Source organism: Exiguobacterium oxidotolerans JCM 12280, assembly GCF_000702625.1.
Lineage (GTDB): Bacteria > Bacillota > Bacilli > Exiguobacteriales > Exiguobacteriaceae > Exiguobacterium_A > Exiguobacterium_A oxidotolerans.
In genome coordinates, this window is sequence record NZ_JNIS01000001.1 from 1,830,343 (window position 1) to 1,945,685 (window position 115,343).

Annotated in this window: 100 protein-coding genes and 1 pseudogene (2 of these 101 only partly in view); 63 read left to right on the forward strand and 38 right to left on the reverse strand. The window is 47.3% G+C overall.

Annotated features, from left to right (window positions below; genetic code table 11):
- Together P403_RS0109390 and P403_RS0109395 are read right to left on the reverse strand one after the other, a co-directional pair.
- Window positions 1-429: the 5' portion of an NAD(P)-dependent oxidoreductase gene (locus P403_RS0109390; protein ID WP_029332385.1), read on the reverse strand. The gene continues 201 nt to the left of window position 1, outside the view; 429 of the gene's 630 nt are visible here — the first part of the coding sequence; its start codon is at window positions 427-429; the stop codon falls past the left edge of the window.
- A gap of 89 nt (window positions 430-518) precedes the next feature.
- A complete protein-coding gene (locus P403_RS0109395) occupies window positions 519-704 on the reverse strand; it encodes a 2-hydroxymuconate tautomerase (protein WP_029332386.1) in 186 nt (61 codons plus the stop codon).
- A gap of 171 nt (window positions 705-875) precedes the next feature.
- Here P403_RS0109395 and P403_RS0109400 point away from each other — a divergent pair, with 171 nt between their 5' ends.
- Both P403_RS0109400 and P403_RS0109405 read left to right on the forward strand, forming a co-directional pair.
- On the forward strand, window positions 876-1,403 hold the full coding sequence (locus P403_RS0109400; protein ID WP_029332387.1) for a hypothetical protein: 528 nt from the start codon (window positions 876-878) through the stop codon (window positions 1,401-1,403).
- 68 nt (window positions 1,404-1,471) lie between these two features.
- On the forward strand, window positions 1,472-1,966 hold the full coding sequence (locus tag P403_RS0109405) for a YwhD family protein (RefSeq protein WP_029332388.1): 495 nt from the start codon (window positions 1,472-1,474) through the stop codon (window positions 1,964-1,966).
- Window positions 1,967-2,003: 37 nt separating this feature from the next.
- Here the strand turns inward: P403_RS0109405 and P403_RS0109410 are convergent, their stop codons facing one another.
- Both P403_RS0109410 and P403_RS0109415 read right to left on the reverse strand, forming a co-directional pair.
- Window positions 2,004-2,849: a metallophosphoesterase gene (locus P403_RS0109410; protein WP_235195190.1), complete on the reverse strand. Its 846-nt coding sequence runs from the start codon at window positions 2,847-2,849 to the stop codon at window positions 2,004-2,006.
- A 75-nt stretch (window positions 2,850-2,924) separates the two neighbouring features.
- Entirely contained in the window at window positions 2,925-4,481 is a 1,557-nt protein-coding gene (locus P403_RS0109415) for a BCCT family transporter (protein ID WP_029332390.1), read from the reverse strand.
- Between the two features lie 396 nt (window positions 4,482-4,877).
- On the opposite strand from P403_RS0109415, the gene P403_RS0109420 reads away from it, so the two are divergent.
- The 5 genes from P403_RS0109420 (at window position 4,878) to P403_RS0109440 (ending at window position 9,562) form a co-directional block, all read left to right on the forward strand.
- The gene (locus P403_RS0109420; RefSeq protein ID WP_029332391.1) at window positions 4,878-5,552 is read left to right on the forward strand and encodes an NAD(P)H-dependent oxidoreductase; all 675 of its coding nucleotides are present in this window, start codon (window positions 4,878-4,880) and stop codon (window positions 5,550-5,552) included.
- Between the two features lie 142 nt (window positions 5,553-5,694).
- The gene (gene speE / locus P403_RS0109425; RefSeq protein WP_014969274.1) at window positions 5,695-6,534 is read left to right on the forward strand and encodes a polyamine aminopropyltransferase; all 840 of its coding nucleotides are present in this window, start codon (window positions 5,695-5,697) and stop codon (window positions 6,532-6,534) included.
- Window positions 6,535-6,594: 60 nt separating this feature from the next.
- Window positions 6,595-7,467, forward strand: coding sequence for an agmatinase (gene speB, locus P403_RS0109430; protein WP_029332392.1), 873 nt, complete (start codon window positions 6,595-6,597; stop codon window positions 7,465-7,467).
- Between the two features lie 714 nt (window positions 7,468-8,181).
- A complete protein-coding gene (locus P403_RS0109435) occupies window positions 8,182-8,976 on the forward strand; it encodes a DUF4397 domain-containing protein (protein WP_029332393.1) in 795 nt (264 codons plus the stop codon).
- Entirely contained in the window at window positions 8,936-9,562 is a 627-nt protein-coding gene (locus P403_RS0109440; protein ID WP_235195191.1) for a class F sortase, read from the forward strand. Before P403_RS0109435 ends, P403_RS0109440 begins: the two co-directional genes overlap by 41 nt.
- Window positions 9,563-9,648: 86 nt before the next feature.
- Here P403_RS0109440 and P403_RS17015 read toward each other — a convergent pair whose 3' ends face one another.
- The 10 genes and pseudogenes from P403_RS17015 to P403_RS0109485 form a co-directional block, all read right to left on the reverse strand.
- The gene (locus P403_RS17015; RefSeq protein ID WP_420805698.1) at window positions 9,649-10,191 is read right to left on the reverse strand and encodes a methyl-accepting chemotaxis protein; all 543 of its coding nucleotides are present in this window, start codon (window positions 10,189-10,191) and stop codon (window positions 9,649-9,651) included.
- A gap of 222 nt (window positions 10,192-10,413) precedes the next feature.
- A pseudogene (locus P403_RS17020) lies at window positions 10,414-10,956 on the reverse strand (protoglobin family protein); the annotation flags it as partial.
- Window positions 10,957-11,165: 209 nt separating this feature from the next.
- Window positions 11,166-11,390 carry a hypothetical protein gene (locus P403_RS0109450; RefSeq protein ID WP_029332396.1) on the reverse strand — a complete coding sequence of 75 codons (225 nt, stop codon included), beginning with the start codon at window positions 11,388-11,390 and terminating at the stop codon, window positions 11,166-11,168.
- 86 nt (window positions 11,391-11,476) lie between these two features.
- Window positions 11,477-11,683 (reverse strand): cation transporter, encoded by a 207-nt coding sequence (locus P403_RS0109455; protein WP_029332397.1) that lies wholly within the window; start codon window positions 11,681-11,683, stop codon window positions 11,477-11,479.
- On the reverse strand, window positions 11,680-13,812 hold the full coding sequence (locus P403_RS0109460) for a heavy metal translocating P-type ATPase (RefSeq protein ID WP_029332398.1): 2,133 nt from the start codon (window positions 13,810-13,812) through the stop codon (window positions 11,680-11,682). The genes P403_RS0109455 and P403_RS0109460 overlap by 4 nt, the downstream gene beginning before the upstream one ends.
- 12 nt (window positions 13,813-13,824) lie before the next feature.
- Window positions 13,825-14,121, reverse strand: a complete 297-nt coding sequence (locus P403_RS0109465; RefSeq protein ID WP_029332399.1) for a metal-sensitive transcriptional regulator — start codon at window positions 14,119-14,121, stop codon at window positions 13,825-13,827.
- A 580-nt stretch (window positions 14,122-14,701) separates the two neighbouring features.
- Window positions 14,702-16,234: a DHA2 family efflux MFS transporter permease subunit gene (locus P403_RS0109470; protein WP_029332400.1), complete on the reverse strand. Its 1,533-nt coding sequence runs from the start codon at window positions 16,232-16,234 to the stop codon at window positions 14,702-14,704.
- 195 nt (window positions 16,235-16,429) lie between these two features.
- Complete coding sequence (gene ytxJ / locus P403_RS0109475) at window positions 16,430-16,756, reverse strand: bacillithiol system redox-active protein YtxJ (protein WP_029332401.1); 327 nt, start codon at window positions 16,754-16,756, stop codon at window positions 16,430-16,432.
- 4 nt (window positions 16,757-16,760) lie between these two features.
- On the reverse strand, window positions 16,761-18,386 hold the full coding sequence (locus tag P403_RS0109480) for an acetolactate synthase large subunit (protein ID WP_029332402.1): 1,626 nt from the start codon (window positions 18,384-18,386) through the stop codon (window positions 16,761-16,763).
- Complete coding sequence (locus P403_RS0109485; RefSeq protein ID WP_029332403.1) at window positions 18,383-19,822, reverse strand: NAD-dependent succinate-semialdehyde dehydrogenase; 1,440 nt, start codon at window positions 19,820-19,822, stop codon at window positions 18,383-18,385. Before P403_RS0109485 ends, P403_RS0109480 begins: the two co-directional genes overlap by 4 nt.
- A 361-nt stretch (window positions 19,823-20,183) precedes the next feature.
- Here P403_RS0109485 and P403_RS0109490 point away from each other — a divergent pair, with 361 nt between their 5' ends.
- The 5 genes from P403_RS0109490 (at window position 20,184) to P403_RS0109510 (ending at window position 25,395) form a co-directional block, all read left to right on the forward strand.
- Window positions 20,184-21,884 (forward strand): glycoside hydrolase family 13 protein, encoded by a 1,701-nt coding sequence (locus P403_RS0109490; protein ID WP_034801114.1) that lies wholly within the window; start codon window positions 20,184-20,186, stop codon window positions 21,882-21,884.
- Between the two features lie 112 nt (window positions 21,885-21,996).
- A complete protein-coding gene (locus P403_RS16050; RefSeq protein ID WP_235195193.1) occupies window positions 21,997-22,419 on the forward strand; it encodes a YwiB family protein in 423 nt (140 codons plus the stop codon).
- A complete protein-coding gene (locus tag P403_RS0109500) occupies window positions 22,409-22,828 on the forward strand; it encodes a hypothetical protein (protein WP_029332405.1) in 420 nt (139 codons plus the stop codon). The genes P403_RS16050 and P403_RS0109500 overlap by 11 nt, the downstream gene beginning before the upstream one ends.
- Window positions 22,829-23,010: 182 nt before the next feature.
- Window positions 23,011-24,330: an APC family permease gene (locus tag P403_RS0109505; RefSeq protein ID WP_029332406.1), complete on the forward strand. Its 1,320-nt coding sequence runs from the start codon at window positions 23,011-23,013 to the stop codon at window positions 24,328-24,330.
- A gap of 21 nt (window positions 24,331-24,351) precedes the next feature.
- The gene (locus P403_RS0109510; protein WP_029332407.1) at window positions 24,352-25,395 is read left to right on the forward strand and encodes a zinc-binding dehydrogenase; all 1,044 of its coding nucleotides are present in this window, start codon (window positions 24,352-24,354) and stop codon (window positions 25,393-25,395) included.
- A gap of 87 nt (window positions 25,396-25,482) precedes the next feature.
- Here P403_RS0109510 and P403_RS0109515 read toward each other — a convergent pair whose 3' ends face one another.
- Window positions 25,483-25,827: a hypothetical protein gene (locus tag P403_RS0109515; protein ID WP_029332408.1), complete on the reverse strand. Its 345-nt coding sequence runs from the start codon at window positions 25,825-25,827 to the stop codon at window positions 25,483-25,485.
- Between the two features lie 202 nt (window positions 25,828-26,029).
- Here P403_RS0109515 and P403_RS0109520 point away from each other — a divergent pair, with 202 nt between their 5' ends.
- The 6 genes from P403_RS0109520 to P403_RS0109550 all read left to right on the forward strand — a co-directional run bounded on the left by P403_RS0109520 (window position 26,030) and on the right by P403_RS0109550 (window position 34,489).
- Window positions 26,030-28,165 (forward strand): (Fe-S)-binding protein, encoded by a 2,136-nt coding sequence (locus P403_RS0109520; protein ID WP_029332409.1) that lies wholly within the window; start codon window positions 26,030-26,032, stop codon window positions 28,163-28,165.
- A gap of 140 nt (window positions 28,166-28,305) precedes the next feature.
- Window positions 28,306-28,704 (forward strand): MerR family transcriptional regulator, encoded by a 399-nt coding sequence (locus P403_RS0109525; protein ID WP_029332410.1) that lies wholly within the window; start codon window positions 28,306-28,308, stop codon window positions 28,702-28,704.
- Between the two features lie 36 nt (window positions 28,705-28,740).
- On the forward strand, window positions 28,741-30,054 hold the full coding sequence (locus P403_RS0109530) for a hemolysin family protein (RefSeq protein ID WP_029332411.1): 1,314 nt from the start codon (window positions 28,741-28,743) through the stop codon (window positions 30,052-30,054).
- 608 nt (window positions 30,055-30,662) lie between these two features.
- A complete protein-coding gene (locus P403_RS0109540; protein ID WP_029332412.1) occupies window positions 30,663-32,357 on the forward strand; it encodes a LytS/YhcK type 5TM receptor domain-containing protein in 1,695 nt (564 codons plus the stop codon).
- Between the two features lie 178 nt (window positions 32,358-32,535).
- On the forward strand, window positions 32,536-33,564 hold the full coding sequence (locus tag P403_RS0109545) for an aldose epimerase family protein (RefSeq protein WP_051667338.1): 1,029 nt from the start codon (window positions 32,536-32,538) through the stop codon (window positions 33,562-33,564).
- 70 nt (window positions 33,565-33,634) lie between these two features.
- Window positions 33,635-34,489: a DegV family protein gene (locus P403_RS0109550; RefSeq protein ID WP_029332414.1), complete on the forward strand. Its 855-nt coding sequence runs from the start codon at window positions 33,635-33,637 to the stop codon at window positions 34,487-34,489.
- A 58-nt stretch (window positions 34,490-34,547) separates the two neighbouring features.
- Here the strand turns inward: P403_RS0109550 and crcB (P403_RS0109555) are convergent, their stop codons facing one another.
- Both crcB (P403_RS0109555) and crcB (P403_RS0109560) read right to left on the reverse strand, forming a co-directional pair.
- On the reverse strand, window positions 34,548-34,907 hold the full coding sequence (gene crcB / locus P403_RS0109555; RefSeq protein ID WP_029332415.1) for a fluoride efflux transporter CrcB: 360 nt from the start codon (window positions 34,905-34,907) through the stop codon (window positions 34,548-34,550).
- Window positions 34,904-35,308, reverse strand: a complete 405-nt coding sequence (crcB, locus tag P403_RS0109560) for a fluoride efflux transporter CrcB (protein WP_029332416.1) — start codon at window positions 35,306-35,308, stop codon at window positions 34,904-34,906. Before crcB (P403_RS0109560) ends, crcB (P403_RS0109555) begins: the two co-directional genes overlap by 4 nt.
- A 144-nt stretch (window positions 35,309-35,452) precedes the next feature.
- Between crcB (P403_RS0109560) and P403_RS0109565 the strand changes: the two genes are divergently transcribed.
- The 3 genes from P403_RS0109565 to P403_RS0109575 all read left to right on the forward strand — a co-directional run bounded on the left by P403_RS0109565 (window position 35,453) and on the right by P403_RS0109575 (window position 39,118).
- Window positions 35,453-36,928 (forward strand): methyl-accepting chemotaxis protein, encoded by a 1,476-nt coding sequence (locus P403_RS0109565; RefSeq protein ID WP_029332417.1) that lies wholly within the window; start codon window positions 35,453-35,455, stop codon window positions 36,926-36,928.
- A gap of 517 nt (window positions 36,929-37,445) precedes the next feature.
- Window positions 37,446-38,375 (forward strand): NADP-dependent oxidoreductase, encoded by a 930-nt coding sequence (locus P403_RS0109570; RefSeq protein WP_029332418.1) that lies wholly within the window; start codon window positions 37,446-37,448, stop codon window positions 38,373-38,375.
- A gap of 167 nt (window positions 38,376-38,542) precedes the next feature.
- Complete coding sequence (locus tag P403_RS0109575; protein WP_051667340.1) at window positions 38,543-39,118, forward strand: DUF4352 domain-containing protein; 576 nt, start codon at window positions 38,543-38,545, stop codon at window positions 39,116-39,118.
- A 405-nt stretch (window positions 39,119-39,523) separates the two neighbouring features.
- On the opposite strand, the gene P403_RS0109580 is transcribed toward P403_RS0109575, so the two are convergent.
- Together P403_RS0109580 and P403_RS0109585 are read right to left on the reverse strand one after the other, a co-directional pair.
- Window positions 39,524-40,297: a nucleotidyltransferase domain-containing protein gene (locus P403_RS0109580; protein ID WP_029332420.1), complete on the reverse strand. Its 774-nt coding sequence runs from the start codon at window positions 40,295-40,297 to the stop codon at window positions 39,524-39,526.
- Between the two features lie 173 nt (window positions 40,298-40,470).
- Complete coding sequence (locus tag P403_RS0109585) at window positions 40,471-40,827, reverse strand: winged helix-turn-helix transcriptional regulator (RefSeq protein ID WP_034801119.1); 357 nt, start codon at window positions 40,825-40,827, stop codon at window positions 40,471-40,473.
- A 121-nt stretch (window positions 40,828-40,948) separates the two neighbouring features.
- Between P403_RS0109585 and P403_RS0109590 the strand changes: the two genes are divergently transcribed.
- Window positions 40,949-41,800 carry a VOC family protein gene (locus tag P403_RS0109590; RefSeq protein WP_029332422.1) on the forward strand — a complete coding sequence of 284 codons (852 nt, stop codon included), beginning with the start codon at window positions 40,949-40,951 and terminating at the stop codon, window positions 41,798-41,800.
- A gap of 42 nt (window positions 41,801-41,842) precedes the next feature.
- On the opposite strand, the gene P403_RS0109595 is transcribed toward P403_RS0109590, so the two are convergent.
- Entirely contained in the window at window positions 41,843-42,637 is a 795-nt protein-coding gene (locus P403_RS0109595) for an NUDIX domain-containing protein (protein WP_029332423.1), read from the reverse strand.
- A gap of 394 nt (window positions 42,638-43,031) precedes the next feature.
- Here P403_RS0109595 and P403_RS0109600 point away from each other — a divergent pair, with 394 nt between their 5' ends.
- Complete coding sequence (locus P403_RS0109600) at window positions 43,032-43,613, forward strand: DedA family protein (RefSeq protein ID WP_029332424.1); 582 nt, start codon at window positions 43,032-43,034, stop codon at window positions 43,611-43,613.
- 98 nt (window positions 43,614-43,711) lie between these two features.
- Here the strand turns inward: P403_RS0109600 and P403_RS0109605 are convergent, their stop codons facing one another.
- Complete coding sequence (locus tag P403_RS0109605) at window positions 43,712-45,082, reverse strand: hypothetical protein (protein WP_029332425.1); 1,371 nt, start codon at window positions 45,080-45,082, stop codon at window positions 43,712-43,714.
- 456 nt (window positions 45,083-45,538) lie between these two features.
- On the opposite strand from P403_RS0109605, the gene P403_RS0109610 reads away from it, so the two are divergent.
- The 4 genes from P403_RS0109610 to P403_RS0109625 all read left to right on the forward strand — a co-directional run bounded on the left by P403_RS0109610 (window position 45,539) and on the right by P403_RS0109625 (window position 49,001).
- Window positions 45,539-46,912, forward strand: coding sequence for a PepSY-associated TM helix domain-containing protein (locus P403_RS0109610; RefSeq protein ID WP_029332426.1), 1,374 nt, complete (start codon window positions 45,539-45,541; stop codon window positions 46,910-46,912).
- A complete protein-coding gene (locus P403_RS0109615; protein WP_029332427.1) occupies window positions 46,909-47,361 on the forward strand; it encodes a hypothetical protein in 453 nt (150 codons plus the stop codon). The genes P403_RS0109610 and P403_RS0109615 overlap by 4 nt, the downstream gene beginning before the upstream one ends.
- 394 nt (window positions 47,362-47,755) lie before the next feature.
- Window positions 47,756-48,013: a hypothetical protein gene (locus P403_RS0109620; RefSeq protein WP_152638914.1), complete on the forward strand. Its 258-nt coding sequence runs from the start codon at window positions 47,756-47,758 to the stop codon at window positions 48,011-48,013.
- A 394-nt stretch (window positions 48,014-48,407) separates the two neighbouring features.
- Complete coding sequence (locus tag P403_RS0109625; protein ID WP_051667344.1) at window positions 48,408-49,001, forward strand: DedA family protein; 594 nt, start codon at window positions 48,408-48,410, stop codon at window positions 48,999-49,001.
- A gap of 169 nt (window positions 49,002-49,170) precedes the next feature.
- On the opposite strand, the gene P403_RS0109630 is transcribed toward P403_RS0109625, so the two are convergent.
- Genes P403_RS0109630 through P403_RS0109640 form a run of 3 tightly spaced genes read right to left on the reverse strand, consistent with a single transcriptional unit; the run spans window position 49,171 to window position 51,750 of the window.
- A complete protein-coding gene (locus tag P403_RS0109630; RefSeq protein ID WP_029332430.1) occupies window positions 49,171-50,514 on the reverse strand; it encodes a sensor histidine kinase in 1,344 nt (447 codons plus the stop codon).
- On the reverse strand, window positions 50,511-51,200 hold the full coding sequence (locus P403_RS0109635) for a response regulator transcription factor (RefSeq protein ID WP_029332431.1): 690 nt from the start codon (window positions 51,198-51,200) through the stop codon (window positions 50,511-50,513). The genes P403_RS0109630 and P403_RS0109635 overlap by 4 nt, the downstream gene beginning before the upstream one ends.
- Entirely contained in the window at window positions 51,175-51,750 is a 576-nt protein-coding gene (locus P403_RS0109640) for a class I SAM-dependent methyltransferase (RefSeq protein WP_029332432.1), read from the reverse strand. Before P403_RS0109640 ends, P403_RS0109635 begins: the two co-directional genes overlap by 26 nt.
- A gap of 167 nt (window positions 51,751-51,917) precedes the next feature.
- On the opposite strand from P403_RS0109640, the gene P403_RS0109645 reads away from it, so the two are divergent.
- The 3 genes from P403_RS0109645 to P403_RS0109655 are packed head-to-tail and all read left to right on the forward strand — an operon-like array spanning window position 51,918 to window position 54,338.
- Window positions 51,918-52,976: a bifunctional transcriptional activator/DNA repair enzyme AdaA gene (locus P403_RS0109645; RefSeq protein WP_029332433.1), complete on the forward strand. Its 1,059-nt coding sequence runs from the start codon at window positions 51,918-51,920 to the stop codon at window positions 52,974-52,976.
- Window positions 52,963-54,006, forward strand: a complete 1,044-nt coding sequence (locus P403_RS0109650) for a DNA alkylation repair protein (RefSeq protein WP_029332434.1) — start codon at window positions 52,963-52,965, stop codon at window positions 54,004-54,006. The genes P403_RS0109645 and P403_RS0109650 overlap by 14 nt, the downstream gene beginning before the upstream one ends.
- Window positions 54,007-54,008: 2 nt before the next feature.
- Entirely contained in the window at window positions 54,009-54,338 is a 330-nt protein-coding gene (locus P403_RS0109655; protein ID WP_051667346.1) for a hypothetical protein, read from the forward strand.
- 51 nt (window positions 54,339-54,389) lie between these two features.
- Here P403_RS0109655 and P403_RS0109660 read toward each other — a convergent pair whose 3' ends face one another.
- Both P403_RS0109660 and P403_RS0109665 read right to left on the reverse strand, forming a co-directional pair.
- Entirely contained in the window at window positions 54,390-54,686 is a 297-nt protein-coding gene (locus P403_RS0109660) for a hypothetical protein (RefSeq protein WP_029332436.1), read from the reverse strand.
- Between the two features lie 15 nt (window positions 54,687-54,701).
- Complete coding sequence (locus tag P403_RS0109665) at window positions 54,702-55,289, reverse strand: DEAD/DEAH box helicase family protein (protein WP_029332437.1); 588 nt, start codon at window positions 55,287-55,289, stop codon at window positions 54,702-54,704.
- 137 nt (window positions 55,290-55,426) lie between these two features.
- Here P403_RS0109665 and P403_RS16285 point away from each other — a divergent pair, with 137 nt between their 5' ends.
- Window positions 55,427-55,954, forward strand: a complete 528-nt coding sequence (locus P403_RS16285; protein WP_051667348.1) for an NUMOD4 domain-containing protein — start codon at window positions 55,427-55,429, stop codon at window positions 55,952-55,954.
- A 66-nt stretch (window positions 55,955-56,020) separates the two neighbouring features.
- On the opposite strand, the gene P403_RS0109675 is transcribed toward P403_RS16285, so the two are convergent.
- Complete coding sequence (locus tag P403_RS0109675; RefSeq protein WP_235195250.1) at window positions 56,021-56,200, reverse strand: hypothetical protein; 180 nt, start codon at window positions 56,198-56,200, stop codon at window positions 56,021-56,023.
- Window positions 56,201-56,367: 167 nt separating this feature from the next.
- Here P403_RS0109675 and P403_RS0109680 point away from each other — a divergent pair, with 167 nt between their 5' ends.
- On the forward strand, window positions 56,368-57,459 hold the full coding sequence (locus tag P403_RS0109680) for a GGDEF domain-containing protein (protein ID WP_029332440.1): 1,092 nt from the start codon (window positions 56,368-56,370) through the stop codon (window positions 57,457-57,459).
- A 39-nt stretch (window positions 57,460-57,498) separates the two neighbouring features.
- Here the strand turns inward: P403_RS0109680 and P403_RS0109685 are convergent, their stop codons facing one another.
- From P403_RS0109685 to P403_RS0109695, 3 genes are all read right to left on the reverse strand, one after another.
- Window positions 57,499-58,605 (reverse strand): DNA/RNA non-specific endonuclease, encoded by a 1,107-nt coding sequence (locus P403_RS0109685; RefSeq protein ID WP_029332441.1) that lies wholly within the window; start codon window positions 58,603-58,605, stop codon window positions 57,499-57,501.
- Between the two features lie 254 nt (window positions 58,606-58,859).
- Window positions 58,860-59,270: an NUDIX hydrolase gene (locus tag P403_RS0109690; protein ID WP_029332442.1), complete on the reverse strand. Its 411-nt coding sequence runs from the start codon at window positions 59,268-59,270 to the stop codon at window positions 58,860-58,862.
- A complete protein-coding gene (locus tag P403_RS0109695; RefSeq protein WP_051667349.1) occupies window positions 59,213-59,926 on the reverse strand; it encodes a Type 1 glutamine amidotransferase-like domain-containing protein in 714 nt (237 codons plus the stop codon). Before P403_RS0109695 ends, P403_RS0109690 begins: the two co-directional genes overlap by 58 nt.
- Before the next feature lie 146 nt (window positions 59,927-60,072).
- Between P403_RS0109695 and P403_RS0109700 the strand changes: the two genes are divergently transcribed.
- From P403_RS0109700 to P403_RS16055, 3 genes are read left to right on the forward strand one after another with little or no spacing between them, the layout of a single operon-like run.
- Window positions 60,073-60,405, forward strand: a complete 333-nt coding sequence (locus P403_RS0109700; RefSeq protein ID WP_235195194.1) for a hypothetical protein — start codon at window positions 60,073-60,075, stop codon at window positions 60,403-60,405.
- Window positions 60,402-60,785 carry a hypothetical protein gene (locus tag P403_RS0109705; protein WP_029332445.1) on the forward strand — a complete coding sequence of 128 codons (384 nt, stop codon included), beginning with the start codon at window positions 60,402-60,404 and terminating at the stop codon, window positions 60,783-60,785. The genes P403_RS0109700 and P403_RS0109705 overlap by 4 nt, the downstream gene beginning before the upstream one ends.
- Before the next feature lie 14 nt (window positions 60,786-60,799).
- A complete protein-coding gene (locus tag P403_RS16055) occupies window positions 60,800-61,066 on the forward strand; it encodes a hypothetical protein (RefSeq protein ID WP_034801124.1) in 267 nt (88 codons plus the stop codon).
- A 34-nt stretch (window positions 61,067-61,100) separates the two neighbouring features.
- Here P403_RS16055 and P403_RS0109715 read toward each other — a convergent pair whose 3' ends face one another.
- Window positions 61,101-61,490, reverse strand: a complete 390-nt coding sequence (locus P403_RS0109715) for a RidA family protein (protein WP_029332446.1) — start codon at window positions 61,488-61,490, stop codon at window positions 61,101-61,103.
- A 111-nt stretch (window positions 61,491-61,601) separates the two neighbouring features.
- On the opposite strand from P403_RS0109715, the gene P403_RS0109720 reads away from it, so the two are divergent.
- The 6 genes from P403_RS0109720 (at window position 61,602) to P403_RS0109745 (ending at window position 70,879) form a co-directional block, all read left to right on the forward strand.
- A complete protein-coding gene (locus P403_RS0109720; protein WP_029332447.1) occupies window positions 61,602-61,925 on the forward strand; it encodes a nucleoside triphosphate pyrophosphohydrolase in 324 nt (107 codons plus the stop codon).
- Complete coding sequence (locus tag P403_RS0109725) at window positions 61,922-64,234, forward strand: DEAD/DEAH box helicase family protein (protein WP_029332448.1); 2,313 nt, start codon at window positions 61,922-61,924, stop codon at window positions 64,232-64,234. Before P403_RS0109720 ends, P403_RS0109725 begins: the two co-directional genes overlap by 4 nt.
- Window positions 64,235-64,288: 54 nt before the next feature.
- On the forward strand, window positions 64,289-64,786 hold the full coding sequence (locus tag P403_RS16290) for a type II toxin-antitoxin system HicB family antitoxin (RefSeq protein WP_051667350.1): 498 nt from the start codon (window positions 64,289-64,291) through the stop codon (window positions 64,784-64,786).
- A gap of 161 nt (window positions 64,787-64,947) precedes the next feature.
- Entirely contained in the window at window positions 64,948-66,537 is a 1,590-nt protein-coding gene (locus P403_RS0109735; protein WP_029332450.1) for a type I restriction-modification system subunit M, read from the forward strand.
- Window positions 66,530-67,693, forward strand: coding sequence for a restriction endonuclease subunit S (locus P403_RS0109740; RefSeq protein ID WP_029332451.1), 1,164 nt, complete (start codon window positions 66,530-66,532; stop codon window positions 67,691-67,693). The genes P403_RS0109735 and P403_RS0109740 overlap by 8 nt, the downstream gene beginning before the upstream one ends.
- A gap of 24 nt (window positions 67,694-67,717) precedes the next feature.
- The gene (locus P403_RS0109745) at window positions 67,718-70,879 is read left to right on the forward strand and encodes a type I restriction endonuclease subunit R (protein WP_029332452.1); all 3,162 of its coding nucleotides are present in this window, start codon (window positions 67,718-67,720) and stop codon (window positions 70,877-70,879) included.
- Window positions 70,880-70,930: 51 nt separating this feature from the next.
- On the opposite strand, the gene P403_RS0109750 is transcribed toward P403_RS0109745, so the two are convergent.
- Complete coding sequence (locus tag P403_RS0109750) at window positions 70,931-75,607, reverse strand: DEAD/DEAH box helicase (protein ID WP_029332453.1); 4,677 nt, start codon at window positions 75,605-75,607, stop codon at window positions 70,931-70,933.
- Between the two features lie 366 nt (window positions 75,608-75,973).
- On the opposite strand from P403_RS0109750, the gene tnpB (P403_RS0109760) reads away from it, so the two are divergent.
- The 3 genes from tnpB (P403_RS0109760) (at window position 75,974) to P403_RS0109770 (ending at window position 82,284) form a co-directional block, all read left to right on the forward strand.
- Window positions 75,974-77,146, forward strand: coding sequence for an IS200/IS605 family element RNA-guided endonuclease TnpB (tnpB, locus tag P403_RS0109760; protein WP_029332455.1), 1,173 nt, complete (start codon window positions 75,974-75,976; stop codon window positions 77,144-77,146).
- 23 nt (window positions 77,147-77,169) lie between these two features.
- Entirely contained in the window at window positions 77,170-77,931 is a 762-nt protein-coding gene (locus tag P403_RS0109765) for a hypothetical protein (RefSeq protein ID WP_029332456.1), read from the forward strand.
- A gap of 168 nt (window positions 77,932-78,099) precedes the next feature.
- Window positions 78,100-82,284, forward strand: a complete 4,185-nt coding sequence (locus P403_RS0109770) for an AAA domain-containing protein (protein WP_029332457.1) — start codon at window positions 78,100-78,102, stop codon at window positions 82,282-82,284.
- 101 nt (window positions 82,285-82,385) lie between these two features.
- Here P403_RS0109770 and P403_RS0109775 read toward each other — a convergent pair whose 3' ends face one another.
- A complete protein-coding gene (locus P403_RS0109775) occupies window positions 82,386-85,349 on the reverse strand; it encodes an immunoglobulin-like domain-containing protein (protein ID WP_029332458.1) in 2,964 nt (987 codons plus the stop codon).
- A 316-nt stretch (window positions 85,350-85,665) separates the two neighbouring features.
- On the opposite strand from P403_RS0109775, the gene P403_RS0109780 reads away from it, so the two are divergent.
- On the forward strand, window positions 85,666-88,518 hold the full coding sequence (locus tag P403_RS0109780) for a hypothetical protein (protein WP_029332459.1): 2,853 nt from the start codon (window positions 85,666-85,668) through the stop codon (window positions 88,516-88,518).
- A gap of 28 nt (window positions 88,519-88,546) precedes the next feature.
- Here the strand turns inward: P403_RS0109780 and tnpB (P403_RS0109785) are convergent, their stop codons facing one another.
- From tnpB (P403_RS0109785) to iscB, 4 genes are all read right to left on the reverse strand, one after another.
- Window positions 88,547-89,719, reverse strand: coding sequence for an IS200/IS605 family element RNA-guided endonuclease TnpB (gene tnpB, locus P403_RS0109785; protein WP_029332455.1), 1,173 nt, complete (start codon window positions 89,717-89,719; stop codon window positions 88,547-88,549).
- 204 nt (window positions 89,720-89,923) lie between these two features.
- The gene (gene hepT, locus P403_RS0109790; protein ID WP_029332460.1) at window positions 89,924-90,331 is read right to left on the reverse strand and encodes a type VII toxin-antitoxin system HepT family RNase toxin; all 408 of its coding nucleotides are present in this window, start codon (window positions 90,329-90,331) and stop codon (window positions 89,924-89,926) included.
- A 1-nt stretch (window position 90,332) separates the two neighbouring features.
- Window positions 90,333-90,734 carry a type VII toxin-antitoxin system MntA family adenylyltransferase antitoxin gene (mntA, locus tag P403_RS0109795; RefSeq protein ID WP_029332461.1) on the reverse strand — a complete coding sequence of 134 codons (402 nt, stop codon included), beginning with the start codon at window positions 90,732-90,734 and terminating at the stop codon, window positions 90,333-90,335.
- A gap of 130 nt (window positions 90,735-90,864) precedes the next feature.
- A complete protein-coding gene (gene iscB, locus P403_RS0109800) occupies window positions 90,865-92,121 on the reverse strand; it encodes an RNA-guided endonuclease IscB (RefSeq protein WP_029332462.1) in 1,257 nt (418 codons plus the stop codon).
- Window positions 92,122-92,636: 515 nt separating this feature from the next.
- Here iscB and P403_RS0109805 point away from each other — a divergent pair.
- The 9 genes from P403_RS0109805 to P403_RS0109845 all read left to right on the forward strand — a co-directional run bounded on the left by P403_RS0109805 (window position 92,637) and on the right by P403_RS0109845 (window position 103,278).
- Complete coding sequence (locus tag P403_RS0109805; protein WP_029332463.1) at window positions 92,637-93,650, forward strand: LacI family DNA-binding transcriptional regulator; 1,014 nt, start codon at window positions 92,637-92,639, stop codon at window positions 93,648-93,650.
- Between the two features lie 204 nt (window positions 93,651-93,854).
- Entirely contained in the window at window positions 93,855-95,162 is a 1,308-nt protein-coding gene (locus P403_RS0109810) for an ABC transporter substrate-binding protein (protein WP_029332464.1), read from the forward strand.
- Between the two features lie 60 nt (window positions 95,163-95,222).
- Complete coding sequence (locus P403_RS0109815) at window positions 95,223-96,119, forward strand: carbohydrate ABC transporter permease (RefSeq protein WP_029332465.1); 897 nt, start codon at window positions 95,223-95,225, stop codon at window positions 96,117-96,119.
- 3 nt (window positions 96,120-96,122) lie between these two features.
- A complete protein-coding gene (locus P403_RS0109820; RefSeq protein ID WP_084157658.1) occupies window positions 96,123-97,043 on the forward strand; it encodes a carbohydrate ABC transporter permease in 921 nt (306 codons plus the stop codon).
- Window positions 97,044-97,069: 26 nt separating this feature from the next.
- Window positions 97,070-98,416 carry a GH1 family beta-glucosidase gene (locus P403_RS0109825; protein WP_029332467.1) on the forward strand — a complete coding sequence of 449 codons (1,347 nt, stop codon included), beginning with the start codon at window positions 97,070-97,072 and terminating at the stop codon, window positions 98,414-98,416.
- 64 nt (window positions 98,417-98,480) lie between these two features.
- Window positions 98,481-100,868 carry a carbohydrate binding domain-containing protein gene (locus P403_RS0109830; RefSeq protein ID WP_029332468.1) on the forward strand — a complete coding sequence of 796 codons (2,388 nt, stop codon included), beginning with the start codon at window positions 98,481-98,483 and terminating at the stop codon, window positions 100,866-100,868.
- 121 nt (window positions 100,869-100,989) lie between these two features.
- Window positions 100,990-102,240: a lipid II:glycine glycyltransferase FemX gene (locus P403_RS0109835; protein WP_051667352.1), complete on the forward strand. Its 1,251-nt coding sequence runs from the start codon at window positions 100,990-100,992 to the stop codon at window positions 102,238-102,240.
- 92 nt (window positions 102,241-102,332) lie between these two features.
- The gene (locus P403_RS0109840; protein WP_029332470.1) at window positions 102,333-102,806 is read left to right on the forward strand and encodes a hypothetical protein; all 474 of its coding nucleotides are present in this window, start codon (window positions 102,333-102,335) and stop codon (window positions 102,804-102,806) included.
- 172 nt (window positions 102,807-102,978) lie between these two features.
- Window positions 102,979-103,278, forward strand: a complete 300-nt coding sequence (locus P403_RS0109845) for an excalibur calcium-binding domain-containing protein (protein WP_029332471.1) — start codon at window positions 102,979-102,981, stop codon at window positions 103,276-103,278.
- A gap of 44 nt (window positions 103,279-103,322) precedes the next feature.
- Here the strand turns inward: P403_RS0109845 and P403_RS0109850 are convergent, their stop codons facing one another.
- Window positions 103,323-103,646, reverse strand: a complete 324-nt coding sequence (locus P403_RS0109850; protein ID WP_029332472.1) for a thioredoxin family protein — start codon at window positions 103,644-103,646, stop codon at window positions 103,323-103,325.
- A gap of 306 nt (window positions 103,647-103,952) precedes the next feature.
- Here P403_RS0109850 and P403_RS0109855 point away from each other — a divergent pair, with 306 nt between their 5' ends.
- The 9 genes from P403_RS0109855 to P403_RS0109895 all read left to right on the forward strand — a co-directional run.
- Window positions 103,953-104,822, forward strand: coding sequence for a cation diffusion facilitator family transporter (locus P403_RS0109855; RefSeq protein WP_029332473.1), 870 nt, complete (start codon window positions 103,953-103,955; stop codon window positions 104,820-104,822).
- 205 nt (window positions 104,823-105,027) lie between these two features.
- On the forward strand, window positions 105,028-105,516 hold the full coding sequence (locus P403_RS0109860; protein WP_029332474.1) for a MarR family winged helix-turn-helix transcriptional regulator: 489 nt from the start codon (window positions 105,028-105,030) through the stop codon (window positions 105,514-105,516).
- The gene (locus tag P403_RS0109865; protein ID WP_029332475.1) at window positions 105,509-107,233 is read left to right on the forward strand and encodes an ABC transporter ATP-binding protein; all 1,725 of its coding nucleotides are present in this window, start codon (window positions 105,509-105,511) and stop codon (window positions 107,231-107,233) included. Before P403_RS0109860 ends, P403_RS0109865 begins: the two co-directional genes overlap by 8 nt.
- Window positions 107,230-109,098 carry an ABC transporter ATP-binding protein gene (locus P403_RS0109870; RefSeq protein ID WP_029332476.1) on the forward strand — a complete coding sequence of 623 codons (1,869 nt, stop codon included), beginning with the start codon at window positions 107,230-107,232 and terminating at the stop codon, window positions 109,096-109,098. The genes P403_RS0109865 and P403_RS0109870 overlap by 4 nt, the downstream gene beginning before the upstream one ends.
- 146 nt (window positions 109,099-109,244) lie before the next feature.
- Window positions 109,245-109,544, forward strand: a complete 300-nt coding sequence (locus P403_RS0109875; protein ID WP_029332477.1) for a rhodanese-like domain-containing protein — start codon at window positions 109,245-109,247, stop codon at window positions 109,542-109,544.
- Window positions 109,545-109,590: 46 nt separating this feature from the next.
- Window positions 109,591-111,000: an MBL fold metallo-hydrolase gene (locus tag P403_RS0109880; RefSeq protein ID WP_029332478.1), complete on the forward strand. Its 1,410-nt coding sequence runs from the start codon at window positions 109,591-109,593 to the stop codon at window positions 110,998-111,000.
- A gap of 170 nt (window positions 111,001-111,170) precedes the next feature.
- Window positions 111,171-112,973: a mechanosensitive ion channel gene (locus P403_RS0109885; RefSeq protein ID WP_051667354.1), complete on the forward strand. Its 1,803-nt coding sequence runs from the start codon at window positions 111,171-111,173 to the stop codon at window positions 112,971-112,973.
- Between the two features lie 223 nt (window positions 112,974-113,196).
- Window positions 113,197-114,582, forward strand: coding sequence for a branched-chain amino acid transporter BcaP (locus P403_RS0109890; RefSeq protein WP_029332480.1), 1,386 nt, complete (start codon window positions 113,197-113,199; stop codon window positions 114,580-114,582).
- Between the two features lie 109 nt (window positions 114,583-114,691).
- Window positions 114,692-115,343 carry the 5' portion of a GNAT family N-acetyltransferase gene (locus P403_RS0109895; protein ID WP_029332481.1) on the forward strand. Its footprint extends 131 nt past the window's final position, so the window shows 652 of its 783 coding nt (coding positions 1-652); its start codon is at window positions 114,692-114,694; the stop codon falls past the right edge of the window.

Genomic DNA, 115,343 nt, shown 5'->3' on the forward strand with positions numbered 1-115,343 from the left:
CTTTAACGTCAAGTATGCCTTCAAATGATCTTCGGCAGCAGTCGTCGAGCGTCTGCGCGATTCGCTTGACTGGAAGCGGTACTTCCCAGGTTCTTCTGAGGCATCGAGAATCCCCGCTGTCCCGATGAAGATAATCCGTTCGATCTGTTGTTCCTTCATTTTTGTGACGAGATGGGGAATCGCTGTTGAAAGAACATGTTGTTGATCCGTACCAAGACAACTGAAGACGGCAGATGAACCTTGAATGACGTTTTCTAAATCCGTTACTTCCGTTGCATCTCCTTGAATGATCGTCAATTGCGGGTGCTCCGGTAACATGTGATCGGTCGAGCGGACGAGCGCGCGGACATTGTGACCGGCTTGTAACAATAAATCGAGCAAGGGGCGCCCTGTCCGTCCCGTTGCCCCTAAAAGGCTAAGCGTTGCCATCATAATTCATCCTCTCTCGTTCATGGTGTTATAGGTATAAGAAAGAAGGATGGTCGAGCAACACGCATCGTCCATCCTTTTGTAGTTCCTTATTTATCGGCAAACATGACGCCTGCTTGTCCATAGTCCGTCTTTTCCATTTCTTCGATGAAGACGGTAATGTTTTCTTTTGGAGCATTGACTGTTTCTGAGACAGCTTCTGTTACTTTTTCGATCAGTGCACGTTTTTGTTCGACAGTCCGTCCTGAAAGCATTTTAACGGTAACGTAAGGCATAAATCGTTCCTCCTAAAAACATAGTGGCAATACGCCCTCAGTATACCGTATGGAGCAGGGGAGCCGTCAAACGGCGACATCGAAACACGAAAAGACGGGTATAAGACAGGAGTGGGGGCATATAAAAGAGAAGTAGTCGAGAGGAAAACTTAGGATGAAGAGGTGATACTAATGGAAATGGAAGCTGTTATACGAAAAAAGATTCATACCTTGCTTATTTTCGACCGGACATTACCAGAAGACACGACGTATCCACTATCGGGGACGAAAGGTTTGGAAGTCGCAGAAGTCGTTTTTGCTGAGAGCATTCCGTTTGGTCGACTCGTGACGGATAAAGAATTAGCAGCACTCGTCGGTACGCCAGAAGCGAAACGGTATGGAATGGTGACATTACTTGAAGAGGATGACCGCTTTAAGCCCCTGTTCCAAAATCGGAAGTTACCGCCTGCGATTGAAGCAGAAGTCGAGGAGCGTGTCCGAGAGCTTGCTAAACAACTGCGGGCGATTCGGTCTCGTTGCTCGTCGCTTGAACGCGTGATTTTGTTTGGTCGTGCGGCACAGACACTTTACGACCGGGCATTGACGCGCTTGGAAGAATCAAATCCACCTGCGCATGAAGAATTGAGCTCACTTGAATGTCTCCGTCTGCCGACGATTCGGCGTGTGACGAAAGAACAGCTAGAACAAGTGAAACGCTAAGCGGGACTTGCGTCAGCAGTTGAATGCGGTATGATAGAAGCAACAGCTGTAAAAGGGGTCGAGTAAAGATGGAAAAGAAGATTAACTTCAATATCATTTCAGATAATTCAACAGACGGACATGGTGGATTTGGTGTCGGGACACTCAGTTTGAACAGTATGTCACCGGTCATCATCTCACCAGAGGACGGCGAAGCATACATCGATATGGGTGCCATGCATGCGAAAGCAGCAATTGAGAAGCGGATTAAGTTCACGACGGATCGAGCGGACGCACCGAATGGGAAACTGTACTGGATCGTTTGGGTCACGGTAGGACGTAAGCCAGAAGGGTTTTATTACGGAGGCGTCGCAGCGTGCGATTTATTAGTCGACGTCGAAGCACGGCGCGGGTTTAAAATCTTAGCTGATCACGTCAATAAAATGGACAAGTCACTCAAGGGACGTATCGTCGTTGATCAGATGGATGATACGTCAAAAGGACTGCTTCGTGAATTCCTGATGACACATAAACCGGAAATGTGGGCGAACGCAGAGCCTGAGTTACATGATGCACTCGCATAACTAAAAAAATCGCCGTCTCCTAGGAGGCGGCGATTTTTTATTGTGATTTTAAAGTGATGACTACGATTTCCGGACGATTGAACAACCGGAACGGGAAAAGGCTATTACCAAGGCCGCGACTGACGATGAGTTGTGTCGTATCCACTGTGTATTGACCGGCCGTCCGTTTCGGGAAAAATCCTTGTCCAGGTGCATACAAGCCATCTGTGAAAGGAAGTCGGATTTGACCGCCGTGAGCATGACCGGACAGAACGAGATCGATTTGCCGCTCCGCATAGAGCGGTACATATTCCGGACGATGGGCGAGTAAGAGTTGAAATGTCGATGGATCGACCGTTTCTTGTGCGGAAGCGAGGCTTTTCCGAGTTCCGTCAGACTCTTGGAGACCTTCGCTCCAGCGTGTCGTCGTTGGGTCGTCGATGCCGAGTAGAGTGATGTTTGCACCGTTATATTCGAGCGAGACTGCCGTATTCCGTAAAATTTGTACACCAATCGCTTCGAGTTTCGGTAAAAGGGTCAAGTTGCGACGAACTTCATGGTTTCCCGTGACGAAATAGACAGGATAGTCCGCAGTCAATTGTTTCATCAAAGTCAGCGCAGCGGCTTCTCCGTTTCGGCGAGAGTCGATTAAATCCCCGGTCATCACGATGAGGTCAGGCCGTGCTTGAGTAATTTTTTTGAGTAGCTTCGTTTGTTTTGAATCGAAGGATTTCCCGTGTAAGTCAGCGATTTGGACGACTGTATAGCCATCGAATGCTTTTGGCAGTCGTTCTGATTCAATCGTGATTGCGGTCGTTTCAATCACATTATTTTCTTGGTATAAAAACCAACCGCCTAAGACAAGAACCCCTAATGAAACGAACCAGCGTTTTCTGACGCGCAAGACCTCACTCCTCTCTTCACTAAGCATACCAAAAAGGCACCTCGGTCCGCATTGCGGAAGAGGTGCCTGACATGATTATGCTTCTTTCTTTAAATCATCAGATGCTTTCTTTTCTTCAGGTTCGTTATACAAATCAATGAACAAGGCGATGACCATCATCCCGACAACGAAGATGAACGGGAAGGCGGCTAAAATCGCGGCAGCTTGGAGAGCGCTGAGCCCACCGGCATAAAGTAAGACAGCTGCGATCGAAGACTGGATGACACCCCATGTCAATTTGATTCGAAGGCTTGGCATCAAGCTACCGCCTGAAGAGAGCATTCCGAGTACATACGTTGCTGAGTCAGCTGACGTAATGAAGAATGTCGTAATCAAGAAGACAGCTACGATACTAAGAATCGTACCAAGCGTACCGAACGTCTCGAACAAGGCGAACATACCTGTTTCGACACCTTTATCATTGACCGTGTCAATCAAGTTTACACTGTTGAACAGTTCGTTCCAGATTGCTGATCCACCGAAAACAGAGAACCAGAGCAGTCCGAAAATTGTTGGGACAAGCAAGATACCGAGAACGAATTCACGAATCGTCCGTCCTTTTGAAACACGTGCGATGAACGTACCGACGAATGGTGACCAAGAAATCCACCATGCCCAGTAGAAGATCGTCCACCCGTTAATCCATGAACGTTCGTCCGGATTGAAGGCTGAGGCACGGAAACTCATGATCGGCAGGTTTTGTAAATAGGCACCTGTTGTTTGAACGAATAAATCCATGATGAAACTGAATGGTCCGAGGAACAAGACGCCGACCATCAAGAGCGCCGCGAGAACAAGGTTCGCGTGGCTGAGGCGTACAATACCTTTATCGAGACCAGAAGCAGCACTAATCATATAAAGGACTGAAACAACAAGGATGATCAGGAGCTGAGTCATGAACGAGTTTGGAATACCTCCGACGAGGAAATGTAAACCGCCCGAGATTTGCTGGGCGCCGAGTCCAAGTGAAGTGGCGACACCGAATGCTGTTGCGACGATCGCGAGAACTTCAACCGTCCCTTTACCTGCAGCTTCATATTTCGGTTTCATAAGCGAAGCGACAGTATCGCCGATTGTGGCAGGACGTCCTTTACGGAATGTCGAGTAAGCGATTGCTAATGCGACGATGGCGTACAGTGCCCACGGGTGAAGTCCCCAGTGGAAGAATGAATAGCGCATCGCAAGACGTGCTGCTTCAGTCGGGTCGGTTGTCGCGACCGGTGGTGTGTGGAAATGCGTCAAGGGTTCCGAAACACCCCAGAAGACAAGTCCAATCCCCATACCGGCGCTAAAGAGCATCGCGAACCAAGAAATCAGGTTATATTCAGGGCGATCAGAGTCTTTTCCGAGTCGGATAGAACCGAAACGCGAGAAGACGAGGAAGATTGCAACTAATAAAAAGACGCTCATACCGAATAAGTAGAGCCAGCCGAAGCCGTTTGTAACAAAGTTTTGTGCGATTGTTGTTACGTTGCCAAGATTTGCGGCACCAATGAGTGATTCAGGTAAGATTCCCCATATGGTAAAGAGCACACAGAAAATGACGGATACAATAAAGACGTTCGTGATCTTGCTTTTTCGATTATTTTCCATCGTGGTCAACACCTTCTTTCGAATTTTACATGTTTGTTTTGTTTCGTGTTGTAAATACTGAAAAATTGCTATACAACGATTAGTAATACCCGTAACTTCAAAAACAAAACCTTATCACGCAAGTTACTACCGTAACAAACTTATAGTAAGGATGGCAAATGCTGTGGGTAATGAAAGATGGGGATTTCTAGAAAAAAAGGGTGGTAAAGTCGTTTAAACTGGCTTTGCGTAGCGATTTTTGAAAAAAATGAAAAAATCTAAAATTTCTTTTGTTTCTCTAGTATTTCCCGAAAAGATCGATTTGTAACATTTAATATCAAGCAGAATAGCAGACGGGTGATTTCATATTTGCTATCGTTGTGAAATAATCCATCAAAATCGCAGGGGGAAGAATAAATGAGTCAGGAACAGAAAAAGCAGGAAATTTTGACAGCGCTACAATCACGTCATGCGACAAAGGCATTTGATCCTTCGAAAAAGATTACACCAGCAGACTTCGCATTTATTTTAGAAACCGCGCGACTCTCACCAAGTTCATTTGGTTATGAGCCTTGGAACATGCTCGTCATCCAAAATGAAGCATTGCGTGAGGAACTTCGTGCCGTCTCGTGGGGGGCCCAAGGTCAATTGCCGACAGCGAGCCATTATGTCATTTTCCTTGCACGGACAGGTGCGCAAATGCAACCAGATGGTCCACATGTCACGCACATGATGGACGAGCTCGGTTTGTCGGATGAAGCAAAACAAGGACGGACGACACGCTATGGTCTTTTCCTTGAAGAAGATTTCAAGATTGGAAACAATGAAAAAGCAATGGAAGATTGGTCAGCGAAACAGGCCTATATCGCACTCGGGAACATGATGTCGACGGCAGCACAAATCGGCATCGACTCTTGTCCGATTGAAGGATTTGATCAAGAGGCAGTTGAAAAAATCTTAGTCGACCATGATTTACTCGACCGGACTGTATTTACGGTTCCTGTCATGGTCGCGTTCGGTTACCGGGCCGATGAACCGAAACGTGCGAAACAACGCCGTGACTTGGATGAAATCGTCACTTTCATTAAATAAGCAGCTGGACAATTTTTTTCGAATTATATAGAAGTTTCTTTCAAAATTCGGTATACTCGCATTTGTATGATTAAGAAGCGCCGTAAACGCCACTCGCATACGAACAACTTTTGTCTTGAGAAAGAAAGGGGTTCTATCGCAAATGGAACAAAAATTAAAGTTATGGTTCACGGAACACCAAACGGAAGATTACGGTATCACATTCCGTGTCAACCACGTTTATGAGAGCGAACAAACGGAGTTTCAACGCCTAGAGATGGTTGAGACGGACGAGTTCGGCACGATGTTGTTACTTGACGGGATGGTCATGACAACAGATCGAGATGAGTTTGTCTATCACGAAATGGTCGCACACGTCCCATTGTTCACACACCCGAACCCGAAATCGGTTCTCGTTGTAGGTGGAGGAGACGGCGGAGTCATCCGTGAAGTCTTAAAACATCCATCGGTCGAAAAAGCAGTTCTCGTCGAAATTGATGGCAAGGTCATCGAGTACTCGAAGAAATACCTTCCGAACATCGCAGGTGGTTTAGACGATGCACGTGTCGAAGTCATCGTGGGTGACGGATTCATGCATATCGCAGAAGCAGTCAACGAATACGATGTCATCATGGTTGATTCGACAGAGCCGGTCGGTCCTGCGGTCAACCTATTCACAAAAGGATTCTACTCTGGAATCTCGAAAGCATTAAAAGAAGACGGTATTTTCGTCGCACAATCGGACAACCCATGGTTTACACCAGACTTGATCCGTGATGTACAACGTGACGTCAAAGAAATCTTCCCAATCACAAAACTCTACATTGCGAACGTTCCGACGTATCCGAGCGGTCTGTGGACATTTACGATTGGATCGAAAAAACATGACCCACTCGCTGTCGCACCAGAGCGTTTCCATGAAATCGAAACGAAGTACTATACACCGGAACTTCACACAGCAGCATTCGCGTTGCCGAAGTTCGTCAAAGATCTAACGATTTAATTTCAAAGTAGGAGTGTTCCGTTTTCAGGGACACTCCTTTCTATGACTGGAGGAATAGAAATGCGTTTTGATGAAGCATATTCAGGTAAAGTCTTTATCGCGAGTCAGCCGACTCACGAAGATGCAAAAGGTGTATTATACGGCATGCCGATGGACTGGACGGTCAGTTTCCGTCCAGGATCACGTTTTGGTCCGGCTCGAGTCCGTGAAGTATCACTTGGTCTCGAAGAATACAGCCCATATTTAGACGGCGATATCGCCGATGCGAAATTGTTTGACGCGGGTGACATCCCGTTACCATTCGGAAACGCCCAAAAGTCACTCGACATGATCGAAGAGTACGTCGATTCGTTACTGACGGCAGGTAAGTTCCCGCTCGGCATGGGGGGCGAACACCTTGTCACATGGCCGGTCGTTAAAGCCTTTGATAAACATTACGATGATTTTGTTGTCTTACATTTTGACGCACATACGGATTTACGTGACGAGTATGAAGGCGAACCGCTCTCACACTCGACACCACTCAAAAAAATCGCCAACTTGATTGGACCGGAAAACTGCTATTCATTCGGAATCCGCTCTGGGATGAAAGAAGAATTCGAGTGGGCGAAGACGTCAGGTTACAATTTGTTCAAGTATGAAATCGTTGAACCGTTAAAGGCTGTTTTACCGAAGCTTGCCGGTAAAAAAGTTTACGTGACGATTGATATCGACGTCCTTGATCCGTCTGCTGCACCAGGAACAGGTACACAGGAAATTGGCGGCGTGACAACAAAAGAATTACTTGAAGTCGTTCATATGATTTCACGTGCTGACGTCGACGTCATCGGAGCGGACCTCGTTGAAGTTTGTCCCGCGTATGATCAGTCTGACATGACAGCGATTGCTGCTGCGAAAGTCTTACGTGAAATGATGATTGGTTTCATTAAGTAAATTTGTCTGAAATGATTGCGGGATATGTAAAAAAGTAGCGTACAAGGGGTTGTCCTTGTACGCTACTTTTTTCAGACTGTAGACAACGTGCTATTGGGAGATCAAGCATCTTTTTTCGTTGCTTTCCTCGGACGAGGCGCAAGCCGTTGCTCCTTGATCCTAGCGGACAACGAGCAGGGTCTTGCCTGCCTCTCGATACCGCATGTTTACGCTTCATAAGAGTTTGTTTCCACGCTACTTTTTTGTGGGAAATAGGTGTGCTTTCGCATGGCAATCATTTTCGAATCTCGGAAAAGATACATTTAGACGTTACAAATGCTTAGCAAAGGGTAGTGTAATCATATAGACGCCTGCCTATTTTTTACAACATCCCGAAAGGTTGTCGCGTAAATCATATGATCGATAAAACGATCCATGTGGTGCTGAAGAACCTGGTGCGTCTAAAAAGACATAGGATAGGCAGTGCATTTCTTCATTTGTACAGCCTGTCAGTTTCAGTTAAAGAAGGTGGGGTGAATGGAATACGGTAGTGAGATGATGGAGACTCCGAAAGAGGATAGCGTACAACTGTTACTCTGAGCACATCGAAATATTTACAAAGTACTGCAAATTAGTTTAAATTCAAGATGTCACCGCGAATGAAATATTTTCTTCTAGAATGAAAGGTTGGCTTGAGAAGCGAAATACATTATGACACGAGAGGTGGAAAAAATGATGAAGAAATTCATATCGTTCGTTACCGCTGCGTTTTTGTTTGCACTATTCGTGCTCCCAGTAGGTGCAGCAGATGACGCAATGGTGCGTGTAATTCACGCTTCACCAGATGCTCCGGCAGTTGATATTGCCGTCGATGGCGAAACAGCTGTCTCAGGAGCGGAATTCAAAGCTGTCACAGATTATCTCACTCTCCCAGCAGGAGAACATAAGGTTGAAGTCTTCGCTGCAGGGACAACAGAAGATCCTGTACTTTCTCAAACACTCAACATTGAAGCTGGAAAATTTTACTCAGTCGCGGCAATTGGTAAATTAGCAGATATCGAACTTGCTGTCATGGAAGACAACGGTCAAGGCGAAGACGGAAAATCAATGGTTCGCGTCGCGCACTTTGCACCGGACGCACCAGCTGTTGATGTCGCCCCTAAAGGTGGAGACGCACTCTTCAGTGACCTTGAATTTTCGAAAGTCTCAGACTATGGAACACTCGATGCCGGCACGTATGATCTCGAAGTACGACCAGCAGGCGCGATGGATGTTGTCAAAGCACTCGACGGTATTAAATTAGATAGCGGTAAAAACTATACAGCGCTTGCAATCGGTCTTCTTGAAGGAGAACCAGCGTTTGATGTGCTCTTGATTCCAGATGGCGGTGAAATGGCTGCAATGCCAGACACAGGACTTGGTGGATCAGCAGACACATCTTCTATGGCAACGACTTGGGCACTTGTAGCACTTGCAGGAGTAGCCCTCGTTGGAACAAGTTATGTCATTCGTCGTAAACAAAACGCGTAACAGTTTCTTTCTGATCTTTCTCATTCTCGCTGGATGTGGAGGAACAGAAGAATCTGTTCCTCCTTCGAAGCCAGTCGAGCAAGCGACACCTGCGATTGAGCCAGTAACACCTGAACCCGTACAAGAAAGTCGTGAAACGGCTAGTTTTATCCCGGCGACGCTATCGATTGATGCGATTGACGTAAAGGCGAAGAGCGAAATCGTTGGGAAAGACAAGCAAGGTCGGATGGATGTTCCGAAAAAAACGGAGCAGGTCGCCTGGTATCGGTACGGCGCAGAAGCGAACCAGACGGGAAATGTCATCCTCGCCGGTCATTTAGACGACACGGATGGCCCCGCTGTATTTTACGACTTAGCAAAGATGAAACCAGGACAAAAAATCGAGTTACAGTCAAAAACAGGGCAGACGCTATCTTACGTGGTGACAAACGTAACCTCCTATCCTGTAGATGAGGCACCCGTTGGTTCGATTTTTGGGGCAACGGTCGCAAAACGGCTGACGTTGATTTCGTGTATCGGAACGTTCACGAAATCAAAAGGGTACGATGAACGGTTAGTCGTAACAGCCGATCAAATCGAAGAGTAACAAGCAATACGGAATCAAAAAAAGACCAATCCATCATGGGTTGGTCTTTTTTTAGATGAAGTTCAATCTGAACGACTTAGAAAAACTTATGCATTCGATTCCGATGCTGCGACGAGATTCGTTGTCAAAGCCGAGAGACCTTGTGTCGTTTGACTGATCCCTTGAATCGTCTGAACGATTTGGCCTAAGTCATTCTTATTGCGCCCGAACATCTCCAAGTAGTTCTCCATCTCTTTTTTCACGGTATGAATGCCGCTCTTCACCTGTTGGAGCTCAGTCCGTGAAGCAGAGTTCGAACGTGTGATGTCTTCCATCTGTGAAACGAGTTCTGTGATATTTCCATTGTTCTTTTGAATCAACGTGTTGATGCTGCTACTTAAGTGTTTCGCATTTTCGGCAAGGTTGCGGACTTCGATTGCGACGACAGAGAAACCTTTACCGTGTTCGCCGGCACGTGCAGCTTCGATTGAGGCGTTTAAAGCTAACAGATTCGTTTGGTTCGCGATGTCTTCGATCCCTTGTGTCATCTTGACGATTTCGTCAGATGTCGTTTTTAACTGTTGGATGCTCGTTAATGATGTATTGACTTGACTCGTCGATTGGACGAATTGTTGTTCCATTTTGTCCATCTGTGCTTCGTTTTCTGATGTTAAGCCAACAAGGTTACGGCTTGTTTTCTCCGTCTGATCCGTCTCGGATAAGATTTGTGTCGCCCGTTGACTCGTTTCGAGAATGGCGCCTTCTGTTTGTTCGACCGTACTCGCGACCTCCTGGCTGACACGGACGACATCTTGCAGGAGACGTGTGCGTGCTTCATTCGCTGTACCTACTTCTTCTAAGCGCGCGTCGACATACTGACTTGTAACGATTTGCGCATCCAAGTTCATCGCATGAGTCAACGCGAGGATTGCTGTTGCAAGTTGCTCCGGATCTTCTTGGAAATGTTCGACGACTTTAGGAATCAGTAAGGTGTTGAATGCTGCGTAAGAAGCGATGAACCACGTGACAGGGACGAAATTCCGGTTATGCGTTTTGCCCATTCGTTTTCGCATCGCAAGAAACTTCTCGTCCATGTTTCCCGTCAAGAGGCTACCAAAATAGTCGGCAAATACTTTTTTCAGGCGTTGACGTGTCGAAGCATTTTCAGCAATCTGAACCATTTCCGGATGGAGAAGGAGATGATCGAGTACTTGTTCGAGGACTTCGTCTAATACAGAATTGACGACAGGAGCCATCGCTTTTAACGTTTGCAATTGTTCTTCAGTGTAGCCCATATATTCAAGGCGTCCTGCTAAAGTGGGATCACTTGTTTTTGTAATGAATTTTTTATCGGGAAATCCGATTTTTGCCTGATAGGTTGAGCTTGATGATTTAGTTTTAAATGGGTTGCGCACAGTAAGCCTCCGATTTTCTTCAAATTAAGAATGTAATAGTCTTATTCTTTATCGGTTGCTAAAGGAAAAAACAGTATCTTTTTTAGAAGGAAACTCTCTAGAAGTTAAAAAATATTGACCTTAAACGAAAAAAGCTCACGGTCCGGGACCATGAGCAAAAGCGTGTTCAATCGGACATCATATATTTTTAAAGAGAAAGTGAAAGAAAGTTAGACCGGTTGATCTTCTTGAAAGGCTTGTTTTGCATCGTTCAGTGCCCGCATCCGGCTAACGCACGATTGAATGAACTGAATATCAATCGAACTGAATCGCGTGACGGGGCCTTTGGCTGATTCGGCACTAAATGTGAAGGTTCCGAGATTCCAAAGTTCGATTTTAAATCGTTTTCCTTTGTTGTCGTCGAAGTGTTGTACGAATTCGATTTTCGGTACCATACGAACCCCTCCTTGTTAGTCCATTCCCCTTTTTCAGCAATTAAAAAAGCCAAACTGTGCGTTAGCAACAGTTTGGCTTGAAAAAATTAAACGGGTGCGACGTCATAGCCGATTTCTTCGATGGCTTCGACTAGACGTTCTTGTGTGACATCTTCATGGACGACAGTGACTGAATTGTCAGGGAGCGAAACAGTCGCCGTTGTGACGCCGTCCAGTTCGTTCAGTGCCGATTCGACACTTGCTTTACAGTGGTTACATGTCATACCGATGACGTGTAAAGTCGTTTCTTTCATGAGTGAGTTCCTCCTTTAGTGAGTGGGGTACGTTTTAAGCGTAACGCATTCGTGACGACGGAAACAGAGCTAAATGCCATCGCTGCTCCGGCGAGCCACGGAGCGAGAAGTCCGAGAAAAGCAACGGGGATCCCGATCGTATTATAGGCGAGTGCGAAAAAGAGATTTTGGCGAATGTTCTTCATCGTCTGTTCACTCAACCGAATCGCCGTTGCGACTTGTTGTAAATCGTGTCCAAGCAGTGTGACGTCAGCTGCTTCTAAGGCGACATCCGTCCCGCTACCAAGAGCGATTCCGACGTCAGCCGTCGCAAGCGCTGGCGCATCGTTAATTCCGTCACCAACCATGGCGACGCGGTGTCCCGCATCTTGAAGGGCTTTGATGTGATCAGCTTTTTCGATGGGTAAGATATCTGCAAACACATGGTTTGTTGGAATACCGAGTTCCGTCGCTAGATTGAGGGCAACGTCTTTTCGGTCACCCGTCAAGAGATAGACTGCTTTTGTCTGTTGAATTTGAGCGATGACGTGTTTCGTCGTCGGCTTCAGTTCATCGCGAATCGCGTAACCAGCTTCAACGTGCCCGTCGACAGCGACATAGACGAATGTCGCGCCGGCAGAAGACCAGTCCGGGACATCGAACTGTTGATCCCGCATCATTCGTTCAGAACCAACCAGGATGTTGCGACCGAGAATCATCCCGCTGACACCGCGGCCGGCATCGACTTGAAACTGTTCAATATCGAACACGACATCCCGTTCTTCGGTAATCGCATGCGCGAGCGGATGCTCTGATTTTTTTTCGATGGCTGCTGCGAAGTCGAGTGCTTGTTCGTTCCCGAACGTCTCGACGACGACAGGGCGTCCGACGGTTAGTGTACCTGTTTTATCGAAAACGACGGCATCAACATGTTGTAACGATTCAAGCTGGGCACCACCTTTGAAAAGCACACCATGCTCAGCACCTTTACCTGTTCCGACCATGATGGATGTCGGGGTTGCGAGTCCTAATGCACAGGGACAAGCAATGACGAGGACAGCAATCGCAGGACGAATTGCTTCAGCAAATGAGCCGGCCGTCAACCACCAAGCACCAAGTGTGATGAGGGCGATGGCGACGACGATTGGCACGAAGATGCCGGAAATCCGATCGGCTTGTCGTTGGATTGGCGCTTTTTCTGTCTGCGCTTGTTCAACGACACGGATGATGTTCGCAAGCATCGTCTCCTGACCGACTTTCGTTGCTTCAATCAACAAATTCCCATTCGTATTCAAGGTTCCGCCAATGACGGTATCATCGGCACCTTTATGCGCTGGAAGCGGTTCACCAGTCAGCATTGATTCATCGAGATAGGCATCACCGGATAAAATCATTCCGTCCATCGGAATTTTCTGTCCCGGTTTGACGACGATCTGCATGCCGGGTTGAATCTGATCAATCGCGACCGTGCGTTCCGTGCCGTTGTCGAGGACGACGGCATCCGTTGCCTGCAGGGACAAGAGACTTTTGATCGCACCGGTCGTTTGTTGTTTTGCCCGATCTTCGAGTACTTTACCAAGAAGGACGAGTGTAATTAAGATGGCACTTGTTTCAAAGTAAAGATTCGGCATTACCGGATGGATGAGCATTTCTGCGACCGAATAAAAGTAAGCGGCTGACGTCCCGAGTGCGACGAGGACATCCATGTTGGCACTACCGCTCCGGAGACTCTTATAGGCACCAACATAGAACGGTGCCCCGATAATGAATTGAACGGGTGTAGCCAGTGCGAACTGGAGCCACGGATTCATCAGGAACGTCAGATGGACCGGACTATTTGGAATGTGCGACACCATACTGAGTAAGAGTGGTAACGACAGCAAGGCGGCGATGAAAAAACGATAGAGCATCCGCCGATCTTGCACTTTTTCATGAGGGGCCGACTTAATGGTCGCGCCATAACCGACCTTCTTGATTTTATCAATGATTGCTTGTTCATCGAGTTCGTCGGGGACTGCAATCCGCGCCGTCTCGAGTGGTAAGTTGACCGTCGCATCGACACCGTCCATCCGATTCAGGACTTTTTCGATTCGGGCTGAACAGGCGGCGCATGTCATGCCTTCAATGTTCAATTCGATTGTTTTTGACATACGTATACCTCCTTACTTCTTGAGTCGGGCGATGACGGACATCAGTTCGTCGACATAAAGATCTGTGTCTTTCTGTCCGGTAGCTGCATCATGCATACACATCTTGACATGACGTTCGATGACTTGTAGTTCGACTTGACGAAGGGCGGCTTGAATCGATGCCGTCTGTGTCAAAATATCGATACAATACCGATCTTCGGCGACCATGTTGGCGATACCACGGACTTGCCCTTCGATACGCTTCAAACGTTTATTTAATGCTTCCTGCTCTTCAGAAGAGCGGGGGACGAGCGGATGATCATGTTGCATAGGAACACCTCTTTCTGTTGGTAGTTGCTATTTAAACCATAACATATAGGGGTAGGGGGTACCAGTATGATGATTTGCAGGGGCAAAAAAATACGCCACCCGAATGGGATGGCGTATTCAGACTATAGGCAACGTGCTATCAGGAAATCAAACGTCTTTTCTCGTTGCTTTCCTCGGTCAAGGCGCTAGCCATTGCTCCTTGGTCCTCACAGACAACGAGCCAGGATCTTGCCTGACTTTGAAAGTGCGTTAAAAACGTACTCAGACTATAGACAACGTGCAATTGGGAAAGAAATCGTCTCTTTTTTCGTTGCTTTCCTCGGGCGAGGCGCAAGCCGTTGCTCCTTGATCCTCACGGACAACGAGCAGGGTCTTGCCTGCCTCTGAAAGTGCGTTAAAAACGCACTTTTTCCCGTAGGAGTCAACGAAACGTGACGCTTTTTATAGGAATACCGTGACGGAAAGACAGGCATGTAGATGGTGTAGAGCGCAATCTGTCTCGGTATCGTATGTTCACGATTCATAAGAGTTCGTCTACACGCTAAATACGCCACCCGAATGGGATGGCGTATTTAGAACCTTATTGATTAGAAACTTGAGGTTTGATGATTTGTTCGTTACGCGAACGACCGCTGATGATGTCTTCCGCTTGCGTCGCTCGTTTGATGAAGAACGAAAGGATGAACGCAACACCCGCAATGAACGTTGAAACGAGGAAGGCATAGTTAATCCCGTCAAGTGTTGCTTGCATCATGATTTGTTGTTTCAACGCAGCAGCAGCTTCTGCTGTCGGTTGACTCGTCATGTTTTGAGCGGCCTCTTGCGCAAGTTCCGTCCCACGTGTCTTCGCATGCGTCGACATGATCGTGACGAGCAATGCCGTTCCGATGGCACCCGACACTTGTTGCAACGTATTGTTCATTGCCGTTCCGTGCGGATAGTAGCGTGTCGGTAACTGGTTTAAACCGTTTGTCGAGACGGGCATCATGACCATCGACATCCCGAACATCCGGAGTGAATACAAGATGATTAAGTGTGTATACGTCGTGTCCATCTTCAATTGACTGAAGAAGTAACTCGTGACGACAGTGATGAAGAGACCAGTGATCGCGAGTGGGCGTCCTCCAATCTTATCGAACAATTTTCCGTTGATTGGTGACATGACTGCCATGAGGATGGCTCCCGGTAGTAACATCAATCCTGCATCGAGCGGAGAAATGCCGCGGATGTTTTGGACGTAGATCGGTAAGAGTAACATCCCGGAGAACATTGCGACCGTGACAACGATTGAAATGGCAGATGAGAGAGCGAACATCGGATACTGATAAATTTTGAAGTTCAACATCGGACGCTCCATCCGCAACTGACGCAGGATGAAAGAAACGAGCGCAATCACACCGATTGTCAGCGCGATTGTGACGTGTGGGCTGTCCCACCCTTTAGAGCCGGCAGAACTAAACCCGTAGAGGAGTCCACCGAAACCGAATGAGGATAAAACAACTGACATGAAGTCGAGTTTAGCATTCGACCGTTCTTTGACGTCACGGAGTAAGACGATTCCGGCGACGAGAACGACTAAAGCGATTGGTGTGATGAAGTGGAATAACATCCGCCAATCATAGTGCTCAATGATCCAACCTGACAAAGTCGGTCCGATTGCTGGTGCACCCATCATGATGAGTCCGAAGAAGCCCATCGCCGTCCCACGTTTTTCAATCGGGAAACTGACGAGCATGACGTTCATCAAGAGCGGCATCATGATTGCTGAACCAGAAGCCTGAATCATTCGTCCTGCCAACAGGACGGGGAATTCACTTGCGAACCCGGCAAGGATTGTACCGAGTGAGAATAATGTCATCGCGAGGATGAACAGACGACGAACAGAAAATTTCTGAATCAGAAAAGCAGATGTCGGAATTAAGATCCCGTTGACGAGCATGAAACCAGTCGACAGCCACTGGACGGTCGACGTCTCGATGTTCAAATCCTTCATGATCGAAGGAAGGGCGATGTTAAGTAACGTGTTATTTAAAAAAGCGATGAAGGCTCCAATCATCAATACGGAAAGGATACCGTAGGGGGGGCGATTAGAAGCAGTTTTTTCGTGTTGCATGATTTTCCTCCTTAATGAACTGACGGTACACATTTCTATACGGTCATTATATCTGTTGTATATCTTAATCTGATTTCAAGATAAATACAAACATTAATAACTAAGAAAGGTAATTTTATTTTTAGTGAAGCAGAAAAAACATCCGACTCTAAAAAGAGAAGGATGTTTATAAATCATTAATAATGCTGAAAGATCTCAGCCGACATGTGTGTTCAAGGCATCATTCGTAATGTCATAATGAGCTGCAGACCATGTCGCACGTCCTTTTTCAATGAAGATGACCTGAGGTGATTCATGACGTACGTTGTAATGTTCGGCGATGTGATTTGACAGTGTCCGTGCTTCTTGGACGAGCAAGTAGGCAGTCGGTACTGACGTCGCGTCAGCAAATTTCGTGTATTCAGAAAAACCGGCGGCACTGATTGGGCAGGTCGTACTGTGTTTACAGATCACGAACGAATCGTGTTCGGAAACGAATTGATCAAAGTCAGAAATCGATTGCAGTTTTCTAAGTTGTGGCATAGTATCATCCTCCATACGTCCGTAGACGGTCGCTTAACTTTAGATTTTCCCTGTAATCGACTGGACAGTCAATCAAAACAGGTCCGTCGCTATGATTTGCCTGTTCGAGACAGCTCGAGAGACTGCCGTGTTCACCGACACGAAGTCCGAGTGCTCCGAACGCTTTCGCCAGTTCGACGAGGTCCGGATTGTCGAATTCAATGTAGGGAGCACGCCCGTAAGCCTGTTGCTGCTTCCATTCAATTAAGCCGTACGTTCCGTCGCGCCAGATGATGACGACGATCGGAAGTTTTAACCGGACGGCAGTCTCAAGATCTTGCCCGTTCATTAGAAAGGCCCCGTCACCGGAAGCGCAAAAGATACGCCGGTCCGGGTATAACAGTTGCGCGGCAATCGCGCTCGATAATCCGTATCCCATCGAAGAAAAGCCGTTGGAAATGAATAATTGGTTCGGACGCGTTGTTTGAAAATGGCGGCCGAGCCATACTTTATGCGCACCGACGTCTGAAAACACCATGCCGTCTTCACCGATGGCCGCCTCGAGTTCACGGACGATGCTTTGGGGGTGAAGCGGTAGGGCCATCGAATACGTCGCTTGAATTTCTTTGCGGAGTTTATCGCGGTCTCCTTGCCAGCCGTCCCAGGCCCGTGTCGGAATCTCTTCTGCTAACAAACGTAACGTATCGGACAAGGGACCGACTAGATTCGCGACGACCGGATAGTACTGATCGATTTCATGGCGATTCGTATCGATATGAATGACAGCAGTCCGGTTCGGATTCCATTTCGAAGGCGGCAACTCCGTGATGTCGTAACCGATCGCGATGATTAAGTCACTCCGGTCAAGAATCCGTTGGTTATAATCCGTATTCGGCAAACCAATCGTGTGTGCAGCAAGCGCGTGTTGTGAAGAAATCGCACCTTTGCCCATCATCGTCTCGACGACAGGTGCGCCAAGACGCTCCACGAACTGACGGAACACGTCCGTCGCTTGTCCGCGATTGATTCCAAAACCGGCAATCACGACGGGACGTTCTGCCTGCTCGATTTGTTTTAAGACGGCGCTGTCTTTGACGGATGTCGGATGAAGCGTATCCGGTTCGCTGTCCCGTAAAAGGGGTGTCTTAACATCGACATCAGTTTTTGCGATATCTTCCGGGAAAGAAATGTGCGTCGCACCCGGTTTTTCACAGCATGCCTCGGCGAACGCTTGACGGACGATTTCCGGGATGACTTCTCCTGATACGACCGATGTACTTGACTTCGTGATCGGTCGGTACATCTCGACTAAATCGAACATTTGATGGGATGCCTTATGCTGGCGCCATGTCGCTCCTTGTCCCGTAATCGCGACGACGGGCGAGTGGTCCATCGTTGCACTTGCGATGCCCGTCATCATGTTTGTCGCACCTGGTCCGAGCGTCGATAAGCAAACACCGGCACGACCGCTTAAGCGACCGAACATCGCTGCCATGAAAGCAGCATTTGTTTCATGGCGTGTCGTGACGAACGTAATATCCGATTCACTGATGGCGTCGAGCAACGTAATGTTTTCTTCTCCCGGGACACCAAAGATGTGCGTGACCCCTTCTGCTTCGAGGCAGGCGACGAACCGTTCTGCCGCATTCATGCGTCCATTCCTCCAATTGAAACATATTTTGTTTCAAGGTACGCTTCGAGACCTTCTGATCCACCTTCGCGTCCGATTCCTGATTGCTTCATGCCACCGAATGGTGCTTGGGCAGCAGATGGAACACCATCATTCCAGCCGACGATGCCGTAATCGAGTTGCTCAATCGTCCGCATCGCCCGTGCGTAGTTGTTCGTAAAGACATAAGACGCGAGGCCGAACGGTGTTTGATTGGCATAGTGAATGGCTTCTTCGTCAGAGCTGACACGTTGAACGGGAGCGACAGGACCGAATGTCTCTTCGTTCATGATCAGCATTTGTGGTGTGACATCAGCGATGACCGTTGCTTCATAATAGTAGACATCTTTCTCTTCATCCGTCGTTCCAGTCCCACCTGTGACGACACGGGCACCAGCTGACGTCGCATTGTCGACGTGTTTTTTGACTTTGTCATAACCGGCTTGATTGATCATCGGACCGATTTTTGTTTCTTCATCAAGTCCGTTCCCGGTTTTAAGCTTCGCTGTCGCTTCGCCTAGCTTTTCGACGAACGTATCGTAGATCGAATCAGAAACGTAGATCCGGTTCCCGCAGACGCACGTTTGTCCACCATTACGGAATTTCGATTTAATCGTTTCCGCGACGGCGAGATCAAGGTCACAGTCGTCAAACACAAGAATCGGAGCGTGTCCGCCGAGTTCGAGTGACATCGCTTTAATCGTCTCGGCACCTTGCGCCATCAATGTCCGGCCGACTTCTGTTGAGCCGGTAAATGTGATTTTGTCGATGTGCGGATGCGTTGCGAGCGATTCTCCGAGCTCTTTTCCGCTTCCCGTCACGGCGTTGACGACACCGTTTGGAATGCCGACTTCCTGGCAAAGTTCAAGCAGGCGCAGAGCAGTCAGTGGTGTTGCGGTAGGTGGCTTCAGGATAAACGTACAGCCTGCAACGAGTGCCGGTGCCATTTTTCGTGTAATCATCGCAGCCGGGAAGTTCCAGGGTGTGATGGCGGCGACGACACCGACCGGTTGTTTCATGACATGAAGTCGTTTGTTCGTATCGTGCGAGGGAATGATGCGTCCGTACGCACGTTTTCCTTCTTCCGCGAACCACTTGACAAAGTTTGCCGCGTACTGAACTTCCCCTTCCGATTCTGCGAGTGGTTTCCCCATTTCAAGCGTCATCAAGCGCGCGAGTTCGTCCTTTTTCTCAATCATCTTCGCATACAGTTTCTCGAGAAGTTCAGCGCGTTCATAGACACTTCGTTTCGACCAGGCCGGAAACGCTTGGCGAGCCGCTTCAACGGCATCGTTGACATCCGATTTCGTTCCGTTCGGGACACTCCCGACGATTTCCCCGGTTGCGGGATTTTTGACGTCCGTCCGTTCACGGTCATGATCAAGCCACTTTCCATCAATCAAAAATTGTCCGTCCATCTTACAAAATCCCCCTTTTTTATTTGCATTGTAAAGAATATACCCGAACGAGCAAAAAAAGATTCATCTTTCGACAGAACTTCATGCAAAAGGCTAGAAATCGACCGATAAAGAGTGTAGGATAATTCAGTAACTGTAATGTATCCATGACTGAAATATTGTTAACAAACGTCATCACTTTGAAGTGCCGGAAACAGACCGGGAACGTTGACATTGCATGTGTATTTGATAAGATGAAGGTAGAGTATTTGCGCAATCGATTGCGCTAAAAGAAATGAATCGATCACCCTTATAACAAATGAGCAATTATGATGAAAAAAATCAATGAACTAAGACTGACACACGAGAGGATTTATACACGATGACACAAATGATACCGCGCCCAGAAACGGCCCAAAAAACTCTAACACGCGCTTGGTGGAAAGAAGCTGTCGCTTATCAAATCTACCCACGAAGCTTCTACGACGCAAACAACGATGGAATCGGCGATATTCCGGGTATCATCGCAAAACTCGATTATTTGAAAGATTTAGGTGTCGACGTTCTTTGGATCTGTCCGATGTTTAAATCACCGAATGATGATAATGGATATGACATCAGCGACTATGAAGATATCATGGATGAATTCGGGACGATGGCAGACTTCAACCTCTTAATGGAAGAAGCGCACAAACGCGATATTAAAGTATTGCTTGATTTGGTCGTCAACCATACATCGGACGAACACCCGTGGTTCCTCGAATCGCGTTCTTCAAAAGACAATGAAAAACGCGACTGGTACATTTGGAAAGATGCCGTCAATGGTGGGGAACCGAACAACTGGGAAAGCATCTTTGGTGGATCCGCATGGGAATATGACGAAAAGACAGAACAATACTTTCTACATGTCTTCTCACGCCGCCAACCAGATTTGAACTGGCAAAACAAAGACATGCGTCAAGCGGTCTACACGATGATTAATTGGTGGCTCGATAAAGGAATCGACGGGTTCCGAATCGATGCCATCAGCCACATCAATAAAGACCAATCATTTGCCGATTTACCAAACCCACTCGGCATGCCACACGTGCCATCGTTTGAGATGCACATGAATGTTGAGGGGATCCATGAGTACTTGGAAGAACTTAAGGATGAAACGTTTTCGAAGTACGACATCATGACAGTCGGTGAAGCGAATGGTGTTACACCGGAAGAAGCAGATCTTTGGGTCGGCGAAGAGAACGGAAAAATGAACATGGTCTTCCAGTTCGAGCATATGGATTTATGGCGGTCAGATGCTGAAAAAGGTGTCGACGTCGTCAAACTGAAACAAGTTTTGACGAAGTGGCAAAAAGGGCTTGAAGAAACAGGCTGGAATGCACTTTACCTTGAAAACCACGATAAGGTCCGGTCCGTCTCACTTTGGGGAGATGAAGAGCAGTACTGGAAACAAAGTGCGAAGTCGCTCGCGATGATGTACTTCTTTATGCAGGGGACGCCATTCATCTACCAAGGGCAGGAAATCGGGATGACGAACGTTCAATTCCCGGACATCGCGGATTATGATGATGTCGCGACGAAAAACATGTACAACATGCAACTGGCATCCGGTAAAACACATGAAGAAATCATGGAAGTCATCTGGAACTCGTCGCGTGACAATTCCCGGACACCAATGCAGTGGACGAACGAACAAAATGGCGGATTCTCTTCACAGTCGCCGTGGTTCGGTGTCAATCCGAACTTTGCGGACATCAATGTCGCGTCACAGCAAGCAGACGAAGATTCGATTCTTAACTTCTACAAACGGATGATTCAAATCCGGAAAGCAGAAGAAACGTTGATTTACGGAGAATACGATTTGATTTTACCGGAAGATGAAAAAGTCTATGCCTACACGCGGACACTGGGTGACGAACAATTCTTGATCGTCACGAACTTAAAAGGTGAAGCAGCAGACATCGATACGGACATCATCCTCCATTCGGATAATCTGGTGCTCGGTAACTACGAGACAGCCTATCATGAAGGAACGGAACTGGCGCTGCGTCCATTCGAAGCACGTCTGTACCGAGTACGATAAACAATGACTGGATTCGGCACGTGCTGAATCCAGTCTTTTTGTGTATCTTGTCAGTTTGCGACCGTGCGTAAGATGAAAAAATCGTGTACGCTAGACGATGAGGTGATAAAAAGTGAAACCAAAACGTTATCCCGTCCTGCTGCGGCAAGTGACGACGATTCAAGATGACGCGATGCGTGAATCCGTCGATCTCGAAGCAGAAGGTATGCTGTTCGAGACGAAGGACGGTTTTGCGGTGAAATTCGTACAAGAAGACGAGCAACCGATTGATACGACGATCAAATGGTCGCATGATCAAGTTGCGTTGAACCGTAAAGGACCTGTTTCAATGCACCACGTGTTCATTTTAGGACAACAAACGAAGAGTGGGTATGAAAGTCAATTTGGTCAGATGTTGATGCAGACGGAAACCCATACGATTGAAATGCTCGACCAAGAGATGCGCTTCACCTACGATTTGATGATGAATCATCAGGCGGTCGGAACGTATACGATTGAATTAACATGGAAACGGAGTGAGACAGATGGCGTTTGAACAAACGGTAAAAGAGATGGAACAGATGCTCGACGAGGAATGGTTCGAGTGGTTAGAAAATGATGAGGATAAATACAATGCATGGCGCGATCAGCTCGAGACACTCTCAGAACAAGTCATGACGGAGTACAACCCGAAAGTTGAGACGGATGCAATCGATTCATTGTTGTTAATCAATGAAGAATTGCCAGTCTTATACGGGGAAGATACAGTCATGTTGTATACGGCGTTACTTCACGCCCGAAAAGAGGACGAAACCGTCTACGAGCGCTACCTCGCAATTCTCGGTGCATTCGCGGAAGAAAATCACCCGGCGCTCCGTCAGGTCGAACAGGCTGTCGCAAAAAAAGATTATCAGACGGCGTATACAAAAGCAGTCAAGTTGCCGCAAGCGTTAGGTCTCGAATAACGGCGGGTTAGACAGAATTGCTTTTGACTACGCTAAAGATGATGACGAAATAGAGAGGTGGGTTTTGATGCCCCCTCTCTATTTGTGTTCAAAAAATTGTTTGCAGACACGCTATTTCTCGATCGCTGTTTAAACCTAAGAATTTTCAGGGTAATGACTGCAATAGAGAGGAGTGGAGCCAAATGGCAGCATATAAAAAAGACAGTATTAAACTGACAGGAGCCATCGGTTTAGGGACAGGTGTCATGATCAGTGCCGGAATTTTTGCTTTACTTGGGCAGGTCGCAGAACTGTCCGGGACATGGTTTCCATTCATTTTCATTATCGGTGGGATCGTGACGGCGTTCAGTGCCTACTCTTATATCAAGCTGAGTAATGCCTTTCCGTCAGCAGGCGGAATCGGAATGTTTCTTGTCAAAGCGTACGGTAAAGGGACGATTACGGCAGGTGCTGCCTTACTGATGGCTTTATCGATGGTCATTAATCAAAGTTTAGTCGCCCGGACGTTCGGGACATACTTACTGCAATTATTCCCGGGGGATCAAGCCGACTACCTCGTGCCGTTACTCGGTGTCGGATTATTGGTTTTCGCCTTTTTAGTCAATATCGCAGGAAATGCCTTCATCCAGTCTTTTTCACTCGTCGCTTCCATTTTGAAGATCGCGGCACTCGTTGTCTTTGCGATTATTGCGTTATCAATCGGTGGATTTTCATTCGTCCCGGAGACGACGGGGAGTGCACCCGATGTCACAATCACCGGCTACATCGCGGCAGTTGCGTTAACCATCCTGTCGTTTAAAGGGTTTACGACGATTACGAACAGCGGGTCTGAAATCGTCAATCCGAAACGCAACGTCGGCATCGCAATCATCGTGTCGATTTTAATCAGCCTGGTCGTCTATCTCTTGCTTGCCTTCTCGGTCTCAAGCAGTCTGTCGCTTCAGGAAATCATCGATGCGAAGGACTATGTCCTGGCAGAAGCGGCACGTCCGGCACTCGGTGACGCCGGTGTCTGGTTCACGGTGTCAATCGCACTCCTCGCGACGATTTCCGGAATCATTGCCAGTGTCTTCGCCGTTTCGCGGATGCTCGCGATGTTGACGGACATGACGTTGATTCCGCACCGACACTTCGGGATGCCAGGGTCGGTGCAAAAGCACACGTTAGTCTATACGATTGTCGTTGCGATGGTCTTAACGGTGCTGTTCGACTTGACACGCATCGCCTCGATGGGCGCGATTTTATATCTCGTCATGGACATCATCATTCATATCGGTGTGCTGAAACATCTTCGGAAAGAGTTGAGCGTTAATCCATTCATCGTCATCAGTGCAATCATCCTTGACGCGATTGTTCTTGGTGCCTTCGTCTACGTCAAAGCCTCAAGTGACTGGCTTGTCGTCGTCGTGTCACTGATTGTCATCGCCGTCGTCTTCTTCGGTGAGCGACTGTTCTTAAATCATGTTGACGAAAAAGATACATCAAACGATAAATCAGAGTAAGTTAGAAAGGGAGCGATACGTATGAAAGCAGTCGAAGTCAGGGGATACGGGGACGTCGACCAGCTCGCCGTCGTCGAGCGTCCGATTCCGGAAGCAGGTCCAGGAGAAGTACTCGTACAAGTCAAAGCGTGTGCGATCAACAATACAGAAATTTGGATGCGGGAAGGGGCCTACGGGACGGACGCAAAATCGGGTTGGAAACCGGAAGGCGTTCAGTTTCCACGCGTCCCGGGTTCTGATATTAGCGGACGGATCGTGAAAGTCGGGACGGGAGTAGAAGAAACACACATCGGGCGGGACGTCGTCCTGTTTCCCTTTACCTCAAGCGGACCGGACGGAACGGAGCACATCGCGCAAGATATGTCGTTCATCGGGTCGGAATACGATGGGGGTTACGCGGATTACGTCGTCTGGCCGGCCGAACTGTGTTACGAGATGCCACTTGACGACTACACGAAAAGTGCCGTCTTCTCCGTCAGTGGTTTGACGGCGTGGCACATGGTCGAGCAGCTTCAACTGGAACCGGGACAAACGGTACTCGTGACCGGGGCGAATGGTGGTGTCGGTTCACTGAACATCCAAATTGCCGCACGTGTCTTTCAGGCAAACGTCATCGCCCTCGTCGGAGATCTTGCACTAAGCGACCAATTAAAGCAACTTGGTGCGACACACGTTCTCTCGTACAAGTCACCGCAACTGGCAGATGACATTTTAGCGGCGAACGGTGGACCCATCGATGCCGTCCTCGATGTTGTCGGCGATGCGTTATTCGCGACATCACTCGCTGTCTTAAAAAATGGTGGCAAGTTCTGTATCTCCGGTTCTGCGGGGGGCCAGCAGACACAGCTTGATTTCCGGACGGTCTACTTGAAGCACTTGACGCTGTATGGTTCAGTTCTCGGAACGCGCGCAGAATACGGACGGATGCTTGAAGCGATTGCCGCCGGTAAACTCGAACCCGTCATCGACCGGACGTTTCCACTAGAAGAAGCGGGGGCAGCCCAGACGTATTTCAAGGAAGCGGGGAAGCTTGGCAAAATCGTTTTGTTGCCAACGGGTGAATAAGTAATTTCGTGCAAAAAAACCGACGGATTCTGACCTTCCTTGGAAAGTCAGAATCCGTCGGTTTTTTGTATGTGTTAAAAAGAAAAATCAAAACGCCGCTTCTGTCCGTTCTGTTTCGGATAACAGTTTAGCGTGGATGCCGCGTTGGCGTAAAGACTGTTGGAATGACTGATCAATCGGGCGATAGCCTTTTTCGATTAAACCATTGATGTAAATCTTATTGTATAAAAAAGCAAACGCGATATTGATAACGATACCGAGGATTCCGGCTGTCGCAAATGCTGCGACGAAACCGACGACCAATTGAATCAATCCCCATTTTACATCACCGCGGAAAAACGCTGGGAAAAATCCAAAAAAGAACGTCGTCCATGAGAAACCGGCTTTTACTTCTTTTACTAAACCACTCGGATGTTGCAAAATCCCTTTCATAACCAAAAACCTCCTACTAAATATGTAAATAAATCAGCTTTTTTAGTTTACCTGACTTATATTTCAAAATGAACTAAGATTTTAATAGGAAAAGTCAATGTTTAACCGTAACCAAAAATATCAAAATAATGAATGAATAGTCATTCATTATATGCTATACTCATCTCAATACAATTGCTTTAGGGGGAAAGGGGCTTGTTTCATGGGGACATTTTTATTGATTAACTGGATTGCCTTCCTGCTCATCGTCGGATATGCAGGTTATCTGTTTGTGACGCTCGTCAAGAGCCGTTACGAAGCGATTCGCCGGGGGAAAAAGGCGGAATGGGATATAACGAATAAAGAACGGTTCAACTCGGTACTCGTGAACGTCTTTGGACAAAAGAAATTACTTAAGGATAAAAAGAGTGGGACGATTCACGTCATGATGTTCTACGGCTTCTTACTCGTCCAGTTCGGGGCGATTGATTTCATTTGGAAGGGACTCGCAGTCGGACAACGTTTTCCGCACATTCCACTCGGTCCACTTTATCCAATCTTTACGTTCTTCCAGGAAATCGTCATGCTCGTCATCTTGGTTGCGGTCGTTTGGGGATTCTACCGTCGCTATGTCGAGAAACTGGTGCGCTTAAAACGAAACTTCATGGCAGGACTCGCCTTAATTTTTATCGGTGGATTGATGGTCGCGGTCTTATTCGGAAATGGATTTTTCCTCGTCTATGAAAATCATTCGACACTCGGTGAACCGGTTGCGTCTGCCATCGCCTTCTTGTTTAGCTGGGTACCGGAACAAGTCGCATTCGGACTGTTCGTCTTCTTCTGGTGGGCCCATTTACTGTTCTTACTCAGCTTCATGGTCTACATCCCGCAAGGCAAACATGCCCACTTAATCGCCGGTACGGCCAATGTCTGGCTCGGTCGGACGTCAAAAGTCGGCCGCCTTGCACCGATCGACTTGTCCGTCATGGAAGAAGCGGAAGATGATGATGCGGAATTTAGTTTCGGGGTCAATAAAATTGAAGACTTCAACCAAAAACAATTGGTCGATCTGTATGCCTGCGTCGAATGCGGACGCTGTACAAACATGTGCCCAGCGAGTGGAACCGGAAAGATGCTGTCGCCGATGGACTTAATCGTCAAGCTGCGGGATCACCTCAACATGAAGACGGCAGCGATCACACAAAAATCACCGTGGGCACCTGCCTTCGCCTTTGACGGATCACAAGGGAATCAGATTGCGTCCCTTGCTGCAGCCGGTCAAATGGATATCGTACCGGATTCATTGATTGGCAACGTCATCACGGAAGAAGAAATCTGGGCGTGTACGACGTGCCGTAACTGTGAAGATCAATGTCCGGTCATGAATGAACATGTCGATAAAATCATCGACTTACGTCGCCATCTCGTGATGATGGAAGGGAAAATGGATCCGGAGATGCAACGGACGATGGCGAACATCGAACGTCAAGGGAACCCATGGGGCATGAACCGGAAAGAACGCGAAAACTGGCGCAAAACGCGCGAAGAACTCGTCGTTCCAACGGCGAAAGAAAAGAAAAAGGCCGGCGAAGAATTCGAGTACCTCTTCTGGGTCGGTGCGATGGGCTCATATGACAGCCGCAGTCAAAAAATCGCGATGGCCTTCGCCCGTATTCTGAACGAAGCGGACATCTCGTTCGCGATTCTCGGAAATGATGAGAAGAACTCGGGTGACACACCACGCCGGATCGGGAACGAAGTCTTGTTCCAGGAGCTTGCGGAAGCGAACATCAAATCGTTCGAAAAATATGGGGTCAAAAAAATCGTTACGATTGATCCGCACGCTTACAACACGTTCAAAAACGAATATCCGGACTTCGGACTCAGTCCGGACGTCGAAGTCTATCACCATACGGAGTTGCTGGCACGCTTGATTGACGACAAACGGATCACGCCGATGCATGAAGTCAAAGAACGTGTCGTCTACCATGATTCGTGTTACCTAGGACGGTACAACGACATCTACGACGCTCCGCGTTACATTCTTGAAAAAATTCCAGGGATCACGCTCGTCGAGACGGAGCGGAACCGGGAAAAAGGGATGTGCTGTGGTGCAGGCGGCGGGATGATGTGGCAAGAAGAAAAAGTCGGAGCCCGTGTCAACGTCGCTCGGACGGAACAGCTGTTGACGGTGCAACCATCTGTCATCGGTTCTGCTTGTCCGTACTGTCTGACGATGCTCAGCGATGGAACGAAAGCAAAAGAAGTCGATGAATCCGTCGCAACATACGACGTCGTCGAACTGCTTGAACGTTCGATTGTCGGCACACCGATGAAAGAATCAATCGCTACGGTATGAGCAATGATCACTTGCGCGTCTTCGTCACGGAAGACCAGCGAGTGGTCTTTTTTTGTGAATACACGTTTCAAAGCAAGCACAACGTTGTACTGTACGGTTTTGACATGCTATGATGAAAATACAAATTGCTATGAAAGGGGGTGAGAATCTTTGGGAAGGCGCTACTTAAAATCGGTCAGGTCGCGGAGGCCACCGGCTTATCAAAACGGACGATTGACTATTACACGTCGCTCGGTCTCTTAAAGTCAGAACGAACGGCGGCAGGTTACCGGTTGTATCCGGAAGATGTCGTCCATCAAGTCCAAAAGATTGAATATTTAAAGACACAGCGGCTTTCCTTACAAGAGATTCTTGCTTCATTTACGGAACGGGAAGAAAAAACGGGAGATGTCATTTATCAAGAAGTACAGCAGCTTCAAGATACGGTCAAAGGGTTAGAGCGACGTCTGCTCGAATCGACAGAGTTCGAAAAACAAGAGATTCGTCTTGAGTTATCGCGTCGCCTCACCTTGATCGCATCGTTGATTGCCCAGCTGTAAAACTAATAACTGGAGGTGACCCCTTTTTAGGGGATTTTGGATACTATACTTTTCATCAATTTATTTTTAGTGGTGTTGTTGATTGTGTTAACAGCGTTTTTCGTCGGGTCAGAGTTTGCGGTCGTTAAGGTTCGAATGTCGCGTCTCGACCAAATGATTCAAGAAGGCAATAAGAGTGCGATTCTTGCTAAAAAAATCGCCGGTGATCTCGATTATTACTTGTCTGCCTGTCAGCTTGGGATCACGGTGACAGCACTTGGACTCGGGGCGCTCGGAGAGCCGACCGTCGAAAAGATTCTCCATCCTGTCTTTGACGAATTCGGCGTCTCGGCTGCCGTCTCGACACTTTTATCGTTCGGAATCGCCTTCATTTCCGTGACATTTTTACACGTCGTCATCGGGGAGCTTGCGCCAAAAACGCTTGCCATCCAGTATGCGGAAAAAATGACTTTGATTTTCGCACGTCCCTTGTTCATTTTCGGAAAAATCATGTACCCGTTCATTTGGTTACTCAATGGATCGGCACGTCTGTTCCTTGGACTTTTCGGTGTGAAACCTGCTGGACACGAACAAGCCCACTCAGAAGATGAGTTGAAAATCATCATGGCACAGAGCTTCCAAAGTGGTGAAATCAACCAAACGGAACTTGCCTTGATGCAAAATGTTTTTGCTTTTGACGAGCACGTCGTCAAAGATTTGATGGTCCCGCGGATGCGGATGGCGACAATCTCAGAGCGTCTCTCAAAAGCAGAACTGATGGAAATTTTCATGGACAATCCGTTCACCCGTTACCCGGTAACGGAAGAAAATGATAAAGACCGTATTCTTGGCTATATCAACGTTAAAGAAGTTTTGACGGATTTTGCGAACGGGCATGAATATCCGGTCACACATTACTTGAAGGATTTACCGGTCGTCTCAGAATCGACGTCGCTTCAAGATACGTTACGAAAAATGAAAGAAACGCGTTCGCATATCGTCCTCGTCGTAGACGAATATGGCGGTACGGCGGGGATCGTCTCGATGGAAGATTTACTTGAGGAAATCGTCGGTGAAATCCGTGACGAATTTGATACGGATGAAGTCGAAGAAATTCAAGAGTTGCCGAACAACGAATATCTCGTCGCAGGAACGGTCTTACTAGAAGATTTGGAAGAACGTTTCGGTCTAAGGTTTACGAACGATGAAGATGTCGATACGATCGGTGGCTGGATTCAGATGCACAACATCGATCTGCAGCCAGGCGAACATATCGATACGGAGACGTTCTCTGTCGAAGTTATCGAAATGGAGAACTATCAAATCAATCAAATCAAACTGTGGTTGCACCCGCTCGAAAAAGCAGAATAAGAACAACATGCAAAATCCTCTTGAGCCAATCAAGGGGATTTTAGACTATATACAAACTCTTATGAAGAGTGAATATCCTATATCGGGAGTTAACCCGTTCGCGCTTTCCTGTCTCGCCTCGTCTTCAAAGCGGCAATCTTCCGCGCCGCTACAGCAAAGCTGCAGGGTCGCGACCGATTGCTTTTCGCTTTAAAAGCGATTCGAGACGGATTGCGCCCCAAACCATCTGCATGCCTGGACTCCCCTCACGGTATTCCCTGAAAAGCGCCACGTTTCGTTGACTCCTACGGGAAAAGTGCGTTGAACACGCACTGTCAGAGGCAGGCAAGACCCTGCTCGTTGTCCGCTAGGACCAAGGAGCAACGGCTTGCGCCTCGCCCGAGGAAAGCAACGAAAAAGGAAGACGCTTTTATTTTCCAATTTTGTTTTGTCTATACACTAAAATCCTCTTGAGATCATCAAGGGGATTTTTTGTTGGTGCGGGAATCAATTTTTCAGAAATCATATCAGTGTGTGAATAACGATCAGGAAGTAGGGAAATCGTCGTGTCGGCTTGAATACTACTAAAAAGAGAATTCATCGTGTCGTTCACTAGAGGGAGGAACCTTGTGTTAGACTTAATCCCGTTTTTACTCAGCCGGCTTGGTATGCTGGCGTTGCTTGCATTTTTATTGTCGCAGTGGAGAACGTCACGGCACGTCTTTAAAACATCGACGAGCCGCTCGCGTCGACTCGCCTTGCTCAGCATGTTCGTCGTCTCGGGTATTTTGATGAACTATGCCGGAGTTGCCGTCTCCTCGAATCAAACGATTGATCCGTTGCTTGGACTTGCAGTGACCGATGATCAATTATTGATTGATACGCGTCTAACGATTATCGTCACGAGTGGACTGCTCGGTGGTCCCTTCGTCGGTGGACTGACGGGTCTCCTTGTTGGGTTTCATCGTTTTTGGCTCGGTTCGATGGGAGCAGAGACAGGGTGGTTCATCGCCGTCGTTGCCGGTACTCTCAGTGGTTTCTACAGTCGTCGCTGGCGCTTGAAGGATAAATATACATTGTTACAACCGATTGCTCTCGTCATGAGTATGGTTATCCTCGATTTAGGATTGGCGATCTTGCTCGCAGATGATCCGTCGGAACTCATCGCGATTGCAAGTCAAGCGGTCTTCCCGATGCTGTTTGCAAACATGATCGGGATTATCGTCTTCATCGTCATCTTACGGACGCAACTCCGGTTCGAAAAGGAATTGTTTGTTCGCGAAAGTGCCCGTTCCTCTCGGTTGTTGACTGTCATCCGTCCACTTCGAAAAGAAGGCATGACAGCAGACGTCGCCTGTCAGATTGGCACGACGATTTTAGAAGAAACTAAAATTGACCGAGTCGTCCTGCTCGGACCTGCAGAAGTGCTCGTCGATATTGAAGCGGGCGAAACACCTGTGTACGGCGGTAGATTTCAACCGAATGTACAACGTTGGATTGAAGAAGCGGTCCCGTTACAAGTCGAAGACCGGACGACGAATCAAATTCTCTCGTTTCATCCGTTACAGATGGATGGAGACAAGGCCGGTATCGTATGTTATTTTCCGAGTCATTTGTTTGATGACACGATTGAACAGACGACGGAACAACTCGTTCAGCTGTTTGCGCGTGAGCTCGTAACGTATCGAGAAGAGCAACTCGAAAAACGCTCGCTCCCTAAAATGAAACCGTTCCTCCATCCGAATTATTTACGGGGAATCGTGGACGAAATCCATCAGACCGCTGATCCGGGGACACCGGTCAAACAAAAGCTAGGCTCTTTGCTCCAACTATTGACGGTAGCACGCTGGGGAGAAGATTATCCACTTCGTGACGAAATCACGACCTTAAAAGCCTATCTCGCTCTCGAAGGGACAAGACGGGGTCAAAATCAGTTGACCCATGCGGATATCACGATTGATTTAGATGTCGAGACGGCAATCGAAGAGACGCTCATCATGCCCTTCCTATTAACGAAGCTAGTCGACAATGCGTTAAGGCATGCGTTTTCGAAAGTCGGTCGCCGTTCACAAATTAACGTACGTGCTTTTCGTCAGAAGAACGATCTTGTCTTAGAAGTCAGTGATAACGGCGTCGGAATCGGACCAGATGTGAAACGACGGCTCGAAGAAGATGCTTTGACGGAGACGAGCACGTTATTTTTACTACGACGGGCGCTCGACATCAAGTATGGAAAAGCCGCGACGTGTACGATTCATTCTCGTCTCAACCAAGGAACGCGTGTCGTGCTAACCTTGCCGCTACAAATAGCTGAGGAAGGTTAACTCAGAACTTAACATGACTGTATCAGCAGGAATCGTCTTGAAGTGAAAATCGGATTCGACATGTGTCGAGTCCGGTTTTTTAGAAAGGGAACGTTTTTGCGGGTACTGTTGTTTTTTTTTAGGAGAAGGTGGGTAAAAATGAAAGCAGGCAACGATAAGATATAGGAGGAAGAAGCGGATGATTACAAAAAAAGAAGTCGGACGATCCGGCGAACGACCGATCATCGCTTTTACATTGATGAATCGATTGGGACACAGTGTCGACCTGTTGAACCTCGGCGGTAAAATCACGGCGATTCGTGTCCCTGATAAGCAGGGGAAGATTGAGAATGTCGTTCTCGCATTTGACGAGCTCGACCAATATTTAGATGATCCCCATCACTTAGGTGCGACGATTGGTCGTGTCGGAGGACGAATCGCCAATGGGGCATTCGCGCTCGAAGGGATGAACTATCTACTCGAACAAAATGAAGGAGATCATCATTTACATGGTGGGAGTGTCAACTGGTCGAATCGCTTTTTTGATTATGAGATTGAAGGCGATTTGCTTCACTTGTCACTCGTCAGTCCGGATGGTGAGAATGGATATCCGGGACAGCTCGATGTGCGATTGACGATCGAGTGGACGGATGAGGATGCATTGACGTTGACGTATGATGCGACGACGACGGCTTCAACACCGTTTAGTCCGACGAACCATACGTATTTCAATTTAACAGGAGACGCGAAGACGACAGTGGAGCAACACCGCTTGCGGATGGATGCACCATTTTATGTCCCGCTCGATCAAGACGCGTTACCGACGGGCGAAATTTTATCCGTTCATGAGACCGTTTTTGATTTTCGGACAGCGCGGCCGTTATATGAAGTGACGCATGCCCCTGACGAAGCGCTCCGCCAGGTCGGAAGCGGAGTCGATCATCCCTTCCTTCTGAAAGAGGGGGGCGAAATCGTCCTCGAAGAACCAGTCAGTGGTCGGACGTTACGTGTCGTGACAGAACAACCGGGTGTCGTCGTCTATACGGGCAACCATTTAGGGGGAGACTTTACGATTGCCGGTCGTCGCGCGACGCCTTACCTTGGCATCTGTTTTGAGACACAAGGACTGCCGGACGCCATCAATCAACCTGATTTCCCATCCGTCGTCTTACGCGCGGGCAATCGGTATCAAAAGCGGACGACCTTCCAATTTAGCCGAATACAGTGATGTTTCTCGCGAATATTAAGTTCGTATGTGGTAGGATAAAGCGAGAAGAATCTAACGGAGGCATAAGAAAATGACTAAAATAGCATGGGTGACCGATAGTATGGCCTATTTCAAAAAGGAAGAGGCAGACGCAATCGGCGTCAATGTCGTACCGATTCAAATCTTGCTCGGGGATACTGCCTACAACGAAGACACGATCACAGTCGAGCGTTTGTTCCGCGCACTTGATGCGGACAAGAAGTTGGTCGCAAAGACATCACAACCAATCTTCGGCGAGTTCGTTGGTACGTATGAACGCCTAAAAGAAGAAGGATATGATTGTGCGATTGCTGTGCACTGTACGAATGGATTATCAAGTACGGTCCAAAGTTCTGCATCAGCTGCAGAAGCGGCAAGTTTCCCAGTCCATATCATCGATTCGCATACTGCGTTTGAAAACCAACAAGAGTTCATTCGTTACGGGATGGAGCTCGAAGCACAAGGAAAGACTGTCGAAGAGATTACAGCAGCTTTGACGAACTTATCGAAACGGACGCATTTTTATATGATCGTCGGGAACATGGAGACGATGCGCCGCGGTGGACGGGTTTCGTCAGGAGATTTGTTCCTCGCGAACTTACTCAACATCAAACCGATCATCACGACGGACGAAGCGGGGAAAATCGTTCCGTTTAAAAAGGCACGTTCACTTAAAAAAGCGTATATCGAAATGATTAAACAAATCGAAAATATCATGCGTCAGAAGACATTCTATAAGAACCGGATTTATGTCGCCACGACGCTTGCGCCAGACATGGCAGCCGATCTGCGGAGCAGTGTCGCAGCGAAGTTTCCGGAATTGACGATTCTTGAAGGGACGTTCGGTCCAGCGATTGGAACACATGCCGGAGCAGAAACAGTCGGCCTTTTCTGGTTGAACGATTAAATGAAAAAATAAAGCAGGTCTGTCATTCTCCGCTCAGCGGACGAGGCAGACCTGCTTTTTAGTTTGTTGCGAGTGCACAGACGATACCAAGAAAAGCTGCACTGATGCCAAGGACGTAGCTTGTTCCGAGGTAAAGAGCGAGTGTCCGTCTATTTTCATGTTGGAGCAGTTGGAGCGTCTCGAGCTTAAAGGTCGAAAAGGTCGTAAACGAACCGAGAAATCCCGTCCCGAGAAACAACGTCCACGTCGAATCGAGATGAAGACCGATGACGAGACCGAGTAAAAAAGAACCGCTGACATTACCGATGAATGTCGCGAGCGGGAAGTCGCGCGTCCAAAACGTCTTCGTCCACTGACTGAGTGCAAAACGACTGATGGCGCCAAAAAAAGCACCGAGTCCGAGTGCGAGAAGGGTCATGTGTTATCCCTCCTTGTCGTGAACTGCCGGAGACGGCGCGTCCCGAGCGCGTAACCGAGGTACGAACAAAATAATCCGCCGAATAGACTAAGGAGGACATAAAGTACGGCGAAGCCATATAGACTGGTCCGCAGTAACGTGACCGCTTCGACGCTAAACGTCGAGAATGTCGTGAACGAGCCGATGAAGCCTGTTCCGAGCGCCGTCATCGCATATTGATGAAGTAAATTTGTGCGGAATAAAAAGTGGGTGGCATACCCTAAAACGAAACAGCCGAGAAGATTAATGCAGACCGTTGCGACGGGGAACGTCCCTGTCGCTAGTTGACCGATTGCTAGACTCAGACCGTATCGTGCTGAGGCGCCGAGTACACCGGCGAAACCGACTAAAACATAAAGCATTCTATCATCCATCCTCTACCTGTATCGTGTTTTCAACATACGCTGTTTTGAATCGAAGCGTCAAGTAGGTAAAAAAGAACCACTAAACCTCTCTTCCTTCACAACCGATAGATGACTATACGAACAAGAGAAGGAGTTTTGCAGATGGTATCGCCGCTCGAACAGCTCAGTACTAAAATCTTATCGCGTCTCATCCCGACATTGATTACAGTCGCCCATCCGTTGATTTTCATTTTTGCCCAGATGGATTACGTTTCGATGCAAGCTTTTTATCAATTTTTAATCGGTGGTGTGCTATTGACTGTGGCGTTACTCGCCGGGCATCATTTTTTCGGACAATATTCGAGTGGCAAGTACATCCAAATCGCGTTGACATACATGGTACTCGCCCTTGTCATTATTACCTTACCGACAGAGAGTATTTGGACGATTGCCTATCTATACCTCGTTATGTCGGTCGTCTACTTGATTCCCCGGATTGTCGTGATGGCGGGAGTACTCGGTCTGCTCGAACTCGTCATGTTTACAAGCATCGGAACGGTTGAGTTTACGAATCTGTTCGACTTGATTGTTGCGCTCGTTATTTACTTGATGACGTTCGCAGCTGCCGTCTTTGTTGCTGTGTTCGGTCGCAACGTCATGACGGAAGTTCAGCGTCAACAGGAAAAAGCGGAGACGTATGCAGAAGTTTCGCGGACGACGCTTGCTCAGTCCGCTGCGACTGCGACAGATGTGACGACGTTTACGGAAGAAATGAGTGAAACGGTCGATACGGCAAAAGCGTCATTCGAAAAAATCGATGATGCGATGAAGATGCTTGCTGCGAACTCGGCGAAAAATGCGACATCCGTCCGGCAAATTCGGCAAATGAACGAAAGTAACGTCCAGTCGCTTGCCGATGTCACATTAGCCGTCGACCGGGCACTTGAGCGAAGTTCGTCATCGAAAGTCACGGCAGAGAACAGTCAAGAGACAATCAGTGAAGCGGGTGAGTCACTCCAACAATTGACGGTCAGCATGGGTGAGTCCGTGACGTCATTCGGTCAGCTCGCAGGACGATTCCAAGAAATCGTGACGATCACGTCGAGCATCAATGCCATCGCGACGCAAACGAATTTACTAAGTTTGAATGCTTCAATCGAAGCGGCACGCGCCGGAGAATTCGGAAAAGGATTCACCGTCGTCGCCCAAGAAATTCGTAACTTGTCGTCACAAACGGCAGAAGCGTCAAAAGAAATCAATCAAATCATCGAGCGCGTCGAACGTGACGTGACGAATACGGGAAGTGCGATCAATGCGAGCACGACGTTACTTCGTCAGCAAGAGGAGCGGATGCAGCGGAGTCAGGAAGCCTTGCAGACGATTGCAGCGGATTCGTCGGATTCAGTCCAAGCAATCAGCGGTGCCCGTCAGCAATTCGCTACGATTACGAGTAGCTTAACGGATATCACGCAGGCGACAGAACAGCTGGATGCCTTCATGGATCTGTTATTGACGAGCAGTGATCAGTTATCCGGTCTGACGCGCTCACAAGTCGAACAGATTCGTGATTTACAGCACGCGATTCATGCGTTGAACGCGACGGCATCGACGCTGCGTGAGACGACGCAAAAAGGTTAACAAATAAGCACACCGCCCTACACGCGGTGTGCTTTTTCGTTTGTGGAACAAGCAGAATGGGAACATAGTAAAAGTGAATGATTGAACTACCCCCACCTACGCTACGCTAAGAGGTGGAGGATTCCTGAGTTATCCGACCTATCGATCGAAACGTTATCAGGCTAACCCCGTCGTCCCGACGGTTGAAAGTTAATCTTGTCCGTTTCTTTTGTGCGGATGCCTACTCTGCTTGGTTTTCGCTACTTCGGTCATCCGCAAGGTGAACGTTGAAGATTTTACGTGACAGACGAACTTCCTGTCACAACCCTATATCTTCAGTTTTCAAAGAACGTGACATTTTAATTGTTCCTGCTTTTGCTTGTTGTTAAACCAAAAAAATGTAGGGCAATTGATGTGTCGTAAGACACACCTTGCCCGAAGGCGATTCATCTCCCACCTACGCTGGGCTTCGCCCCAAGACGCTTAGAGGTGGGAGTATTCTCGCCTGATTTTTGATAAATTAAAGGAGGACGATGAGATGAAAGCAGCGTATATCGAACAATATGGTGGATCGGATGAGTTCAAGGTAGGAGAGATTGAGCAACCGACGATTGGTGTAGACGATGTATTGATTGAAGTTCATGCAGCGAGCGTCAACCCGGTTGATTGGAAGTTACGTGAAGGGTACTTAAAAGAGATGCTCAGTTACGACATGCCGCTCGTCATCGGTTGGGATGTATCGGGTGTTATCAAAGAAGTCGGAGCGAACGTGACCGATTTGAAGGTCGGAGATGAAGTCTTCAGCCGCCCGGATATTGCCCGTCAAGGCACATATGCCGAGTATGTTGCGGTCGATGCCCATCTTGTCGTCAAAAAACCGGCTTCGCTGAGCTTTGAGGAGGCCGCATCACTCCCACTCGTCGCACATACGGCGTGGCAAGTCATGTTCGAAGTGATGGATGCGAAACCAGGCGACCGGATTTTCATCGGTGCCGGTTCAGGTGGCGTCGGGACGGTCGCAATCCAGCTCGCGAAAGCACATGGCTTGTATGTCGTCACGTCAACGAGCACGCCGAACGTCGATTGGGTCAGTGAACTCGGAGCCGATGAAGTCATCGACTATAAACAACAAGACCCGGCAGACAGCGTGCGTGACCTCGATTTCGTTTTCGATACGATGGGGGGAGACGGACAGGGCAAACTGTACAACATGCTTAAAGAAAATGGGATGCTCGTCTCAATTTCAACGCCGCCGAACGAAGAGGAAGCAAAACAGGCGAAGGCACGCGTCGAATATGTCTTCATGCAGCCGACAGGCGAACGGATGAAAAAAATTGCGGAAGCCGTCGAAAAAGGTGAACTGAAACCCGTCGTCGACCGGATCTTTGATCTTGAGGATACGAAACAAGCCCATGATTACGGAGAAGAAGGGCATGCGAAAGGCAAGATCGTCATTAAAGTGAAATGACCTAAGAACGTCTTGACTCAAACTTTGAGCCAAGGCGTTTTTTAAACGTCATTTTACATACCATAGCAAAAAAACAACCTGGTTAAAAATAATAAAAGGTCAACCTCTTGCCTCTTTCTATACTAGGGACATCACATTACTAGTCAAAGGAAAGAGGAGGAAGAAACATGAAAAAAGTAATCAAGTGGGGCGCGTTTCTCGTCATCGGGTTCATCATTCTCTCAGCATTACTAAACAGCGAAGAACCAAAAACAGCGGAGCCGGAAACGACCGTGGAAGGGAAGGAAGAAAAAGAAACAACGAAACCAAAGGCGGTTGCAAAGCCGGCCGTAAAAAAAGTGATTCCGAAGGTGGGCGATCAAGTGAACGTCGGCAAATTGACCTATACCGTCAATGACGTCAAACAGGTCGCGACTCTCAGTAACGCATTAGGTGAAAAAAAGACGTCGGGTCAATTTCTCGTCGTTGACGTGACGATTTTGAATCGGGACAAGGAAGAACGGTTCGTCGACAGCGAAATGTTTAAAGTCAAAGTCGGCGATACCGAATATTCAGCAGATGCAGAACTCGGTTCTTATGCGAACGAAGGCGGACTCGGATTTTTCCTGGAGACGATCAATCCGAATATCGAAAAACAAGGAAAGATTGTATTCGAGCTACCGAAGAATGCAAAAGGATACGTGCTCGAAGTCTCATCCGGTTTCGGCTGGGCCGGTGGAGAGTCGAAACAAATTAAGTTATGACACAAGGTACAATAGACAAAGTGCGATCGGGAGATCAAGCGTCTTTTTTCGTTGCTTTCCTCGGGCGAGGCGCAAGCCGTTGCTCCTTGATCCTAACGGACAATGAGCAGGGTCTTGCCTGCCTCTGAAAGTGCGTTAAAAACGCACTTTTCCCCGCAGGAGTCAACGAAACGCGACGCTTTTAGATAATACCGTGAAAGAAATCCAGTCATGCAGACGGTTTAGGGCGAAATCCGTCTCGCATCGCTTTGAAGACGAGGCGAGACAGGGAAGCGCGACCGGATTGTCTCTGGTTATCGTATGTTCACGCTTCATAAGAGTTTGTCTACACGCTGAAACTCCCTTCCGATGTGGAAGGGAGTTTTTTTGTTGATCAAGTGATATCTGACAAAAGCGACAACCTGTTCAGTGGGAAACAGACGTTGAGCGGAGGAGACGGTCGAGTAACATAAGTGTCTCCGGCTGATCCTGTAATGTCGTCTGCAAAAAGGAGCGTTCTTGTTCGAGTAACGCAGCATAGCGACGCCCAGCTTCTTGATGTGTCGCCGGAACGAGAACGTCATAAACGGCTTCGAACGGGACACGCTGGTCGTCCGGTAAGTAATCTGGAATCGTCTTCAGTCCGAGTTGGGCCCGTTCCGGCAGATGGTGGTGCAACAGGACTTTGGCGAACTTCGTCAACGCACTGCGTAACATTTCGACCGCCCATAAGCCGTTGCCGCGTGCGGCGGCTTTTTGATACTGAAAGTAAAACCAAACGGCGTCAATCGCCTCGTCTTCGAATTCCTGCTGCGACAGGGTCAGAGAACTCTCTTCGATAAACGGGGCTAACTGATTTTTTGGATCATATAGGACGCGGATGGCATCTTTTTGATTTAACGAAGCAACCGTGACGGTAAATAAGTCGACATGTAACAGATCATCGTAGACGGCAATCATTTGCGGGGCGACGATGAACAGATCATCGTGCCAAATGACGGGCCGATACGCTTCGAGGTGCGCCAGGCGGCGCGGTAAGAATTCCGAAACGGTTTCTTCCGCGACGAGACAGTAGAGGTCGAGATCGGAATGGAAATCTTCTTCCCCCCGACCGAACGAGCCTTTCAAAAAAATCGCTTCGACGGTCGGATCCTGTTTGAGCCGGTCTGTAAGTTGTTCGATGGCATATAGCTGGTGCATAAGTAAGTCACTCCTTCAAGCAGTCTATTTCTTCAGTATACGTGAAATAAGGGAGATTATTCCATTGTCATTTTTTACTGATTGCTTAAATCGCGTGAGGAAAGAAAAAACAACTACACAAAAAAGGGCTGGCTCAAAAGCCATCCCTTTGGATCATCAGCCGTTTCAAATACTTAGTGCAAAGAAGCTGCCTTCTGTTCTTGTTCTTTTTGTTCCATATGTGCGGCATGCTGTTCGCCCCAATGGTTCATCGCATGGAGGATTGGCATGAGTGTCCGCCCGTAATCCGTTAAGGAGTATTCGACACGGGGTGGAACGACTTGGTAGATTTCACGGTGTACGATATCGTTTAGCTCAAGTTCACGCAGTTGTGCCGTCAACATCTTTTGGGTGATGTTCGGTAGATGTCGTTTTAATTCACTGAAGCGGAGTGTCCCGTGCGTGATGAGCTCAAGCAAAATCGATGGTTTCCATTTCCCCGTCAAAATCTCGAGTGCAGTCTCGACGCGACAGATGGGTGTCTCTTGCATCATCGTTCCTCCTTCGTAGTATCTTTTTAGAAACTATACCACTTTTTTGTACCTACTTCCGTTCCCGCTGCTTCCGGGGGATAATGAACCTAGAAAGTGAACGTACAGGAGGAATAACCATATGACAATCCATTCAGAGATTACGCTCGGACCGGTCAGCTTACGGATTACGGATTTAGAACAATCGATTTCATTTTACCGCGATTTACTCGGACTAACGGTACTCGAACAGACAGGGAACACAGCGACACTCGGTGCAAAAACAACACCACTCGTCCTGTTGGAAGAACGGGTGGACGCGCGACGTCTTCCACCTAACTCGGTCGCAGGACTGTATCATTTCGCGATTTTATTGCCAAGCCGAAAAGAACTTGGGTTCGTCATCCGCAACTTGATTGCAAATGACGTTGATCTTGGTCAAGGCGACCATCTCGTCAGTGAAGCGTTTTATTTATCCGATCCGGACGGGAACGGGATTGAGATTTATGCCGATCGTCCGCGGGAGACGTGGTCCTATGAGGCGAACGGGGACGTCAAGATGACGACAGACTCCGTCGATTGGCAAAGCATGCTCATTGAAGCAGGCGAAGAAGACTGGCACGGGATGCCGGCAGATACGGTCATGGGACACGTGCATTTCCATGTCAAATCACTTGAAGCCGGGCGGAAGTTTTATGTCGAGACGCTTGGTTTTGAAGTAGCAGCGGATGCGTCACGGATGAAAGCCTTGTTCGTTGCAGCTAACGGTTATCACCACCATATCGGAATGAACCTCTGGGCAGGACCGGACGCACCAAAGACACCGGCTGATGCCGTCGGACTAAGTTATTGGACATTGGTCTACCCGGACAAATCCGTGTTAGAAGAAGCAGTTGCGGCAATCGATGCTTCGCTCTACCAAGTAGAGCTGACGGAAGACGCGGTGTACATCACGGATGATGCCGGCATTACGGCACGACTGGTTACGAAATAATGAAAAATGGACCTTCTCATTGGAGAGGGTCCATTTTGTCAGTTAATTTTGTCCGGATAAAGCAGACGGGGCATTGCCATCATAACGACTGACAAGTTCATATGGTCGGACGGTATAGAGGGCATGCGGCAAATAAACGGGATTCATCGCATCGAGGGCGCGGATTTGGAAATGCTCCCGTTTGATATAGGTGTCGACATTCTCACGCGTGACTGGGAAGAAGCCGACGTCCGTCGTCTCGCCTTCTTGTGCTTGTAATTCACCGCTGACGTACGTCCCGCGGAAGGCGACGCAGATGATATGACTTGATATATTTTGGTAGATGCCGGTAATGCCGTCGATCGCGACGTCAACACCGGTTTCTTCTTTGACTTCACGTTTAACGGCGTCAAGAATCGATTCATTGTTTTCAACTTGTCCACCCGGTAACTCATACGTGTCGCCACGCTGAAGGTTGCGGACAAGCAAGACTTCACCAGCATCGTTCGTTATATAGGCGGTGACACTGACGATTGCACGGGGTGGCGTATAGACACCTGTCGCCGTCATGAAGTCTTCCGTCGATTTGATGTAGAGGTTTTTCCCGAGGCGGGCGCGTTTCTTCATCGCTTCTCGGCGTAAGGCGCTGTTGCGGACATCACGGTCGACTTGCTCATAATGCTCGCGATCGCGATATTCCCAAATGGCAATGACTTCATCTTCCGATTCCGTCACCCAGCGGCCGACAAGACGGGCACCATGACTGATTTGTAGGGGAAAGAGATAGGTGTGAAAGAACTCGGTAAATTCCTGTAGTCGTTCCGGGCGAATCGTATAGGTCTTCCGGCGATGTAACATGAAAATTCCTCCTCTATCGTACAAGCAGATATACGTTCAGGTTCTTTACTACACTTCTCTTCGTGTAAGCGGATTCCCTTCTTTTTCAAATGAATCAAGATAACTAAAAAAACGACTTCACGGGGAGCAAAGTCGTTTCAGCCTCTAAGCAAAATCTCGTTCTTTTTTGTTATCAAGGAGTGATGGATGGCGTTTGATGGCATGGCTCATTTTGGCGATTGCACCGTCACCTGTGACGTTTGCTGCTGTACCGAAGCGGTCTTGTGCGCTATCAACGTACAAAAATTAAAATTAAAATGTTTTCGGTTCAAAATACTTTGTTCGACAAAGAGCACTCAAAATCAAAAAAATCGGGCATACTGTCTGTATAGAGAAAAAAGGAAGTGATGAACTAATGGATATCATGGCACTCGTCCGACTGGCGGGCGGCATCATGTTTACTCCGCTATCGGATGATGTTTTGATGATGGGATATACAGCGTTACGAATCAAAGAAGGTGTGCATCCTGTTCTCATCTGGCTGGCCGCGTGGCCGGTATTTTTTATTTCCTTTGCCTGGTTTTATTTATTAGCACGTTTCTTCCGCGAAATTCCCTTCATCAAAAAATTCATGAAAGTTAAATTTTTGACGCGCGCCGAAGACATTCTGGATCGCCGTGGTCTTTGGGCGATTGGGCTGTCCTTCTTTTTACCGGGCGTGCGCCATCCGATTCATTATGTCGCGGGATTACTCGCGTATCCGCTTCCGCGTTACCTAGGGATGACCTTTTTAGCTGCCGGGTTATACACCGGCCTTTGGACATTCATCATCGTCCGCATTGGTCAGGCGGTCACGTGGTCGGAGTTATGGGAATGGATCATGACAAACCCGAGCATGATTTTTATCATCCTTGCCGTCGTGTTGATTATTGCTGTTGCCTCCATCGTGCATGCGAGACGGCGACACCAACTGGAGAAAGAAGCGGTTGCTGAGTGACTAAGAGCACGGTTAGCAAGCTTAAAATGATCATAAAAAAAGACACGTTCGCCGAAGCGGAACGCGTCTTTCGTTTGAATGAAGTTGATGAAGTGAACTTACGCGTTTTGACGTTTGCGTGCAACGACGATTCCAGCTGCACCAAGTGCAAGACCGAAGAGTGCGAGTGCACCTGTTGTTGCATTGTTGTTTGTGTCGCTCATGCCGCCGTTACCTGTGTTCGGCATTGAACCTGGCGTACCGTCCATGAATTTCTCAGGTGATTGTTTGACGATTGCTTCACCGAGGTTTTCCCCGACACCGTACATGTAAGCATATGACTCACGGAACGTGTCGACTGAACCTTTGTAGTCGCCTTCTGTATACTGCATGAACGTGTCTTGGACATACGTTTCATGGCCAGCGACGGCTTCTTGTGCTGCTTTTGTCGGAAGGTTTTCTTCCGTTGCTGCTCCGAGGAACGCGCCGAAGTCGTTCGTGAACATTTTGAGCATGTCTTGTGCGTCACCCATCATTTTTTTATCATCGTTGATGGCTGCTGTGACGAGGTTCGCTTGTGCTTCGATGTGGTTTTTCGTCCAGACTTGCTCGAACTGATCCGCACCGGCTTGACCGTAGATTGATTTAATCGCGGCTTTGAAGTCAGCTGTGTGCATGTCTTCCGCCCAGTTCGCTGCATCGTAGTCTTTCGCTTGATCGACGCCTGCTGTCATGCTGATGTTCGCAAGAGCGACGTGTTCAGCAGCGAGGCTGTTGAGTGTTGACCGGAGGTCAGCGGCTTTTGTATCAGCTTTCGAGTTATCGAACTTCTCAGGCATCTGTGTTGTGATAGCGACTGAGAGAGCTTTCGAGATGTCATACATGCGGCTGTAGCCTTCACGGAACGTGTTGTACGATCCTTCATAGTCGCCTGCTGCATACTCTTGGAATGTTTTATAGACGTCCGCTTCGTGGGCACGGAGGACTTCTTCAGCAGCGGCTTTCGGGAGTTTACCTTCTGTCGCTGTGTCGAGGAAGCTCGAGAGATCCTGGACGAACTCTTCTGTCTCGGCTTTTGAAGCATTGATGCCTTCTTGGTCATCCGCTTTGACGGCTTTGACGAGGTCCGTTGTGTATTTGTTGTGATCGACGAAGATTTTTTCGAATTGTTTTGCACCTTCGTCGCCATAGACTGAAGCGATTGCCGGTGTCATGTCGAGTGCGTTCTGTTTGAGTGCTGCTTCATAATACTCAGCGTCTTTCGAACCATCATATTGTTTTTTCATGTCCATGACGGCAAGCACGAAGTGCTCAGAAAGCAATTGGTCGAGTGTCGCACGAAGGTCTGCTGCTTTCGTTTTGACCGTGACGTTTTTTGCTTTGTCCTCATGCATCATGTCGTCTGAACCGCCTGACGCGAATGCTGCCGTTCCTGGTAAGACGAGTGCTGCTGCCATTGCTGATGCTGCGAATTTTTTAGTGTGTTTCATCTGTAATCATCCTTTCAAATTTGGGTTTTATTTTAACCAAGCTGGTAATTCGTTTCCTCATCGTTCTGAACAGCTTACGCACCGGGATTTCGTTTGGATTTAAAAAGTTTTAAAAAGTTGAAGAAAATCTGAAATGTAATGTTGATGCGTATTTGTTCCTGTCTTGCTTGCCGTTCTGTGTAGCTTACGCACATGTAAGGGAATTGGATTTAAAAAATATGAAAAAAATTAAAAATCATTTAGTGAACTTGTAGAAAAAGTAAGTAATTTCATATAAAAGCTATGAAATAACTGTGGAGAACTAACTCATAAACTCACTTAATTAATACGCAGACATCTCACTGAATCGGCAAAAAATCGCCACAGTAGCAACGTTTTGTCGGTTGTGTAACCGCTTATACTTATCTTGTGTTCACAGGGTGGACATATTTTTAGGGGATTGAGGGGGGAACTATCATGGCAGAACGGAATCAAACTTCGAAACAACAGCGAAGTTGGTACCAGTCGATGTGGCGGTGGCACTTTTATGCAGGTATTATTTTTGCACCTATTTTTATCATCCTTGCCGTCACAGGTTCGATTTACTTATTTAAACCACAAATTGAGGACAGGCTTTACAAGGAAATGGTCTTTACGGAACAGTCAGGAGAACGTGTCTCGTTAGAAAAACAAGTGCAGGCCGTGACAGAGAAATATCCGGATGCAACGGTTTCGTCGATCGGACAATTTGAAGAAGCCGATCGGACAACACGAATCGGTGCGATGTTCGGGGAAGAATCCGGCTTCGTCTATGTCGATCCCTACACAGCAGAAGTAACGGGAAAACGTATGGGTGAGGGGCCACTCGGATTCATCAAAACCGTTCATGGCGAGTTGTTTGCCGGGAAGATCGGAAATTTGCTTGTCGAGCTCGCAGCAAGTTGGGCCATCATTTTACTGATTACCGGTACATATCTGTTTTGGCCACGCGGCGACCGGGGCAGTTTCAAACGTGTGTTTTTTCCTTCTTTTAAAAAGAAAGAGGGATCCCGTAATCTTTGGAAGGGACTTCATGGTTCCGTTGCAATCTGGTCGACGCTCGGACTTGTCCTCATCATTGGTTCCGGACTTGCTTGGTCGGGAGTAGCCGGGGAATGGATCAATACGATTGCGACAAAAACGAATTCGAACTTCCCACAATATGCGTTCGGACCTGATGAGACGTTGACGTCACAAATCGTCACGAAAGACATTGCGACGGACATACCGTGGGCGACACAAAATGACGTCGTCCCGACTTCCGGACCAGCGAAGCCGATTACGTTGAGCGTATCGGAAGCGAATGCCGAGGCGAAACAACTAGGGATTGTCAAACCGTATCAAATCACGCTGCCACAAGGGGAGCAAGGTGTCTATACGATTTCATCCTTACATAGTAATCCGATGAAAGAGAAAACGATGCATATCGATCAATATTCGGGGACGGTGTTATCGAGCGTCACGTTTGCAGATTATGGACTACTCGCAAAAATGATTTCGATGGGAATCGGTTTCCACGAAGGAAAACTATTCGGCTTATTAAATCAGTTGGTTGGATTGGCACTTTGTCTAGGATTGATTTTCATCGTGGTGAGTTCATTTGTTTTATGGTGGAAACGTCGTAACGGAGCAGGAAAGTTAACTGCCCCTAAACGTGCCGTCGACCAACGTGTCAAAAAGATTGTAGCCGGATTGATTTTATTGATCAGCTTGACGATGCCGCTTGCTGCCTTGTCGGTCATTACAATCATCGTGCTCGACTTGTTGATTTTCGGTCGTCTTCATAACAAAAGTAAGGGGGTAGCCGCATGAAACGACTATGCATGACGGGAGCGTTGGTCGGCAGTGTCCTGTTACTCGCCGGATGCCAGTTCGAAACAAAAGCAGCACCACCGATGATGAAAGTCGGACTGTACGCACCGGAAAAGATTGGGGCAGATACGAATACGACTGTTGCGGTCGAGATTGAAAATCCGCAGGACATTGATGTCGTCCACGTGCAAGTCACACCGATTGGAAGCGATGAAACGCAGACGTTTGAAACGGAAAAGCGAGACGGTCACTACGTGAGCAGCATCCCGTTTAAAAAATCAGGCGTCTACGTTGTCAACGGGATGGTCCATGTCGGTGAAAAAGTCTATACACCGAAGTCGCTCGTTCAGGTGGGCGATGTTTCAGAGACAGAGCTTGAGCAGGCACAAGACATGTATCGGTCGCAAGCACCCGCGACGCACGAAGGGCATGGTGGACATCATCATTAAGAAATGAGGCTGGGACATAACTCAGCTTTATAAATGAGAAGGCCCTCGAAACGTTTTTCGTTTCGAGGGCCTTCTTCTTATGATGAAAAACATATTTTAAGTAAACAAATAAGGACTGCCTCTGATAAAGTTAAAGTGACGAAACAATTCATCATCGGTGAGCTGTCGAAAGCGGATCTCAAATTGTTGCAAGATGGAGCCAAACCCTCTAGCGGTAATGAAGGACATCATCATTAAAATTGAAAAACACCTTTCCTGCTCAAAATCAGGAAAGGTGTTTTTGGGTTTGAGCGACGAAGGACAAAATTTAAAACTATTTGGGGACACCTTACGTACTCTAAATGTAGCTAAAAAAATGAAGTCTAAAATGGAACTTAAGAAAGGAGGAGGACCGTTGAAACAACGCATCGGTATAGTGATAATGCTTGTCCTGGTCGGTTTTACGTTCCAGGTGACACTAGTCGGCGCAACGGAACTGCAGGCAGAGCATCTGCTGACGGATCCATTGACGTCGAGCGAAGTCATCCCGGTCGAAGATCGTGAAGTCGAGCCAGGTATCATCCCGCGTATCTTACCGTGGGTCGTCAGTAGTTTGTTACTCAGTGCCTTCGTGACGTTTCTCCTCCTGCGTCGTAAGCCAAAACGGCAATAAAAAATGACCCACTTTTTCCGACATTTCAGACGGAATGAGCGGGTCATTTTTTTTGAGCTTGCGGCACAACATATCGCTTCCGCCAACAGTTTCGAGTAAGGCCGGGGAGGGACAGATGGTAAAGAATAACAGCGGTCACGGCGAACGCACGTAAGCCGTCAAGGCCTGGCATGTATGTAGTCGGGCGGTTCAATGATTTCATAAGTAGACAAACTCCTTTAATGCTGTGCCTAAAGAATTACATTCCCTAGTGTATCGAATTCCAATTCGTAAGGAGTGTCGAAGCAGTAACAACCGGAGTTAAGAATTGCTTAAGAAACATCATGCGATGGAGTGCAGAAACATCACGGATACTATTCTTATCAGATGAAAATGAAAAGGATGTGACGTGAAAATGGATTGGATGGCTTTTGTTCGGTTAGCGGGTGGCATCATGTTTACTCCGTTATCGGATGACGTATTGATGATGGGACACACGCTACTCGGGGTGATAGAAGGAACGCATCCTCTGAAGATATGGTTGATGACCTGGCCGGTATTCGTGATCGCCTTTACGTGGTTTTACCTGATCGCCCGATTTTTCCGGGAAGTTCCGTTCGTGAAAAAAATCATGAAGTCGCGTTTCCTCGCTCAAGCCGAAACGATTTTGGAGCGACGTGGGGGATGGGCGATCGGACTATCGTTCTTTTTACCGGGTGTCCGGCATCCGATTCATTACGTCGCAGGATTACTGAACTATCCGCTTGGCCGTTATGTCGCGATTAATGTTGTGGCGGCTGGCGTGTATACAGGCGTTTGGACGTTTCTCATCGTCCGGATCGGGAAAGTAGTGACGTGGTCGTTTGTTATGAATCGCGTAACGGAGAATCCGATGCTTCTCGGGCTTGGTGTAATTGGGGGTATTGCGGTTCTCGGTTTTCTCGTTTGGCAACAAAAGCGGGGACGTTCCCTGACGATGCAAGTGACTGGGACACCGCATACTAGATGAACTGCAGGACTGAATCTAAAAGGAGTCACGCGCATGCTTTACTCAGGCGATCAAGAAAACCCGCTTCCCTGTGCGGACAGGAAGGCGGGTTTTGTTTGTTTCTGACAGGACAGCATCTGGTGCATGGCGCGCTTCTGTCTGTGTAAAAGTGAACTCCGGTATCCTCATTTTAATGAATCGGGAACTGGAGTGTGACGATGAAGCGACCGTCCTGCGAATCAAGACGGAACGTGCCGGAATGGCGGGCGACGATTTGTTTTACAATCGACAGTCCGATTCCTGAGCCGCCGTTCGAGCGGGACACGTCTGAGTTGACGAAGGGTGTTTCGAACGCCTCTAACTGGTCCGTCGTCAACGCGTGGTCAATCGCATTGGAGCAGGAAAACAACATATGGTCCGGCTGGCGGACGATGTGAAACAGCAGTTGTCCGGTTCCATGCAGTTCTGCATTACGGATCAAATTTTCGATCAATCGGACGATCAGTTGAGGATCGACCTGTAATACGAGTTGTTCCGGTCCCTCGTAACGGTAAGATGTATCCGGATGTTGGCTCGCGACCTGGTGGAGCAAGGTCACGAAGTCAACCGGTTCGAGATGGACCGGGTATTCTTTGTTTGAGAGCTTGGCTAATGCGAATAGCTCGTCAATCCGTGCTGCGAGCGTTTCCGATTGACGGCTCACGATCGATAAAAATTCTGCCCGTTCGGAATCAGACAACGTCTGATTGTGTTCCGACAGCCACTGGATGAATCCTTGGATTGACGTGAGTGGTGTCCGTAAGTCGTGCGAGAGGCTCGTGATTAAATGGATTTGTTGCGTGAACCGTTCCTGCTCCCGTTTTCGAAGGAGCATTAATTCGTCACCGACCGTGTCAATCGACTGGGCGAAAGCCCTGAATTCACGGGGACCGGCCAGCGGTTCAGGGGCGGTTTCCGGGACTGTCGTCGTCAGTCGTTTTAGACGGAGTTCGAGTTGTTTGAACAAATGGGCAATCCAACGTGTCAGCAAAAGGATGAACACGATGAATAAGATCAACTGGACCACAAAAAACATCACTGGATTTCCGACTTGATACTCATTGAGTCGCGGTTTGACCGTTTCAAGGGAAAGAAAATAACCCGGTGTCTCGTCGCCGACGTCGACGGCCGTCATGTAATGGAGTGTCCGGACCTCCGGGCGGTCGCCCGGTTCCCGTTCCGTCAACGTTTGTACGTCTAAGAGACGGCTCGGTGTCATCGACTGCGGAAAGTCAGGCGATGCTGTGAGTAGCCGTCCATCTGCGCGATAAATCGCCCACTCATAGTCGCCGGTCGGTTGTGCACCGGATTCATAACGTTTAATGTCTTGTCCGACGCGCTGGGCGATATCCTGTTCGGTCGGATAGTAGTAGCGGGGGACAGTTTTCGCTCCGAGCGGAATCTGACTGGCGATGAGCCAGGCGAGCGTCGTGCTGAGCACTGCGGCTAAAATCAGCATGATCGTCATCCAAACAGTTAATTTAAACCGTCTCATGGCTCGACCTTGTAGCCGACACCCCAAACCGTCTGCAGGTGCCGCGGTTGTTTGGGCGAATCCTCTACTTTCTCACGGAGTTTATGCATCAGGACCATCACGGCATTAGTCGCAGAACCGAGCGCCTCTTCTTGCCAAATCCGTTCATAAAGTTCTTCGGCAGGAAAAACACGTTTTGGGTGCGTCAACAAAAGTGCAAACACATCAAATTCCCGACGCGTCAAAGCGAGCGGGGTATGGTGCTTGAGGATAAGCCGTTCGTCTGCGCGCAACGTAAACGGTCCGACTTGAAGTGCGCTCGCAGCGACCGGTGGATGATACTGCTGGACCCGTCTCAACATGGCTTTAATCCGTGCCAACACTTCGAGTGGATTAAACGGTTTACCGATGTAATCATCTGCCCCAAACGTCAGACCCTGAATTTTATCAAGATCTTCTTGTTTGGCAGTCAACATCAAGACGGGAAATGTGTGTCCTGCCTGACGGACGGCTTGAACCGTCGAAAAGCCATCCCGTTTTGGCATCATGACATCGAGTAACATCAAGTCAATCGGATGTGCTTCGACATACTGAAGTGCTTCCTCACCATTGCTTGCTTCAAGTAATTCATAGCCGTCATTTTGCAGGTAAAGCCGCAACAACTGCCGGATATCGGCTTCATCATCGACGATTAAGATGGTAGGCATGTTTTTCCTCCTTTTGGACACCTTCAAAGACATAGGCAGGCGGCAGATTCTGAAACGTAAACGAATAACTGTGCTCAGAAAAGTAACGGCGGAACGTCTTAAAATGAAGGCGGGTATATTGGAAGGCGATGAAATGACCGCCCGGTTGAAGTAAATTATGAAACGTTTGCAACAGCTGGTCGCGAAGGTTTTGTGAAAAAGATGCGAACGGCAAACCACTGACGACCACATCGACACGACCGAGCCAAGCGGGTGGAAAGTCCGTGATGTCCCCGATAAAGAGCTGGACGTTCGTTTCCTCTTTAAGCAAAGCCTGGAGTGTTTTCCCGAGCGTCGGATTACGTTCGCAAATCCAAAGTGTCGTCTCCGGACGCCGTGCGTTGAGCAAGGCTTTTGTGATAGCACCGTCTCCCGCGCCGACTTCGAGAATCACATCAGGATGATCGGCGACGGCACGTTGCGCCATCATCTGGGCCAAGCGGGCACTGCTTGGGGCAATCGCCCCGATGGATTGCGGCGAATGGACAGCCGCTTTTAAAAAATCAAACATCGGAAACCTACTTTCTTCTTGAGTATATCATCGATGATAGACGCAGTATCTTTCAGAAGACGCCGTAGAATTCTTAAGAATTTCTTAATTAAAAAATCCATGCCTGATTTTCGGCGACATCGCGACGAAAGAACTCGGTATACTGTAGAAAAGAAGGAGGCGATCGTATGGAGGACCATCAAACAGAAGAGTATTATGCGGCACTCGTCCGCCGGGATGCGACCTATGAAGGACGGTTCTTCGTCGGCGTCAAGACGACGGGCATCTTTTGCCGTCCGTCCTGTCCGGCCCGGAAACCGAAACAGGAGAATTGTGAATTTTACAAGACGGCGAAAGAAGCCTTACTCGCTTCGTATCGCCCGTGTCTCCGCTGTAAACCGTTGTCGTATCCGGGTGCGAGTGACGTCATCACGCGTCTTGTCGCAGCAGTCGAAGCGACACCGGAAAAACGGTTTAAGGAGGGGGACTTCCGGGAGCTTGGACTTGATGCGTCAACGGCACGGCGCCAATTTAAAAAACGCTTCGGCATGACGTTCGTCGAATATGCCCGCTCCCGTCGGATGGGACTGGCGATGAAAGAGATCCGGACCGGGAAACCGGTCATCGAGGCCCAGCTCGCGAGCGGCTACGAATCGAGCAGCGGCTTTCGGGATGCGTTCGCAAAAATCATGGGTGCGACACCAAAACGCTGGGACGGGACCTATCTGCAGGCGAAATGGCTTGATACGCCACTCGGTCCGATGCTCGCGATTGCAGACGACACAGCGCTCCATTTGCTTGAGTTCGTCGATCGCCGGGGGCTGGAACGAGAAATCGAACGGCTTCGTCTTGCCGCACGTGCCGTCATCGTCCCGGGTGAATCGATTATCTTTGAGCAAATCAAACAGGAGCTGGCCGACTATTTTGAGGGGAAACTGAATCAGTTCGCGACGCCGCGCAAACTGTACGGGACACCCTTCCAGCGTCTCGTTTGGGCCGAGTTGGAGCGCATTCCATCCGGGGAGACGATTTCCTATCAAGAACTTGCCATCCGGATCGGTAATCCACTCGCCGTCCGTGCCGTCGCCCGGGCGAACGGTGCCAATCAATTGGCACTCGTCATCCCGTGTCACCGCGTCATTCGGACAAATGGCGACCTAGGCGGATATGCCGGCGGGCTCGCCCGGAAAGCGACGTTACTCGAAACCGAACGACGAAAGGACTGGATGCTACATGGCACTCATTAAAGATGTTTTTTCAGACGACTGGCTCGACCGTCTGAGTCGGGCGTTTGACGCGCCCCAGTTGCAACAGGATTTTAAACAAGGCGACTGGGAGGAACTGGCGTTCAAACAACGGGTCCGGCGGATTTCGGCGTCGCTCGGACCGTATTTGCCGAGTGAATTTGATGGGGCGGCGACGACACTCGAACGGCTTGCGCCGGACTTCACGGGACTCGCCGGCATCGTGTTTCCTGACTACATCGAACACGCGGGCGATGACTGGGACCGGGCGTTACTGGCGCTCGAACGGTTGACACCGTTCTCGACGTCGGAGTTCGCCGTCCGCCGTTTTTTGCTGGAGGATCAAGACCGGTTTTTACAGCAGGCACGTGTTTGGAGCATGTCGGACGATGAACACGTTCGGCGCCTAGCATCGGAAGGGACACGACCACGGCTACCATGGGGGCAGGCCATCCCGGCGTTGATTGCCGATCCGCGTCCCGTCCTGCCGCTGCTCGACGCGTTAGCGGCGGACCACTCGCTGTACGTCCGGAAGAGTGTCGCCAATCACTTAAATGACATCACGAAGACCCATCCGGAACTTGTAATCGAACGACTCAATCAGCTCGGAAACAATCCGCAGACGGACTGGGTGTTACGTCATGCTTCGCGGACGTTGCTGAAACAAGGACACCCGGACGTCCTGCAGGCATTTGGTCTCGTGACACGCGGGACGGTCACGGTCGATGATTTGACGGTGACACCGTCGCTGCCGATCGGAGGTGAGCTGACGTTTACGTTTGCGCTGACGACAACAGAAGCGCAAGTCCTTCGTATTGAATATGCGATCGATTATGTCAAACAGCGAAAAACAAGTCGGAAAGTCTTCCGAATCAGTGAACGGCTCGTCCGTGAGCGGGAGACATTCACGAAGAGGCAATCGTTTCGCAACTTGACGACACGTGTCCACTATCCGGGGACGCATCACGTGACGATCTTAATCAATGGGCAAGCGTACAAAACAGCAACGTTTGAAGTGACAGGGGAGGAATGAAGATGAACGGACGCCATCCGGACTTTACGACGTCCCGCCTGTTCGTCCGGGCGACCGATACGCGGGACGGATGTGACTGGGTCTTACAAGAACGGCGCAGTAAACGGACCGTCGCGACGATTTACTACCGGGAGCGGGAACTGACCTATCAGGCAGACGATGTCTCGGACAGGGACGGGTATTTGCACGAAGCGTTGACGGTCATCACGGCCTATTTAGCGCGGACGCTGTTGTTACCGTCCGTCACGGGTCGCGGCGGGGAAGCCGCTGTCTGGGAGAAAAGTGGATTTAAGAGAACGGATGACGGATTTTCGTTAGCCTTGACGCACTAAACGAAAAAGAGGACAACGCCTACCGCGGATTGCGGCGCGCGTTGTCCTCTTTTAAGGTTCCGAGATGCCGTTCGCGAGCAAGAGAAGAGAGACCCATACAACGAGTGGGAGCAGCAACATCAGATTGGCGAGCAGGCTAAAGGTCTTGATGACGGTATTTTTCGACCGGAGCGCGATCAGGAGTGAGATCACATAGCCGACGCCGACGAGCGAATATAGACTGATCGGCACCCAAAGGCTCATGTTCGGGAACGTCCGTCCGTTCAGTCCGAAAAATAACAGGAGGCTGACGATCAAGAGAATGAACGTCAGGACAAGTGAACGGTATTCCTTCGGTTGTGACGTCAAGCGGCATTCTCCTCCCTATTTTTGACCGACGGGGAGATCAGACCAGCCGAAGTGGGCGCAGATCGCTTCGGCACTCTCTGCGGCAGAGCGTCCTTCCGTATCCAGGCGCAGGTAGTTCGGATACGGCAGTTCTCCTGGCAAGGAGGACGTCCGGTAGCCGTCTGCCGTCTCGAGCAGGTCGTTTTCGGAAGCGGCGAGATCACGTTTCGTAAACTTATGGGTGAGGCGGTTTTCCGTCGTATTCCGTGCTAGACGAGTCGCGACGGATGCTTCGAGTTCGACGATATAGACGTCGGCACCCGCCTCTTCAAACAATGCGACCGTTTCCTCAATGAACTCAATCCCTCCGCCCTCGACCCCGAACAGGCAGAGGAACGTGAAGAGGACGCCTTCGAGATCACTGACCGCCATCTCCTTGAACATCTCCCGGCGGATTAAGTCTTTCAGTCTGTGATGGGCGGGCTTTGAAAAGTCGAAATAGGGCAACAGCAAATCGATTGTCTGGTGGTTATGAAACAACTTCATCCCGGTCAACCGTTCGAGTTCCTGACCGATCGTCATCTTTCCGACCGCCTGCGGACCGAGCAATAAAACAAATTTCATCAAAAGACCCCGTTTCCTTTTTTTGTTAGATTACCACACCCGTTCAGCGCGTTGGAATTAGAACGTTTGTTCGCTTTGTAGTATAATGGGAGTAAGAACTGTTGGCGTTTTAGGACCGAATGGAGGTCATTGCTCATATGGAACATTGGAAGATGGTACAAGGATATGAAGGGAGTTATCAAGTGTCGACGTCGGGAAATGTTCGTTCGCTCGACCGGATTGTCGAGACGAGCCGTGGCGTCAAACAGCGGCGCACGGGTGTCGTCCTGCGCCCGCGCATCAATCAGGAGGGTTACCGGAAAGTGACGTTGTATCAGCATGGACGCGGTGAACGGTTTTACGTCGGTGAACTTGTCGCCCGGGCGTTTCTTGACCCGACTGCCTGTCAGGAGCTTCTCGTGCGGGCAGACGCTGACCGGTTGAACGACCAGATTGATAATCTGTCCGTCAAGCCTTCACCGAGTCAAGCCTATGCTTCCTTGCTCGCTGAATTCGATTTGCTGTTGACGGACCATGTCGAATTGTCGACGTGGCAGATTCGCGAGATCCGGCGGCGCTACCGGGCGGGTGAAGCGTCGATTCGAAAGCTTGCGCTCGTGTACGAGGTAACTGAAAACCGGGTCCGTAATATCATCGATAAGAAAGAGGCGCGGTATGTCATGTAGGCAGAAGGAAAGGGCAGTCCGAAGAAAATCGGTCTGCCCTTTTGGTTGGAAAAAAGTAAGGTGTCGTTAGCCGGCAAGTGGTAAGTACGGCGTGATTTGACTCACCGTCAGTTGGATGAGCTGTTGCGTTTCTTCTTTCGGTTCAGATGTGACGTAGATGATTAACGCAGCGGCGACGATTAAAAAGATGACGATGACGAGCCCGATGAAGAAAGGCATTTTACTTTTTCGTTTTTCTTCGTTCATGTCCACAAGTAGTTCCCCCTTTTACGAATTAAACAGATGCGACTGTCATAATGATTCCCCTTTAAGAAAATGGAAAACCTGCGAAACGGCTAGAAAAAGGATTCAGGTAAGACGATAAAGAAGATATAGACAGAAAAAGCTTTTTTCTTGAAGGGATGTCGATCGGCATGTTGAGTCAGTTCAACCAGTTTCTATTAAATTTTTCCCTTTTGATTACGTCCCTGCTGTTCGCCTTCTTACCGATGCGTAACATCAAACGCATTTCACCGCACTCCTCAATTCGGATCAGGCTTGCCGTCGGACTGATCGCGAGTATAATCGGAGCGCTGCTCGTCTTAAACAGTATCTCCTACGACGGGGCGAAGATTGACTTACGACTCGTCGCGCTCGTCACGGCGTATTATTACGGCGGCTGGATCAGCGGCGCATTGACGACGGTTGCCGTCATCGGGGCTCGCTTTCTCGTCACGCCACCCGGTGTCTACCAAGGTTTGATTCTCGCGACACTGATTTGTCTTGCTTTACTCGTCACGGCAAGTATTTACCGTCGCTTTGCTGCCCAGACGTTCAAAGACTACCTTGTCCTACTGAGCATCGGGATTGGCTACAGCTTACCGGCCCTGTACTTGTTGACGGATACGTTCATTCGGTTTCTTGAGATGTCATTCGTCTACATCATCTTCAATCTCCTCGGCGGGTATGTGACATTTCGTTTCCTGCAGGAATTACGGAAGCATTTCCAGTTCGTCCAAGACCAGCAGGAGCTTGCCTTGACGGACAGTCTGACGAATCTTGCCAATCGACGGAAACTGGATGAGACATTAGCCGACTATGACAAACACGGGTATGCCTTTTCGGTTCTGATCGTCGATATCGACTTCTTCAAGTCGGTCAATGACGAATATGGGCATGATGGCGGAGATGTCGTCTTACGGCAACTCAGTCATCTGTTGGCGACGTTTTGTCCGGAAACGGGACTCGTCACACGGTATGGCGGCGAGGAATTCGTCGTCGTCCTGCCGGATATCTCGCACCGTGAAGCGGAGCGACTCGGGGAACGGATCCGGACGGCGTGTGCCGATCAACATTTCATCTTCAAACCGTATCCGGCTTTCCATGTCACGCTTTCGATGGGCGTCGCATCGTCTGATCAAGGCAAGACTGCGTTCGAAGTCGTCCAAAAAGCCGATCAGGCGCTGTATCAGGCAAAACAGACGGGGCGCAACAAAGTCGTCGGTTATGATATGACACATAATTAAAAAAAGGCGGCTCCGCGGAGCCTGCCTTTTTTCGTGTTGTCATTCACCGACCATGCCGTCGTGATCGTTGTCCCGCATGTACGGATAGAGCCAGTGGTCACTCCGGATCGGCATGCTGAAACCGGCATCCTTCGCTTCCTGAATCGTGACTTGTCCGTTTCCGTTCGCATCGACGCTTGAGACGTCACCGCTCGCTTCCGCTTTCGGCTTACTTGGTGTCGAAGCGGCAGGCGTTTTCGCCTTCGGTTCAGCTTTTGGTGTTGCTTTTGGCGCTGCCTTTGGTTCAGCCTTCGGTTTACTTTCCGGACTCTCGGTCAGACCGAGCGACGCGTTGACGCCATCCGGATTGACGTTATCGAACTTGTCGACGATGACGTTGCCTTTGATTGTGTACGTGTACTGATAACTCGAAGGAATTTGTGTTTTCGTCGTTTCATAGCGGATGATCGCTTCGAAATTCGTCGCACCACCGGCTTTACGGATATTATCTTCCATGTAGGCTTGATCGCCGTGGCGATTGAGCGTACTGTCCTGCGGCGTGATGTTGTAGGCGTTCGAGACACCGCCAAGCGAATCGGCGATGACATGTCCTTCATCAAGATCACGGTGTTCGACACCCGGGACCTTCGCTTCGTCATGATAGTAGCGACCGGCTGACGTCACGTCTTCCGTTTTATCATTTTGTAAGGTGATCTTTTTGGCGATGACTTTGACGAGTTGTCCATGCTTGTTCGTAAATGCCCAGTACTCGCGGTCCCCGAACCCGATATCGACGACGACGTTCGCCTGACGGTCTCCGGACTGGTCGCCGCCATCGACTTGAATCTGTTTGTATCCAGCAAACGGATCATTGCTGGACGCCGTGACCGAGGGCTTGTCTTCTGTTTCTTTTTGATCCGTTGTCGTGTCTGATTTTTTTTCGGTTGTCTCGTTCGCAACCGGCTCTGCAGGAGGCGTCTCCTGTTTCGCATCTTCTTTAACGATGTCCGCTGTCTCTTCTTTGACGTCGCTCGTCTGCGGCGTCTCTTCTTTTGGAGCACGTTCCTCCGTCTTCGTGTCTGTCGAAGAAACCGTCTCCTCATCGTTCGCACATCCCGTCAGTAACAGGGTCGCTAGCGGTAATGCAAGGTACATTCGTTTTTTCATGCCGCACTCCTTTCACTTAAGCACACCCGTCTGTTTTCTCAACATCCCTAAAGCTGGCGCTAAGCTGATTTTCAATATATAACAATCTTAATATATATTTGGGTGCGATTAAACAAATATGTAAATTTACTTAAGGAATGACGACGTCAACCTCGTGACGTGATGCAATCAAGGGAGTTGCATTTCAGGCAAAAGACGATCTGTCCTGGTGGGCAAGACAACAAAAAAACACGCCACAGCACGGTGACGTGTTTTCAGATTGAGACGAGTTGCGGGAAAATCTGATGCCGCTCAAACTCACTCAGGATGTTCGGTGCAATCTGTTTCCGGACGCATGCTTCGTCAGCCCAAAGATAGGCGTCGTGTTCGTCCGATAAGCTGACAGCATCGGTTTCCGCCGTACAGAAATAGACGACTAAGATGACTTGGCGGTCGGGGTGGGTCAGGAAGCTTGAAGCATACGCAATCCGGTCGACTGTGACCGTCAAACCGGTCTCTTCCCGGATTTCGCGCAGCAAACTCGCTTCCGGGTGTTCCCCGAAATCAACCTTGCCGCCCGGGCATTCCCAGGTCCCGCCACCTGAGTCGGCAGCGGCGCGCTGGACGATTAACATTTGGTTGTCGTACCGGATGATGCCTTTGACGGCGGTGACGATGGTCGGCATGTGTGTTCCTCCGTTCGCTTGAGCACAACAGGCAGGGGACCTTCCTGTTGGACGAGTTGATTGTTTTTGAGGTAGATTCCTGTCCGTTCCGGTAAACCGTAGCCGGACAGGCTTCCGGTCGTAGTGAATGCCTGTTGTAAATTCTCGGCTTCATCCCAAGCGTCAAAATGGACGGAGAGGACAGCGTCTGGTAAGAGACCGAGCCCTTCAAGGACTAAGTCCCGACCGTCCCGCTGGTCAATCGCCGGTATCCGGCACTCGTCCGGTGCGAGTAATGCACCGGCAGAAAAACCGGCGACCGGGACACCAGAGCGGTACCGTTCTTGGATGACGGCACCGATTAGTGTGTTGAGGATGTAGTCCTGATAACATTCCGTTTCCCCACCCGAGATGATGATGCCTGTGCTTTTGCTCAACTGTTGAAGCTGTCCGTCAGTCGGATGGGGCGACAACGGCAAGTGGAAAAAGTCGGTTATCCCACAGGCGGCTAACGCATCCGTGTAAACCGGTGCGTAACTTGAGAAGGACGAACCGGGACGCGGGACATAAAGTAAGGCGACGGGTCCGGGTCCGTCTACACAATCGGCAAACGCGGCACAGAGTGTTGGCGGGAACGGCGGTCCACTGCCGAATAAGAAGAGATGTTGATCGGTCATGGGAAAGATCTCCTTTCAAAAAAGTATTCTTTTATCGTAGTAGAAATGTACGGCAAAGGGTACCTGTTCATTTTTTGTGATAGGTAGAAAACGGAAAATGAATTACAATGGGAATACCAGGGAAAGCACAGCGAGGAGAGCTGGAGATGAACCAAAAGCAGATAATTCAATTTCGCTATCGGGAGTCCGGGATGGGGCAAGGGCAGACGTTTTTCTGGAACGGGGCGACGGGGGAATTACGATACGAAGAGGACGGGCGGGAAGAACCTAAAATCAAGCGACTCTCGTCAAAGCAACAAGCGGTGCTTGAACAGCGGTTGACGCAAGCGAAAGTAACCGACTGGAAACCAGTCTACGAGACGGAGTGGCTGATTCTCGACGGGGAATCTCGCGGCAGTAATGCCTTTCCAGAAGAATGGGAAGTGCTACGGGACTGGCTCTATGGACAATGTACAGAAAGCGGGGAGGAAACGAGATGAAAAAAGGGCTGGTCGGACTGATCGTCCTAATCGGGTACACGGTTCCATTCGTTTATTTTGCATTATTGGAAGATTTCAAAACGGGAACGTTACTTGGTTATGTGCTGTTACTTGTCATGTTTACGGCACTCGCCTATGTCGGACAACGTTTTAGTCATCTGTTTTTTGTAGTTGCCGGAAATCTCGCGTCTTATTTCGTCTCAATTTATTTTGCGGGACAGAGGAACGACTTCGGCTGGGACGGGTATTTTAAACCGCTGACAGCAGAACAACTGATTTTGTTCGTCAGTCTGTTGATGCTCATTCCGCAGCTGATTGCGGTGGTCGTCGCGATGTCGCGAGGAGCAAAACGACGGATGAAAAAGCAGATAACTGAATGAGTGGAGGAGACCCGATGACTGAAAGCAGTGAAGCATTATTAGAAGCCATCATCGAAATCCTGGAGACGGGGCGCCAAATGGAGTTGACGGAGCTTTACCAGCGTGTACGAGAGCGGAACGACTTAGATTTGTCACGTTTTTCGACGGAAGCCGGACTCGATGCCCGCATCCGAAAATTAATCTATCTTCATGCGAGTGAGTGTGAGTTATATGAAGGAACGAAGGATTTGTTCTACAGTGAGACAGGCAAAGGGACAGGACGTTGGGGGTTACGGAAATAAAAACACGCCACCAACAGTGACGTGTCGCAAGGTATTAGACTAATCCTAAAATCTCGACCTCGACCAAAGCATCTTTCGGCAACTCTTTGACAGCGATACACGAACGGGCCGGGAAATGGTGATGCGGTTCGAAGTACGCAGCATAAACTTCATTGAAGGCTGCGAAGTGCTCCATGCTCGTTAGATAACAGGTCGTCTTGACGACACGGTCCGGTGTCAGATCGGCTTCTTTTAAGATCGCATCGACATTTTTCATGACCTGTTCCGTCTGTTCCGTAATCCCGCCGGCGACCATTTCACCCGTTGCCGGATTGGTCGGGATTTGACCAGAGGCATATAACGTACCGTTAGCGATGAAGCCTTGGGAATAAGGACCGATGGCAGCTGGAGCCTGGTCTGTGTTGATTTTTTTGAATGCGTTCATGATAAACCTCCTAGTGATTCTAAATAGTGAACAAGGATATGGCGTGCGATTTAAGTCTAACTGTAGGATAGTTGTGACAACGTTACTATTACATACAAGGAGTGAAGCAAAATGCCTCTTTATCATAAGTTAGTCCGAGACGAAATTCCAACCATCATTGCGAAAACCGGAAAACAGGCGACGTTCCGTACGCTTGAGCCGGAAGAGTTTTTAGCGGAAGCAAAACGAAAGCTCCATGAGGAAGTCGCGGAATATGAAGCTGCGGTGACGGACGCGGATGCAGTCGAGGAGCTGGCTGACCTGCTCGAACTGATTCAGGCGTTAGCGAAGACACATGGTACGACGGCCGAACAACTGGAAGCTATCCGACAAGACAAACAGCAACAACGTGGTGGCTTTGAAGAACGACTTTATCTTGTCGAGGTGGAAGATTGATTCCGGAAGCGAAGCTGACGACACATCATTTATATGACTCACTCGTCGGTGCCATCGATCAGGCGGAGGAAGTCTATATCGTCGCAGCGTTTGCCCAAAAGTCAGGTGTCGCCTTGCTCGTCCCAGCTTTTCGGCGCGCCTTGCAACGGGGAGCCGAGATTCGCCTATTGATTGGCGACTACTTACACATCACGGACCCGGAAGCACTGGCGCAGTTGCTTGCGCTTGACGGGTTATCGGTCCGCTTTTACCGGTCAGGCGGACGCTCTTTCCATCCGAAAGCCTACTTGTTTCGAAACGCGGAGACCGGCTTATCGATTGTCGGCTCGTCGAACATTTCGAACAGTGCGCTTCGGTCCGGTATTGAATGGAACGTTCATCTACCGCAAGCCGTCGCACCACAAATCCTTGATGATGCGATTGATGCCTTCATGGATCTTTACCTCAGTGAGTCAGCAGAGGAACTGAATCCGGTCGTCTTAGACGCCTATCGTCAAGCATACGCGGCGCGTCAATATGTCGCGGAACCGGAAGTCGAGTATGACGAAGGAACCGTCGTCGTTACTCCAGAAATCCTCCCGCACCGGGTGCAGGAAGAAGCGCTCCACGCGTTATGGGAAACGATGGAGGAAGGACGGACACGTGCATTGACAGTGCTCGCGACAGGCTTAGGGAAGACTTACCTTAGTGCATTCTTTGCGGGAGACTTTACCCGGGTCCTGTTCCTGGCGCATCAAAAAGAATTGTTGCTGCAGGCAGAGCGTTCGTTTAAAAAAGTCAATCCGGCGTGGCAGACCGGCTTCTACATCGGAAGTGACCGGACCGTCATAGAGACGACGGAGATCGTCTTCGCGTCCGTCCAGACGTTGGCGCAAAAGCGTCATTTGGAGCGCTTTACACCCGACCAGTTCGATCTCATCATCGTCGACGAGTTCCACCATGCGGCAGCGACGAGTTACCGGAAGATCATTAATCATTTCACGCCCCGTTTCCTGCTCGGTCTGACAGCGACACCAGACCGGATGGATGGCGCTGATGTCTATGCGATCTGTCATCATAACGTTGCCTTCCAGATGCACTTCACGGCTGCGATTGCTGAAGGCTTTTTGACGCCATTTCATTACTACGGCATTCATGACACGATCGACTATTCTCAGATTCGACGGATTGGTCGGACATACGATGCGACACAACTCGAGCATCGCCAACTTGATCGTGAAGTCGCGGATAATATCTATCATTCATGGGAGAAACATCGGCAAACGAAGACAATCGGCTTTTGTTCGTCAATCAAGCAGGCAGAATATTTGGCGCAAGTCTTCCGGGATAAAGGAACGACGGCATTTGCACTGACAGGACAGACGATTAATCGTGCAAAGTATATGCGAGCATTCGAACAAGGCGAGATCGAAGTCCTCTTTACGGTCGATTTATTCAATGAAGGTGTCGATATTCCGAAAGTCGATACACTCTTATTCTGTCGCCCGACGGAGTCAGTAGCCATTTATACGCAACAAATCGGACGTGGCTTACGTTTGGCGCAAGATAAATCACGCTGTGTCATCATCGACTTGATTGGGAACTATCGTAACGTCGAGACGAAACTGAAACTGCTTGGGACAATGAAAGAATCGTTCAAGCGGGGAGAGACAGAACCGATTACGCCACCGCCAGGCTGTGTGATTGAGTTTGATACCCGGGCACTGGAATTGATTCATCGACTGCGGCAACCAAGCCAGCGAAAGTTACGGCTGATCGAGCAATACGAGCAAATCAAATATGAACTAGGTCACCGACCATCCTATGTTGAGATTGGAGAGTATGCGGCAATTCCGCAAGGCTATAAACAGGAGTGGGGCTCTTACGTTGGGTTCTTGAAGGAACAACAGGAATTGTCTCAAGAAGAAGTCGAGGTGTACGACGCAAACCGGGAACTGATCGAGCAGGTCGAAAAGACGCAGATGAATCGGAGTTATAAGATGGTTGTCTTGCTGGCAATGCTCGAGCGGGGAGAAGAGCGTTGGATGGAGCCGATTACGGCGGAAGAAGTCGCACCATTCTTTTATGAGTATTTGCATGCGGAGAAGTATCGGGAGTTGAAGGATGCGCAAACTGCAGAGTTAAAAGGACCGTTTGATTCAGCTAAAGTAGAACGGTTATTGAAGAAGATGCCGTTTCCAAAGATGGGGAAGCCATTTGTATTTGATAGTGACGTATTATCGATCGAAAACCAAACATCAGGACGGGAACTATTTAACGTCATATATGACATAATTCATTTCCGACTGCAGATGTATTTTTCGAATTAATGGATTAGACACGCTGTGAGCTGAATATAACAAGAAGCAAGGTAGAGAACGTGAATGGCAATGTATAAGTATTATGCAGTACTGACAAAAATAGAAGAAGGTGAAGGGTTTGGTGATGAAGGTAATGATGGATACTATGTTTCTTTTCCAGATTTAGAAAATGTATTCACGGAAGGAGAGACGTATGAACATGCACTGTTCATGGCGAAAGATGTTTTAGAATTAATGTTAGAAAGTATGTTGACGCATGGCGAATCGTTTAATCAGTCCTCTACATTACAGCAGTTAAATCTTAAGGATTCGAAAGAAACTCACATCGAATTGATTGAAGTGGATGTAGAACCGCGACCCGATTCAAAATTAGCGACACCAGACTCTTATTTATTGAAGTATGTGGATGCGAGAAATAAAGACGTTGAGATTGGCTTAGATAGTAAATTTTTGATGGAGTCTATTACTCGCGTACTGGATGCAGGAGGAACAATCATTTCTCTAGGTGATTATGATATGGATGAAGATGAGGTGTTTTATACAGGGCGGGTCGTAAAATGACACTGACATAACAAGGATGAAAATATAACTAAGTGGTTCATAAATTAAAATAGGAACTGTAATTAGAAGAAAATAGTAACTGATTCATCTATAATGAAAACAGAAGAATACTTTTTTAATAGAGCTACTACTGGTTGCTCATGGAATGGAGAGAAAAATAGATGTCAGTATTAAATCAACAGCTATTTAGCGCAGCGGATAGTCTGCGTAGCAAGATGGATGCCTCGGAGTACAAAAACTACTTACTCGGATTGATTTTTTATAAGTACTTATCAGACAGAGTCTTAGAAAGAGTGGTCACGTTAGCGGATAAGTCTTTTGAGGATTATGATACGCAAGCAAAACAAACATTGTTATACGTAGAACTGCTCTCTGATGAGGAGATCAAAGATGATTTAGTAGAGACGCTTGTCGATATGCTCGGTTATGAAATTGCACCGGCTTATCTATTCAATGTCTTAGCGGATCAAGCACAACAAAATACGTTTCAATTGAATGATTTAGCGAAAGCATTTAATGATCTTTCGACAAAGTATATTCAATTCAATGGATTGTTTGATGATGTCGATCTACAGTCAAAGAAACTTGGATCGGATGACCAACAGCGGAATATTACGATTACTGAAGTATTGAAGAAATTGAACCATGTCGAGTTGCTGGGTCAAAGTAGGGATGTGATTGGTGACGCGTACGAATACTTAATCAGCCAATTTGCCTCAGAAGCAGGGAAAAAAGCAGGAGAGTTCTATACGCCGCATGAAGTTTCAGACATGATGGCGCGCATCGTCGCAATCAATCATGAAGATAAAAAGTTATTCAGTGTCTTCGATCCAACGATGGGATCCGGTTCTTTGATGTTGAACGTACGGAATTACTTAAATTATCCAGAGACGGTGAAGTATCACGGACAAGAGTTGAATACAACAACGTTTAACTTAGCGAAAATGAACTTAATCTTACATGGTGTGAAAAATGAAGATATGCGTCTTCGTAACGGTGATACACTAAATAAAGATTGGCCAACAGATGAACCCTATACATTTGATGCAGTATTGATGAACCCTCCATACTCAGCGCACTGGTCAGCGGATGCGACGTTTTTAGATGATTCTCGTTTTAATCGTTATGGGAAATTAGCGCCAAAAACGAAAGCGGACTTCTCGTTCTTGCTGCATGGTTTTTATCATTTAAAGGATACAGGAACGATGGCGATTGTCTTGCCACACGGTATTTTGTTCCGCGGAGCTGCTGAAGGGGTTATTCGCAAAAAGTTATTAGAAGATGGTAGCATCGATGCAGTCATCGGATTGCCAGGAAATATGTTCTTTGGTACAACTATTCCAACGACAGTTGTCATCTTGAAAAAGAATCGTGAGGCACGGGATGTTCTCTTCATAGATGCTAGCAAAGACTTTATAAAAGGGAAGAATCAAAATAAACTTTCAACCGAACACATCGACCGAATCATTGAAACATATAAAAAGCGAAAGACTGTTGAAAAATATGCTTATGTCGCAAGTTTTGATGAAATCAAAGAAAATGATTTCAACCTTAATATTCCGAGATATGTCGATACATTTGAAGAAGAAGAACCAATTGATTTGGCATCAATTGGTCAAGAACTAAAAGTAATTCGTGAAAAGAAAGCTAAATTGGAGACTAGTCTTTTTGAGATGATTTCATCACTTCAATATGATGTAAAAGAAGCAAAATGGATTCAGGGCGCATTAGAGGTGTTCAATCATGAATAACTATTTAATTCCATGTTTTCGATTTAGAGACTTTCAATCAATATGGAAAGAATATAAGATTGGAGAAATTTTTACGGTAACTCGAGGTCAAGTGTTAGCAACATCGAAAACAAGTACTATTCAATCATTAGAAAATCCATATCCAGTATATTCATCTCAAACAAAAAAAAACGGATTAATGGGATTTTATAAATCATATTTATTTGATACTGCAATAACATGGACTACTGATGGTGCCAATGCCGGAACTGTAAAATTTAGAGAGGGTAAGTTTTTTAGTACCAACGTAAATGGTGTACTTCTATCTAATAATGGTTACGCTAGTATTGCTGTTGCAGAAGCTTTAAATAAAGTTGCATGGAAGTACGTATCAAAAGTAGGTAATCCTAAATTAATGAATAACGTTATGAGTGAGATAAAATTGCGACTTCCTGAAAGTATAGAAGAAAAAAATGAGATCAGCTCATTTTTTAAGAATTTAGACGATACCATTTCTTTTCATCAGCAAGAACTGGAAGCCATAAAACAAACTAAACAAGGTTTCTTACAGAAGATGTTTCCTAAAGATGGAGAGACTGTTCCTGAAATACGTTTTCCGACGTTTTGTGATGAATGGAAATTGAAAAAAATAAATGAAATTGCAAAAGTAAATCCCAAATCTACGTTACCGAACGAGTTTGAATATGTTGATTTAGGTTCAGTTTTAGGAACTAGATTACTTTCTTCTCAAAAAGAAACTAAAAAAAATGCTCCTTCTAGAGCACAGAGAGTGGCAAAAAAAGGAGATGTTTTTTATCAAACAGTAAGACCGTACCAACAGAATAACTTTCTTTTTGAATTGAGAAATGAGAATTTTGTATTTTCGACAGGTTATGCACAATTAAGACCGAATATAGATAGTCACTTTTTACTAAATGCTTTGCAAGTAAAGAGTTTTGTTATGTCTGTTATGAGCAGTTCTACGGGAACAAGCTATCCTGCTATTAATTCAAGTGATTTATCACAACTAGAGGTAAGAGTACCCATTACAAGTGAAGAACAAATCAAAATCGGAGAGTTCTTTAAACAATTAGATGAAGTTATTGAATTAAAAGAACAAGAACTCGAAGCAATAAAACAAACGAAGCAAGGCTTCCTTCAAAAGATGTTTGTCTAACCAATTAAAAAGAAAAGAGGAATCGTGGTGAAGTTAACACATGATGATGAGCTAACCGTTGAACGACGATTGATTGAGGTCCTCGGAGAAGGGCATAACCAATGGAATTATCGTCAAGACTTAAAGTCCGAAGCGGATCTATGGCTTAATTTGCGTCACAAGATTACGCGGAATAACTTATCGGAGATTGGTGAATACCCAATTACTGACGTAGAGTTCGATAAGATCAAGACGGAATTGTTGTCAAAGACTCAAACTCCATTTGACGCTGCCCGCTGGCTAAAAGGGGAGAACGGCATTTCTCGAATTACGATTGAACGCGAAGATGCCACCCTTGGTTCGATGTCACTCGTTCTCTATTCCAACCAGGATATCGGTGGTGGGATCTCGACGTACGAAGTCGTCCATCAAATCGCAAAACAGCGATCGACGGAAGACGGACGCGATCGTCGCTTTGACGTTACGCTCTTAATCAACGGCTTACCAATCGTCCAAATCGAGTTGAAAAAAGTTACAGCGAAGGATGGAGTCTTTCAAGCGCATCATCAAATCAAGAAATACGCGGAAGAAGGATTGTTCCGGAATAACATCTTCTCGACGTTGCAGTTGTTCGTCATTTCGAATGAACAAACGACACGTTACTTTGCCAATGCACTGCCGAAGGACATGCATCGGAAGTTCATTTTCAGCTGGCGGACGACCAACAATCAGAAAGTTGATAATCTGTATGAGTTCGTCAAACAAGTCTTGAACATTCCCGATGCGCACCGCTTGATTGCGAACTATACAATCGTCAGTGAGGATCAAGACAATAAAGCGTTGATGGTGCTCCATCCGTATCAGATTCATGCGATTGAAGCACTCTTTACGGCAGCGATGCGTCATGAATCGGGCTTTGTCTGGCATGCGACAGGGTCCGGGAAGACGTTAACGAGTTTTGTCTCAACGAAGTTGTTAGCCCGGAAACCGGGAGTCGATCGGACGATCATGCTGATTGACCGAAAAGATCTGGATAATCAGACGACGAGCGAATTCACGAAGTTCGCCTCGGAGTTCAACACGGGCATTTCGACTGGGACAGGTTCCGCAAATAGCTTGATCATTGGTACATCGAGCTCAAAAAAATTGAGCGAGACATTGTTGTCGGATACGAACTCCAACACCGTCATCATCACGACGCGTCAAAAGCTCGAGGCGGCATTACGTTATGCGCAAAAGCAAGAAGCTGAAAAAGGGACGCAACGATTCCAGAAGCTGATTGGGCAGCATATCGTCTTTGTCATCGATGAATGTCATCGTGCCTTGAGTGCGGAAGGGATGGAGGCCATCAAAGGCTTCTTCCCGAACTCGACCTGGTTTGGCTTCACGGGAACACCAATCTTCAATGAAAACAAGAAACAAGCACAAGGTCAATTGGCGCGGACGACACGGGATCAATACGGTGAGATTCTACATACGTATACGATCAAGAATGCGCTCGAAGATGGATCGGTCCTCGGCTTCCAAGTCGAACACGAGGATACGATTGAACCGGTCTCGCTCTACAATCATATTTTTTCGAATCTACGAGCAGATGCTAAATATGCTGACCGAACCGACGAAGAAATCGGTACCTTGATCGAAGAGATGGATGAGATGACGAAGGAGACATACATCCCGAATGATTTGTATGAACGGGATGCGCATATCGAGAAGGTCTTGCAGAAGCTATTCCGTCCGGATAATGCCTATACGAAATTTGACTTCAAGAACGGGCGACCACAAAAATCGGCCATCTTGACGACGAGTTCGATTGCGATGGCGAAGCGCTATTACCATGCCATCCAAGAGATGAAACAAGACCCAAATTGGATGGCGGCACATTTTGCAGGACATCCACTTCGAAAAGGACGGACGATCGATGATCCTGACTTCCCGCGGATCGCTATCACCTACTCGATGCAAGAGAACACTGAGAACGCAACGGAAGTCCAAGAAGAAATGCGCCAAGTCATTCGTGCCTACAACGACTACTATGGAACGGCTTGGTCAATCGAAGACATCGAACGTTACAACGGCGATATCAACAATCGATTGGCACGGAAAAAAGCGGAGTTCAAGCAATTCGGAAAACAGATCGATCTCGTTATCGTCGTCGATCGGTTACTGACCGGATTTGATGCGCCGACGATCCAGACATTGTTCGTCGACCGGAACCTCAGTTATGCGAACTTGATTCAAGCCTTCTCACGGACGAATCGAACGTATCCGGATAAGACAAAAGGCTTAGTCGTCACATTCCGTCGACCTGCGACGATGGAAGAGAACGTCCGCGCAGCGACGCGTCTCTATTCGAATGAAAATGAGGATTCGAGCCTGATTTATCCGACATACGATGAATCGAAGAAGCGATTTAAAAAAGGATACAGAGTACTAAAGGATATCGCCCCATCACCGGATGTCATCGATGAACATTCGCCGATTGACGAACGTGTAGATTTCGTGAAGGCGTATCAAGAATTCAATCGAGTATTCGAAGCGTTAGCCACGTATGATGAATACAACAATGATATGGAAAGTTCTAAGGCATTAGTGGATCAAGTACAAGTACTTGAAGATTTTGCTGGTATTTACGAAACGGTAAAAGGGTCTCTGATTGAAGACGAAGATGACAGTGATGAAGAACGAATTGATTATTCCGAAATCGAATTTTACGCAGAGAATTCAATTAAGCTCTATGACATCGATTCGACCTATATCAATCAATTGTTAGGTACGTACTCTGCTAATAGTGAAGACATCCGCTCGGAGATTGAAAAGGCGCTACAAAAACTCGGGAAATCTGAAATCGTGAAGACGGTCTACCATACGATTTTAGATGCGATTGATAATGAAGTCGTCTCACCGGATGAAGATATCTTTGGTGTGAAGCGAAGATACTTTAAACAAGCTTATCAAGAAAAAATTGAAACATTTGCTTTAGAGTGGTGTGTTGATGAGCAAGAACTGTATACCTCTGCTGTCCAGTACCATATCGGGATGGAGAAAATCCCGAACGTAGGACGAATCATTGAGAGTAAAGATTTTGCGCGTTACAAAGACACACATCCTGAAGCAATCTTATTAAAATACGGACCAGGCATGAAACGTTCGTGGCGTATCGTATTGGATGAAGAAATCATCCCGCTTGATCAAGAGCTTCGTTAAGAATGTAAAAAGTCTTCCGCATCTGTTGTTCAGATGTGGAAGACTTTTTTGTTAGTTCATGCTAAATAGGTCAATGACATGCTGTCTTTGCAATTGCTCATGTAGAAACTGATTACGATATGAACGGAGACATGTGTAACAACTTGTATTCACATCACACGTACAATGTTGGATACTTGTTCGCACATGATCCATGATTTCTGGTAGCTTATGACTAACTGCTTGAACGAATCCAGCTCCACCTGGAACGTCATCGTATAGAATTAAATCATATGTGCTAGTCGATGCTTCATAATGGATGACCCCACCTAAATTATCCTCATTGATTTGCAACAGGAAACTTGCAGAGCGAATCAAGGCAAACAGTAAAGAATAAGATTGGTGTGCTTCGTAAAGACGGATTGCATTCGAAAATCGGAATGATAATCTTAAGACATCCGTTGTGAAGTGATGGCCAAGTGAAACGGGTGCATGATGGACTGTCATCCGATGATGCGAGCGACAGGTTCCGCCAAAAGGAGTCTTATGATTTTTTTTCCCCTCGACCTGTGTGCCACATGTCGAACAAATCCAGTACTGTTGACCTTTGTTGTCATTGACGACAGAGAGCGTTCCATAATGGGAATAGATATAGTCGAGTTCATAACGATTCCCTTCTAAGTGAATGGGTTCTGGTGTCTGACTCTCTCCATACTCTGCAAAGAAGACACGCGAACCAAATGCTTTTTCTGGTCGCCGCTCCGTACTGAGAGGCTTGGCTTTTCCGTAAAAGCCGAACTTCGGAATGGCATAATATTTAACTTGAAGTGGCTCTCCGCATTTTTCGCAGTCTATCTCTCGTTCATCGTTAACGCCATATTTACCTACATAACTATATTTATTGCAGTGACGACAATGTGTATAGTGATGTACTGGTAATTGCTTTCCTTCAATCAACTTCACACCTGTGGATTCGATTAACATCCCATTCGCGACTAATTTACTACCTGGCGCATATTCAGAAATCGCTAGTTTCAAATCACGTTGTAAACGCAGTTTCGAACGATAGTCTGAATCGAGCAGTTTCATTTCGACCGTATCGACAGGGAATCCATACTTCGGTAAAAAACCTTTCGAAGAGAGAAAACCGATCAATTGCTCTTCTTTAAGTGTCGTAATCATTTTTCCGTACGAATCCACTCTATTTCGTTGAGCAGATTGCTCCTCATAAATTGTATTTAAGCTTTCGATATCTGTTGCGTACTGTAAGGAAGCAGTCCAAAAGGCTTCTTCCTGACTGTCAACGACATCAATCCAATCCCAATTTTCGATTCCTAGATGTTTTTGAAGAGCAACTGGAACGATAGAGAAAAGTTGTTGTTTCAATAATGCCGGATGTGTCTTTAACCACTCGATGAACGCTTCGTGTCCTTTATCACCCGATTCTTCTAGTCGGTAAAAGCGCTCAAAATTACCATAAAAGTGTGATTGCTCCTTAAAGAATAAAGATAGCGCGGTCGCATGAATATGACGGCGAATGATTTTTTCGTTATCGATTGAGAAAATAGGAGCTTTGACGTCTCCAGCGATCATACTTTTCGGATTCTCGAAATAGGTTAAATCATGCGATTTCTTTTGAGCAAATGTTAAGGCAAATGCGGCAGCAGACGAACTTCGTCCGGCGCGACCAGCCCGCTGGATATAGTTACTTGTCTTCGGAGGTACGTTGCGCATGAAGACGGATTCTAGACTCCCGACATCAATCCCCATCTCGAAGGTCGTCGAACAAGAAAGAACGTTGATTTCTTTTTTTATGAATTTATTCTGATAATCTTGCCCGAGACGATTTGATAGTTGGGCCGTATGTTCTTTGACGACCATATCAATCGGAAGCATCGTCTGGTACATTTCTCGATAATGTTCACCTTGCTCGAGTGAAGTAATTGTAGTCTGCTCGAGGTGTCCCTTGCAGTTGCGTGTTTTACAGATACCAGCATCATGTGTATGGACTGTCTTACAAAGCGTGCAGACATAGAGGTGTTCTGGGATATATGCGTGAAAATGATCTGCTTGTAAAACCCAACGTTCAGACTGGTTCTTCTCAGAGTCGTAATGATCAAAAAAATTATGAAGCGGTGATCTTGGGTTTACAAGTACTTTATTAAATAAGTTCATGAGTGTACTTTTGATATTTTCTGTCGTATAAGGAATCTCATAGCGGTCGTAATATCGCTCAAACCATTGCAAAAATACATTTGTTCGTTCGGGTACGAAATTCTTTACATACGTCGTTGGATAACCACCGGTTGCTACGATGCCATAAACATGGTCCTTCGGCGCTAGCAAGACGTGTCTTCGATCTAAATCTTTTGAAATTCCGACGATTGCCTGAAGACGTAAATAATAAAAGATGGTCATTAAGAAAGACCAAGCATGTTCAGGTTTGATTTGCATCTGTTTTGAGATGATGGTTTCGAGCTTTATTTTATCATTCGAATCTAAAGGTAAGTCGAATCCAATCATTCCAAGGTTCTCTAATGAAAAGTCATCATCACTTAAGATGAATTCACGAAAAAGTCGAAGCTTGATTTCTTGATCAATTGTCAAATCATCAAAAAGATGAATCGAGCGTGCACCACTTAGATGGAGAGTAAGGTTTTTCCATTCCATGATAGAGACGGTGTCAGTCGTTCCTTGGATGGCGCGCCAAAAGTAAGAACGCCACAGATAATTACGATATGTTCGATCCAAGAAAGGTGCAAAGAAGGCAGCATCCTGTCGAGAATCGGAAAAAACAATCAAGTTCTGAGTTTCATATGTTTCTTTTTGCTCTTCTATCACGATAGGTTCATCGCTGTCGAACCAATCATCTTCGATAGCATTGTTAGCTTGTCCAGTGGATGTTGTTGGATTCCCATAGACAAGTTCTTGATACAGTTGGGCTGCGAGTGCTGAAGTTACACCATCTGCTCCGGTATAAAAACGACGAATCGCATCAGTACGATGGGAAGGAAGACCACATGACATACAGGACGCAGAATGTTCAGAAATATCAATCGTTGAAATCTGACGAAGAGCAACGTCACATCCACAAGGTGGATCTGTCTCGGAAGCGAACCGTGTTGCACCACAAGACGGACACCAATCCTTTTGAGACGTGTTCGTGATTGGTTCATCCTCTAAATCAGAAGACATCCCATCAGTCGATTTAAAACAAAACATCGTGTTCAAGACTTTTCCGTTCGAGCTTTGGGGTACGAGTAGACCCGCATGAGGGGAGTGTCCAAAACAATGTACTTCTCCACATCGTCGACAAACGCCCATCTCATAAATAGGATGACCAGATTCGGATTTATACTTTGGAAATAGATGGAGCTTTTCTTGTGGATGAAATTCAAGATAAGCACCTTCAAGAGCCCGGAAAAAAGTATGATACTTCGCTGGTAGCAGTTTGGGACGAACTTCATCTTGGACGAGCGTCGCGATATCAATCAGTGCGATTAAACGCTCGATGGCATCTTCTCGCTTCAACTCCGAGAAGATTTCATCTGCTAAATCAATCAACAGATGGACATCACTTAATTTTTTGCGTAAGGTATGCAACCGCCGATCGTGTGCGAGTAAATCATAAATCACCTGTTTAGGATGTCCTGAATAATCTTTTAGATAACCATAGCGCTTCAAATCAGGTAGACGATCTTCGGCATAACACGCCTGCAACTCAAGATAAATCGTCGAGTCCGGTAGTTCGATTGCTGAATAGAGTTCGTCGTAGTCAATCCGTTCAGACATGACTAGTTGTCCTGCTTCTAACGAAAAAGGTTGACCAAACAGTTTACTCGCGAATGACATGACATCTCTTTTTGCTTGTTCGGATGATCCGAGTGTCGCAGAAGTGGCGATGAATTGTAGAGGAACGTCATGCTCCACTTCTGTCTTTAGTCGTCGAAGCAACATGGCGACTTCGGCTCCTGTCGCACCATCATACGTATGGGCTTCATCTAGGACGACGAAGCGCCAATTTTTTTTGAAAGTACCCGAGAATAATGTATTGTCTTCTGGACGCATCATTAGATATTCCAACATGGCGTAGTTTGTAATCAAGAGGTGAGGTGGATTTCGACGGATTTCTTCCCGTGACAACCGTTCGTTCGGAAGTGGGTCCTTCTTATATTGTGCCTTATAGGATTGTAGAGCATTGAGCTTCTTTTCTTCCGTTTCGCCGGTGAAGCGACCGAACGTGATTTCTGGTGTATCTTTTAATAGTTCCCGAAGACGGTCCAGTTGATCGTTAGCGAGTGCATTCATTGGATAAAGCAAAAGCGCACGGACGCCATCCGTCAAAAGGTTTGCCTGTTTTTGTTCGAGAAGGTGATTAAAAATCGGTAACATGAAACTTTCCGTCTTACCAGAACCCGTACCAGTGGCAACGACGAACGATTGATTGGTTTTAGCCAGTCGAATGGCGCTTTCTTGATGGCGATACAGGCGAAATGTATCTCCACCCGGTAAAAAGCGTGCGATTTCTGGGTGGATGATATCTTCTTGAATCAATTCTGTGATGGTCTTCCCTGGTTTGTAGGGAAGCGTTGCTTCCAAGTAAGGTCCTTTTAAAAATTGATTATTAATACGAAGTTTGTGTTTGAATTGCTCCTGTAATGCATGATTATTGATTTTAAAAAAAGACGTCAAGTAGTCCATGTATCGATTTTGGAGACGGATGGTCGCATTTATCGGATGAATACTCATGTATGTTCCTCCCAGGCTGTGGCGAGATGATAGCTATCATGACTCAGGTCCTTTGTTGACGAAATCGGAAGCTGTTTCAACTTTTGATTGATTTTTTGTTTAGCACTGATTTTCAAGCGTGGTGAGAGACCTAAAGCAAGTAGTTTTGTGCGTAAAGTAATGTAAAACAGTGTCGGAAATTGATTCATGTTGACGTTCGGGGGAAATTCTCGTTCATCAATTAGCTTTTGTACACTGAGTGGTAGTTTATCAAAATTAGGCGAGAATACGCCCACTTCTAAACGATCCGGGTGAAGCCCGAGTGAAAGTGGGAGATGAATCGCCACCCTCTCTTTCGGGTATATCCTTTGTAAGGAGGTGAACATCATGTTGACTCACAAGGCCTACAAATTCAGAATCTATCCGACAAAAGAGCAGGAAATCCTGATCGCGAAGACGATCGGTTGTTCGCGCTTCGTCTTCAACCACTTCTTGGCGAAGTGGGATGAGACGTATAAAGCGACAGGTAAAGGACTGTCCTACGGGTCTTGTTCGAAAGAACTCCCGTCGTTGAAGCAGGCGTTCGACTGGCTGAAGGAAGTCGATAGCACATCTGTGCAGACGAGCGTCAAGCATCTTGCTGATGCCTTTGACCGCTTCTTCAAGAAGCAGAACGAACGACCCCGCTTCAAGTCGAAGTGCAACCCTGTTCAATCGTATAAGACGAACATCCAAGGCAAGTCTCAACTTCCAGAAGTCTCGATCGTCGGCAACACGATCAAAATTCCAAAGCTGAAGTGGGTCCGCTTCGCCAACTCGAGGCAGGTCGTCGGACGCATCTTGAACGCGACCATCCGGCGTAACGCTCCAGGAAGATACTTCGTCTCCCTGCTCGTCGAGCAGGAGAGCAACGAACTGCCGAAGACGGGCTCGTCCGTCGGCGTCGATGTCGGGTTGAAGCACTTCGCCATCCTGTCTGACGGCACGGTATACAAGAACGACCGTTACTTCCGTTCGCTTGAGAAGAAGCTGGCGCGCGAGCAACGCAAGCTTTCTCGTCGTCAACGGTTGGCCTTGGACAAGAAAGTGAAACTTTCCGAGGCGAAGAACTATCAGAAGCAAAAGCGGAAGGTCGCCCGCATCCACGAGAAGATCGCGAACAAGCGAACCGATTTCCTGCACAAGGTCTCGACCGAGATCGTCAAAAACCACGACGTCATCGGGATCGAGACCTTGCAGGTGAAGAACATGCAGAAGAATCGCAAGTTGAGCAAGTCCATCTCCGAGGTCAGTTGGTCGGAGTTCTTCCGCATGCTCGGATACAAGGCGGAATGGTACGGAAAGACCGTCGTGAAAGTCGGCAAGACCTTCGCCTCTAGTCAACTGTGCTCCCGTTGCGGACATCAACACAAAGACGTGAAACATCTTGGTTTGCGTGAGTGGACATGCCCGAGTTGCGGCATCCATCACGACCGCGATGTGAACGCAGGACTGAACCTCAAACGAGAAGCTGAACGCATCCTAGCTTCTTCAACCGTCGGGACGACGGGGTTAGCCTGATCAGGTTTCGACCGTTAGGTCGGATGACTCAGGAATCCTCCACCTCTAAGCGAAGCGTAGGTGGAGGTAGTTCAATTATACTAGTTTCGTACGAAGTCATTTCATCCTCTCCTCCTGCAACGAGTTCAGAATCAACAGCAGCTCCCGCTTCAACCGACAACGATACTGATGCCAACGCTGAAGATGAAACATTCTCTGAAGAACCTGTCGAAGAGCCTGTTACCGAAGAGATAGAAGAAACACAAGATATCTCTGACGATGTAGTAAACGCCTCCGAAGAAGAAATCTATGATCAAACTAAAAAGTATTACGCTTCCTATACACCAATAAAACTTCAAGATCCTAATGAAAAAATCGAACTTGCTCCAAGCTTCTTTTATGAAATCAATCAAATTGAAGTCGGTGAAGTCAATACTTACGAACCGTTCGTAAAGAAGTTCATGTTCAATGCCGAACCGACCTCTGTGATGAAAGTATCTGTGACCGTTCAGAATAATACCTCAAAAGATTACTACTATTCTTTTGCTAGTACCTTTATTGACAATGGAACAAATGAATATAGTCCCGTTGGAAAATTTACGTTAAATCAAAGCTACAATCCAAACACGGAGCTCCCACTTCTTCGGGCAGGTACGAAAGATCAAGGTAGCTACTATGTTTTCATGGAAGAATCTGCAGATACTCTCGATTCTTTTGATTTTTTAATTGGTTTACCGACCGATCCTGCCACAGGTAACCCTGTTGATTCCTCATCTGCTAACACAATCACCATCTCGCTAGACTGACTTTCCGAATAACAATTCGGAAAGTCTTTTTTCTACTCTCTACTATTCTCTTCATTCCATTTCCTTGTATACTAGTAGTGTCCTAAAAACTAGGAATTAACATCTTTTTTCAAAAAAACGTACTTTTTTTCTAATGTTTTAAATTCTATATGAAGGAGTTTTCATGTCATGAGCACTACCCGGTCAAAAGCTATTAACTTATTCCAATTCATGGCTGCCGTTAAAAAACTTGGTTTGAAGACGCAGCGTGATACGAAAACATATACAAGCATTTTAGAAGAGACGATGATGGACTATCCGAACGTCAAAGCGACGTCCGACGACAGCGGACAGACCGTCGTCGAAGTAAAATTTCTTCCCGCCTTCTCCGTCAGCCGTCCTGCCCTCCCGAGCGGATTGAACGACTGGACTGTACAGAATGGTGAGGACATCACACCGAAGGCTTCACTCCCTGAAGAATTACGTCAGACGTGGACGACCTATGAACTCGCAGTCCGGGACTGGAAGGACAAAAAACGTCAACACGAAAAAGCTCAATCCCTATATGACCTCATGTACCGGATGTATCAATTCCAGTCGACCGATAATGACACGCATGAAATCGTCTGGACATTCGGCATGCTCCATTGGCCTTTGCACTACATACAACGCCCCTTGTTCGCTCGTCCTGCCGTGATTGAGTTCGATACGGAAAAAAGCGTCTTCCGAATCGAGACGACACCGACGCCTGCAAAACTTGAACTCGATATGTTGCACTGGGATTCGGTCTGGATGAAGGCTGAACTTTCACAGTATGAACTCGACTTCAAGGAAGACCATGCCTTTGATTTCAATCCATGGAGCACAGACGAGGTGCAAGAACGAAGCGAACAAGTATTACGCCTGTTACACGCGGATCATGCCTATGGTCAAGAAGCTGATGTCTATGTCATGCCAAGCGTCCGACTTTATCGTCGTCCAAAATCAAATCACGGCTGGGTCGAAGAACACGAACAACTGGCACAAGCCATCGAGGAAGAGTTGCCGATTTCTCCTGCACTCGAACAATTTTTCACATCGAATGATGAGGAGATTGCGGCACTCGATCAACAGGACCGCCCACAATGGACGGCGGTCGGGGAAGAAATCCTGTTCCCGCTCCCCTACAACGAAGAACAAAAGCGGATTTTGCAACAGTTGAGCAACAATGCAGGCGTCGTCGTCCAAGGACCTCCCGGGACAGGGAAAAGTCATACGATTTCGAATCTCATCTCGCATTTGCTCGCCCACGGAAAACGCGTCCTCGTCACGAGTGAAAAAGAACATGCCTTGACCGTTCTGCGTGATAAGTTACCTGCTGAAATCCGTGAACTTGCCGTCTCTGTACTTGGGGCTGACTCAAAGACCATCAAGCAGACCGAGACTTCTCTCCACGGGATATCAACGTATCTTAACAAGACATCCGCCGAAGAACTTGCACAGCAGTCGACGACGATTCGTGCGCACCTTGAATCGATTCGACGGGATATCGCAAAAACACGACGGGCGATGATTGATCAAGCCGTCCTCGAGCACGAGAGTCTCGCAATCGGAGGCGAAACGAAAACACCTCTCGAATGGGCAAAATGGGTCAGTCAATCCCAGGCGCAGACACTGGTTCCGACGCCAATCTTGACGGAAACGATTCCGCTCAGCGCACCAGACATTCAGGAACTTTATGCTTTGATGCAAGACCAAGAAGCACTTGCTGAATTGAAGGTCCTTGGGCGCCGTCCAGCGCGAACGGCATTCTCGGAACCACTCCGCTTTGAAGAACTCGCCCAAGAAGTGGCGACCTTACGCGCGCTCGAAGCAGAAGCAGCCCCTGTTGATTGGATGCGCCCTGCGTCAGAAGAGACGAAGGTGCAGACGCTCGACTGGTTACACCAAGCTTCTACAACGTATCCGACACTTGAATCTTGGACACATACTTTGTATCGCCACTGGCTAGCCCATCCGTCTGACGCAGAAGATTTGGAGCGAGAACGTGCCCAATTCGAACAGACATTACGTGAAATCGAACGACTCGAGCGGACCGTCTCACTGCATGACTTCTCACTTCCGACGACGGACGTCGACCTCTTCTCGCTCGCGACCGAACTCGTTCCGCTCTTTGAAGCAAATAAAGTCAACGGGATGTTTTTTAAATGGACGAAACGGAAGAACTATACCGTCATCCTCGACGAGGTGACGATTGACGGAAAAAAAGTTACGCAGTCAGCAGATGTCGCGCTGTTACTTGAACACCTGACCTATACGGAAGAGTTACGAAAACTCGAGCGGACGTTCACCCACCGATTTGCTCACCATGCCATCGAGATTCCAGTCGTTTCTTTAACGACATATCGGAAGGCGCTTGACGTCATCCGTAAGCTCGACACAGTGCTTAATCACTTCAAAGAAGTCGTCCGTCCGCTACAAGCAGTCTACGCGACAGCAACATTTTCGTACGAGCAGGACTGGTTGACGGCACAAACACATGCCCTCGAAGTCTTATTCCGTCTCAAACGGCTCGATGCACTAGATCAACAACAGCAAGGCTGGCTCGCAACACTCGAGAATACCGAATTCACGCACCCGATCACGGCACGGTTGACGCAAGCGATTCGTGCATGGGATGCGTCACAGTATACGGAAGTCTACGAAGAGCTCAGACGCATAGAGACGAACGAACATCGTGCGAGTCGGCTGCAGGAACTCAGCGGCCTGCTCGAACAGGCTGCCCCGAACTGGGTGACGGCACTGCGAACAAACAGTGCCCCGACCTTCCACGCCCTCGAGCTGCGTGACGCCTGGCACCTTGCCTACGTCAAGAGCCGCCTCGACGATTTGAGTGACGCCGATGAGCGGGATCAGTTGTATCGTTTGGAACAAGAAGAAGGTCAGACCGTCGCTCGCCTCTGTGCGACACTCGCTTGGAAGGAACAACTTAAACGGATGACCCCTTCGAAGCAGGAACAACTCAACAGTTGGGCGACCTTGATTCGTAAGGTCGGGAAAGGAACAGGGAAACACGCCTCCCGTTACCGAAAGGAAGCGGCCAAACAAATGATGCAGGCGCAGGATGCGATTCCCGTTTGGATCATGCCCGTCAACCGTGTCCTTGAATCGTTCAAGGCGGCGAGTGATTTGTTCGACGTCATCATCTTTGATGAGAGTTCACAAAGCACGATGGATGCCATCTCGCTCCTGTCACGGGCACGTAAAGCGATCATCGTCGGCGATGATCGTCAAATCAGTCCGACAAGTTTTGATAACCGGGATAACGTCGAAGAGAAACGGAAAACTTATTTCGGGGACGACCCAACGATGACGCTGTTCGATGGGACGAGTAGTTTGTATTCGCTGGCCTCGGTCAAGTTCAGTACGAAAGTCGGCTTACGGGAACACTTCCGCTGTGTACCGGAAATTATCGGCTTCAGCAATGCCCACGTCTATGAAGGAACGATTGTCCCGCTTCGTCTGCCGCAACGCGCGGAACGGCTCAACCCCGCCGTCAAAAGTCACTTCGTCAGTGACGGTTATGTCGACGAACGGACGACGGATAAAATCAATTTACCGGAAGCACGCGCCATCGTCGCGGAACTGAAGCAGATGATGCAGGACCCGCTTTACGCAGAGCGGACGTTTGGTGTCGTCTCTTTACTCGGAAACGCCCAAGCGAACCAAATCGAACGGATCGCGACGGCTGAAATCGGAATCGAGACATTGATGCAACACCACGTCCGCTTCGGGGATGCCTATACGTTCCAAGGAGACGAGCGTGACGTCATGCTTCTCTCAATGGTCGTCGCTCCGAATAAACGTTTCATGGCGATGACGAAGGAAACGGACAGTCAACGTTTTAATGTCGCAGCGAGTCGTGCCCGTGATCAGATGATTCTGTTCCATTCGGTCTCGTTGAACGATATCGGAAATAGCAACTGCATGCGTTATAAATTACTTGGTTATTGTCAAAATCCACTCGGTGACCAAGCTTCACTCGAGAGTATCAAACATCGTTTCGACTCTCCGTTCGAAGAAGCGGTCTACCGTCGCCTCGTCGCCCGTGGCTATCTCGTCACGCCACAAGTCCAAGTCAATGGCTACCGGATCGACCTCGTCGTCGAAGGCGAACACAATCGTCTTGCCGTCGAATGTGATGGCGAACGTTGGCATGGACCGGATGCGTATGAAGCAGACATGTTCCGACAAAAAGTCTTGGAGCGGGCGGGCTGGAACTTCTGGCGTGTCCGTGGCCGTCATTTCTATCAAGACGCCGACCGGGCGATGGAATCGTTATGGACGACGCTTGAAGAGATGGAGATTAAACCGACTTTGCTTGAATATGTCTAAGAAATATACGTGAGAAACAACTTGTACACCATAAAAAAACACCTTTCATTGTCAGCTTGAGCAGTTCAAGCGACTTTTGAAAGGTGTTTTGTTTTACTTGCTTATTTAACAATAATTTTACGTTTTATGCTTGTCAGGTTCCCTGCTTTATCCGAGACACGATAAGTCAGGTAATAGGAACCTTTCTTTTTCGTATTGACGGTTCCACTGACTTTTATCTTCTTCGTCAAAGGGCCATCCAGGTTATCTGTCGCACGTACACCCGTCATCGGGTTAAACGACGATTTGTACTTGATTGATTTTGCTGTTGCCCCGGTGATGACCGGTTTTGTCAAATCTTTCACCACGACTTTACGAATGATGGTCGTTTTATTCCCCGCCCGATCACTTACACTGTACGTTAATTTGTATGTCCCGACTTTCTTGCTGTTGACACTGCCACTCACCTTGATTGATTTCGTTAACGTCCCGTCAACATTGTCTTTGGCTGATACGCCTTTTCGTACATCAAACTTTTGATTCAGAGCAACTGTCGTACTCTTCGCTCCACTGATTACTGGCTTGATTGTGTCTTTGACCGTAATGACACGGCTTACTTTCGTGACGTTACCCGCTTGATCCGTCACGGTATAGATCAACGTATAGCTGCCTGCCCGTTTCGAATCGACGGTTCCAGCAATCTTGATTCGACTCGTCAAGTTTCCGTCCGTTTCATCAGTAGCCGTCACGCGATCTGATGGGTTAAATGTTTGCCCTACGTCGATCGTTTTCTTCGTCGCACCAGAAATGATCGGTTTGATGACATCACTCACCCGCTGTTCGACTTGCTCACTCTGATTGTTCGAAGCGTCTGTTGCACTGACACGAATCACCGTACCTGCAGGAAGAACGGTCGTCGGGTGAGAGAAGCGTCCCGACTGATCGGCCGTCAATGCGACCGTTATCTTCCCGATGAGAAGTGTGACGTGCGCACCAGGCTCCACCTGCCCTGTAATCCGTGTTGATTGATTGGTCACTTGATCAATGACTGGTTTCGCGGGTGCCGTTACATCTTTCAACGTCACCTTTTGTAGCTTACTCTCGTTCCCGGATGCATCGGTCGCGACGACATACAAGGCGTTTCCTGACGGACGGGTGAAGGCGATCGTAAACTTCCCGTCTGCGCCGACTGTTCCTTTACCGAGTTGCTTGTCTTTTGACTCGCTTTCGTAAATCGTGATTGTCGCGCCTGCTTCTGACTCTCCTTTGAGCTGAAGGACGTCGTCCGTTGTCTCGAGTGGGAGTTTCAACATTGGCGGGACATGATCCTCTACCACGAAGCTATACTCCTCGTTGATTAGACCGTTGATTTCAAATTTAACAGCTAACCGTGTGCCGATTTTTTGTTGGTCCAGCTTTAATTCAAATTGTCCAGAAGCACCTATAACGGTTTTCGCGACACTTTTTCCCTCTTTTAAAACAGAAACACTCATTCCGTTAGCACCACGCCCTTTAAGCGTGCTCGATTCTTCTAAAAAAGAATCTACTTTATACGTATAGAATTGTTGCTTATTGATGTCCGACTGAATATCAAGTGCATCAATGGCGACATATCTAATAGTCATACCATTTTTAAGTGGAATGGCATCAGTAAACACTGGACTCCCTGATGTAGGTGTCGATCCATCTAATGTATAGTGAATTTTTGCACCTTTTGTCGCACTTAAGACGACCTGTTCTCCTTCAGTATAGATTCCACTCGATAACGAAGAGGTAACAACAGGCTTCGAGCGATCTAAAACGTTGTACGATTTAGCCCATGTATTTCCGAAAATGTCGCGGAACGAAAATTCCAACTGACGCTTTGTTCCAATTGGATAATCTTTGACACGGAATGTTCCATCGGAGTTAATATTTAATTTTTCACCTTCCAATGTCACATCGACTACAGGAACAGTAGCACCAGAAAACGTGATTTTCCCATCCGTTTCGACGATCGGGTCCTCATAAATTTTAAAAGGTACATTTTTATTGAGCGGGTTATTACTTGCCGTCATACTCGATACACTATTGCTGCCGCTCATGACGACTCCACCTTGATAAAGCGAACCTGAACCGTAGCTAAAACTATTAGCATAAATCGTCCCGGTGACACGGACGCCACCATAAATCCGCATCGCTCCAAGTACATACACGTTTCCATAGACAGTAGTTCCGTTTAACGTCGCAACAGCCTTTGGTCCGATATAAAGATCTCCAGAAATTGTTCTGTATGTTAAAGATGTATTTTCTGTATAGAATGTGTTAGCTAGTGGCTCGATTCGTTTAAATACCGTAAATGTATGGCTGCTTAATCCTTCAGTCACAATTGTTTTATTTCCGTTTAAGTCTTCCACTTCAACAGAACTAATCTTCCATTCACCAGCATCTAAGCCTTCAGTCAGTTGAAGAGATGTTTGGTATTCGTCTACCTCTGTCGAAGGAGAGAGTGTAACAATTTGTTCTTTCTGAGAAGAACTATGTCGATATGCCACCTTAACGCCTTTTACTTTCGTGTCATCCACTGCACTAACTTTTATTTCTAGGGGCTGTGCTTGGTCAAGAAACGATTGGCTGAGTGATATTGACTTGAATACAGGCGGTGTTTTATCGTCTAGATAATCTTCTAATATGAATTGAGTCTCTTCTGTGAAACGAACATCTCTACTATAAAAATCTTTGACATTACCTGCCTTATCATAGATGAACAGATACTTTGGTTTCCACGTTCCGGAGGGCATGTCTTCTTCCATCCGAATTTGCCCTCGGTATACATTCGCACCAGCGTCATACGTCATGGTTATTTTTTTCTCATTTCCAGTTTGAGGCGCCTCGTAAGAGAAATAAATCCACTTGATTCCACTTCCTTCGTCACTCGCCTTGATCGAGACGTTCACAACGTCTCCGACCTTCACTGTTTTTTTATCCAGCACAAGACTCTCGAGTGTCGGCTTTGTAACATCAGCTGCCCCTTCTACAACACCCATCGGAATAATACTAATTACTAAAACTATTAAAAGTAAATATGAAATCCATTTTCTCATCATTTTTCTTACTACCTTCTTCTCTATGTATTTTTATTTAGTACAAAATGCGTATATGTAACTTACAAGTAAAAATATTTACATTTCAATATTACTTTATCAATTATTTCCCAATAAATGATTTTTTGATTTTAGGTCAATTTTTTAACTGAAAATTTTAATTGTAATATAAAACCTTTTAGCAGGATTTTTATAAATCAAATCCCCTTAAAATCGTAAACAGTTTTTCAGGAACGGGAACGAATAAAGAGGACTTTTTAAGATAATTATAGAAATTATATATACATTATGTAATTTATTGAGAAGGGAGGATTTCTTCATGGAATTTCACGTTTCACAAAAAGAAACGGAGTGGGCTTCTTACTGGAAAGAAAATAACTTACAGTTTGCCCATGAACTTCCTCTAAAGAGTGAAGATATCGTTGCACTTCAACAATGGTTAAAAGAACAACTTCAAACAAGATGGTATGATTCGAGTCGGCTGATTGTTCGTAAACTTTGGTACCACTATCCTTTTACCTGCCTACTTGCTACATCGACTATTGCGCTCGACCAAGAAGATGCAGGCTTTTGGACGTTGTTCGCCAACTTTTACTCTTTAAATAATAACTTCGTGAATGATTGGAAGGAAGAAATGAATTCAGCGCTACAAAAAAATGCTATCTACCGATCCGTAGATAGCCATCGTCGTTACTACTTAACGGCTCTGAGTCATTCAGGCGTCACCTCGATCTACGCTTTAGAAAATATCTACCATTATTTCATCAGTCAGGTGATTGAACAAAGAAGACAGTTACCTAGTGCTATTCGTCAAGTCATAAACGGACAATGGCAATGGTCAGATCAATTAAAAAAACCAATTCTTCTTTATATCGAACAAAGTTTACGAAATCCAGAACCCTTATTTCGTCTAAAAGAATTTTTTATGGAAAAACGTACGTTTAGCTCCTTTCCCCCTTACATGCATAAAAACTTGAAAACGATTCAACAAATTGCTCAGGTTGAGCGAAAAAAGCATTCTCGACGGCAATTTGTCTTTTGGGATGAAATGCTCAATCGTCCACGAATCAAACTCCCAATCATCGAACGAGAAAAAGCTCAACGCGCCTTTTGGAACGTTGGTCATCAGACAGTTCAATGTCAACGTGAAGCTACTGACCATTCAGTACGTTTTCACCCTCTAGAAATTGAAATTGACTATGATCCAAATCAAGAAACATTAATATTAACAATTGATTCAGAGGAAGAAGTATACGAACTTCCGTCACCTTATCCTTTCTATTTCAAACAGAAACAATCAACCACTGACTATGAGCTACTGCGAGGAAACTACGTTGAACCAGGAACTGAGATTGTTATCGTCAAGCCCTCGAATTTTTCGACAAATGAAGCCTATCGACCTATCAGCCATCCTATTTGGCGCGAATTCGAATATAAGCGTTTCTCAATTCATAGTGATACGGAATTCTATTTCCAATCGGAACAAGGGTTCATCAGAAAACAGTTCGTTACAACAGCAAAAATCGAAATCACGTTAGACACGCAGCCGCTATTCTATTCGAAAGAAAAACACTATGCCGAGTTTCCGACACTACGTTTTCATGACCTAGATAGTTTCCAAGATTTATTGGATTGGTCGATAACACTCAACGATTCGACGTTTGGTTTCGAATATTTCTCGGATGCGTTGATCCAACAAGAAGAGGACGTACTTTTAGATTTACAGCAATTAAAAGTTCACCGAAACTTACTCCAATCGGTCGCTTTACATCTTCACAATCAGCATAAGGGACATACCTATCGCTTAAATTTCGTGTTACTTCCACGTGATTTTTCCTATCGGCAGCATCAAGATCATGTGCGTTTCTCATCACGACATCTTCAAAAAATACGCCTTGCGACTAAGACGTTCAGCCCACAAGAACGAAGCATCCGCATACCAACCGATTATTTGAAAGAATCAGTTCCTATAACATTTACGATTCCCGGTCACCCGCTTTATACCGTTGATTTCAGCAAAGTATTCTTTGAATATGAAATTCTTTCGAAAAATGGAGTGGGGAAGATTTTTACACCAGAAGAGATAGGCGATATCTCAATCCGAATTACAAGATTATATCCGTCACACGAAATTTTCCATGCCCACCTGTCGATTCATAATTCTAAGAGTATAGAAAACATCCCGATTTCAATTAAACGAAATCAATATACGAATGTCGTCTCACTCAATATTTGTCATCATGCACTAAAGCGTTTTGAATCCGGTAGTATCACTCTCGTCATTAATGATCAATCCGAATTCATTTGCCATTTTACAGATGAACTTCATCCTCTCCTCCATATGGATGAATCGTTTACCGTACACCTAGCATACCAACTCGAGTATGATATCAAATTTAAGATTTTTCATCCTTATAGTTTAGTCGTGAAGGATGATGTATGGATTATCCCTAGAGGCGTCACTCATCTCTGCCTCAGTCCCTTCTCGGATCACGATGTCGTCGTCAACGGAATCAAAGATGACACCGACTGGTTCGCAAGTGAGGACGACATCATTGCTTTCCCTAAGTTGCAAACACCTTTATCAAAAGAACACTTAATCAACTTTATCAATTCGTTGGATGAAACGAACTGGTCGGACTTCATTCATAAATTAAACACATATGGTGCTACTTATTTTCAACAGCTAAATCAGATTCAACCGTTACTACTAAAACGTGTCCTAGAATCACCGGAGCTGACACGATTGACCATCACTACACTCGATTCGAATCAAGTTCCTTGGGAAAACTGGGTAAACCTATTTGGTATTTATTTATGGGAAGCAGAAGAACAATATCATTTTTTTGAAAAAATCCATGGGTCGAGACTTATCAATACCGCGTTCTGTCATGTACGAACGTTCTCGCAGCTGAATGTGTCTGACCGCCACATACTCCGCCAGCAATTTAAACGATTTAGTCCAGAGCATCTTCATCCTCTCGACTTCGATATCATTGACAGCTGTAATCCTTATCTCGATGATCGTTTTTATACCGATCCGAGCGAGGTCATTTCACACAAACTGCATCTTGAGCGTGAACTGCAGTGGGCAGATGACCAACTTCAAAAATGGGTTAAAGCGATTGAACTACCTCCACCTACGCTTCGCTTAGAGGTGGAGGATTCCTGAGTCATCCGACCTAACGGTCGAAACCTGATCAGGCTAACCCCGTCGTCCCGACGGTTGAAGAAGCTAGGATGCGTTCAGCTTCTCGTTTGAGGTTCAGTCCTGCGTTCACATCGCGGTCGTGATGGATGCCGCAACTCGGGCATGTCCACTCACGCAAACCAAGATGTTTCACGTCTTTGTGTTGATGTCCGCAACGGGAGCACAGTTGACTAGAGGCGAAGGTCTTGCCGACTTTCACGACGGTCTTTCCGTACCATTCCGCCTTGTATCCGAGCATGCGGAAGAACTCCGACCAACTGACCTCGGAGATGGACTTGCTCAACTTGCGATTCTTCTGCATGTTCTTCACCTGCAAGGTCTCGATCCCGATGACGTCGTGGTTTTTGACGATCTCGGTCGAGACCTTGTGCAGGAAATCGGTTCGCTTGTTCGCGATCTTCTCGTGGATGCGGGCGACCTTCCGCTTTTGCTTCTGATAGTTCTTCGCCTCGGAAAGTTTCACTTTCTTGTCCAAGGCCAACCGTTGACGACGAGAAAGCTTGCGTTGCTCGCGCGCCAGCTTCTTCTCAAGCGAACGGAAGTAACGGTCGTTCTTGTATACCGTGCCGTCAGACAGGATGGCGAAGTGCTTCAACCCGACATCGACGCCGACGGACGAGCCCGTCTTCGGCAGTTCGTTGCTCTCCTGCTCGACGAGCAGGGAGACGAAGTATCTTCCTGGAGCGTTACGCCGGATGGTCGCGTTCAAGATGCGTCCGACGACCTGCCTCGAGTTGGCGAAGCGGACCCACTTCAGCTTTGGAATTTTGATCGTGTTGCCGACGATCGAGACTTCTGGAAGTTGAGACTTGCCTTGGATGTTCGTCTTATACGATTGAACAGGGTTGCACTTCGACTTGAAGCGGGGTCGTTCGTTCTGCTTCTTGAAGAAGCGGTCAAAGGCATCAGCAAGATGCTTGACGCTCGTCTGCACAGATGTGCTATCGACTTCCTTCAGCCAGTCGAACGCCTGCTTCAACGACGGGAGTTCTTTCGAACAAGACCCGTAGGACAGTCCTTTACCTGTCGCTTTATACGTCTCATCCCACTTCGCCAAGAAGTGGTTGAAGACGAAGCGCGAACAACCGATCGTCTTCGCGATCAGGATTTCCTGCTCTTTTGTCGGATAGATTCTGAATTTGTAGGCCTTGTGAGTCAACATGATGTTCACCTCCTTACAAAGGATATACCCGAAAGAGAGGGTGGCGATTCATCTCCCACTTTCACTCGGGCTTCACCCGGATCGTTTAGAAGTGGGCGTATTCTCGCCTAATTTTGATAAATTTAAAAAGTGAAAAACATGTCGACTAGTAAAAGGCGATTCCATCATTTGGAGTCGCCTTTTAATAAAAATATTTGTAGATAGTTAATCTTCTAGTTGAATGACGATTCGCGTGAACTTCAGAAAATCGTTGAGATGTTGATCTAAAATCGCTTGAAGGATGTCTAAATTAAGTGATTGATAATCATGAACGGCAATATTACGAAAACCGACCATGTTCATGAGACTAATTGAGAGTGATGAGTCGATGAGGTGTGCTTCCTCAAGCAGCTGGAAGCTATCACGGCTTGATTTGGGTAATCCGAGTTTTCGTGTTCGTACCAGGTGCATAGCGATATCGATACTTGCTTCACATGCTCGTTGAATGTTTAAAATGATGCTATCTTGTTTTGTGTAATCTTTTATATTATCTGGTTCATTCTCGTAGACATCGTGTATCCTTCGCAGGCATCGTTCAATCGTTGTTATTTTATTCAACAACACATCATTCATACTAAAAAACACTCCCTTGATCTTTGATGGCTTGCACGATTGGAGCACGTTCTTCGGCAAACGCTGCGTACATGCTGTATGCTCGTATTTGTTGTCGCGTCAGTTCATTTTGATTTTGACAGTCGATGACCTGACCCTCTGTGAAAATCTGCATCGTAAAAATCGTATCGATTTGTTTGATATCCACAAGATCAACTTCACGTCCAGCTATCCTTGCCAATTTACCTGCTAAGAGAAAACGATCGTATGCTGAAAGTGTTTGATCACTTAAATAAGCGATATCTAAATCGCTGTCCTCTGTCATATTGCCTGTAGCACCGGAGCCAAACAAGATAATGAAATGAGCATTGACATGTGCATTAATCGTTTGAACAAGTTGTTGTTTCAACGTCATTGATATCATGAATGTTCGCTCCTTTAAGTCCTTTTGATATCATTGTACCATGAAGAAAGCAGACTAAAAATGACCTCTCTAAGGTCTCAGGGAGGTCATTGTTTTAAGCTGCCACTTCATTGTTTATAGGTTGATGGAGTCATGGCAGGATCCGACCTTCACCTCTTTCTGGTTGGATGTCGACGAGCCATATCGTCGCTCTCTCAAGTAGTGTCAGTTTCTTATACGAAGCAGATTTGTGAATACTGAATCCTTGTATCGTTCGAAGATCGAAGTAGCCGGTCTTACGTCTTGCGAACACGAAACACGTTTGTCCCTCGTATTGCACCTTGTCGAACAGTTGATAGCCGTGGACAAGGCGCTCCGCTTTGTTCGCCTTTCTTTTCCCCTTTTTACCGATGGTCATCTTATGCAGTTGACGGTTGTTCGCGCGTACCTGTCGGAAAAAATACGATACCTTCGGTGGTTCTGCTAGTGGATTCCCGCTGATGCAACGTGCATCTATAGCATGACGTTTATCGAGTCCATTTCCGATACGTGTGTTCTTCGTGATGAAACCATAGGTCAGTCGTACGGATGGATACGTTTCTTTCGTGGCATTGTAGATAAACCAACGCATGACCGTCATTTGCGAGGCATCACGCAAAGAACGAGATTTTCTTTGAAAGAGATGCTCCAATTTTTGCTGATGAATCTTGTGATGACATGTTTCACAGAGCGTGACGAGATTGTCAGGAGCATTTCCTCCTGTCCGACGACTTTCGATATGATGAACGTTCAAGATTTTATCTTTCGTCTTCCCTTTGCAATGTTGACACGTATGCTTGTCTCGGAAGAACACGTATTCCCGGACATTCCAAAAGCCAAGTTGATCTCCCTTCTGATACAGATCACCGGATATGTCAGGGTTCTTGATCTTTTGGATGTCAAATTGTGCGATCTCAAGGGTGAGATTGCAAATCGGTAACAGACGATAGAGCATCTGGATTAGTTTCAGATGGGCATCGACTTTATGCTGAATGGAGGGAGCAAGCCATCCTTTAGGCTTTTTGCGATTGAGAAAACGGGCTTGACGGTAGCGTGTCTTCCGACTTCTCCTAGAGTTTCGCATGGCACGACGTGTCGCCAACAATTTTTGAATGTCGGTGCGCAGTTGAACTTCTCCTTCAACCAAAACCGTTGTAGAAGTAGTCGCTGAGAAACCGATACGTTTTGTTCCGGTGTCAACACCGAGAGAAATGGGCTGTTTGTACCCACTTGATCCGTATAGCAATTGAATCGTGAAGGGTGTTCTTTTAATTACTTTTGCTTTTTTGTCGGTTAGAAGACAACGAGCTTTTTGGGGTTTGCACGGCATCAGTGGTTTGCCATGTTGATTGAGTACGAAAACGAACATTTCGTTTTCCTCCTTCGAGTGAGTTGTTCTTCGTCAATGTTGGGAAGGCTTTTTCCGTCTGCAACACCGTCCCGACCCAACAGGACTTTTAATCACAGACGACAGGGCAATCGGCTAGAACAGGTACCGAGAGGTGTCATGACCCAACCAACGGAGTTCGTAAGAACCGAGACTAGTCAATTTCAGGCTTTACAAGCCCGTCACTTTAGTGATGGGTAATTGATGATTGAGCTGCCACTGCACACCAAACGCATCTTAGATAATGCCATAGGTTTCACTCCAAAATATTTTTTAGATCGGCATGGTCATGCTCCTCTCCATTTAAAAACGGCTGACTGATACTTATAGTATACCAAACGTTTGTTCTTATTTAAAGGTTTATCGAGTTATGAATGAAAGCGGCATCATTTATTTTGCAAATTTCGATTAAATTCTAAAAAAATGGTTGTATCTTTCCAAATCACCGTCTATACTAAATTTATCGAAAGCGCTTTCGGTGAAATGAGGTTTTAACGATGGGTACAATATATGATTTAGCGAAGATAACCGGTTTTTCAATCACGACGGTTTCAAAAGCTTTAAATAATTATTCGGATGTCAGTGAGAAGACGAAAGCAAAAATCGTCCAGGCAGCAGCCGATATGGGTTATTTACCAAATGCCCACGCCCAGTCGCTCTCGACGAAACGGTCGTGGACGATCGGCGTCATGTTTTCGGAAGCGAACGGCGTCGGGATGATGCATCCGTTCTTCAACGCGATCATCGAAAGTTTCCGGAAAGCTACGGAGCAACAAGGTTATGACTTGATTTTTGCTTCACGTAATTTACGCAACCGGGACATGAGTTACTTAGAGCATTTTAAACACCGGGCAGTCGACGGCATCGTCGTCATCTGTTCCGATCAAATGGATCAGCACGTCCAAGAGCTGATTCAAAGCACGATTCCGATTGTCGTCGTCGACATGGATAGTGCTGATTGCAGTGTCGTCTATTCGGATAACTTGGCTGGTGGAGCACTCGCCGTCAATCATTTGCATGAGCTGGGTCATGAGTTGATCGCCCACATTGCGGGTGATACGACGACGGACGCCGGAAGAGCACGGATTGAAGGCTACCAACAGGCAATGGAACGTTCAGGTCTTCCGATTCCGGACGGCTACCTCGTCAACGGCGGATTCTTCTCCGGTGAAGAAGGAAAGCAGGCGATGCAGAAGTTACTTGCCTTACCTGAACGTCCGACGGCCGTTTTCGTTGCAGGTGACCAAATGGCGATCGGGGCAATCGAAGCGATTCAAGAAGCAGGCTTACAGATTCCAAAAGACATTTCGGTCGTCGGTTACGATGATATCGAATTGGCAAAGTACATTACACCAAAGCTGACGACGGTCCGGCAAGATACGGAAACGATTGGTCAACATGCAGCATCGGTCTTGATTGAACAGATCGTCAATAAAAAGCGGGTCACGACACGTGATGTCATTCCTGTTAACTTGATGGTTCGCCAATCGACAGGTCCAGTACCTGAATAACACAATGTTTGTTTCGGAATCGCTCTCGCTCGTTGTCTGAGAGGAAAAGCGAGAGCGATTTCGAAATCATTTTTTTATCACTTTTTCCGAAAGGGCTTTCGGGAATTTTCTTTAAAGCCTTTTCGAAAGCGCTTTCGATATTTTCGAATAACGAATTGAAACCGCTTACTATTGAGCGGAATACTTAATAAAGGATGGGATGACATGAAGAAGAAGTTAGTCAGCGTATTAACAGTCGGCGCGTTAACGGCAAGCGTTTTAGCAGGATGTTCAGATAGTAAAGAAGCAACGACAAGTGATGGGAAACAAGTCTTGAAAATCTGGTCATTCACGGATGAGTTAAAAGAACCAATCAAAAAGTTCGAAGAGAACAATGATGTCAAAGTCGAATTGACGATCGTTCCGATCGCGGATTACCCAACGAAGTTAAAACCGGCACTTGAAAGCGGCGTCGGTGCACCGGATATCTTCACAGGTGAGATCGCCTTCTTGAAACAATGGGTCGATGCCGGTTACTGGGCGAACCTATCTGAAAAACCGTTTAACGCAGACGAAGTCAAAGATGACTACATCCCGTACGTCTATGACATGGGGAAAGACAAAGACGGTAACGTTCGTGCGCTGTCATGGCAAACGACACCAGGTGGCGTCTATTACAAACGGAGCATCGCCAAAAAAGTTCTCGGCACAGATGATCCAAAAGAAGTCGGCGCGATGATGAACTCGATGGACGGCGTCTTCGATGTCGCTGAGAAGATGAAAGGCAAAGGCTACAAAATGTTCCCGGATGAAGGTTCAATCCGTTGGTTCGCACAAGGTAATGATCCTCAGGCCTGGGTCAACGATAAGCAAGAGCTCGTCTTGACAGAAGACAAGAAGAACTACATGGATTACGCGAAAGAGCTCCGGACGAAACAATACACAGCACTTGCGCCAGAGTGGTCACCATCATGGTTCGCCGGGATGGATAAGCCGGTCAAAGTCAAAGAAAACGGTAAAGAAACCGAAACAGAAATCTTCTCGTATGTCCTTCCAACATGGGGCTTACACAGTGTCTTAAAAGAAAATGCGAAGAAATCAGCCGGTGACTGGGCCGTCACAAGCGGACCGAGTCCATATTTCTGGGGCGGTACATGGTTAGGTGTCTATAAAGATTCGAAGAAACAAAAACTTGCGTATGATTTCGTCAAGATGATGACGCAAGACGAAGAGTTCTTGACAGATTGGGCGAAAGAAACAGGTGACGTCCTTGCGTATACACCAGTTACCGATAAAATCAAAACCGACTTCAAAGATGAGTTCCTCGGCGGACAGAACAACTATGAGTTCTTCCTTGATCAAGCGGATCAAATCACACCGGGTATCGTGACGAAGTACGACCAACAGCTCGATACATTGTACGGTGCGTCTGTCATGGAGTATGTCCAAGGCAAAAAATCAAAAGACGAAGCACTTGCTGAATTCTACAAAAAAGTCAAAAATGCGTATCCGGACGTCAAAGTACCGGAATAAGGAGACTGGGTGGGGCGGACCTCGCCCTACCTCTTCTTGTTTAAGAAAGGGGTTTGACCTGTGAAAAAACTCGATCGCCATGGTTATCTGTTCATCGCACCGTTTTGGATCGTCTTCTTGATCTTCAGCATCTATCCGGTCGCGTTGACGTTCTATTACAGCTTCACGAACTACACAGGCGCAGAAGGCGAACAACTCGTCGGACTCGCGAACTATACGCGTTTGCTTGGAGATACGTACTTCATTGAAGCGTTCTTCAATACGATTAAGATTTGGGGACTGAACTTCATCCTGCAAATTGGTGGAGCATTGATGCTCGCCTTACTGTTTTCAGACTTACAACTCAAGTTAAAAGGACTGGCTTTCTTCCGAGCGACGTTCTATTTACCGAACTTAATCACGATTAGCTCGGTTGCCCTGTTGTTCGGGATTTTACTCGACTGGCAGCACGGATCACTCAATATGATGTTGATGAAAATCGGAATCATTTCTGACCCGATCAACTGGTTGACACAACCGGTCACGGCCCAGATTTCCGTTTCACTCATCCTGACCTGGATGTGGCTTGGTCACTCGTTCATCGTCGTCATGGCCGGTGTATCCGGAATCTCGAAAGATTATTTTGAAGCGGCCTTGATTGATGGTGCGACACGCTGGCAAATCTTCTCGCGGATCACGTTGCCGCTGCTAAAACCGATTTTACTGTACATCATGATCACGTCCTTGATCGGCGGACTGCAACTGTTTGATCTCCCGATGTTGATCACGGACGGTGTCGGTGCGCCGGATGGTGCCTTGAACACGATGGTCCTTTATCTCTACAATCAAGCCTTTAAGTACAACAACTATGGCTACGCTGCTGCCGTCGCCTACGGATTGTTTGCTATCACGCTCGTCTTTTCAATCATCGTCTTCAAAGGGATGTTCCGAAAAGAACGTTCACCGAAAGGAGCCTGACCGATGGAACGAAATGCAGAAGCACGGCGGATCGTCCCGCAAACGGAGGAACAACCGGAGCGTTCAGAACGTCCGCTGAAGTTGGCACCACCGAAACAGAAAAAAGCCTGGTTCGGCAAGAGCCTGATCTATGTCGGCCTGATTGCCTTAACCATCGCCTGTATCATTCCATTTTTGATGATGATCATCAACGCGACCCGCTCGAACGAAGAAGTCTTGTCCGGTTTCTCCTTGATTCCCGGCAACTCGCTCGCTGAGAACTATGCGGCGTTAAGCTCCTACGTCAACATCTGGTCCGGCTTCAAGAACAGTCTGATCATCGCCGTCCTCGTCACCGTCTTATCGGGTTACTTCTCAGCGATGACAGCGTTCGGATTTGCTTTTTATCAGTTCAAAGGAAAAAACGTCCTGTTCGTCTTCATGCTCGTCATGATGATGATTCCGGGACAACTCGGATTGATCGGGTTCTACGAACTCAGCAAAAACTTAGGGTTGCTCGACAGCTTCATCCCGCTGATCGTACCGGCGATTGCCAGTCCGTTCACGGTCTTCTTCGTCCGTCAGTATGTCCAGACGGTCATGCACCCAAGTTTGATTGAGGCAGCGCGGATGGATGGCGCGAGCGAATGGCGCATCTTCCACACGATCGCCTTGCCAATGATGATGCCGGCGATCGCGACGATGTCGATCTTTACGTTCATCGGTTCGTGGAACAACTACATCATGCCGCTCGTCTTGTTGTTCTCACCAGAAAAATACACGTTACCGGTCTTGATGGGCTTCTTAAAAGGTTCGCAAGTCGCAGAAAATCTCGGGTCGCTTTATCTCGGAATCGCGATTTCCGTCGTCCCGATCATGATTGCGTTCTTGTTCCTATCGAAATACATCGTCAGCAGCATCTCAGCTGGTGCCGTCAAAGAATAATCTGTTAGCTAAAGGGGAGTACGCGTATGAAATTTGCACCAAACTTCGTCTTCGGAACGGCGACGTCTTCGTATCAAATCGAGGGCGCACACGACGAGGGAGGACGGACACCATCCATTTGGGATACGTTCTGCGATACGGACGGAAAAGTGTTTGAAAAACATAACGGAGATGTCGCCTGCGACCATTACCACCGCTTTGAAGAAGACATTCAACACATTAAACAACTAGGCGTCGATACGTACCGCTTCTCGATTGCCTGGCCACGGATTTTTCCGGCGAAAGGGCAGTTCAATCCGGAAGGGATGGCATTTTACAAAACACTCGCGACACGCTTACGCGAAGAAGGGATCAAACCGGCCGTTACGCTCTACCACTGGGATTTACCGATGTGGGCATACGACGAAGGGGGCTGGGTCAACCGTGACTCAGTCGACTGGTTCCTCGACTTCGCCCGTGTCTGCTTCGAAGAACTCGACGACATCGTTGATTCGTGGATCACGCACAATGAACCGTGGTGTGCCGGTTTCCTCAGCTACCACCTCGGACACCATGCACCCGGTCACACGGACATGAACGAAGCCGTCCGTGCCGTTCACCACATGCTGTTGTCACACGGAAAAGCGGTCGAACTGCTCAAAGGGGAATTCAACTCGGCGACACCGATCGGCATCACGTTGAATCTCGCGCCGAAGTACGCGAAGACGGACTCCGTCAACGATCAGATCGCGATGAACAATGCCGACGGGTACGCCAATCGTTGGTTCCTCGACCCAATCTTCAAGGGACAGTATCCGGTCGACATGATGAACCTGTTCTCGAAATACGTCCATACGTATGATTTCATCCAAGAAGGCGACATGGCAACGATTTCGGTCGCTTGTGATTTCTTCGGGATCAACTTCTACAGCCGCAACTTAGTTGAGTTCAGTGCCGCGAATGACTTCTTACACAAAGATGCGTACTCGGACTACGACAAGACGGGCATGGGCTGGGACATCGCACCAAACGAGTTCAAAGAGTTGATCCGCCGTCTCCGCGCGGAATATACGTCACTCCCGATTTTCATCACGGAGAACGGGGCGGCGTTCGACGATCAACTCGTCGACGGCCGTATCCATGACCAAAACCGGATCGACTATGTTGCGCAACACTTGCAAGCGGTCTCCGACTTGAACGAAGAGGGAATGAACATCGAAGGCTACTACCTTTGGTCGCTGCTCGATAACTTCGAGTGGAGCTTCGGATACGACAAACGATTCGGCATCATCTATGTCGATTTCGAAACACAGGAACGGACATGGAAGGACAGCGCGCATTGGTATGCCGATGTCATCCAGACACATAAAGCAGCACTCTCACAGGAAGCGTAACCCAGTCGCAGGCAAGGTCGAATTACATCGGTCTTGCCTGTTTTTTGTCAAAGGAGGATTTCAAATGAAGAAATGGTTCGCAATTGCACTAGGGACAGGTTTAGTTTTATCTTATGCCGGGACAGGGCATGCTGAAAAAGCAGACAAGAAAGACAATACGAAATGGAAAGTGGTCTGGTCGGATGAGTTTACGAAACAACAACTCGACCGGACGAAATGGAACTACGACACGGGAAACTGGATCGTCGATGCGGACGGCAACGGGGTGTCGTCCGGCTGGGGAAATAACGAAAAACAATATTACACCGACAAAAAAGACAATGCCTTCATCCGTGACGGAAAACTCGTCATCCGCGCAAAACAGGAAAAAACGACGGACGCCTTCGGAAGTTATGACTACACTTCGGCAAAGTTGAAGACAAAGGGATTGTTCAGCAAGACATACGGCCGTTACGAAATCAAAGCGAAACTGCCGACGGGAAAAGGGTTATGGCCGGCATTTTGGATGTTGCCGGAGCAGGACAAGTACGGTGCCTGGGCATCATCCGGTGAAATCGATGTGATGGAATCCTGGGGCAGTCAGCCTGAAAAGGTCGCGGGGACGATCCATTACGGCGAAAATTGGCCGAACAATAAATACACCGGCAAGGATTATCATTTCCCGGAAGGTGAACGGATTGACCAGTGGCATACATATGCCGTCGAGTGGGAGCCGGGTGAACTCCGTTGGTACGTCGATGGAAACCTCTATCAGACACAAAACGATTGGTACAGCAAAGGCAAAAATACGGCGACGAACTACAGTTATCCGGCACCGTTCGACCAAAACTTCTATCTCGTGATGAACCTCGCAGTCGGCGGCTGGTTCGACGGGGAAGTCGATGCGACGACGAAGTTCCCGGCTGAAATGGAAGTCGATTACGTCCGGGTCTATGACCTGAAGAACCGTGCCTACCGGGATCCGGTCGAGCCGGTCTATGAAGACGTGACGTTACCGGACGGGGCGAAGCAACCGCTTGAAGACGGCAACCTCGTCTATGATCAAGCGTACGAAAAAGCGATTAAGACGATTACGGACGGCGCGCAGACACTTGATCCGACCTACTGGAACTATGTGACGCTGCCAGACTTTGGCGGTGCGGGAGAGGTTCAAGTGACGGAGCAGGACGGGACACGATTTGCTGACGTGTCAATCACGAAACCCGGAACACAAACGTATTCGCATCAATTGATTCAAAACGTATCACTTGCTCAAGGCGGCCGTTACCAAGTCAGCTTCGATGCAAGTAGCGAAGCGGAACGGAAGATGGTCGTCAAAGTCGGTGGTGGGGCGGAACGCGGTTATACGAAATACTCGAATGAAGAATCAATCGATTTAACGCCGACCGTCAAGCCGTACACGTTTACGTTCGATATGACGGGGGAGACAGATCTCGCAGCCCGGCTCGAGTTCAATCTGGGTCTTGCGCAAGCGGGCGTTAAAATCGGTAACGTCCGCGTCGAACAGATTCCACGTGGAGAAATCGATGAAACAGCAACAAAACCCGCTTTACCGGACGGAAACCTTGTCTATAATGGCACATTCGACCAAGGGGCGATGGATCGCCTGACCTACTGGCAGTTTGATGCCGGTCAAACAAAAGGAATGGGAACTGTTGATCCGGTGACACGTGACTTTACGTTCAAGACGAATCCGGCAAAAGGGCAGGCGGCGACTTTGTCGCAACAAGGCGTACAACTCGTAAAAGACCATCAATATGTGCTGCGTTTCAAAGCAGCAGCAAAACGGGTGAACAAGATGGACGTTCAGTTAACGGATGAGACAGGAACGACGGCTTACCTGCCGGAACAACGGATTGCGCTGAGCGGTAAGATGGAGACGTTTGAAGTACCATTTACGATGACAGAAGCGACGGATTTAAAAAGTCGTCTCCAGTTCATTCTTGGATCAGAGAAAGGGGAAGTGACCATCGATGATGTTGAACTCTTTGACACGACGCCGATCGAGATCGACAAGTCGCCGTTGAAAAACGGCTCGTTCACGGAAGGGCTGAACTTCTGGAGTTCATACGTTCATTATGATGCCCAAGCGGTCGTCTCGACGGTGAATGAAGCTGCAAAAATCGCGATTGCTTCAGAAGGACAGGAGCCATGGAGCGTTTTACTGGAACAAGGGAACTTAGCGCTCGTTAAAGGACAGACGTACCAGTTGACATTTAAGGCGTCGTCGACGGTTGCACGGCCGCTCGAAGTGACGGTCGAAAATGCGGCGTATACACGCTACTTCAGTCAGGTCGTAGCAGTCAGTCCGACGGTGAACACGTACCAGTACGAGTTCACGATGGGACAAGACGATACGGCTGGTCTAAAGTTCTTGCTGGGAAAAGCGACAGGCGCTCCATTTGCGGCACATGACGTGACGATAGATGATGTACAACTAACGGTTAAATAATGAAAGATAAGCCTCATTCCTTCAGAAGTGGAATGAGGCTATTTTTGTAAAAAATTGTATTATACCAATTTTTAGGATAAATTAGATGTACAGTATTCTAATGGATTAGGAGGATGAAGAAATGATTCAGACACTTCATACGGATGAGAACATGCACAATCAGTTTGTTGAGCGACATCCAGCAGGGGATTTGATGCAGATGACGGGATGGGGAGAGGTCAAGCAAGCGATGGGATGGCGCTGTCGCCGCGTCGCGATTGCGGAAGATGAACAACTTGTTGGCAGTGTTCAAATTCTATTTTTTCCTGTTTTAGGGACAGGATACACGATTGCTTACATCCCTCGTGGATTTGTAACAGATTACGAGCGATTAGATTATGTTGAAGCGCTATGGGAGGAAACAAAACGACTTGCGAGAGAAGAAAATGCGATTTTCGTGAAGCTGGATCCAGACATCGACTTGGGTGAGGGGGTGGCTTTTGAACGTTTAGTCGCACTAGGGTTTCGTCATAAAGGATTTGAGAAAGGTTTTCCGTACGTCCAACCAAGGCACCGGATGGAACTTACATTACAAACTCAGGAGGAAGAAACATTCCAATCCTTCCAGCGTCGGACCCGTTCAAAAATTCGTACGTCTCTTAAAAATGGAATAACATTTGAACGTGGGGGTGCTTCAGGTCTGAGCTGTTTCTCAGAGCTAATGGAAGAAACGGGGAAACGGGATGGATTTGTGACACGCGATCAAACTTATTTCGAGAAATTATATCAAACGCTACATGCAGCAGGACAAGCGGAATTATTCTTTTGTCGGCTTCATCCTACGGTGGCCCTTCAACAATTAGAAAATGAAAAGTCTGAACTTGAGTCTGCCCTAATTGAAACTGAGCAAAAGGAGCAGAAAACAGAGAAACAACAAATTCGTCGACTGAAGAAATTAGAAGAACTGAATCGGCGTCTTTTTAAAGTAGATCAATCCATTGAGGAGATGCTACATCTACAGCAGACACATCCAGAGGGGAAACTACTGTCTGGCGCACTCTTTACATACGCTGCGGGGAAGGCACACTATCTATATGGGGCCTCTTCGGATGCATATCGAAGTTACCTGCCGAACTACCGGATGCAATGGGAAATGATTCGATATGCAACAGAACTAAAACTCCATACATATGATTTTGGCGGGGTAAGCGGTTATGAATCGGAAGAAGATCCATATCGGGGACTTTATGATTTCAAAAAATTGTTCGGTACAGAAATGAAAGAAAAGATTGGCGAATTTGATTTTGTTTTAAACCCAACTATGTATCAAGCATACGATAAAGGATTGCCGCTCCTCAAGAAAGTAAGACGTTTAGTTATGAATTACTTCTAAGGTTCTTTTGATTAATTTTACTTTTTATGGAAGGTTTAGCGGTGGGAATAGCGAATACTAGTTCATATCAAAAGTAATGGAGGAATTTGAAAATGCCGAAGGGAACAAAGTCTTATCTCGTACTTTTTTGTACGCTATTACTCGTTTCGATTATGTTGAACGGCTGGCCGGCCGGAATCTATCCGGATGGTTCGATTGGTATAGTACAAATTCTTACGTCGATTGGCTGGTTTGCTTTCTTGATGGGATCAATCCTCATCCTTAAAAACACATCGCTCATCCGTTTTCTGTTTAACTACCTTCGTTTTGGTTTCATCGGCGGGATGGTCGTCTATTTGATTACATTGTTTGAGAATCACCTTTGGGATCAGACGTGGTTTGACATGATGTCAGGAATCCAATATCCACTGTATGTTCTGTTTGTCGTGCCGATGTTTGGTTGGAATGCCTTTACTGGAATTCCGTATGGTGATTTTTCATTTTTAATTGGTTTCCTCTATCTCTTGATCGCCTTCGGTCTAAGCTTACGGTATAAGAAAATCAAGATTGAACGCTTGCGTTACTGAATGGTAATTACAAGTAGGACCCGCTTCATAACGAAGCGGGTCTTTTTTTGTCTTTTGAACTGTCAGATAAGTCATACCTCTAAAGTTTAAAAATAGGAAACTATTTCTAAAGAAATCTACTATAATCAAATTATCACTAAAATTTGGTTTTTTTAGAAACGGAGGTAACCTGATGAAAAAAGCATTAAAGATCGTCATGGCAGGTGTACTTAGTATTTCGTTACTTAGTGCTACATCTGGTCAAAGTGACGCAGCGACTAAGGCGAAGACGTTTAAAAACTGTACGGAGATGCAAAAAACGTATAAAGGTGGCGTCTCGAAGAAAAAGGGTTTGAAAAACCGGACGGGTTACGATAAAAACGAGAAAGCCATTTATAAGAAAACAAAGTACGCCCAACATGTCAGCTTAGCGACGTATAATCTCAACAAATCGAAAGACCGTGACAAAGATGGCATCGCCTGCGAACGCTAAAAAAAAGCCCCGCTCTCCTGAATGGAAAGTGGGGCTTCATACGTTTAGTTGAAGTTCTTTTTGAGGAAGTCTGTGACTTCTCCAGGTGTTTTTGCGTTCGCACTATGCAAGTGACCGAGCTTCTCGTTGTTTTGGAAAACGAGTAAACTTGGAATGCCCATGACGACATTATCAGATGCGATTTCCGGGAACTCATCTTTATCGATTGTATAGATTGGAAGTTCTTTAAATTGTGACTCGACGTCCGGCATGAAGTAATCCATCCGTTTGCAGTCCGGGCACCAGTCCGCTTCGAACTTGATGATGACTGGTGTATCACTTGCGATTAACTCTTTGAACGTGTCTTCACTCTTGATGTAGTTACTCATGTGTAAATCCCCCTATAGTATGATCGTTTGTCTTTAGTCTACTGACTCCGGTACGAAGATGCACGGATTATGCTTTTTTTGTTTAATAAATTTCCGCAAAAAAGTTGGTGGTTCAAGAGATGTAAGCGGTTTTTCAGTTCGAGAATGTTGAATGGCTAAGGATTAATCTAGTTTGCCTATAAGAAACAAAGTTGGCTATTTATTAATTATCTAGTTATAAACAAAATGATTTCTCTAGACCCACTTGTATTGAACTGCTACGATAAGTTTTCGGAATTAAGCGAGTAAGTGGGGGCGGGCGGAATGATGGACGAACAAAAATTCGATAATTTAAAACGAGGCGAACGCGGTGCGATGATTAGCATTGCAGCCTATATCCTATTATCCGTAATTAAGCTGCTTGTCGGCTATTCAGCGGATTCTGCCGCTTTGCGGGCAGATGGTTTGAACAATACGACGGATATCATCGCATCGATCGCTGTGTTAATTGGATTACGGATTTCCCGTCGTCCAGCAGATGACAATCATAAATACGGTCACTGGAAGAGTGAGACGATCGCGTCGATGGTCGCTTCCTTCATTATGATGGCAGTAGGTCTCCAAGTGTTGATTGACACGATTTCAAGTTTATTTGAAGGAAAACAAGAATCTCCAGATATCGTAGCTGCCTATGTCGGAATCGGTTCGGCAGTCGTGATGTACTTTGTCTATCGGTATAACCGCAAACTGTCTGAAGAAATTGACAGCAAGGCCGTCATGGCAGCGGCGAAAGATAATCGGTCGGATGCCTGGGTCAGTATCGGAGCGTCAATCGGAATCATCGGTTCCCAGTTCGGGATGCCGTGGCTTGATATCGTGACCGCGATCATCGTCGGTTTCTTAATCTGTAAAACGGCATGGGACATTTTCTCGGAAGCTTCCCACGAACTGACGGACGGCTTTGATGAACAAAAGCTGAAGATGTATGAGGACGTGATTTCTGACCTCGAAGGCGTCAAAGGCATCAAGTCGATCAAAGGACGGAACTACGGTAATAACGAAGTCGTCGATGTCGTGATTCTCGTCAACTCGACGCTCAACATCCACCAAGCCCATGATATCGCGACAAAAGTAGAGGACACGCTGACGGATGAGTACGGTGTCTACGATATTCATGTTCATGTGGAGCCGGAGTGAACTATAGAGAACGACCATTTCTGGGTAGAGAAATGGTCGTTTTTTTGTGTGCATAATCTGCTGTCACTCGTTAAATCGGTTGAAAATATTATGTGCATTTTCACATTGTTATTTAGTTGACTTCACGAACTAATCGGCGTAGTTTAGTTTACATAGATAATCATTCCAAATGGAACGATTCGAAATGGAACACGGAGGTGGAAGGATGGAAACAGAACAACGTGAGCCGGTCCGTTCGACGGCAATGATGCAATCTTTTTGGAATGTCCAGCGGCATCTCGTCCGGGCGGCACATCAGACGGCGCAGGAAAACGGACTGAGCTTACCGCAATTCCATAGTCTGATGACGATTGCGCCAAGGAGTCCGATTACACAAAAAGAACTGGTCGCACACACGCATTTACCGAAGAGTACGCTCAGTCAATCGATCGAGGGATTGGTTCAATCCGGCTGGGTCATCCGGGATACGAATCCGGACAACCGGCGTGAAGTCGTATTGACGCTGAGTGAGCAAGGGCAACGGTTCGTTGATGCGATCAAACAACAAGAAGCCGGTATGCAGCAACGGCTCGAACAAATCCTCGATCAAATTGATCCGGCTGCCTTTGAACAAATGCTCAAGACGCATGAACAGATTGCAGACGGCTTAAAAGACATCCTGTCATCAGGAAACGGAGGCTGTACAGATGATTAAGTTACTCAAAAATCTAAAAGTCTATAAATGGGCGGTCCTCGCCGTATTGGTCCTCGTCTTCGCCCAGTCGATGTCCGATTTGTATTTACCGACTTTGATGGCCGACATCATCGATAAAGGCGTTGTCGTCGGGGATACAGGCTACATCTGGAAAATCGGTGCGGTCATGCTGGGCATCACGGCACTCGGTGCGACGGCTGCAATTGCCGCAAGTTATTATTCGTCAAAAGCGGCGATGGGGCTTGGGCGCGACATTCGCCGGAAAGTCTTTAACCACGTCGAACGTTTTTCACTGCAAGAGTTCGACCAAGTCGGAACGGCGTCACTGATCACGCGGACGACAAATGATATTACGCAAGTTCAACAAGTCGTCATCATGATGTTACGGATGGTCGTCAGTGCACCGATCATGTTCGTTGGTGGTCTAATCATGGCAGTCTCGAAGGATGCCAAGCTGTCGCTCGTCATCGTCGCCGCGATGCCGGTCCTTGTCGTGTCCATTCTGTTGATCCTCTGGAAAGGGGTACCGCTATTCGGACAAGTCCAAAAACGACTCGACCGGTTAAATCTCGTCTTACGTGAGAATTTGACAGGTATCCTTGTCATTCGGGCCTTCAACCGGGAGAAAGAAGAAAAAGTCCGCCTGACGCAAGCCAATGCGGATTTGACGGACGTCTCGATTAAGGTCAATAAAATCATGGCATTCTTGATGCCGACGATGATGCTCGTGATGAACTTGACGGTCGTCGGCGTCATTTGGTTCGGTGGGATCCGGATCAATAACGGTGGCATGCAAATCGGTGACTTGATGGCGTTCATTCAATACGTCATGCAAATCATGTTCGCCCTCGTCATGGCATCCGTCATGTTCGTCATGATTCCCCGGGCTGCCGTCTCGGCGAAACGGATTAATGAGGTTCTTGAGATGACACCGACGATGGTTGATGAAGGAACCGCTTCAGCAGACCGGGAGCCGGGAACACTCGTTTTCGATCACGTGACATTCAGTTATCCGGGAGCAGAAGCGCCGGTACTGTCGGATATCAGCTTCAAAGCACGTCCTGGTGAAATCACCGCTGTCATCGGTGGGACCGGTGCTGGGAAATCGACGCTCGTCAACTTAATTCCCCGCTTTTACGACGTGACGAGTGGCAGCATCCAAGTCAACGGCGTCGACAGTCGAGACGTCCCGCAAGAGGAATTACGTTCGAAAATCGGCTTCGTACCACAAAAAGCCCTATTGTTCACGGGCTCGATTGCGGACAACATTCGTTTCGGGAAACAAGATGCGTCATTAGAAGAAATCGAACATGCAGCGCGTGTCGCCCAAGCGACCGACTTCATCGAGCGGATGCCGGACCGGTATGATTCCGTGATTGAACAAGGCGGCTCAAACGTTTCCGGTGGCCAAAAGCAACGGCTTTCGATAGCCCGGGCGCTCGTCCGAAAACCGGATCTGTATGTATTTGACGACAGCTTCTCGGCCCTCGACTTCAAGACGGATGCGACACTCCGGAAAGCATTAAAAAAAGAAACGCAGGAAGCGACGGTCTTGATCGTCGCCCAACGCGTCAGCACGGTCATGGACGCGGATCAAATCATCGTCCTTGAGGAAGGGCGTGTCGCAGGCATCGGCACGCATGACGAATTGTACGCAACAAACGATGTCTATCAAGAAATCGTCAAATCCCAACTGTCAGAGGAGGAAATCGCATGAGCCAGACAACGAAACGACCTGCCGGCGGACCTCCGGGTGGACCGGGTGGCGGTCCCGGCGGTGGGAACATGATGATGATGGGAGAGAAACCGAAAGACTTCAAAGCGACGTTCCGTCGGTTACTCGCCTATTTAAAACCACGGCGGACGGCCTTGATTGCGGTGTTTGTCGCCGCGATTCTCAGTACGGTCTTTATGATCGCCGGACCAAAAATCATGGGGACAGCGATTACGGAACTGTTCGAAGGGGCGTATGCGAAGTTCCAAGGAGTCCCCGGTGCTGCCATCGACTTTACGAAGATCGGTCAGATTTTGCTGCTCCTCGCTGGGCTTTACGTCATCAGTAGTATATTTAGTTACATTCAGCAATACATCATGTCGAGCGTCGCTCAAAAAACGGTGTATGACTTACGGGAGGACGTCAATCAGAAACTCGAGCGGTTGCCGCTGAAGTATTATGACGGACGACCGAACGGGGAAACGCTCAGCCGGGTGACGAACGATATCGATACAATCGGGAGTACGCTCCAACAAAGTGTCACGTCGTTCATTACGTCCATCGTCACGATCGTCGGGATTTTAATCATGATGTTGACGATCAGTCCACTCTTGACGTTGATTTCACTCGTGACGTTACCATTATCGATTTTTGCGATCCGTCCGATCTTAAAACGATCGCAGAAGTATTTTGCCGATCAACAACGGACACTCGGTCAACTGAATGGTCACGTCGAAGAGATGTATACGGGACACCCGGTCGTCAAGGCGTTTGGTCATGAACGAAAAGCGGTCGCAGAGTTTGACGATGTCAATGAACAGCTCTATGATGCCGGACGAAAAGCGCAGTTCATTTCCGGCATCATCATGCCGATGATGATGTTCATCGGGAACATCAGTTATGTCTTGATCAGTGTCGTCGGCGGGATTTTAGTGACGCAACGCAGTATCTCGATCGGGGACATTCAAGCCTTCATCACGTATACCCGGCAATTCACGCAACCGATCACGCAGACGGCGAACATCGCAAACATCGTCCAGTCGACGGTCGCAGCAGCAGAACGTGTTTTCGAATTATTAGATGAAGAAGAGGAAATCAAAGAAGTGACGACGCATCATCTCGCGCGTGCGAAAGGTGCCGTCGCGTTTGAACACGTCGACTTCGGTTACGGAAAAGACCTCTTGATTGAAGACATGAACATCGATGTCCGACCGGGACAAACCGTCGCCATCGTCGGTCCGACCGGTGCCGGGAAAACGACCTTAATCAACCTGTTGATGCGTTTCTATGAATTGAGCGGTGGTGCGATCCGGATTGACGGGATCGATACGCGAGACATGTCCCGGGAAGACTTGCGGACGACCTTCGGGATGGTCCTGCAAGATACGTGGCTCTTTAATGGGACGATCCGCGATAATCTCGCATACGGAAAAGTCGGAGCATCGGAAGAAGACATCGTCAATGCGGCTAAAGCGGCGCATGCCGACCACTTCATCCGGACGTTGCCGGATGGGTACGATACGGTCTTGAACGAAGAAGCCTCGAACATCTCACAAGGGCAAAAACAATTGTTGACGATTGCCCGTGCGGTCCTCGCCGATCCACCGATCATGATTTTGGATGAAGCGACGTCGAGCGTCGATACGCGGACGGAAATCTTCATCCAGCAGGCGATGCAACGCTTGATGGACGGACGGACGAGTTTCGTCATCGCCCACCGCCTGTCGACGATTAAAGATGCGGACTTAATCCTCGTCATGGATCAAGGACGTGTCATCGAACAAGGAACGCATGAAGCGTTGTTAAAAGCAGATGGTTTCTATGCGGACCTCTACAACAGCCAGTTTTCCGAAAAAGAAGTCGTATGACAGGATCAAAAATGAAGCAGTTCTCCTGAAACGGGGAGCTGCTTTTTTTGTCGGAATAATCCTTTTCCTTGATTTTTAATACCGCAGGGGGTATATTATGGACAGAAATCATTTTGCCGAACGGGCAACAAAAGGAGAGAACTTCCATGAAAAACATGTCGACGACTGAACTTGAACAAACACTTCAAACGGATGCATCCATCCAGTTGATTGATGTCCGGGAAACGGATGAATACGCAGGTGGTCATATCGAACAAGCTAAAAATGTTCCGCTATCTGAATTGACGGAACGTACGGCTGAACTGGATGCGAAACAACCGATTCACGTCATTTGCTTATCTGGTGGACGGAGTATGAATGCTTCGATGTATTTGGAGCAAGCGGGCTTCGACGTCACGAACGTCGACGGCGGAATGATGAGCTGGGAAGGAAACGTCACACGCTAAGCAACAATCAATCGGGTACGACCATTCAACTAAAGGAGGAATCGTTATGTTATTACGCTATTTCTATGATGAAAAATTAGCACAAGCTTCATATATGGTAGGGTGCCAGAAGACGGGGGAAGCGATCGTCATCGATCCGGCACGAAACATCGAACCGTACCTCAAAGAAGCGGAAAAAGAAGGGCTTCGAATTTCGGCGACAGCGGAAACACACATTCATGCTGATTTCGTTTCTGGGACACGCGAATTCGCGAAACGTCTCGGAACGACAGCTTATCTATCAGATGAAGGCGATGCTTCTTGGAAGTATGGTTTTGCTTCAGAGATTGATGCCTGTCTCGTCAAAGACGGGGAGACGTTCAAAGTCGGGAATGTGACGCTTGAAGTCATGCATACACCAGGTCATACGCCGGAACATATCTCGTTTGTCTTATACGATCGTGATCAAACGGTTCCGATGGGAATATTTACGGGCGACTTCGTCTTCGTCGGCGATATCGGACGTCCGGATTTACTGGAAGAAGCTGCCGGTATTCAAGGAACGACAGCCCTTGGTGCGAAGCAAATGTTCCAGTCCTTGAAACGCTTCAAACAATTGCCTGACTTCACACAAGTCTGGCCAGGACACGGTGCAGGAAGCGCGTGCGGGAAAGCACTCGGTGCTGTTCCGACATCAACGGTCGGCTACGAAAAAGCGACGAACTGGGCACTCCAGATGGAGGATGAAGCAGCATTCGTCAAAGAATTGACAACGGATCAACCAGAACCACCGAACTACTTCGCGATGATGAAAAAAGTGAATAAGGAAGGCATTGCCGTGACGACAGGAATCGATCGTCCACGCCTTGCTGAAGCGAACACGGTGGGAGAACTCGTCAAGACGATGCAAGTCGTCGATACACGAGACGGAAAAACATTCGGTGCCGGACATGTGCCGGGGACAATCAACATTCCTTACAATTCGAAATTCGTTGCCTGGGCAGGCTGGTTAGTCGATTTCAATCAGGATATCGCCATCCTCGCGGCAGCGGATCAACTGGAAACGATTCAAACGGATTTACAATCGATCGGACTGGATCGTTTCGTGACATTGATTGATGTCGAAGAACTCACAGCGGGTCAGTTAACAGAAAGTTATCCAGACTGGACAGCCGACAAAGCCATCGCAGCAGCTGAAGCCGGTGACGTCTATGTCCTTGACGTCCGTAATAAAACGGAGTGGGAGGAGAGCCATTATGAACAGGCTCACCGGATTTTACTTGGAAAACTCGCGTCACGTCATGAAGAACTTCCGAGCGACCAACCGATTGCTGTCCACTGTGCATCAGGGGTTCGGTCACGGATGGCGGTCAGCGTCCTCCAATCAATCGGTGTGAAGAATGTGATTAACATCGACGGTGGGTATGCAGCGATTGAAGACGTCTTAGATGGTTCTAAAATAGCAACGACACGTTAATTACTCATAATGTAAATGGATGTTCTCTTACGAGAATGTCCATTTTTTTATATATTTTTTTAGGAGAAATATTTAGTGTTGTAAATTGTTTAACTTATCCTTTAGTGGGGGAAATTAAAGAAGTGTCAGAAATATATGAATTCATTTTAGAGATGAAGGGGTGTGGAAAGATGAACAACTTTTGGAACACGACGTCATTTGACGCAAACGGGATTCTTGGAACTCTCGGAAATATTTTAGGTGCATTGATCGTATTCCTGATTGGATGGCTGATCGCGAAATTGATTGCGAATGGCATTCAAAAAGCACTAGAAAAATCAGGTGTCGTCGAGAAATTGATGCCAGAAAAGTCAGCTGAATCGAAAACGGAGAAAAAGAAATGGACGCCAGAAAAAGTTATCGGCACAGTCATTTTTTGGGTCGTGATGGTTTTTGTACTAATTTTAGTATTCAATATTCTTAACCTCGGAATCATCGCAGCACCGCTCGCAGACACGATGAGTACGTTGCTTGGTGCCATCCCGAATATCTTGAAAGCAGCACTTGTTCTATTATTCGCCTATGTTCTTGCCGTCGTCTTACGGATGATCATCGTCAAAGGCGGAACGAAGTTGATGGCGAATGAAAAAGTTCGGTCAAATAAAATGTTGCAAGGACAAACCGATTTATCGAACTATCCGAAAATTGCTGGAGACATCGTCTTTTACTTGGTCTTGTTGATTTTCCTACCAGGTGTACTCGATGCCTTGAACATCAGTAGTGTTTCGGAACCGTTCAGTCAACTATTATCGTCATTCCTTAGTTTCATCCCACGTCTGATTGCTGCTGCAGCTATCTTCTTCGTCGGATACCTTGTTGCGAAAATCGTCCGCGATATCGTGACGAACTTTCTTCATGCAGTTGGAACAGATAAATTTGCTTCACGCTTTAATTTAGGTACAAACGATCAAAAAGATAAAAAATCCCTTTCTTCTATTTTGGGAACAGTCGTCTTCATCTTAATTTTGATTCCAATCACGATTTCAGCACTGGATCAACTTAATATTAAAGGAATATCAGAACCCGCGATTAACATGCTAAATGATGTACTTGGGATGATTCCGAACATCATCATCGGTGTCGTCTTAATTCTTGTTGGTCTTTATGTCGGACGTTTCGTCAAGAAATTCGTCGCGGATCTCTTGTCACGCCTTGGATTTGATAACTTGACACGTCACCTGAAAATCGGTAACTGGGATGCGAATAATACGTCGACATCGCCATCATCGATTGTTGGCTCACTCGTTGAAATTATTATCGTCGTCCTGTTCGTCGTCGAAGCCTTCAATCTGATTGGTCTTGACTTCATGGTCGATCTCGGACGAGCTGTTCTTGCTTTCCTTCCGAGCGTCTTGACGGCAATCGTCATCTTGGCGATTGGTATCATCGTCAGCAACTTGGTGAAACGTACGATGGATAGCTTGTTTGCGAAATCCGATTTAAAAGTACTTTCAAGCGTCGCGAAGTACGCTATCCTTGCTCTTGCTGTCTTCATGGCCCTTGATCAGCTTGGAGTTGCGGCAACAATCGTCAACTCCGCGTTCATCTTGATTCTCGGAGCAGTTGCCCTTGCCTTCGGTCTCGCCTTTGGTTTAGGTGGTCGTGATAATGCGTCACGTTATCTTGATCGTCTCCAGAAAAAAGCGGAAAACGCAGACATCGACACATCTAACTTATCATCAAACAACACACCGTCTGCGTCAACAAAACCTAGCTTAAAAGATGCAGCAAAAGGTGCAGCATCGAACGCAGCAGACGATGTCACGCCAGACCGTGCCCCACGTGCTTCCCGTTCGACGGAATCGACTGATGAGAAACCGACGCACGGTAAGCCGAAAGGTGCGCTTCCTGAAAATGATTTGGCACAACAGGATGATTATCCGATTGACCCGGATCTTGGACCGAACCTCGATCATCCGAATGATCGTCCGTAAGTAGAAAAGAGACTCCTTCGTGCACTTGCGAAGGGGTTTTTAGTGCGTCAACGCATCTTTGCATATATGCATTGTAGTAAGTAAACAAAAGTGGTTTGACCAATTTGTGAAAAAACACAGAAAGGGCGACTTATAAAAGCTAACATCGTTTGTTATGATGAGAAGGTCAATCAGAAAATGATTTGAATATTCAGAAAAAAGAGAAAAGTTCGGAGGATGAATCATGAGTTTGCTTCGTAAAAAAGATGTCAGCGTAATGATGGAAAACAAAAGTCATTCTAAGCTTGCGCGTCATCTATCTGGTTTCGATTTAATCTTACTCGGAATCGGTGCCATCATTGGTACAGGTATTTTCGTATTAACAGGAACAGGCGCCTTATACGCAGGTCCAGCATTACCGGTCTCATTTATTATTTCAGCCATCGTTTGTGCGTTAGCCGCTCTCTGTTATGCCGAATTTTCCTCAATGATTCCTGTCTCGGGTAGTGTATATACGTACACCTACGCTACGATTGGCGAACTCGTTGCCTGGATCATCGGGTGGTGTTTGATTTTAGAATACGGTCTCGCTTCGAGTGCTGTCGCGACAGGGTGGTCAGGTTACTTCCAGTCGCTGTTATCCGGATTCGGCATTGAACTTCCGACAGCACTCCGTGCCGCACCGGGGGCCGTACCAGGCAGTGACACGTTCTTTAACTTACCGGCATTCTTGATTTTGATGGTCATTACGTTCTTGTTGTCACTTGGAATCAAGGAAACAAAACGCGTGAACAATGTGATGGTACTTGTTAAAGTCGCCGTCGTCATCTTGTTCATCGTCGTCGGGATTTGGTACGTTGAACCAAGCAACTATACACCATTTGCGCCATTCGGAATCAGCGGCGTCCTGCAAGCGTCGGCGATTGCCTTTTTTGCTTACCTTGGCTTCGATGCCGTCACGTCGGCAGCAGAAGAAGTAAAGGATCCCGGTCGGAATTTACCGATTGGCATTTTAGGATCACTCGCAATCGTTACCGTCTTGTACGTCGTCGTCTCTGCAATCATGGTCGGAATCGTCCCGTTCAAACAATTTGAAGGTGTCGATAGTCCGGTTTCGCTTGCGTTGAAAGTCGCAGGTCAAAACTGGGTTGCCGGCTTTGTTGATTTAGGAGCCATCGTCGGGATGACGACGGTCATTCTCGTCATGACGTTTGGTCTCGTCCGTCTGTTGTTCGCGATGAGCCGTGACGGGTTATTGCCGAAAGTCTTCTCGGACGTCAATGAAAAATCGCATACACCGGTCAAGGCGACTTGGATTCTCGGTACCGCTTCTGGTTTGATTGCTGGATTCGTCCCACTCGGTACGTTGGCGGAATTGATTAACATCGGGACACTCGCTGCGTTCGCTTTAATCTCCGTCGCCGTCATCATCTTGCGTCGGACGCGTCCTGACTTAAAACGGGCATTCAAAGTCCCGTTCGTCCCGGTTCTTCCGATTTTATCAGTCCTCGCATGTATCATGTTGATGTTGAATCTTCAAACCTTTACATGGATTGCGTTCTTCATCTGGACGGCGATTGGTTTGCTTGTCTACTTCGGTTACGGAAGAAGCCGTTCGAAATTAAATTAAGTACATGATCACTCTCGATTTCATCGAGGGTGATTTTTTGTTGGAAACAAGTGCAGGAAACCTCTCTCAAAGAGTCGAACGATTGAAGAGAGAAGAGGAGGAACTACATATGATTCATATTAAAAGAAATCCTGATTTAGAATCTGCCTACAAAGCGATGCAAGAAGGGTTCAGCGATTACATAATTCCGCTCGGTTTGTCACTTGAAGTTTTTCAGGAACGGATTTTGACGCGGGATGCTAACCAGTTGGAGCACTCGTTTGTCGCTTTTCATGGAGAACGACCTGTCGGGTTATGGCTGAACGGTCTCAAGAAAATCAAGAAGGAACAAGTCATGCGGTGTGGTGGTCTTGGTATAGATCCGCAGTATCGCCGTCTCGGCATCGCAAAAGCATTATACGAGGCTCAACTAAGTTATGCGAAAGAGCTGGAAGTCGATCGATTGATGCTTGAAGTCATCCAAGGTAATACACCTGCAATTGATTTGTATCACCATCTCGGCTACCGCCAAGACCATGAACTCGGTTATTTTCAGCGCGATGAACCGAACCAGGTGAATCCACTCGTTGAGATTGATGAAGTGGCATTTGAACGGAGATACGCCCAACAAGGCGAATACATCTGGCAACAAGATCCGGGCGTGATGAAATATAGGAAGGCCACCTATTATGAACTCGACGGAGCATTCATCGCTGCTTCAAACGACTCGATTTTTGCCATCTTGACAGAAGAATCGGAGGTCGCACGCATCGCAACGGAAG

Coding starts and splice junctions, on each gene's coding strand:
- P403_RS0109395 (WP_029332386.1), bottom strand. CDS start 704: ATGCCTTACGTTACCGTTAAAATGCTTTCAGGACGGACTGTCGAACAA.
- P403_RS0109400 (WP_029332387.1), top strand. CDS start 876: ATGGAAATGGAAGCTGTTATACGAAAAAAGATTCATACCTTGCTTATT.
- P403_RS0109405 (WP_029332388.1), top strand. CDS start 1,472: ATGGAAAAGAAGATTAACTTCAATATCATTTCAGATAATTCAACAGAC.
- P403_RS0109415 (WP_029332390.1), bottom strand. CDS start 4,481: ATGGAAAATAATCGAAAAAGCAAGATCACGAACGTCTTTATTGTATCC.
- P403_RS0109420 (WP_029332391.1), top strand. CDS start 4,878: ATGAGTCAGGAACAGAAAAAGCAGGAAATTTTGACAGCGCTACAATCA.
- speE (WP_014969274.1), top strand. CDS start 5,695: ATGGAACAAAAATTAAAGTTATGGTTCACGGAACACCAAACGGAAGAT.
- speB (WP_029332392.1), top strand. CDS start 6,595: ATGCGTTTTGATGAAGCATATTCAGGTAAAGTCTTTATCGCGAGTCAG.
- P403_RS0109435 (WP_029332393.1), top strand. CDS start 8,182: ATGAAGAAATTCATATCGTTCGTTACCGCTGCGTTTTTGTTTGCACTA.
- P403_RS17015 (WP_420805698.1), bottom strand. CDS start 10,191: ATGGACAAAATGGAACAACAATTCGTCCAATCGACGAGTCAAGTCAAT.
- P403_RS0109450 (WP_029332396.1), bottom strand. CDS start 11,390: ATGGTACCGAAAATCGAATTCGTACAACACTTCGACGACAACAAAGGA.
- P403_RS0109455 (WP_029332397.1), bottom strand. CDS start 11,683: ATGAAAGAAACGACTTTACACGTCATCGGTATGACATGTAACCACTGT.
- P403_RS0109460 (WP_029332398.1), bottom strand. CDS start 13,812: ATGTCAAAAACAATCGAATTGAACATTGAAGGCATGACATGCGCCGCC.
- P403_RS0109465 (WP_029332399.1), bottom strand. CDS start 14,121: ATGCAACATGATCATCCGCTCGTCCCCCGCTCTTCTGAAGAGCAGGAA.
- P403_RS0109470 (WP_029332400.1), bottom strand. CDS start 16,234: ATGCAACACGAAAAAACTGCTTCTAATCGCCCCCCCTACGGTATCCTT.
- ytxJ (WP_029332401.1), bottom strand. CDS start 16,756: ATGCCACAACTTAGAAAACTGCAATCGATTTCTGACTTTGATCAATTC.
- P403_RS0109480 (WP_029332402.1), bottom strand. CDS start 18,386: ATGAATGCGGCAGAACGGTTCGTCGCCTGCCTCGAAGCAGAAGGGGTC.
- P403_RS0109485 (WP_029332403.1), bottom strand. CDS start 19,822: ATGGACGGACAATTTTTGATTGATGGAAAGTGGCTTGATCATGACCGT.
- P403_RS0109490 (WP_034801114.1), top strand. CDS start 20,184: ATGACACAAATGATACCGCGCCCAGAAACGGCCCAAAAAACTCTAACA.
- P403_RS0109500 (WP_029332405.1), top strand. CDS start 22,409: ATGGCGTTTGAACAAACGGTAAAAGAGATGGAACAGATGCTCGACGAG.
- P403_RS0109505 (WP_029332406.1), top strand. CDS start 23,011: ATGGCAGCATATAAAAAAGACAGTATTAAACTGACAGGAGCCATCGGT.
- P403_RS0109510 (WP_029332407.1), top strand. CDS start 24,352: ATGAAAGCAGTCGAAGTCAGGGGATACGGGGACGTCGACCAGCTCGCC.
- P403_RS0109515 (WP_029332408.1), bottom strand. CDS start 25,827: ATGAAAGGGATTTTGCAACATCCGAGTGGTTTAGTAAAAGAAGTAAAA.
- P403_RS0109520 (WP_029332409.1), top strand. CDS start 26,030: ATGGGGACATTTTTATTGATTAACTGGATTGCCTTCCTGCTCATCGTC.
- P403_RS0109545 (WP_051667338.1), top strand. CDS start 32,536: ATGATTACAAAAAAAGAAGTCGGACGATCCGGCGAACGACCGATCATC.
- P403_RS0109550 (WP_029332414.1), top strand. CDS start 33,635: ATGACTAAAATAGCATGGGTGACCGATAGTATGGCCTATTTCAAAAAG.
- crcB (WP_029332415.1), bottom strand. CDS start 34,907: ATGACCCTTCTCGCACTCGGACTCGGTGCTTTTTTTGGCGCCATCAGT.
- crcB (WP_029332416.1), bottom strand. CDS start 35,308: ATGCTTTATGTTTTAGTCGGTTTCGCCGGTGTACTCGGCGCCTCAGCA.
- P403_RS0109565 (WP_029332417.1), top strand. CDS start 35,453: ATGGTATCGCCGCTCGAACAGCTCAGTACTAAAATCTTATCGCGTCTC.
- P403_RS0109570 (WP_029332418.1), top strand. CDS start 37,446: ATGAAAGCAGCGTATATCGAACAATATGGTGGATCGGATGAGTTCAAG.
- P403_RS0109575 (WP_051667340.1), top strand. CDS start 38,543: ATGAAAAAAGTAATCAAGTGGGGCGCGTTTCTCGTCATCGGGTTCATC.
- P403_RS0109580 (WP_029332420.1), bottom strand. CDS start 40,297: ATGCACCAGCTATATGCCATCGAACAACTTACAGACCGGCTCAAACAG.
- P403_RS0109585 (WP_034801119.1), bottom strand. CDS start 40,827: ATGCAAGAGACACCCATCTGTCGCGTCGAGACTGCACTCGAGATTTTG.
- P403_RS0109590 (WP_029332422.1), top strand. CDS start 40,949: ATGACAATCCATTCAGAGATTACGCTCGGACCGGTCAGCTTACGGATT.
- P403_RS0109595 (WP_029332423.1), bottom strand. CDS start 42,637: ATGTTACATCGCCGGAAGACCTATACGATTCGCCCGGAACGACTACAG.
- P403_RS0109600 (WP_029332424.1), top strand. CDS start 43,032: ATGGATATCATGGCACTCGTCCGACTGGCGGGCGGCATCATGTTTACT.
- P403_RS0109605 (WP_029332425.1), bottom strand. CDS start 45,082: ATGAAACACACTAAAAAATTCGCAGCATCAGCAATGGCAGCAGCACTC.
- P403_RS0109610 (WP_029332426.1), top strand. CDS start 45,539: ATGGCAGAACGGAATCAAACTTCGAAACAACAGCGAAGTTGGTACCAG.
- P403_RS0109615 (WP_029332427.1), top strand. CDS start 46,909: ATGAAACGACTATGCATGACGGGAGCGTTGGTCGGCAGTGTCCTGTTA.
- P403_RS0109625 (WP_051667344.1), top strand. CDS start 48,408: ATGGATTGGATGGCTTTTGTTCGGTTAGCGGGTGGCATCATGTTTACT.
- P403_RS0109630 (WP_029332430.1), bottom strand. CDS start 50,514: ATGAGACGGTTTAAATTAACTGTTTGGATGACGATCATGCTGATTTTA.
- P403_RS0109635 (WP_029332431.1), bottom strand. CDS start 51,200: ATGCCTACCATCTTAATCGTCGATGATGAAGCCGATATCCGGCAGTTG.
- P403_RS0109640 (WP_029332432.1), bottom strand. CDS start 51,750: ATGTTTGATTTTTTAAAAGCGGCTGTCCATTCGCCGCAATCCATCGGG.
- P403_RS0109645 (WP_029332433.1), top strand. CDS start 51,918: ATGGAGGACCATCAAACAGAAGAGTATTATGCGGCACTCGTCCGCCGG.
- P403_RS0109650 (WP_029332434.1), top strand. CDS start 52,963: ATGGCACTCATTAAAGATGTTTTTTCAGACGACTGGCTCGACCGTCTG.
- P403_RS0109655 (WP_051667346.1), top strand. CDS start 54,009: ATGAACGGACGCCATCCGGACTTTACGACGTCCCGCCTGTTCGTCCGG.
- P403_RS0109665 (WP_029332437.1), bottom strand. CDS start 55,289: ATGAAATTTGTTTTATTGCTCGGTCCGCAGGCGGTCGGAAAGATGACG.
- P403_RS16285 (WP_051667348.1), top strand. CDS start 55,427: ATGGAACATTGGAAGATGGTACAAGGATATGAAGGGAGTTATCAAGTG.
- P403_RS0109675 (WP_235195250.1), bottom strand. CDS start 56,200: ATGAACGAAGAAAAACGAAAAAGTAAAATGCCTTTCTTCATCGGGCTC.
- P403_RS0109680 (WP_029332440.1), top strand. CDS start 56,368: ATGTTGAGTCAGTTCAACCAGTTTCTATTAAATTTTTCCCTTTTGATT.
- P403_RS0109685 (WP_029332441.1), bottom strand. CDS start 58,605: ATGAAAAAACGAATGTACCTTGCATTACCGCTAGCGACCCTGTTACTG.
- P403_RS0109690 (WP_029332442.1), bottom strand. CDS start 59,270: ATGCCGACCATCGTCACCGCCGTCAAAGGCATCATCCGGTACGACAAC.
- P403_RS0109695 (WP_051667349.1), bottom strand. CDS start 59,926: ATGACCGATCAACATCTCTTCTTATTCGGCAGTGGACCGCCGTTCCCG.
- P403_RS0109700 (WP_235195194.1), top strand. CDS start 60,073: ATGAACCAAAAGCAGATAATTCAATTTCGCTATCGGGAGTCCGGGATG.
- P403_RS0109705 (WP_029332445.1), top strand. CDS start 60,402: ATGAAAAAAGGGCTGGTCGGACTGATCGTCCTAATCGGGTACACGGTT.
- P403_RS16055 (WP_034801124.1), top strand. CDS start 60,800: ATGACTGAAAGCAGTGAAGCATTATTAGAAGCCATCATCGAAATCCTG.
- P403_RS0109715 (WP_029332446.1), bottom strand. CDS start 61,490: ATGAACGCATTCAAAAAAATCAACACAGACCAGGCTCCAGCTGCCATC.
- P403_RS0109720 (WP_029332447.1), top strand. CDS start 61,602: ATGCCTCTTTATCATAAGTTAGTCCGAGACGAAATTCCAACCATCATT.
- P403_RS16290 (WP_051667350.1), top strand. CDS start 64,289: ATGGCAATGTATAAGTATTATGCAGTACTGACAAAAATAGAAGAAGGT.
- P403_RS0109735 (WP_029332450.1), top strand. CDS start 64,948: ATGTCAGTATTAAATCAACAGCTATTTAGCGCAGCGGATAGTCTGCGT.
- P403_RS0109740 (WP_029332451.1), top strand. CDS start 66,530: ATGAATAACTATTTAATTCCATGTTTTCGATTTAGAGACTTTCAATCA.
- P403_RS0109750 (WP_029332453.1), bottom strand. CDS start 75,607: ATGAGTATTCATCCGATAAATGCGACCATCCGTCTCCAAAATCGATAC.
- tnpB (WP_029332455.1), top strand. CDS start 75,974: ATGTTGACTCACAAGGCCTACAAATTCAGAATCTATCCGACAAAAGAG.
- P403_RS0109765 (WP_029332456.1), top strand. CDS start 77,170: ATGACTCAGGAATCCTCCACCTCTAAGCGAAGCGTAGGTGGAGGTAGT.
- P403_RS0109770 (WP_029332457.1), top strand. CDS start 78,100: ATGAGCACTACCCGGTCAAAAGCTATTAACTTATTCCAATTCATGGCT.
- P403_RS0109775 (WP_029332458.1), bottom strand. CDS start 85,349: ATGATGAGAAAATGGATTTCATATTTACTTTTAATAGTTTTAGTAATT.
- P403_RS0109780 (WP_029332459.1), top strand. CDS start 85,666: ATGGAATTTCACGTTTCACAAAAAGAAACGGAGTGGGCTTCTTACTGG.
- tnpB (WP_029332455.1), bottom strand. CDS start 89,719: ATGTTGACTCACAAGGCCTACAAATTCAGAATCTATCCGACAAAAGAG.
- hepT (WP_029332460.1), bottom strand. CDS start 90,331: ATGAATGATGTGTTGTTGAATAAAATAACAACGATTGAACGATGCCTG.
- mntA (WP_029332461.1), bottom strand. CDS start 90,734: ATGATATCAATGACGTTGAAACAACAACTTGTTCAAACGATTAATGCA.
- iscB (WP_029332462.1), bottom strand. CDS start 92,121: ATGTTCGTTTTCGTACTCAATCAACATGGCAAACCACTGATGCCGTGC.
- P403_RS0109805 (WP_029332463.1), top strand. CDS start 92,637: ATGGGTACAATATATGATTTAGCGAAGATAACCGGTTTTTCAATCACG.
- P403_RS0109810 (WP_029332464.1), top strand. CDS start 93,855: ATGAAGAAGAAGTTAGTCAGCGTATTAACAGTCGGCGCGTTAACGGCA.
- P403_RS0109820 (WP_084157658.1), top strand. CDS start 96,123: ATGGAACGAAATGCAGAAGCACGGCGGATCGTCCCGCAAACGGAGGAA.
- P403_RS0109825 (WP_029332467.1), top strand. CDS start 97,070: ATGAAATTTGCACCAAACTTCGTCTTCGGAACGGCGACGTCTTCGTAT.
- P403_RS0109830 (WP_029332468.1), top strand. CDS start 98,481: ATGAAGAAATGGTTCGCAATTGCACTAGGGACAGGTTTAGTTTTATCT.
- P403_RS0109835 (WP_051667352.1), top strand. CDS start 100,990: ATGATTCAGACACTTCATACGGATGAGAACATGCACAATCAGTTTGTT.
- P403_RS0109840 (WP_029332470.1), top strand. CDS start 102,333: ATGCCGAAGGGAACAAAGTCTTATCTCGTACTTTTTTGTACGCTATTA.
- P403_RS0109845 (WP_029332471.1), top strand. CDS start 102,979: ATGAAAAAAGCATTAAAGATCGTCATGGCAGGTGTACTTAGTATTTCG.
- P403_RS0109850 (WP_029332472.1), bottom strand. CDS start 103,646: ATGAGTAACTACATCAAGAGTGAAGACACGTTCAAAGAGTTAATCGCA.
- P403_RS0109855 (WP_029332473.1), top strand. CDS start 103,953: ATGGACGAACAAAAATTCGATAATTTAAAACGAGGCGAACGCGGTGCG.
- P403_RS0109860 (WP_029332474.1), top strand. CDS start 105,028: ATGGAAACAGAACAACGTGAGCCGGTCCGTTCGACGGCAATGATGCAA.
- P403_RS0109865 (WP_029332475.1), top strand. CDS start 105,509: ATGATTAAGTTACTCAAAAATCTAAAAGTCTATAAATGGGCGGTCCTC.
- P403_RS0109870 (WP_029332476.1), top strand. CDS start 107,230: ATGAGCCAGACAACGAAACGACCTGCCGGCGGACCTCCGGGTGGACCG.
- P403_RS0109875 (WP_029332477.1), top strand. CDS start 109,245: ATGAAAAACATGTCGACGACTGAACTTGAACAAACACTTCAAACGGAT.
- P403_RS0109880 (WP_029332478.1), top strand. CDS start 109,591: ATGTTATTACGCTATTTCTATGATGAAAAATTAGCACAAGCTTCATAT.
- P403_RS0109885 (WP_051667354.1), top strand. CDS start 111,171: ATGAACAACTTTTGGAACACGACGTCATTTGACGCAAACGGGATTCTT.
- P403_RS0109890 (WP_029332480.1), top strand. CDS start 113,197: ATGAGTTTGCTTCGTAAAAAAGATGTCAGCGTAATGATGGAAAACAAA.